The sequence below is a fragment of the Halovibrio variabilis genome, assembly GCF_007991175.1.
GTDB lineage: Bacteria > Pseudomonadota > Gammaproteobacteria > Pseudomonadales > Halomonadaceae > Vreelandella > Vreelandella variabilis.
In genome coordinates, this window is record NZ_BJXV01000011.1 from 56,948 (window position 1) to 170,687 (window position 113,740).

Here is a 113,740-nt window from a genome sequence, read left to right on the forward strand (position 1 = left end):
CTCCATGGTTTTGAAATAGCTGATCGCCTGCTCATCGCCGTTATCGCGCGCAGTGGCGTGATACACATACAGGCGGGGTAAATAGAACAGCGCAGCGAACCAGGTCACCACTGCGATTAAGTGAATAGCCTTTACCCATAGGTACATTGTCGCTCCTTAATGTGATGAGTCCTGTTTGCGTTTATCAGTGTCACGGGCCTCGGCTCTACGTGGGTCAGTGTAATGATAATAACGCTCAATGGCGTCACGCGTGATAATACCTGAAATCCGCCGCTGCTTAGGGGAGTGTCCATGCACGACATACAGCGCTCCCAGGGCATTATCCTGAAGCTTTAAAAACGCTTCGGAAAGCGTGGCTTGCAAGCCAATCGGCGCCAGCTCTAAACGCTGCCCAGGGATTTCCAGCAGATCAATAAGTTCATCCTCAGGCGGCTCTTTCCCCTGCAGCGCCTCATCGTGCTCAAGTAGCCAGCGCGCCAGCTCAGCGGCTTTTAGCGCCAGCACCGGTTTTTCTTCGCTTGAGCGCTCAATCACCAGCCATACCGGATTCGTTTCAAGCAAAAAGCGCGCTTGGTCCGGGGTAATCATTCGCGCGGTACGCACCAGTTTTCGCTCCATTACCGCGGGCACCGACACCCGTGAGAGCGCCTGCATCAAGGGTTGCTGGAGAGGGTGCAGTCCGTAACGCACCGAGCTGATAAAAAAGCCTTCGCAACCGGTAAGCTGACGCGAGGTAAGGCACGCAACGACCACCGCCAACATTCCAGGAAGCATGATACTCGGCGTGTGAGTTAACTCCAAAAGCGCCATCAGCGCGGCAAGTGGCGCTTGCAACACCGCCCCCATCATTGCGGCCATTCCTAGCATGGCATAAATACCTGGATTAGCCGCTTTGTCTGGCCATAACCAGGCACCCAACAAACCAAACAGGGCGCCAGTGGCGGCGCCCACAACCAGCAGCGGGCCAATGATACCGATTGGCACGCCGCCCGCCACCGTAAGGGCTGTAAGCAGCAGTTTAGCAATCATTAGCGCCACTAACACTTTGATTTCCAGCTGATTGTTAAGCGCTGCCGCTACGCTGTCGTAACCAATGCCTTGCACCTGGGGAAACCACCAAGCGACGGCGCCAGTGGCGATACCTACCAGCCCCAAACGCACCCAGAGCGGCCACGCTTGTACTCGCTCGCTGCGCGAAATATGGATGAACAGACCGGCGAGCAGACCAATGACCAATCCGGTGACCACAATCCACGGTAGGTTAACCAACGAGCCCAGTGCTACCTCAGGAATGCGAAAAGCAGGCTCATTGCCATAAACCAGCTGCGCCACCAAAGCGCCCATTGTGGAGGCCAAAATGACGGGCATAAAGCTCATCAGGGTGTACTCCATCATCACCACTTCCATGGCGAAGATCACCCCGGCAATAGGGGTGTTGAAGGACGCTGAAATAGCCGCGGCGGTGCCACACGCCACCAGCACTCTCAGGCTGTTGTTGGGTAGGCGAATCTGCTGGCCTAGCCCGCTGGCCGCGGCGGCGCCTAAATGAATGGCTGGCCCTTCCCGGCCCGCAGAAAGCCCGCCCAATACCACTACCACCCCGACCCACCACTGGTTGAGCCAGTTGCGAAGCGGAAAACGCCCCTGATGGTAGGTTAACCGCTCGATGACATGGCCGACACCCAGCTTGCGCGCCGCAGGCTTTTGGCGATAAAGCAGCAGCCCAACGATGGTGACCGCTACCATGGGTAGCAGCGAACGCAGCCACGGCGCCATGCTTTCAAACGCCTCGGGGTCGCCATCGGTCATGTACAGCGCAGCACCGGCTTCCAACAGCAGCCGAAACGCCACCATCACAGCGCCGGTAATCACCCCGGAGACAAGCCCCAACACACACAGCTGCGGAAGCGCGTCGACATTGGCCAACTGGCGACGGAAACTCTCGAGAGTGAAATCCGAACGGGAAAAACGCGCCACAGCGACCTTCCTTGTTTTGGATTTAGTATTTTTACCTGGGTCTGAGTATTCTCTTGGTCTGACTGGTCTTATCTATTTATCCTCTTGTGTATCATAGCTAGATACGCTTCGACAGCCCTCAGTCATCCGCTTAGGCTGTTACACTAGATACAAATGTAAAAACAGCTTTGAAAATCGTTCTGCGTAACCCGCAAGGAGTTATTTGTGATTAAGGTCGGCATTGTCGGCGGTACCGGTTACACCGGCGTTGAATTACTGCGGCTACTCGCCCAGCACCCCCACGTCAACGTCGCCGCGATTACCTCGCGCTCAGAAGCAGGCGTCAAGGTCTGCGATATGTATCCTAACCTGCGCGGCCATTACGACACGCTGGCTTTTAGCCAGCCAGATGCCCAACAGCTAGGCGCCCTGGATGCGGTATTTTTCGCCACTCCCCACGGCGTTGCCCATGTGCTTGCCGGTGAGTTACTCGATAAAGGCACCCGGGTGATCGATTTGTCGGCCGACTTCCGCCTACGCGACGCAGACGAATGGAGCCACTGGTACGGCCAGCCGCATGGCGCGCCTGAGCGGCTGAAACAGGCCATTTACGGCCTGCCCGAAATGCACCGGGATAACATCAAAACTGCGCAGCTAATTGCCGTACCCGGCTGCTACCCCACGGCGGTTCAACTGGGTTATTTGCCACTCTTGGAAGCGGGGCTAATAGATCACCAGCAGCTGATTGCCGACTGTAAATCTGGCGTTACCGGGGCGGGCCGCGGTGCTAAGGTGGGGTCACTGCTCGCCGAAGCCAGTGAATCGATGAAAGCCTACGGCGCGAGCGGCCACCGGCATCTGCCGGAAATTAGCCAGGGGCTTAAGGATATTCAGCAATCCGCGGTTGGGTTAACCTTTGTGCCCCACCTGACGCCGATGATCCGCGGCATTCACGCGACGCTATACGGCCAGTTAAACGCCGACCCCGGCGACCTCCAGGCACTCTTCGAAAAGCGCTACGCCAATGAGCCGTTTGTCGATGTGATGCCCGCAGGGAGCCACCCGGAAACGCGCAGTGTCAAAGGGATTAATACGTGTCGCCTAGCGGTCCACCGCCCCAGCGGCGGCAACACGGTCGTGGTGTTATCGGTGATTGATAACCTGGTCAAAGGCGCCTCGGGTCAGGCAATTCAAAATCTCAATCTGATGTTTGGCTTTGAAGAGAGTACCGGCCTCACCGCCCCCGCGCTGTTGCCTTAAATACCTCGCAAAACCAGCAGGCAGAGACAACTCATTCCCGGCAATAGTTGACCAATTTGCTGGGAATTACCCATAATCATTACCCAATGCCGATTTATTCGTTCTTTAAGCTCGCGGGAGGTACCCATGAGCAGTGCAGAAGCCTTTATACCAACACCACTACTTTTGTCTGACAGTGCACGCAAACGTATTAACGCACTGATTGCAGAAGAAAATAATCCGGCCTTAAAGCTGCGGGTCTACGTGACCGGTGGCGGCTGTTCGGGTTTTCAGTACGGTTTCGACTTTGCTGACAATGTCGCCGACGATGACACCATCATACAGTTTGGTAACGCTGCCTTGGTGGTCGATCCCCTCTCTTACCAATATTTGGTCGGTTCCACCGTCGATTACGAAGAGGGCCTGGCAGGCGCACGTTTTCGAGTACAAAACCCCAACGCTACCACCACCTGCGGCTGCGGCGCTTCCTTTATGGTCTAAACAGCGTTGGCTCATAACGCCCCCCGTGACTTGACGCCTTGTCGGTTTCTCGCCAAGGTTGATAGGTCAACAACGGCTTACAAGGGTTATTGACACAGCTCATCGTGCTTAACTCTGCTATAAGCTCCAAAAACACGGGGAAACGTATGAAAACAGTATTACCACTCAGTCTTACTAAAACGTCGCTGGCGCTTGCACTCGGCCTTGGCAGTGTCACAGCCGCCATGGCACAAACACCCACCGTTAATGTGGCCACTGACCCAAGTTTTGTGCCGTTTGAAATGATGGATCAAGAAACCGGTGAAATGATCGGCTTCGACATGGATATCATCAACGAAGTAGCCGACCGTGCCGGTTTTGAAGTCAACCTCACCACCATGGAGTTCTCCGGTATTATTCCTGCCGTGCAAACCGGTAATCAGGAGATCGCCATTGCCGGTACCACCATTACCGAAGAACGCGCGGAGGTCGTCGACTTTTCCGACCCCTACTACGATTCGGGTCTGCGGATAATCGTGCGCGCCGATAACGACGATATTTCTACCCTTGAAGACCTGGAAGGGCACAGTGTAGCGACCAAAATCGGCTCGACTAGCTACGACTTTCTTCAAGAAGAGCTAGGCGATGACGCCGACATCACCCCCTACCCCGCTACTGCCGACATGTACATGGCGCTGTTAGGCCGTAACGTCGATGCTGTTCTTTATGATGCCCCCAATGTTGCTTACTTCTCGCAAACCCGTGGAGAAGGCCGCACCAAGGTCGTTGGCCCGCTCTATGAAGGCCAACAATACGGTATCGTCTTCCACAAAGGCAGCAAATGGGTAGAACCCACCAATGAAGCCCTCGCCGCTATGCAAGAAGACGGCACCTACGACGAAATTTACGCAAAGTGGTTTGGTGAAGCACCTAGCGAAGAGTGAGAGTAACAACTCGCGGATAGGGTAATCACGTTACAGGGCCGGGTGGCCACAGCCCCCGGCCCTGCTGCGTTTGTTAACTGTTTTTTATTTTAGGAGATTGTGCGTGGAAGTCACCTTTCAGTTTGATTGGTCGGCAGCGTTCGGGTCTATTCCCCATCTATTACCGGGCATCCCCTGGACGCTACTGATCTCGTTTGGCGGCCTCGCCATTGGTTTTTTTATCGGTATTTTCTTTGGTCTATTACGCATTAGCCCACTGCGCTGGTTGCGCTGGCCAGCGATTGTTTACGTTGAAGTCTTCCGCGGTACCCCCATCCTGGTCCAAGTGCTGTTTATTTTTTACGGCTTGCCACAGCTCCTGGGAAGCCCCATTAACGCCCTGGTCGCCGGTATCGCCGCCATTGCCGTCAACTCGGGGGCTTACATCTCTGAAATAGTCCGGGGCGGCGTTCAGTCTATCGAACGCGGCCAGAGCGAGGCCTCGCTCTCGCTAGGACTCTCCCGCACTCAGGCGTTTCGCTATGTCATTTGGCCCCAGGCCTTCCGGCGTATGATCCCCGCATTGGGTAATCAGGGCATTATCAGTATCAAAGACACATCGCTGTTTTCAGTCATTGGCGTTGGTGAATTGGTACGTCAGGGACAAATTTATATCGCCACTACCTTCACCGCCCTTGAGGTCTATTTCATGGTCGCGCTGATGTATCTAGCGATCACCTGGACGCTCTCAATCCTGCTGCGCCAGCTAGAGCGCAGAGGCCTGGCTGGACAATAAGGACACGCGTAATGAACGATACAACGCAGCCAATTGTGCGTATGCAGCAGCTCAATAAGCATTTTGGCAGCCTGCACGTACTCAACAACATCGACCTCGACATTGTGCCTGGCGAAGTGGTCGTAATTATCGGTGCCAGTGGCTCGGGTAAATCGACATTGATCCGCTGTATAAACGGCTTGGAAGAGTTTCAGTCGGGCAATCTGGTCGTCGATAGCAGCGAACTGCTGCCCTATGGAAAGAGCACCCAAGCGCTGCAAAAGATTCGCACCGAAGTGGGTATGGTGTTCCAGCAGTTCAATCTTTTCCCCCATCTCAGTGTGCTCGACAACGTTACCCTAGCCCCCATGAAAGTACGCGGTTTGAGTCGTGATGACGCCATCAGTAGCGGCAAACGCTTGCTTGACCGTGTGGGTATCGCCGACCAAGCCGACAAGTACCCCAGCCATCTCTCAGGCGGCCAGCAGCAGCGTGTGGCGCTAGCCCGCGCATTGGCCATGGAACCGCGCCTTATGCTGTTTGACGAGCCCACATCGGCGCTTGACCCGGAAATGATCGGTGAAGTGCTCGATGCCATGCGCGAGCTGGCCAAAGAGGGCATGACCATGGTGATTGTTACCCATGAAATGGGCTTTGCCCGCGAAGTCGCCGACCGGGTTATTTTTATTCATAAAGGCGAAATTGCTGAACAGGGCCCCCCTGAAAAACTGTTCGATACGCCGCAACATGAGCGCACCCAATCCTTCCTTGCACGGGTACTTAAACACTAAATGTCATCACTTAATCGCCTCGCGTAGACCTGCACTCGGCACCAAAATAATATGTTTGACCCTGCTAAATGGCGTTTTTTACCGGCCTGTCCACGTGACAGGCCATTTTTTTGCCTGTGGATAAACTTTTTTTACTTTGCTCCTCTATACCTCTGTAAGGCCTATCCTGCGAGTCTCTTAGCGTTAGCTCCACATCCCGCCACGGTTGTTCACAGGTGCGGTAACAACCCAGGTACTGGCCGGTGGATAAAAGGTGCTTAACTATCTCTGTGGATAAAGCGCTATTTCATCCACAGGCTTAACCCCCCTTCTACCCAGGCAGTCCCGCTTTCAAACATGTAGAAGTCAACAAAGTAAACTGTTGAAAAAAATAGCAATAAATCGCTTATACACAGAAATTGTCCACCCTAGTAATTACAACATTTACAGAACTTCTTTTAATTTATATTTATGTTGTTATTAATAGAGCCTCTCTGGTGAATCCGGGTGTGGAAAAACCTGACGGTTACCCACAGGGGGTTTATACTGCCCCGCTCATTGATCTACGGTGCTCATGTCTGGAGCTGACTGCACCGGCTCACATCATCCGTGCCGATAGGCACAAGACGAGGTGTCTCTTGAATTACCCCGACCGCTTTGACGTGATTGTCATCGGCGGTGGCCATGCGGGAACTGAAGCCGCACTGGCCTCTGCTCGCATGGGCTGTCAGACCCTGCTGCTCACCCACAACATCGAAACCCTGGGTCAAATGTCGTGTAACCCCGCGATTGGCGGCATCGGCAAAAGCCATTTGGTCAAGGAAATTGATGCGTTGGGCGGCGCCATGGGGCTTGCCACGGATTTAGCCGGTATCCAATTTCGCGTGCTCAATGCCCGCAAGGGACCAGCCGTTCGGGCAACCCGTGCTCAGGCTGACCGTATTCTTTACAAAGCCGCTATCCGTGGCATGTTGGAAAACCAGCCAAATTTAACGCTTTTCCAACAGGCCGCTGGCGATCTCATTGTGGATAACGACACCGTGCGTGGCGTTGTTACGGAAACCGGCATTCGCTTTCACGCCGACAGCGTTGTGTTGAGTACCGGGACGTTTTTAGGTGGCGTGATCCACATTGGCATGGACCAAAGCAAAGGCGGCCGAGCGGGCGACCCGCCTTCCAATGCGCTGGCCGAACGGCTGCGGGCATTACCGTTTCGCGTTGACCGGTTAAAAACCGGCACGCCGCCGCGCATTGATGCCAAAAGCGTTGACTTTTCCCAGATGGAAGAGCAGCCAGGCGATACGCCAACGCCGGTGATGTCCTACCTGGGCTCGCGAGATCGGCACCCCCAGCAGGTCAGCTGCCACATAGCGCATACCAATCAGCAGACCCACGATCTGATTCTGGCAAACCTTGATCGCTCACCGATGTATTCGGGCGTGATCGAAGGGGTTGGGCCGCGCTATTGCCCGTCAATCGAAGACAAAGTTCATCGCTTTGCCGATAAATCCAGCCATCAGGTGTTTATTGAACCCGAAGGCTTAAATACGCACGAGCTGTATCCCAACGGGATCTCGACCTCGCTGCCGTTTGACGTGCAAATTCAGCTGGTGCGCACCATCAAGGGCTTGGAAAACGCCCATATCACCCGGCCTGGCTATGCCATCGAGTACGACTTTTTTGATCCGCGCGACCTAAAACACTCGCTGGAAACCAAATTTATCCACAACTTGTTTTTTGCTGGCCAAATCAACGGGACGACCGGCTACGAAGAAGCCGGCGCCCAGGGCCTGCTAGCCGGCTTGAACGCGGCCCGTCGTGCTCAAGAGCTGGAAGCCTGGTACCCACGCCGTGATGAAGCCTATCTGGGTGTATTGGTCGACGACCTGATTACCATGGGCACCAAAGAGCCCTACCGCATGTTTACTTCCCGTGCGGAGTATCGTTTGCTGCTACGCGAAGACAATGCCGATCTACGCTTGACCGCTGCGGGTCGCGAGCTGGGTCTTGTCGACGACCATCGCTGGGCAGCGTTTAGTCAAAAACGCGAAGCCATCGAGCAAGAAAACGCGCGGCTAAGCACGCTATGGATTCAACCGGGGACCCCAGCCGCCGAAAAAGTGGCTGAAAAAACCGGTGCGCCGCTCACCCGTGAGTATCGTCTGAGCGATCTGCTCAAACGCCCTGAACTGAGTTACCGCGATTTGGCCAATTTGCCGGGCATTGAAGGCAGCCGAGTCAGCGATGAAAATGTCGCTGAGCAAGTGCAAATTCAAGCTAAGTATCAAGGCTATATTGAACGTCAGCAGGATGAGATCGACAAACTCAAACGCCATGAAGCGACGCCCTTGCCGGCAGAGTTGGACTATTTGAAAGTGGAAGGCTTGTCCCACGAAATTCGCCAAAAACTGGCTGAAGCGCGGCCGGAAACCCTCGCTCATGCGGCGCGTATTTCAGGTGTCACGCCAGCGGCGGTTTCGATTTTGCTGGTGCATCTCAAAAAGCGTCGCTTGGTGGCAACGGCTGAGGTCGTTAACGGATGAGCTCGCTTACCGCGCTGATAAAAAGTTTACCTGCGAGCGTTGCGCCACGTCTGGATCAAGGACTTAGCCAATTAGCCTTAAGCGTCAACGGGCATCAGCGCGAACAGCTGCTAGGCTTACTAGCACTGTTGCACAAGTGGAACCGAGCTTATAACCTCACGGCGGTACGCGATATTGACACAATGGTGTCGCGCCATGTGCTGGATAGCGCCGCCGTCATGCCTTTTGTATCAGGGCCTCGCTTACTCGACGTTGGTGCGGGGCCTGGGCTGCCCGGGCTGGTATTGGCTATCTTGGCGCCTGAGCTTGCGGTGACGCTGCTAGACAGCAACGGCAAAAAAGTACGCTTCCAGCGCCAGGCTGTAATGGAGCTAGGGCTTGAAAACGTGACCCCCGTTCAGGCACGGGTGGAACAGTTTGCAGCGGCCGGTTTTGATCAGCTAATTTCCCGGGCGTTTGCCAGCCTGGTGGATTTTGTCACGCTTACCCGTAAACTACCCGCCGACAACGGCCAATGGCTTGCCATGAAGGGACCGGGAGCGGACGACGAACTGCACGATCTACCCCCGGGTATTCAATTACACGCGCGTCATCTGCTGGCAGTTCCCTTTGAAACTGCTCAGCGGCAACTGTTGGTTCTGAATGTTGAAAGCTGAATGTTGAACGTTGATTCTGACCCCAGGAAGGAGTTGAGTAAGTGAGCCAGATCATTGCCCTGACCAACCAAAAAGGCGGCGTGGGCAAAACCACCTCGGCCGTTAACCTGGCGGCCAGTCTCGCAACGCTCGACCGTCGCGTGCTGTTAGTCGATCTTGACCCCCAAGGCCATGCCAGTATGGGCAGCGGCATCGACAAATATGCGCTCGGTAAAAGTGTGCTGGATGTGTTGCTGGGCGAAGCAACGGCCGCTGAGGCCATTGTCAAAAAGCTGGCGGTAAAGTACGACGTGTTGCCCGGTAACGGTGATCTTACTGCCGCCGAAGTTGAGCTTTTAGACCGCGACAAAAGCGAGAGCTGCTTAACCACCGCGCTTGCGTCGGTGGCCAATGAGTATGACGTGGTGTTAATTGACTGCCCACCGTCGTTGAATATGCTCACCGTCAACGCTCTGGCGGCGTCCGACAGCGTGTTAATCCCGTTGCAGTGCGAGTTTTACGCGCTAGAGGGGTTATCGGCACTGCTTGATACCGTCGAGCAGATTAAGCAAAACGTGAACCCTGACCTCGCCATTGCGGGTATTTTGCGCACCATGTACGACAAGCGCACCAGCTTAACGCGGGAAATCGACAAACAGTTGCGCGACTACTTCGGTGAAATCTTGTTAAAAACCACGATTCCACGCAACGTTAAAGTCGCCGAAGCGCCGAGTCATGGGTTACCCGTGACGCAATACGCGCGCTTCTCACGAGGCAGCCAGGCCTATCGTGTGCTGGCAAAAGAGATGATTCGTCGTCTTTCACTGTAACGCTGTCAACAATGAGGGAAAGCGAATGACGCGTAAACCTGCGCTGGGACGTGGCCTGGATGCCCTGATTGGTGCCGGTGCCCGTCGCCGTGACAGCTTAGAACCTGCCGGTAGCGACGCGCCTTTAGAGCCCGCAATGCCCGGCGACGCTTCCGGCGAAGCCGTTGAAGATCGCCTTGAACGTGTGCCGTTAGGCCAACTGACCCGCGGTAAATACCAGCCGCGCCGTGATATTCAGCCCGAAGCGCTAGAAGAGCTGGCGGACTCCATTCGTGCCCAGGGCGTGATGCAGCCTATCGTGGTGCGCCCGATCGGCGTGGATCGTTACGAAATCATTGCCGGTGAACGCCGCTGGCGTGCCGCCCAGCTAGCGGAATTAGACGTCATTCCTGCCGTCATCCGCGAAGTCAGCGATGAAGTGGCGTTAGCGCTGGCGCTGATCGAAAATATTCAGCGTGAAAACCTCAATGCGATTGAAGAAGCCATGGCGCTTAAACGCCTGGGTGACGAATTTGCATTGACTCAGCAGCAGATTGCCGATGCGGTGGGCAAATCGCGTACCCAGGTAGCTAATTTGCTGCGCCTGCTGGCGCTCGACCCCGAAGTGCAAACCCTGCTTGAACGCGGTGATCTGGATATGGGCCACGCGCGGGCGTTGTTAACGCTCAACAGCGCCCAGCAACGTCAGGTAGCGCATGAAGTGGTCAATAACGATATGACCGTGCGCGCTACCGAAGCGCTGGTCAAAAAGGTACAAACCGGCCAAGCGCCAACCAAACCGCCTAGCCGACAAGCGAAAGTCGCCGATGTAGCCAAACTGGAAACCCATCTTGGCGAATTGCTCGGCGCACCGGTCTCCATCGATCACGGTCAAAAAGGTAAGGGCAAGCTAACCATACGTTATACAAGCCTTGAAGAACTTGACGGCATTTTAAGCCACATTAAATAGCAGGCTATGCATTATCGCGTAAGAAGAGCGCAGGTTTTCCCTCTTTGGTCGCAAATCGCTCCTTAAGTGGGCAAAATCGAAGCGACTCCGGTTGAAGGTCTGATACCGCTTCCCTATAATCGCGCAAGATTTGAATCGCGCAATATTTGTGCTGGTTGCCCGAGTTTGTCGAATACTAGCGTGGCGTAATTGGTTTTCATCAGTGAGGCTGGGTAGTTGCCCAATAGCGATGCAGCGATACGAAACCCAGCGACGCAGAGCCTATATCGTTCGGCTGACCATCGCCCAGTTAGCCATTGCGTTAATAGGGATGGTAATCGGCTATGTAGGGGCGCAAATGTCGGGCGTACTGTCCGTGTTGCTGGGTGCCTTAGTGGCATTGCTGCCTCAGGCTTTTTTTATCCAGCGAATGGGCGTTTTTCGCGCTAAACGCGGCCACCAAGGCGCGATGCACTTATTTCGCGCTGAAGCAGGCAAGTTTGGTTTGACGGTGGCACTGTTTGTTGCAGTGTTTGTGGTAGTGCCTCCCTCAAACCCCGCTTTATTTTTTTATGCTTATGTCGCGGTTGTTCTAACGCATTGGCTGACGCCTTGGTTAATGCCTAGAAATCGCACAACTGATTGAGGTGACATCTCCATGGCCGCAGGAAACGAAGTCTCATCGACTTACTATATCCAGCACCACTTGCAGAATTTGACCTTTGGCAACCATCCGGAAAATGGCTGGTCACTGGCGCACTCTGCTGAAGAAGCCCGCGAAATGGGTTTCTGGGCGATTCACTTAGACACCATGGGCTGGTCGATTGCCATGGGGCTGCTGTTTATTTGGGTGTTCCGTAAAGCCGGTAAAATAGCCACCACGGGCGTCCCCGGCGGGCTACAAAACGCGGTAGAGATGGTGGTCGAATTTGTCGAGAACCTTACTCGAGCGACGTTCCACGGCAAAAACGCAATGATTGCACCATTGGCGTTGACACTGTTTGTGTGGATTTTGCTGATGAACTCGCTGAAGATCATTCCAGTGGATTATTTTCCTGAGCTGTTCGCCAAGCTTGGCGTCGACTATATGAAAATTGTCCCCACGACTGACCCCAATGCGACCATGGGTATGGCGTTAGGTGTGTTCTGTCTGATTATTTATTACAGCATCAAGGTGAAAGGCGCCGGCGGTTTTGCCAAAGAAATCTCGTTGACACCGTTCAATCATTGGGCGCTAATCCCTTTCAATCTGATACTCGAAATTGTTGGCTTACTGGTGAAGCCACTGGGCCTTGGCTTACGTCTGTTCGGTAACATGTTCGCGGGTGAAGTGATCTTCATTTTGATCTCGCTGCTACCGTTCTGGGCTATTTGGATCTTGGATGTGCCATGGGCCATCTTCCACATCTTGGTGGTCACCCTGCAGGCCTTCATTTTTACAACGCTGTCGGTTGTCTATCTGAGCGCTGCGCACGAACACCATTAACCTAGCAATAACGTTTTCATTAACCCTCAACCCTTAACCAAAACTTAAACTCAGGAGCTTCATCATGGAAATGGTTTATCTTTCAGCTGCCATCATCATTGGTCTGGGCGCATTGGCTACCGGCATTGGCTTTGCTCTGTTGGGCGGCAAACTGCTTGAGTCCACCGCGCGTCAGCCGGAATTGGGTGACCAACTGCAAACCAAGACCTTTATCATGGCCGGCCTGTTGGACGCCGTACCGATGATCGGTGTTGGTATTGCGATGTACCTGATTTTCGTTGTTGCCGGTTAATGACTGCTTAACCGGGCGGCTTTCCGCTCGGTTTTGTTTCACTCCGGTCGCCACGAACTTGTCAGAGGTACGTTCCTGTGAATATCAACATGACGCTAATCGGGCAGACGATCGCCTTCGCGATCTTTGTCTGGTTTTGCACAAAGTATGTGTGGCCTCCGATCAGCAACGCGCTTCATGAGCGTCAAAAGAAAATTGCTGATGGCTTGGACGCAGCCAGCCGCGCTACCCGCGACCTTGAGCTTGCTCAAGAGCGGGCAGACCAAACGCTGCGTGAAAGCAAGGAGCAAGCTTCACAAATTCTTGAGCAAGCCAACAAACGCTCTGCCCAGATGATTGAAGAAGCCCGCGAGCAAGCCCGCGCCGAAGGCGAACGGCTAGTCGCCAGCGCACGTTCCGAGATCGAGCAAGAAGTCAATCGTGCCAAAGACGAGCTTCGTGCCCAGGTCTCTTCCCTGGCTGTTTTGGGTGCCGAGCGTGTTCTTGAGGCGTCGGTCGACGAACAAGCCCATCGCAAGTTACTCGATGAGCTTGCCGCTGAACTGTAAGGAGGTGAACCATGGCGGAATTACTGACCGTCGCTCGTCCTTACGCTAAGGCGGCGTTTGAATACGCGCGTGATAATGATGCGCTTGATAGCTGGTCACAGGCGCTGAGCTTTTTAAGCTTTGCGGTCGTTGACAGCGATGTTCGTCGTTTGCTGAGCAGTCCAAAACTTGAAAACGCCAAGAAAGTGTCCCTGCTTGCCGATATGACGCCAGGCGAGCAGGACGACGCTTTGCAGCGTTTTTTAAACGTTCTGGCAGACCAAGGTCGGCTGATGTCATTGGCCTCAATCGCTGTGCAGTACGAGCACCTACGTGCCGAGCACGAGCAGCGTGTTGAAGTGAATGTCACCTCCGCTTACAAACTAGACAGTAAGCAGAAGACCAAGCTCGCAAAGGCGCTCAAGAAACGTCTGAATCGCGAAATCTCCATTACTACTCAGGTGGACAAGTCGCTTATTGGTGGCGTCATCCTACGTGCTGGCGACACCGTCATTGACGGGTCGGTACGTGGTCGATTGAACCGCCTTTCCGAAGCGCTAACCGCTTGAGTCTGAGGGACATGGCATGCAGCAACTGAATCCTTCCGAGATCAGCGACATCATCAAGCAGCGAATTGAAAAGCTTGACGTCGCATCCGAAGCCCGTAATCAGGGCACCATCGTCACTGTTTCCGACGGTATCGTGAAAATTCACGGCCTCGAAGACGCGATGTTTGGTGAAATGATTGAATTCCCCAACAGCGTTTTTGGCATGGTGCTCAACCTGGAGCGCGACTCCGTGGGTGCCGTCGTGCTGGGCGACTACCTGCTGCTTGAAGAAGGCATGACCGCCAAGTGTACCGGTCGCATTCTTGAAGTACCGGTAGGCCCTGAGCTGATTGGTCGTGTTGTCGACGCGCTGGGTAACCCTATCGACGGCAAGGGCGATATTAACGCCAAAATGACGGATGCTGTCGAGAAAGTAGCGCCGGGCGTTATCACCCGCCAATCCGTTGATGAGCCGATTCAAACTGGTCTGAAATCGATCGACGCCATGGTGCCGATCGGCCGTGGTCAGCGTGAGCTGATCATCGGTGACCGTCAGATTGGTAAGTCCGCGATTGCCATTGATGCGATCATCAACCAGAAAGGCAAAGGCGTGACCTGTGTCTACGTGGCGATTGGTCAGAAGCAATCGACCATTGCCAACGTGGTGCGCAAGCTCGAAGAGCATGGCGCCATGGAGCACACTATCGTCGTCGCCGCTGGCGCCGCCGACCCGGCGCCGATGCAGTTCCTGGCTGCTTATTCCGGCTGCACCATGGGCGAATACTTCCGCGACCGTGGCGAAGACGCGTTGATTGTCTATGACGATCTTTCCAAGCAGGCCGTTGCCTACCGTCAGGTATCGCTGCTGCTGCGTCGTCCGCCGGGCCGTGAAGCCTACCCCGGTGACGTCTTCTACCTCCACTCGCGTCTACTTGAGCGTGCGGCAAGGGTTAACGTCGACTACGTTGAAAAGTTCACCAACGGCGAAGTGAAAGGCAAAACCGGTTCCCTGACCGCGCTGCCGATCATCGAAACCCAGGGTGGCGACGTTTCCGCGTTCGTTCCGACCAACGTGATCTCGATCACCGACGGTCAGATCTTCCTGGAAACCAACCTGTTTAACTCGGGTATTCGCCCGGCGATTAACGCCGGTCTATCGGTTTCCCGTGTGGGTGGTTCGGCGCAGACCAAAATCATCAAAAAGCTGGGTGGTAGCGTACGTCTGGCCCTGGCTCAGTACCGTGAACTGGCGGCGTTCTCGCAGTTTGCCTCTGATCTGGATGAAGCCACGCGCAAGCAGCTAGAGCATGGGCAGCGTGTCACCGAGCTAATGAAACAGAACCAGTACTCGCCGATGTCGATAGCCGAGATGGCGCTCTCGCTGTATGCCGCCAACGAAGGCTTCCTGGATGATGTCGATGTCAACAAAGTGTTGGACTTCGAGCGTGCGCTGCACGACTACATGAAGTCAGAACACGCTGATCTGCTCGACAAGATCAACCAGAGCGGCGACTACAACGGTGAGATCCAGGACAGCTTGAAGTCGGGTCTCGAGCAGTTCAAGGCGACTCAGAGCTGGTAATCGCTAGCCCGCCTGTGATGGGCGGGTTTGCATGCTTTCTGAGAGCCACGAACGAAGGGTAGATCGCAATGGCAGCTGCAAAAGAGATACGCACCCAGATCGGGAGCATTAAAAATACGCAGAAAATCACCAGCGCCATGGAAATGGTCGCTGCGTCGAAAATGCGTAAAGCGCAAGATCTGATGAGAGCGAGTCAGCCTTACGCTCGCCAGATCCGCAATGTGGTGGGCCACATCGCCGACGCCAACCCCGAGTATAAGCACGACTATATGGTCGAGCGTAGCGAGGTGAAGCGCGTTGGTTACATCGTGGTCTCCACCGACCGCGGTCTGTGCGGTGGTTTGAATCACAACCTGTTTAAAGCCTTACTCAAAGAGGCCAGCGAGTGGAAAAAGCAGGGCGCAGAGCAAGATTTTTGCGCGCTTGGCGCCAAGGCCAGTACCTTTTTCCGCAACTACGGTGGCAACTTGGTAGCGGCGAAAAGTGGGTTAGGCGAAAAGCCCACCGTTGATGGCTTGATCGGCAGTATTAAGGTCATGCTCGACGCGTACGATGAAGGACGTCTCGATCGGCTTTACGTGGTGCACAATGAGTTTGTGAATACCATGACGCAAAAGCCAGTCGTTCGTCAGCTTCTTCCGCTGTCGCCTGATATGGGCGCCGACGCCGAGCAAGACGACGAAAACGCCCGTCCCGGAAGTTGGGACTACCTGTATGAACCGGATGCCAAGGCGTTGCTTGATAGCCTGTTGGTTCGCTTCATCGAATCGCAGGTGTATCAGGCGGTAGTGGAAAACGGCGCTTGCGAACAAGCCGCCCGAATGATCGCTATGAAAAGTGCCACTGACAACGCAGGCGGCCTGATCGACGATCTGGAGATGGTGTATAACAAGGCCCGCCAGGCCGCCATCACCCAGGAAATTTCTGAGATCGTCGGCGGCGCTGCTGCCGTATAACGCCTAGAGAGCCCGGTAAACATCGGACTCTCGGCTGACAGGTTTCATTTGCAGGTTTTAGAGAGGAACCAAGATGAGCGGACGTATCGTACAAATCATCGGCGCGGTGATTGACGTAGAGTTTCCGCGGGACTCTGTGCCCAAGGTCTACGACGCGCTAAAAGTCTCTGATGTAGAGACCATCCTCGAAGTCCAGCAACAGCTGGGCGACGGTGTGGTGCGCACCATCGCTATGGGCTCCACCGAGGGCTTGAAGCGTAGCATGGACGTAACCAGCACAGGTGCTGCGATTTCGGTACCCGTGGGTAAAGCCACGCTGGGCCGTATCATGAACGTACTCGGTGAGCCCATCGATGAAGCGGGCGACATCGGCGAAGACGAACGCATGCCGATTCACCGTAAAGCACCGGGCTATGCCGACCAGGCAGCATCGGAAGAGCTGCTGGAAACCGGTATCAAGGTGATCGACCTGGTTTGCCCGTTTGCCAAGGGCGGTAAGGTGGGTCTGTTCGGCGGTGCGGGTGTGGGTAAAACCGTCAATATGATGGAGCTTATCCGCAACATCGCCACCGAGCACAGCGGCTACTCCGTGTTTGCGGGTGTCGGTGAGCGTACCCGTGAGGGTAACGATTTCTATCATGAAATGACCGAATCCAACGTTATCGATAAGGTATCGCTGGTTTACGGCCAGATGAACGAGCCGCCGGGTAACCGTCTGCGCGTTGCACTGACCGGCCTGACTATCGCGGAGAAATTCCGTGATGAAGGCCGCGACGTGCTGCTGTTCGTCGATAACATCTACCGCTACACCCTGGCCGGTACCGAAGTGTCCGCCCTGTTGGGTCGTATGCCGTCAGCGGTAGGTTATCAGCCGACGTTAGCCGAAGAGATGGGCGTTCTGCAGGAGCGTATCACCTCGACCAAAACCGGCTCGATCACCTCCGTACAGGCCGTATACGTGCCCGCGGATGACTTGACCGACCCGTCGCCGGCGACCACCTTCTCGCACCTGGATGCCACCGTGGTGTTGGCGCGTTCTATCGCCGAACTGGGTATCTACCCGGCGATTGACCCGCTGGACTCCACCTCGCGTCAGCTGGATCCGCTGGTCGTCGGTGAAGAGCACTACAACACCGCGCGCGGTGTGCAGAACGTGCTTCAGCGCTACAAAGAGCTCAAGGATATTATCGCCATTCTGGGTATGGACGAGCTGTCCGATGAAGACAAGCTGTCCGTTTACCGAGCGCGTAAAATCCAGCGCTTCTTGTCGCAGCCGTTCTTCGTGGCTGAGGTATTCACCGGTTCTCCCGGTAAGTATGTCTCACTGAAAGACACCATCAGTGGCTTCCAGGGCATTCTTGCCGGCGAATACGACGATATGCCGGAACAGGCCTTCTACATGGTCGGCTCCATCGACGAAGCCGTCGAGAAAGCCAACCAGATGAAGAAGTAATCCCGTCCATTAGGGGGATTCGCTATGGCGAATAGCTTCACTTGCAATATCGTCAGCGCTGAAGCATCTATCTTCTCAGGTACCGTTGAGCAGGTGATTGCTTCCGGAATGATGGGTGACCTGGGCATTTTGCCGGGTCACGCCCCGTTGCTGACCGAGCTTCAGCCGGGTCCGGTCCGCGTGATTTTTGATGACGGCAAGGAAGAAAACTTCTTTGTCTCGGGTGGCTTCATGGAAGTTCAGCCGAACGTGGTGACGATTCTGGCCGACGCGGCGTCGCGTGCCAGCGACCTCAATGAGGCCGCGGCCGAAGAAGCGCGTGAGCAGGCGCTGCAAGCCTTTAACGATAAGTCGGCAGAGCTGGACTATTCCCGCGCTGCTTCAGAACTTGCCGAAGCCGTTGCCCAGCTGCGAACGATTCAGCAGCTGCGCAAGAAGGCGGGTAAAGGCTAATACTCACACGATTGGCGTGTGTCCGACGCCCCTTAAACCCGCATCAGGGTTTAAGGGGCGTTTTTTTTGTCTGGTAATAGGATGGTTTAAGTTGGCAGCACAACGCTTGCCAGCGTGAAGGGGGAGCCATGGCGCTAAAGGATGAACACTTACAGCAATTAAAAGCTGAACTGCTCGACGAACTGGGCAAGGTAACACCGAGTAGAACGCTGCTGTCTTTACGTTTAGCCGAAACCCGCTCAGCGGATATCGGTGAAGTGCTCGAAGAGATGATCGAAGACGACGAAGAGCTGCCTTCGGCGCTCTCGCTGCTGGATATCCTCTCTGCCGAGCGGGCCGCTAACGTGCTGGGCTATTTGCCCGGTGAAAGTCAGCTTGAGGTGGTCGGGAAGCTGGATGACAGCCAAGTGCTCAAGCTGCTGGAAGAAATGGGCTCGGACGAGCGCGCTGACCTGTTTAATCTACTCAGTGAAGATCGCCGCGAAGCGCTGCTACGGCGTATGGCTCACCGCGAGCGCGAAGACCTCAAGCGGCTTGCCAGCTACGAAGAGGGGACCGCAGGCGCCATTATGACCTCTGACTATGTAGCCATAGCCAGTGGCATGACGGTGTCACAAGCGATGATGCGGGTACGCCAAACCGCGCCCGATGCGGAAACGGTTTACCAGCTGTATATCTTGGATAACGATGGGCAATTGATCGGCACCATGTCGTTGCGTCAACTGATGGTGGCGCGCCCCGGGGCCATTGTTGATGACATCATGATCAAAGATGTGATTAGCACGCGGGTCGATAACGCCCAGGAAGAGGTCGCCCGTATTGTTGCGCGTTACGACCTGCTGGCGGTGCCAGTGATTGATGCGGATGACCGTATGGTGGGGATTGTGACCCACGATGACGCCATGGACGTGGCTGAATCTGAGGCCACCGAGGATTTCCACAAAGGGATGTCAATCGGCCAGCTAGAAGATGGCGTTAGCCGTGTAAGGCTGTGGAGCCTTTATCGCAAGCGGGTGTTTTGGCTGGTACTGCTGGTATTTGCCAACCTGTTTTCAGGCGCCGGGATTGCCTACTTTGAAGAAACCATCGCCGCCCAGGTAGCGCTGGTGTTCTTCTTACCACTGCTGATCGGCAGCGGCGGTAACGCCGGGGCTCAGGCTGCCACGCTGATGGTGCGCGGTATGGCGACCGGTGACGTGGGGGGCAAAGACTGGGGAAAACTGCTTGGCCGAGAGCTGCTCGTGGCGGGCTCGCTGGGCATCACCATGGCCATTGCTGTGACGCCTATCGGGATTATGCGCGGCGGCGAGGCGCTGGCGATGGTGGTTGCTTTGAGCATGGTCACCATCGTGCTGTTTGGTAGCCTGCTGGGGATGTGCCTGCCGTTTGTGCTGGAACGTTTCAAAGTTGACCCTGCGACAGCCTCGGCACCGCTGGTGACAACGCTCATCGACGCCTCAGGGGTGTTGATCTACTTCAGTATCGCCACGCTGCTGCTGTCCTGAACAGCCGTGTGGCGCTCAAGTGAACAAGCAACTAATTGAAGCGCTAGCGCATTGAGCTACTGGCGGCGCGGGTAATAAACAGCACTTCGACATGTCCGAGCCACTCGATATCGCTAGCCAGCGCTTTTAGCTGGCTGGCCAGGCACTGGGGCGGCTGATGTACTGCGTCGTCAATGATCAGTGATACCGAGACCTTATCGTCCAAGTAGTGCAGCTGAAGCTCGTTCAGCGTGCGCCACACCGGGTGTTTGTACCAGCGGGCATCCAGGGCTGCTTCCACTTCTGGGCGCAGCGGCAAGCCAGGGAAACGGCTGGGATCGCCCGCACCGGCGTCATCTTCGGGGTCCACGTGGAAGATAACGTCGGTGAGCGCAGGGAATTCGTGGCGCAGGCGGCGGCTGACTTCATTGCCAATTTCGTGGGCTTCCGAGACGGTTATTTTCGGCCCTACGACCACGTGTAGGTCGACCATGACCCAGCCCGCCGACTGGCGCGTACGCAGATCGTGCACGCTGTCCACACCCGGTACGCTGCAGGCCACATCGTGCATCTGATCCTGTACATCTTCCGGCAGTGCGGTATCGACCAGCTCGCGAGCAGACTCCCAAAGCAAATCCAAACCTACCTTGCCGACCAACAAGCCCACGATAATGGCGGCCACGGCATCCAGCCAGCCTAAACCAAACTGAGCGCCCACCAACGCCACCAGCACCACGGCAGTGGAGAGCGCATCGCTGCGTGAATGCCAGGCGTTGGCTTCGAGTAATTTAGACTTAACTCGCTTGGCAACGCGCATGGTGTAGCGGAATATCCACTCTTTGCTAAACAGCGCGATGACGGTAATGACAATTGCCAGCAGCCCCGGTGCATTGACCTCAGTGCCGCTAAACAAGCGGTCCAGGCTCGACCAGGCAATACCGCCTGCGACGAAGATCAGTATGCTTCCCAGCAGCAGCGTGGTGAGGGTTTCGATGCGTCCATGACCATAGTGATGGTCTTTGTCGGGCTCTTGGCGTCCGTAATGAATGGCCGTCAGCACGAAGCCATCGGTGATTAAATCAGACAGGGAGTGAATGCCGTCGGCGATTAGCGCCGCAGAGCCGACCATAAACCCGATGGTCACTTTGACGATGCTCAGCAATCCATCCAGCCAAGCGCCAACGTAGGTGACACGCTTAGCCTCTTGGCTAAGTCGCGCCTGATCTTGAACCACTGGGGTTTCGATGGTCTGAGTCATGGGTACCTTGCAAGGACGCACGCTTTCATTAGGGGGTCATTGTAGCGCACTCCACTGGCTCGCCTATAGTCTCGGCTTGCGATCGTGGCGTAAAACACTGCTTTATTAGCGTTAATGCAGCGAAGGGCGGACAAAAAATGAGTGGATGTGTATCCTTAAGCGCCATTACAAACGAATACATTAACCTTACATACGGGATTACCTATGGATTGGCTCCAGGTGGTGGTGTTAGCGGTTGTTCAGGGGTTAACTGAATTTTTGCCCATTTCAAGTTCTGCCCACCTGATTTTGGTGCCAGTGTTAACTGCCTGGGAAGATCAAGGACTGGCATTCGATGTTGCTCTGCATTTAGGTAGTTTGTCTGCTGTGGTGATCTATTTCCGACAGGAAATATGGCAAATGATGACCAGTAGCCTTGCTGCAATTAGAGGTAAAGGTGTCGATAAGGATGCACGACTAGGGTTCTGGGTTGTCTTGGCGACCATTCCTGTGTGCCTGATCGGGTTTTTAATCCAGAATATAATTGCCGATCAGATGCGTTCTACCTTGATTATCGGCATCAGCCTGATTGGCTTCGGTCTACTGTTAGGGTATGCAGACTGGCGTATGCGGGGCACGCGTAGCGAATACCAATTGCGCTTAAAAGATGTGCTAATTATTGGTGGTGCTCAGGCGCTGGCACTCATTCCAGGCACCTCGCGCTCAGGAATCACTATGACAGCGGCGCTGCTGATAGGCATGAGCCGTGAAGGGGCTGCACGTTTTTCATTTTTACTTTCGATTCCGGTGATTGTCCTGGCCGGTGGCTTAGAAGCGGTGAAGTTGTTGCAGGTGCCGCAGTCGATCGACTGGCTAGCGATGCTGGCAGGAACGCTGCTGTCAGGCTTCAGCGCGTATGTATGTATTCACTACTTCTTAGTGGTCATTAAAAAACTGGGTATGCAGCCCTTTGTTATTTATCGCGTGCTATTCGGCGCCTGGCTGCTGTGGTTCTTTCATTTTTAAGGGCTTTTTTAGGACAACGTAACTATGCAAAAGGCGGTGGGGTGCACGAGTAGGTGGATAAGCGGGCTGGTGGTTATAGCGCTGGTGTTAGTGGGCTGTTCAGAAAACGACCGACCATTGGAGGCGCCCGTCCGCTTTGAGGGCAATATTTTTGGCACCTTTTATCAGGTGACCATTATGGACCCGCTGACTCAAGGTGAGTCGCTTGAATTGGAAGAGGGGTTCAAAGCAGAGCTGGAAAGCGTTGATCAGGCGATGTCGACCTACCGGGATGACTCGGAGTTGATCGCCTTCAATGAAGCGCCGTTAAATGAGTGGCAGCCGCTGTCCAACGAGCTTATCGACGTGCTGGCGATTAGCCAGTCGGTGGCAGAAGCCAGCCACGGCGCTTTTGATATTACCGTGGGCGACCTGGTCAATTTATGGAGCTTCGGCCCCGGTGCGCGGCCTGAAACCGTTCCTTCCGACGACGCGCTGTCTGAGCAGCTTGCCCAGGTAGGCACTGATGCGTTAGAAGTCGACACCCAAAACATGCAGGCGCGGCGTACCCGCGATGTGTTTGTCGACCTTTCCGGCATTGCCAAAGGCCATGCCACCGACCGGGTAGCCGACTATTTGGATCAGCAGGGCATGGCGCACTACTTGGTCAATTTAGGCGGTGACCTGACCGCCCAAGGCCTGCGCAATGAAGATGAGCAGACGCCATGGCGGATTGGCATTGAGGTACCCGAAGACGGCCGACAGCGTGCCCAGCATGTTCTTCCGCTGGAGAGTATCTCGGTGGCCACCTCAGGCGACTACCGCCACTATTTTGACGTCGACGGTGAGCGCTTCTCGCATACCCTTGACCCACGCACGGGGCGGCCGGTGACACACCAGCTTGCGTCGGTGTCGGTGTTTCATCCTTCCAATGCCTGGGCGGACGCCTGGGCGACCGCGCTATTAGTGGTGGGCGAACAAGACGCGATGCAGATGGCCATTGAAAATAACCTGAATGTATTGATGCTAGTTCGCGAAGGTGGCGAATGGCGGAGTGTCGGTAGCCCTGAATTTGTGAATTATTTTGGTGAACCCTTGGTTAATGAGTTGGGCATTGAACGACTATCTGCTCCGGCGGCGACAAACCCAGCCGCTGCCCGTCCAGTGCCCGCTGATCAATCGGTAACAGGTGAATAACATGCAGGAACTGGATATTGTCATTCTCGCCGCGGGTAAAGGCTCGCGCATGCGTTCGCAAACCCCCAAGGTGCTGCATACCTTGGCCGGAAAGCCGATGGTGCAGCATGTGTTGGATACCGCCTCGGGGCTGCAGCCCGATCGCACGCACGTGGTGATTGGCCATGGCGCCGAGCAACTGCGCGCCGCGCTGGTCGACGAGGCCGTGCAGTTTGCCGTGCAGGCTGAGCAGAAGGGTACCGGGCACGCGGTAGCTCAAGCGCTTGAGCAACTGGGTAACGGCAACGTATTGATTCTCTATGCGGATGTACCCTTGTTGCAGCGTGACTCCCTGAGTACGCTGCTGGCCCACGTGGATGAGCAGCATATGGGGCTGCTAACGGTGACCCTGGAGGATCCCACTGGCTACGGTCGGATTGTCCGCAACGACGCCGGCGACGCGGTGGCCATTGTTGAGCAAAAAGATGCCAGCAGCGCCCAGCTGGCGATTACCGAATGCAATACCGGCATTATGGCCATGACCAGCGCCCAGCTAAAGCGCTGGTTGCCCCAGCTCTCCTCAGACAATGCCCAAGGTGAGTACTACCTGACCGATGTGATTGCCATGGCCGCCGCTGAAGGCACAACGGTGCGCACTGCCCAACCGACCAGCGCCGTTGAGGTGGAGGGCGTTAACAACCGCGCGCAAATGGCTCGCCTGGAACGCGCTTATCAGCACCAGTTGGCCGATAAGCTGATGGCGCAGGGGGTTGCCCTGGCTGACCCAGCGCGGCTGGATGTGCGCGGGCGCTTAACCTGCGGCCACGATGTGTTTATCGATGTGGGCTGCGTGTTTGAAGGCGAGGTTGAGCTAGGCGAGGGCGTGCATATTGGCCCTTACTGCGTGATTAAAAACACCACCATTGGCGCCGAAAGCGTGGTAGCCAGCCATAGCGTGATAGAGGGCGCCGTGGCAGCAGGCCTCAATCAGATTGGTCCCTTTGCGCGGCTGCGCCCGGGTACGCGGCTGGCAGTCAAAGCCAAGGTAGGCAATTTTGTTGAAACCAAGAATGCCGATGTGGGTGAAGGTAGCAAAATTAACCACTTAAGCTATGTGGGGGATGCGCGGTTAGGCCGCGATGTGAACGTGGGCGCCGGCACGATTACCTGCAATTACGACGGGGCGAACAAACACCATACGGAGATTGGTGATGATGTTTTTGTGGGTTCTAATTCGTCCCTGGTAGCGCCGGTCACGATAGGCAAAGGGGCCACCGTAGGGGCTGGTTCTACCATTGTGCAAGACGTTACCGACGACGCCCTGGCGGTGTCACGGAGCCGCCAGTTTGAAAAGAGTGATTGGCCGCGTCCCAGCAAACGGCAAGACCCTCATCATGGTTAAAATGACGGTGTCAACGCGATATCGTTTGGCTGATTGATAGCTTGGTTACTCATTTAGGAGATTGACTATGTGTGGCATCGTGGCCGCCGTTGCCCAGCGCAACGTCCAAGACATTTTATTAGAAGGGCTGAAACGCCTGGAGTATCGCGGCTACGATTCGGCTGGGATGACGGTGTTCAGCGACGGCGTATTAACCCGCCACCGCGCGCTGGGAAAGGTGGCGGCGCTTGCCGCACGGCTAGACGCAGCGGCGCTGCCGGGTTTTTCGGGCGTTGCCCACACTCGCTGGGCAACTCACGGTAAACCGTCTGAAGCCAACGCCCACCCTCATCACAGCAGCGATCAGGTTGCCGTGGTGCATAACGGCATTATCGAAAATTACGAGCGGATTAAAGACAACCTGCAAGGCAGTGGTTACGAATTTTATTCTCAAACCGACACCGAGGTGATCGCTCACTTAGTGGCAGAAAAGCAGGCCGAGGGGCTATCGCTTTTTGAAGCCACGCAGCAAATCGTTAACGGCCTGGGCGGCGCCTACGCGTTGGGGGTAATGTGTGCTGCCGAACCCGGTGTGGTGGTTGGCGCCCGCCAGGGCAGCCCGCTGGTGGTCGGTGTGGGTATTAATGAAGCCTTTTTAGCCTCTGACCCGCTAGCGCTGCTGCCGGTAACGGATCGCTTTATTTACCTTGAAGAGGGCGACCTGGTTGAGCTTCGCGAGCAGGGCGCCATTCGCATCGTGGATCGCCACGGCAACGGCGTTGAGCGTGCTATTGATACCTTTGAGCACGGCGATGGCGCGGCCAGTAAGGGCGAGTACCGCCACTATATGCTTAAGGAGATTTTCGAGCAGCCGAAGGTTATTGAGGCGGCATTAGAGGGGCGGCTGAGCGCTAATAGCGTGTTGGTCGAAAGCTTTGGTCCGGATGCCCAGGCGCTTTTCCAGCGCACTCGCCAAGTGCATATTATTGCCTGCGGCACCAGCTACCATGCCGGGCTGGTAGCGCGTTACTGGCTAGAGCGCTACGCCGGCGTACCGGTGCAGGTCGAGGTCGCCTCTGAATACCGCTACCGCCACCCGGTGGTGCCCGAAGGCACGCTGTTTGTCAGCCTTTCCCAGTCGGGGGAAACGGCCGACACGCTGGCCGCGCTGCGCTTTGCTAAAACCCTCGACTACATTGGCTCGCTGGCGATCTGCAATGTGCCCGGCAGCTCGCTGGTGCGGGAGTCGGACATCACGCTAATGACCCGTGCGGGTCCTGAAATTGGCGTCGCCTCCACTAAAGCCTTTACTACTCAGCTTGTAGCGCTAATGCTGCTGACGCTTTCCGTGAGTAAAGCAAAAGGTCAGGCCGAATACCCGGATATTATCGCTGCACTACGCACGCTGCCCGAGGTATGTCAGCGGGTGCTGGCGCTGGATCGTCAGATAGAAATACTTTCTCAGGCGTTTGCGGAAAAACATCATGCGCTTTTCTTGGGTCGCGGCGCCCACTATCCGATTGCTCTGGAAGGAGCGCTTAAGCTCAAAGAAATTTCGTATATTCACGCCGAGGCCTACCCGGCGGGCGAGCTGAAACATGGCCCGCTGGCGCTGGTTGACAGTGAAATGCCGGTGATTTCAGTCGCTCCCAACGATGACTTACTCGAAAAGCTGAAATCCAACCTCCAGGAAGTCCGTGCTCGCGGTGGTCAACTGTTTGTGTTTGCCGATGAGAGCGTGGGCATTAACGCCCAGGAAGACATTCGCGTGCTAACCCTGCCCCACGTTCACGAAGCCCTGGCCCCCTTGCTGTATACCCTGCCGCTACAGCTACTCAGCTACCACGTCGCTGTCCTCAAAGGTACCGATGTCGACCAGCCGCGTAACCTGGCCAAAAGCGTCACGGTAGAGTGATTAATACGGCAATCCCCCGAGTATTAGTTAACTCATAAAACGCTTTACAAGATGCGGCAATAAGTCGCATCTTATGATCAACCGTTGCGTTGCAGCATGTCGTTAGGGTGCTTATTATCGTGACGGTCTTTCTCCCTCCTGATTGGATAATATCGCCATGAAACCACCAAACGTCCTCGCAACTCGGCTTCACGCTAGCCGAGTCGCTTGGCTGTTGCTCGCCTGTGCGCTGTTGATTTTTCCTTCTCTAGCCTATGCCGCCGCCGGGCCCCTTGACCTTACCCTCTCGATTGCCGGTATCTCTTCTGTCGTGATCTTCGTGCTCGCCTATGCGTTGGTGATGAGTGAAGAGCTACTGCATATGCGTAAGTCAAAGCCCGTGCTGGTCGCCGCAGGGCTTATCTGGGCGATCGTTGCGTGGGTCTATGTACAAGCGGGAATGCCGGAAGAGGCGGAAACCGCCTTCCGCGAAACACTGCTTGAATACGCCGAGCTGCTGCTGTTTTTGCTGGTCGCGATGACCTATATCAATGCCATGGAAGAGCGCCGCGTGTTTGACGCACTGCGCTCGTGGCTCGTGCGTAAAGGTTTTAGCTACCGCAGCCTGTTCTGGATTACCGGGGTGATGGCGTTTGGTATTTCGGCGATCGCCAATAATATGACCACTGCCATGCTGATGTGTGCCGTGGTGCTCAAAGTAGCCGAGGGGGATAATAAATTCATCAGCCTTTGCTGCGTCAACGTAGTGGTGGCCTCTAACGCGGGCGGTGCCTTTAGTCCGTTTGGCGATATCACTACGCTAATGGTATGGCAGGCGGGCCAGGTGCCGTTTGAGGGTTTCTTCGCGCTGTTACTTCCTGCGGTGGTTAATTTCATGGTGCCTGCGGTGATCATGAATTTCTTTATTGCCAATCGTCAGCCCGCCTCGCTCAAAGAGAACGTCTGGCTCAAGCGTGGGGCGCGACGGATTATCGTGCTGTTTTTGATCACTGTGGCCATTTCGGTACTGTGCCACTCCGTGCTGCATTTACCGCCTGCCATGGGCATGATGTTTGGTTTAGGTCTATTGCAATTCTTTGGCTACTATCTGCGTCGTAGCCTGCCGCGCTCGCTTGAACGCAAGCGGGAGCGCTATTCGCGCCGCGGCGACTGGAAGAAGCTTGAGCAGCTGGGGAGCGTGGTACCGTTTGATATTTTCAGCCGTATTGCGCGCTCCGAGTGGGACACGCTGCTGTTCTTCTACGGGGTCGTTATGTGCGTGGGTGGCCTGGGCTTTATGGGCTATCTTAGCCTGCTTTCTGAAACGCTTTACGGCAGTTGGAACCCGGTGTGGGCCAACGTGGTGCTGGGGCTTATCTCGGCAGTGGTGGATAATATCCCGGTGATGTTTGCGGTGCTGTCCATGGCGCCGGATATGTCCGAGGGTAACTGGCTATTGATTACCCTAACCGCCGGTGTGGGGGGCAGCTTGCTCTCAATGGGCTCAGCAGCGGGTGTTGCCCTGATGGGGCAGGCGCGCGGTATCTATACCTTTGCCGTTCACCTACGCTGGATGCCAGCCATTTTATTGGGCTACGCGGCCAGTATTGCGGCGCACCTATGGATTAACGGGGCACTGTTTTAAGGCTCTTTGTCACTCAGTGTGGAATTAACTCTGCCAGCCTGATGGTAGCTCCCGTGGGAGGGAGCTTCAGCTCGCGAATGTTTTAAACGCTATTTTTAAGCACCGTATAGCCAACTGAAATACCCCTCACTGAGTTATCAATGAGGGGTATTTCTACTGTGTAGGTAAATAAAGCGTAACGACTATAAGTCGTGGCCTGTGATGACCTGGCAAATTTCCGCAAAGCTCTTTGCCATAGGCACCGGATTAATCTCTACACCCACGGCATTTTGTATATCGCTGGCGGAAATCAGCCCGCGAATGCTGAGTGCCTGATGAGCATTTTGCTCGGTAATTAATAGATGCTGATCGGTAAGCGTCTCCATCGATAGTACCAAGTCTTCAATCGTCAGTGACTTCAGCTGCGCAATAGGCATGGCACTGAGCTTGTGCCACGGAGTCATAATCATTTCAGCGCGGACCTCTTCGCGACTGAGGTCACGTTTTTGCATGGCAAGGTTAATTCGCCGCGAGCCAATCACCTCTTTTGAGGTAATGACGCCAATACAGTGTGCCTGGCTATCCATCACGAACAGCAGCCGTACCCCGCCGTGGCGCATCTTCAGGTGTGCCTCGTCGATGGGGGTATCGGCACCAATGGATTGAGGCGTCACCTGAGAGAAGTCGGTGAGAACGCTCATCGCAGGGCTGGACGGCGATAGCCGCTTCGCTGCAGGTTGCGTCAATAGGGGAGCTGAGCCTAATTGGATCAAAGGCTTTGGGGGAAATACAACTTGGTTCATCAGGGACCTCCATGTGGAGAAAAAGGCGAACCGTGGGTATCTGGTTCACCGTACAGCTCCACAGTTGCAGGTAATTCTTATCGCAACCTTAAGAACCCATCATCATGACACCGTTGAGGGCAGGCGCACCTTCACGCGTAAGCCTCCGTTGGGCGCATCGTCAAGCTCCAACGCGCCACCATGGCGCATCACAAGCCGCTCAACGATAGACAGGCCTAACCCTGAGCCCGCGCTCGGGCCCGCGCGTTGAAAGCGCTCAACGACTTTTTTACGTTCATCGAACGGTATGCCAGGGCCCTGGTCATCGACGATCAACTCAAACCCCTGTGCCGTCGCTGCCAGCGTAATGCTGATCGCGCTTTGCTCGGGGGAGTGCTGCATCGCGTTGCCGACCAAATTTTGTATCAAGGTTTCAATGGTGCCGGGTTCTTCCGGCATTGACCAAGCCGTGTGCTCATCGGCGTCTAGTACCAGCTGTTGGTCGCGTTCTGCCGCCAACGGCGACAGTTTAGCCAGACTTTCACGTACTTCGTTGAGTAAGTGAGTGCGGCGGTAGTCGGGCAGTGCGTCTTCTTCGGGGTCCAAGCGAGCGAGCGTCAGTAGCTGGGTAACCAGGCGTGTCGAGCGGGCAACGCCACTGCGCAGATGGCCTAATGCTTCCTGGCGATCCTCGGTATTATCGGCGGTCAGGGCATTTTGCGCGTGTAAATCAAGCACTGCCAAGGGGGTGCGCAGCTCATGGGCGGCATCGGCGATAAAGCGCTTTTCGCGCACGCGCATTATACGGATTCGCTCTAACAGCCGGTTAAGCGCCCCGGCGATAGTGGCCAACTCATGGGGCAGGGGGCCAAGCGTCAGCGGCTGTAAGTTATGCGGGTCGCGATTACGAATCTGCTCGGCCATGCGCAACAGCGGGGTCAAGCCCCAGCCAATCGACCACCATAGCAGCGCGGTGAGCAGGGGGAGACCGACCAGGTCGGGCATCAGCGTGCGCAGCGCCACCGTCTTGATGATGGCTCCGCGCACATCTTCACGTTCGCTGACCACGATTCGCTGGTGGGTGTTCGCCACTTCCATGACATACATACGCCAATCGTAGTCGCCAATATGCTGGCTGGTGAAACCGGTGGGATACGCTGCCAAGGGCGCGTCGGGAGCACCGCTGGAACGCGCCAGCAAACGATCCTCTTCCCACACCTGGAAGGTCAACCTGCTTTCATAAGGATGCCTAGCCAAGCGCGTATTAGCTACTTCAGCACGTTCCAAGGCGTTTTCCAGGCTGTCGAGCAGCGTGTCGCGATAGGCGTCGGGCAATGAGGTCTGCAGTAAGCTCTCCAATAAACGCGCGTTTTGGATCAGGCTGGCATCGTGTAGTGCTTCGATTTCATAGGCGGCGTAGCGGTAGCTGATAAACCCAATCACCAGCATACTCAAACCAAACACCAGCAGCGCCAGGCCCAGCGTGCGTCGACGAATAGACGTCATGAGCACCCGTCCTGGTCGGTTTTGTCCATGACATAACCGATGCCACGCAGAGTACGAATAAGATGAGGGAAAAATTTGCGGCGCAGATGATGAACATGCACCTCAATAGCGTTACTTTCCACGTCTTCATCCCAGCCGTACACCAAGCGCGTGAGCGTATCGCGGGTGAATACCCGCCCTGGGTGGCTCATAAACTCTTGCAGGAGGGTCAATTCCCGACGCGACAATGCCACGGCTTGACCTTGGTAGCTGACACGCATGGTCAATGGGTCAAGTCGAATACCACGGCACTCCAGTGCACTGTTAACCTGGCCATTGCTTCGCCGTAGCAGGGCGCGCAGGCGGGCTTTTAACTCGGCGACTTCAAACGGCTTGGTGAGATAGTCGTCGGCGCCGGCATCCAACCCGGCAATGCGGTCATCGACGGCATCCCGGGCGGTCAAGACTAACACCGGCACGCGATTACCTTGGCGGCGAACGGCTTCAAGCATTTGCATGCCATCCATGCGAGGTAAACCCAGATCGAGAATAACCGCATCGAAGGGTTCGCCTTCTTTTAACGCCGCCAGCGCACTGACGCCATCGCTAAGATGATCCACCGTGTAATGCTCGGGCTTTAGCGCCAAGCGAATACCTGAGGCCAAACTAGGGTCGTCTTCTATCAATAATATACGCATGGCCGGGCCTCCTCTAAAACAACCACCGCCACTAAACACTGAAAAGGCTGGCGTGGAAAGGCGCGTACCGTCAGGATAACGGTTATAGGCTGTGCGATAATAACCTAGCACGCTTTCTCACTGTTTCGGCAGTCCGGCCTTTGGTTGAATCCCCATGCAGCATCAGCACGTCTCAAGCGTTGTATGCGCTACCCCTTGTCCACCGTTACGGCGGCGTGATGCGCTATTACAGCTAGCGGCAGCCCACGACCCTGCTATGCAACAAGCGCTCAGCACGGCGCTAAAGCCGATGGCGGATGCGACAGACGACGCGTGGCAGGGGCTCTGGGTAACTCAGCAGGCGGGCCAGCTAACCGGCGCTATCTGGGTGCAGCGCTTGCCCATGAAGTTTGCGCAGCTATGGTTACCGAAAGCCGAAGGGCCGAAGGTTGATACCCTGTTACGTGCGGCCCACCAGTGGGTAAAAAAGCAAGATATTCGACTCTGCCATGTGGTGCTTTCACCAGAGGCTACTTTTTCCGAGACCGTTCTGCTCGACCACGGGATGCAACGGTTGGCCTGTTTGCAGCATTTAATCGGCAGCAGCGACCAGCGGTTGTGGGTAAAACAACCAGCGTCATTGTCATTAATGGCGTTTAACGAGCTTTCCAACGCAGAACAGCTTGCCCTATTGGCAGCGGTGGGACACGATTCGTTAGATAGCCGCGCCCTGCGCGAGATACTCTCGGTACAAGAATTATTAGCGGGTTTTTACCAACAGGACCCGCAGGCACCGCAGCATTGGTACGCGGTTGGCTATCGAGGGGTTATCGTGGGCGTACTGTTGTTGGCGCCCCATGCCGCGACAGGCCGGTGGGAGTTAATGCTAATGGGGCTGAAGCCTGAATGGCGGGGGCAAGGTTTGGGCCGTGCGCTATTGAATAAAGCCCTGTACCTTGCCCAGCAAGCAGGGGCGAGGGAGGTCACGCTAGCGGTGGACGCGGTCAATTTACCCGCCAAGCGGCTGTATCAGCAGGCAGGTTTTATGCGCTATACGCAGCAGCGTTTATTCGCCTGGAAAGGCAATGCTGATAGGCGCTAATCACCAAAATAAGACGACAATAGCCGTCAACGGTTGAATAGCCGCGTTTAGTAGCATTTTCTTGCGCTTTGCGTTGCCGGTATACTAGTTCTATACGCACGTCTTAGCGGTGCATCGTCACTAGTGGCGCTACCGCATAGGGTTTGAGACCGTAGTTGAAACTGTAGTTGAGACCGTAGTTGAGACAGTAGCTAAGACCGCAGCTAAGACCGCAGCTAAGACCGTAGCTGAGACAGAGGTTGAGAAAAAACGTTTTATGACAATACTCAAGAGGTGGTGAGAGTGAAAGCTAAGCTGATCATGAGCGGGCTGGCGGCCCTCGGCTTCATGGCGGGCACATCGAGTGTTTATGCCCAAGATGACGCTGCACGTGATGCGATTGCCGAGCGTTTGGCGCCGGTAGGGCAACTCTGTTTACAAGGCCAAGACTGTGGCACGGCTGCTGCGCCGGCTAGCGATAGCAGTAGCAGCGGCGGTGATATCGACGCCGAGGGCATCTACGGCAACGTATGTAGCGCCTGCCACGAATCAGGCGCCGCGGGTGCGCCCATTCGTGGTGATGAAGAAGCCTGGGCTGAGCGTACTGAGCAAGGTTTTGCCATGCTGCTAGACCACGCTATTAATGGTATCGGCGCCATGCCTGCTCGTGGTGGCAACCCCAACCTTTCCGATGAGGAGATGGAGGCAGCGGTTGCCTATATGGTCGAGCCCGTGATGGACGTGCCTGAATTAGACGGTGGCGATGAAGCTGCTTCTGAAGCGTCAGCGACCGAAGAGGGAGCTGCTGAAGACACCGCTGCTACTGAAGAGGAAGCCGCAACAGAAGAAATGGCGGCTAACGGCGATGCGGCGAGTGGCGAAGAAGAAGCCGCGGCCAGCGAAGAAGCCAGTGGTGGCAGCGGCTTAGACGGCGAAGCGCTTTATGCAAGCTCTGGCTGTGCCGCCTGCCATGATAGCGGTGCTGCTGGTGCTCCAGTGAAGGGCGATTCAGACGCCTGGGCGGCGCGTTTAGAAAAGGGTGCGGATGCGCTTTATGCCAGCGCCATTAATGGCATTGGTGCCATGCCGGCTAAAGGCGGCAACCCCAACCTTTCTGATGAAAAAGTGATGGCTATAGTCGATTATATGATGGCGGAAGCCCAGTAACGGCACACAGCACAGCAGGCTCATCGCTTAGCTATCTTATCCACAGGGTGTTTTCGTCACCGCCCTGTGGATATTCTTTTGTATAAGCTCGGTTTTTAAAGCTCGGTTTTTAAAGCCCAGCTTTAAGTTTTCCGCTTTATAAACCCTGCTTGATCACCCCAGCAGCGAACGTAGCCCGGCAATGGCGTCTTTGCCGCGGGCCTGCTTTTTCTCTGGGTCTTCTTTATCCGCGCGACCTTCCCACTCTAAATCCTCTCCAGGCAACTCGTCTAAAAAGCGGCTAGGCGCACAGTCCATTAACTCGCCGTAGGCTTTACGCTGGCGGGCAAGGGTCAATGTGAGCGTGCGCCGCGCCCGGGTAATGCCTACATAGGCCAACCGCCGCTCCTCCTCCACGGTGCCTACCTCAATGGCGTTACGATGGGGCAGCAGGTCTTCCTCTAAGCCCATCAAATAGACATGCGGAAACTCCAGGCCTTTTGAGGCGTGCATGGTGAGCAGCTGCACGCGGTCGGAGTCATCCTCTTCCGCCTGCTGCTCCAGGATATCGCGCAGCACCAGGCGTGAAATGGCCGCTTCCACGCCGTCGGTTTCGGTCTCAGTGGAGGCAGTATCGTCTTCCGGGTCGCGGTTAAGCGACTTTTCCAACTGATCGATCAAGATCCACACATTGGCCATGCGCCGTTCGGCGACGGTGGGCGCGCTGGCGTTTTGATACAGCCACGCCTCGTAATCCATATCCCGCAGCATGTCGCGAATGGCGGCAATGGCATCGCCTTGATCCATGCGCTTACGCACGCCGTCGAGAAAGTGGGTAAAGCGCGATAGCCGCTCCACGGCCCGAGTCGGCAGCACCTGCTCCAACCCCAGTTCATGGCAGGCGGCAAACAGCGAAATCGAGCGCTCGGTGGCGTAGTTGGCAAGTTTCTCTACGGTGCCAGGGCCCACTTCGCGGCGCGGCACGTTCACAATGCGCAAAAAAGCGTTGTCGTCGGCGGGGTTAATCAGCAGGCGCAGGTAGGCCATGGTGTCTTTAATCTCGTTGCGCGAGAAAAACGACTTACCACCGGAGAGCTTGTAAGGAATTTGGTAGTGCTGCAGCTTAAGCTCCAACAGCCGCGCCTGGAAGTTGCCGCGATAAAGCACCGCAAAGTCGCGCCACTCGGCCTTCTCCTTGATGCGCCGGGTAAGCATTTCGCTGGCAACCCGCTCAGACTCGGCCTCTTCATGGCGATTCACGATCACCCGAATAGCCGCGCCGTCGCCCATATCGGACCACAGGGTCTTCTCATAAACGTGGGGGTTATTGGCGATCAGCGTGTTGGCGGCGCGCAGTATGGTGGCGGTAGAGCGGTAGTTCTGCTCCAGCTTGATCACTTTCAGGCGCGGGAAATCTTCCCCCAGGGTAATCAGGTTTTCAGGCCGTGCGCCACGCCAGGCGTAAATCGACTGGTCATCATCGCCCACCACGGTAAAGGTTGAGCGCTCCGCCATTAAAAGTTTCACCAGCAGGTACTGGGAGACGTTGGTGTCCTGGTACTCATCCACCAGCATGTAGTGGATTTTGCGCCGCCAGCGCTCTAGCGCTTCCGGGTCGCGCTGTAGCAGCACCACCGGCAGCAGAATCAGATCGTCAAAATCCACCGCGTTGTAGGCTTTTAAATGGCGCACGTAGGCTTCATACACCCTTGCCGCAAAATGCTCATCGTCGTCCGCGGCAAACGACAGCGCGTCGCTGGGCAGCACTAAATCGTTCTTCCAGGTTGAAATTTTGCTCTGTACGGCGTTGATCTGCTCGGCATCTACCTGGGCGTCTTTGTTCATCAAATCGCGCAGCAGCGCCTTGGCGTCTTCCGGGTCAAACAGCGAAAAACCCGGCTTGTAGCCGAGGGTTTTCAGCTCGCTGCGAATAATATTCAGCCCCAGGGTGTGGAAGGTGGAGACCGTCAGCCCATGGCCCTCTTTGCCGTGGAGCATCTGGCCCACGCGCTCTTTCATCTCCCGGGCGGCTTTGTTGGTAAACGTTACCGCCGCAATCTTACGAGCGCTCATGCCACATTCCTGCACCAAATAGGCAATTTTGGTGGTGATCACGCTGGTTTTCCCCGACCCTGCACCCGCCAACACCAGGCAAGGGCCATCGATATAACGCACCGCTTCTTGCTGGCGCGGGTTGAGCCCTTTAATACGGCTAAGAATGCTCTTGGGCGTGGCAGGCGTCATGGCGTGGGTGATCCTCTGCGAGAGTTGCTGGGCGATTTCGATTACAATCGGCGGCGCTTGGTCAATGCATAATGGGCAAACAATAGGCAGGTGGCGATGTTTGAAGTAGCGCTTTTTGAACCGCGTATGGCGCCCAATACGGGTAATATCATGCGCTTGGTCGCCAATAATGGCTGCCGATTGCATCTGATTGAGCCGCTGGGCTTCGATCTGGAAGAGAAAAAACTGCGCCGCGCCGGGCTGGATTATCGTGATCTCGACAACGTCACTCGCCATGCGGACTTTAATGCCTTTCAGCAGGCGATGCAGGGGCGGCGCATTTGGGCGATCACTACCAAAGGTACGCGCAGCTACAGCGAAGCCGACTTTACCCCTGGCGATGTGCTGCTATTCGGCTCGGAAACCGGCGGGCTTTCTGCCCAGGTGCACGAAGCGCTGACCGCTGAGCACAAGCTGCGTCTGCCCATGCAGCCTAATAACCGTAGCCTGAACCTCTCCAACGCCGTGGCTATTGTGAGCTACGAGGCGTGGCGCCAGCAAGGGTTTGCTGGCGCAGGATCGCTCTGATCAGTGGGCGATCCCATAGCGGTCTCGATACGCCCTAATGGCTTCGGCGTAGGCGATCATCTCGCCACCGGCGTGTTCTTCCAGGTAAGTAAGCACTTGCTCTAAAGTGACAATGCTGACGACTGGCATAGCGTACTGGGCCTGCACTTCCTGAATGGCACTCTGCTCGCCCTGGCCGCGCTCCTGGCGATCTAGCGCGATAATGACCCCAGCGGCGCGGGCACCGCTCTGCTCAATCAGTGTCATCACTTCGCGAATCGCGGTGCCCGCGGTAATCACGTCGTCAATAATCAAAATATCGCCCGAAAGCGCAGCGCCTACGATGTTACCGCCTTCGCCGTGGGTTTTGGCCTCTTTGCGATTAAAAGCGTAGGGCATATCGTGGTCGTGATGATCGGCTAGGGCCGCCGCCGTCACCGCTGCCAGCGGAATGCCCTTGTACGCCGGGCCAAACAGTACATCGGCATTTAAGCCGCTATCGACAATCGCCTGGGCGTAAAAGCGTCCCAGCTTGGCTAACGCCCGGCCGGTTTGAAACAGCCCGGCGTTGAAAAAGTAAGGGCTAACACGACCGGATTTAAGCGTAAACTCGCCAAACTTAAGCACACCTTGCTCAATGGCAAAGGCAATGAAGTCGCGCTGGTAGGGTTGTAGAGTGGTGGCCACGGCATTCCTCACTAGGCGGTAGATTTAAATCGGCACGAAAGCAACAATAAAAGTAGGGTAAAGGGCAAGTTTTAGCGGCTGCCTTTACCCAAACGTCTAAAGGTCGGGTATCATACAGCAGCGACGCAAAAGGGACGATTTATGAAAATTGCCAGCATCAATGTCAATGGTATTCGTGATGCCGTCGATCGTGGCTTCCTGGACTGGCTGGCTCAGCAGGACGTCGACGTAGTCTGCGTGCAGAACATCAAGGCAAAAAGTTTTGAACTGGGTGACCACATTCTGTACCCGGAAGGCTATGAAGGCTACTTCCTGGATGCCGAAGAGGATGGTTTCTCCGGTGTGGCACTCTATTGCCGCAAAATTCCCAAGGCGATTATGTATGGCCTCGGGTTTCCTCAGTGCGATCATGAAGGACGTTTTCTGCAGGCGGATTATGAACGCTTCAGTATTGTCTCCTTCCTGATGCCGGATGGAAGTGACCAAAAAGCTAAACAGTCATTTATGGAGCAGTACCAAGAGTACCTGACCAAGATGTCGCGCAAACGCCGCGAATACATCCTCTGCGGTACCTGGCATATTGCCCATAAAACCGTCGATTTGGCTAACTGGTCGGACAACCAGCTCACGTCGGGTTTTCGCCCGGAAGAACGTGCCTGGATGGACCAGGTGCTTGGCCCCACCGGCTTTATCGACACCTTCCGCGAAATTAACCGCGATGCGGGTGAATATACCTGGTGGCCGAAGCTTGACCAAGACGTGCCCCGTGAGCGCCAGGAAGGCTGGCGGATCGACTATCAATTAGTCGGCCCCAACTTCCGCCGCCACGTGGTCGACGCGTGGATCGATTACGATGCGACCTTCTCCGAGTTCGCACCGCTAATCGTTGAGTACGACCTGGCGCTTTAGGCACTAGGCAACGCACTTTTCCCGCGTCGCCGTCTCGTCAGTAGTGGTAATAAGCAATAAGCCGACCCACAAGGGTCGGCTTATTGCGTTGTGGCGCGCGTTCGCGTTTAGCCACGAATACCCAGCGCTTCGCGCTGATGGTCGCGTAGTTCGTCACCCGCTTTCTCGGCTAAATCGAGCATGGCGTTTAGCTCGGCGCGGCTGAACGGGCTCGCCTCGGCGGTGCCCTGCACTTCGATGAGTTCGCCGCTTTCGGTCATTACCACGTTTAGGTCGGTATCGGCTTTGCTGTCTTCTGGGTAGTCCAGATCCAGCACCGGCATGCCTTTATAAATGCCGACGGAAATCGCGCTGACCAACTGCTTGAACGGGTCGCCTTTAATCTTTTTCTCGCGCTGCAGATAACGGACGGCATCAATGAGTGCCACGCAGCCACCGGTAATTGCCGCGGTGCGCGTACCGCCATCCGCCTGGATGACATCACAATCCACGGTAATGGTGAACTCACCCAGCTTCTTAAGATCCATCGCGGCGCGCAGGCTGCGACCAATCAAGCGCTGAATTTCCAGCGTGCGGCCGCCCTGTTTGCCCTGAGTCGCTTCGCGGTTGCTGCGCGAATGCGTCGCCCGGGGCAGCATGCCGTACTCAGCGGTGACCCAACCCTGATTTTTGCCACGCAGCCAGCGCGGCACAGTGGCTTCTACGCTGGCATTACACAGCACTTTGGTATCGCCAAACTCCACCAGTACCGAGCCTTCCGCATGGCGGGTGTAGTCGCGGGTTATGCGGATGTCGCGGAGCTGGTCGGCCTCGCGACCGCTGGGGCGCACAACATCAGGACGCTTAGCACTGCTCACAAATAGTACCTCTCAATAAACGTGTCACTAGGAAAAGCCGTCCATTGTACACGTCTAGGAGTACGCTTATTGGCCTATCGGGTAGACTGGCTATCATGTGTTATGAACCGTTATTGACTAATAGGATGGACCATGGCCGTTTCCAATCGCGTACACAGCATGACCGCCTTCGCCCGCACCGAGCAGGCCGCCTCTTTCGGCACCTTGCAGGTGGAAATTCGCTCGGTGAATCAGCGCTATTTAGAACCGCATTTTCGCCTGCCTGATAGTCTACGTGATCTGGAACCTGTGCTGCGCGAAATGCTGCGCACCCGTTTGGCGCGGGGCAAGGTCGAGTGCAGCGTACGGTTTGAAAGCGCCGAAACCGTCCAAGCCCCCGCCATTAACAGCGCGCGGCTAACCGCTATTAGCGAGGCACTCGCCATTATCCAGCATCAGGTGCCTAGCGCCGTGGCGCCGACAACCTTAGAGCTACTCAACCAACCCGGTGTAATGGAGACTCAGCACCTCGACCAAGCCGCCATTAAAGCCGCCGCCAAAGCGTTGTTTGACCAAGGGTTAGATGAGCTGATTGACGCCCGCGCCCGTGAAGGCGATAAACTCGCCGAGATGATCACCACTCGCCTAACCGCTGTGAGCGAGCAGGTGGCTACCGTGCGCGGCCTGCTGCCGCAGATTTTAGAGCGCCAGCGCGCCCAGCTTTTGGAGCGCCTTGAGATCGCCAAAACCGAACTCGACCCCCAACGCCTGGAAGCCGAACTGGTACTGGTGGCGCAAAAAGCCGACGTGGATGAAGAGCTGGATCGCCTAACGGCGCATATCGAAGAAGTAAGCCACCAGCTCGCCCAGAAAGGTCCCAAAGGCCGCCGCCTGGATTTCCTTATGCAGGAGCTCAATCGGGAAGCTAACACGCTTTCTTCAAAATCGGTGGTTGCTGAAACAACCCGCTGCGCGGTGGAGTTGAAGGTATTAATCGAGCAGATGAGGGAACAGATTCAGAATATTGAGTGATAAAAAATGAAACTATATTTTTTAGATATACTGTTTTTTAAATATATAGCTTCACATAATGGCGGATGCGATTAGCTGCTGCTCTTGCCGATGGATACCTATTTCATTGGCATAGTGGTGCCAATGGCGCGTCACCTTTTGGAGCTGATCAAGAATAAATCGTGCCTCTCTTGAGGACAGCTGAAAATAGGGTGAAACGTCCAGCGCTAACGCCAAATCCAGCGCATTGGAGTGCTCATCTATATTTAGATGCAGCTCTGCAGCCCCCAGTGAGATATTGATATCGTAAGCGGGCGATAGGCGCCAGCCGCTATTATTTTCTGCCAATAAGAAACCATGATTGCGTAGATGATCATCAGCGTTTGAGACAAGTATGCTGAACACCATTCTGCGCCAAAGCTGGTGCAGATCCTGCTGAGTATTGGCTCCTCGCTCTACAAGAAACTGGGCTAGCTCAAGGTAGCTTGCGCCCGCATCGCCATCGTAATAGCCCAACTGAGTCATAGCTGAACTAAAGTGCCTACGTAAGCTGCCAACACGGTCAAAGCGTTGGGTTAGAAAGGTGTGGTGGGGACGGTTGAATCGCTGAATTCGGCATGGCGCCATTTCGATGCCCGCGTCTACCGCCATGCGATAAAGCAAATATTCCCATGCGCCTATATCGTAATCGTCGTATCGGCTGGGAAATTTTGCTAGCCAAAGATCATCGCCATCCATGACACTGGCTTTTGGTCTCGCCCCGCCCAATGACGAGCCTGGTGAAATCAGCATATTCAACCATTTTAGATAGTCAGCGCTATCCAAATCTGGCTGTAGCTCTATTTGACTGACCGCAAACTCCAATTCTCTCAGGCTGGATAATGGCGGCGCAGCAAATTGCTGATTGGCATCGAGAAAAGGCCCGTCTTCTTGCAACTTAAAACGTAGCCCGCCCATACGGAACGTATCATGCACACCCAAGAGGTAGTCTGATTCGTTGAGTTTTGCTAAACGCCTACCCTCTTGCCTAGCCACAACTGCTTCACGCCGCTGCATGAGCAGGCACCCCCATCTATCTGGGCAGGAATCAAGGAACACACGGAAGTTACGCGCGTCATTGTTGAACTGATCTCCCGAAAACAGCTGCAGCTCAGGGTCAATCTGCACAGCAAGCGGAGAGACGAGCCACGTTGATGCGTACGCGAAACGGTACACTTCGTTGCCACGAACGAGGTCTACTTCCAGCCTCCCAACCAGCTCAGGCGGCTGCGTAGTAAGCCAATCAGCATAGACCCATATCGATTTACTCATGATCAACGCCTGCCTTCAGTGGTAGAGCGATAAACCACAGAGCTAGCGTTTTTCGTCTTTAGTGAGGCCTTGTTAGACGTCTTTAGCAGCTCGATATCTTGCAGTTTGCGCCCAAACTCATCGTCTAACGCTACCTTCGCTAGATCGCTAGCAAGGCCAAGCGACGATAACACCACTAGGTAATGGCCCATTGAGACGCTAGGTTCCCCACGCAGAATATTGCGCAGCGTTGGCATAGAAAGCCCCGTGCGTTCAGAGAGCTGTGTCTGGGTGATTTTACGGCGCTTCATGGCAAGCATGATGTTCTCGCCCAGAGCTTTTAACACTTTTAGATCTTTGGGGAACACAACCGCTGAGCGAGATGGCATAAAGCTATACCTTCATTTTTACGTTAATGTTGAAAGTATAGTTTCAAAATTTGCACGTGTCACTGAGACTAGAGGTCGATAGAGCAGATGCGAGAGAAAATCCAGAATATTGAGTGACGTTATCGAGCGCCTGAGGAGCATAATTAGCGATTAGGTAGGGGTGAATCAGCTAGGCGAAAATCAGCATGGAGACGTTGCCAATGTTCACGCAGTGCCTGCTTATGGGGCTCATACATAGGCAACTTTACTAGTGCTTCAGGCCACAAAGTGCGGGCTTTATCAAGGGTGTCATCCAGGTGGGGCTTGATTAAACGCCAGGGTATGTCGGCTTTTTTGGCCCACTGCTGAAAGCTTTCCATGGAAGTTTGATACCACGCTTTTTGGCCCGCCAAATTGAGCGCAGTAGTACGCTCGTTTTCCATATATACGTTGGTGGTCACAATATCGTAAGCGGGTGATAGCCGTGGCGTGTAGCGATCAGAGTACAAAAGACTCCAGTTTTTTAAGTGAGCATCGCCATTGGCGAGCAAAATGTTTACCAGCAAGCGTCGGGCAAACTGCTGGGCATCCGCAATGGCATCACCGGAAAACTGGTACAAAATACGGCCGATTTGCTCATAGTTAGCCGATCCATACTTTTCATGGGGGTATTTCGCCAAAACTTGAGCAAAATCCTCCATGTGAATGCGCTCAGTACCGTGCACGCCACGCTGACGATCAAAACGCTTGATAGCAAACGCCATGGGCTCTTCTGGCAATCGAATAGCAGGCAAATTGTCTAACGTATCGAGTGCGACCAAGCGCGTTTCTGGCATATCGATGCCTGCAAGGGATGCCATTTGCATTGCCGAGAATTCGTTCAAGGGAACGTAAGCATGCTGGGTGGAGGGCGTTTTGATAATCCACTCGCCCAACTCCGCACTCCTATCATCAACAGCACTATGAATCAGGTTGTAACGGCCATCTTTCTCTTTCATAGAGAACTTCATCTGTACGCCAGCCAACGAGAATTTATTACCAGACGCTAGTGCCGGCGGATACTCAATTGTTTCAGGCCTTGCGTGTGGCAACTGAGCCAGTACCTTCGCCGGGATGTTGTCTGGGGTGAGAGGGCGTGCGATGAGTGCGCCGGGAAGGTCAAGACCAAGCCATGCTAGAAGAGAGAACTCATGGTCAATATGGGTTTTCAGACTATGCGCGAGCAGTTCACGCAGTGCACCTTCAGGCAGCAGATTAGATAACAGAGGATGCAACCGTTGGTGCTTCGACCAGTCTCTCGCTAAAATCTCTTCAGATTTAGGGAAATTAGGGTGCGTAATCAGGCTGAGCGTTGGACGCTCAGGGTTGTGGCGAAACTCGTCATCGAACAGCAGGATATTCTTGCCATGGGAATAACCCGCAAGATGACCCACCACGCTCCCATGCAAAGAAAGCTGCAGAATGCTCAATCGATCCATTTAGCCCCCTTTGTACGGTTAATCATCCTCTAGTAAGCCTTTCCATGGGTCATCAATGACGCTATCGCTGTCGTCCGCCATATCGGAGGAAGGTCTGCCCGCTGTATGACCTGCGAGCAGGGCTAAAACCGCGTCGCGTTTCTCTTGGGGGATCAACATAATCTCGCTGTTCAACCCCTTAGCCACCAGTTCTAACGTGTTAAGGCGCGGGTTGCCACTGGCTTCAAGCCGTTGATACTGCTGGCGCGACATTCCCACCCGCATCTGCATGTCACTTTGTTTGAAGCCTAACGCGATACGGCGCTTTTTGATTTGATCCAGTAACGGCATAACGATGTCATCAAATAAGTTGCTTTTTTAGTTTATAGCAACACATTAATTGCTATTCTCTTTAAAAGCAATTTATAAGACGACATGAATGGACGAGTATGGGGTCGCTTTCTTGCTGACAGAAAAATTAGCATGGATAACAGGAAAATACGTATCTATAATCCGCTTTACCGGATCGCCATCCTGCCTAGGAGTCGCTCGTGAACCAAGCAGAACTGAACAAAGAAGAGCTGTGCCGCTTTATTTGCCAGGAGCTACCTAGCCATCGCTTACAACAAATGCTCGAAAGCATAGAGGTGGCTTTTCAGAAGAGCGATAGCCACCTCAAAGAGACGTATAAGCACGTGCCCCTGGCAGGGCCAGGGCCACAGTCTCATCATTTCACCGTGCAGGAAGCACTGCTGAGCCTGCCAAAAGATGGGAATTTTGAAGTAATTAACCAAGTCACTAAGCCCGCCGGTGGCCACTATGCCCTGGTTTGTGCCAGCAGCATGCAGATAACCACGAGCGTTATCACCATGGGAAGGACACCACCTATACGCGATGCTCGTTTTAGGCGTCTGCTTGGACTCATAAACAAAAGGCTGGAGAAACAACATCCTGACCTTTTTAGTGCTTCTGCATCACCGTTAGGGCCTAGCCAAGAGGCTCTTCATGCTTTATTGCTGCCACACACAACGAAATGGACAGATAGCAACGATCATAGCAGCCCAATCGGTGTGGTCATGGCGGTGCCCTACAGTGATCCTCGGGCAGGGTTTCATTTGTTTATTGATGTAAGCCAGTTGTGGCAGTACTACAGTGAAGAAGGTGATGACGTAGAAGATATTGCCTATCCGACCCTGCGTGATAGGATGCGTCGCGCAGAGAACCGAGATCAAAGTGAAGGTGGAAACGAGTGATATGAGAACAGGGGTTGATGGCTTTCAAGGCCAGCGGTTAAACCAACTGCGTATGGCCCAAAATCTGACCCTCGCGGAGCTAGGAGAGCAACTAGGTCGCTCTTCCAGTACGGTGTCGGCCTGGGAAAAAGGCACCCAGCTACCTGAAGCTGAGTCATTTGATCGCCTTTGCCACGTGTTTCAAGTTTCGCGTAAGTGGTTTTTGAAGCCTGTTCCTCCTGTTGTTCAGGAAAGCCAGCGACCTTACTTTTTCCGTTCCCAAGCCTCTGTTCACAAGCAGGCGCGTGAAAGGTCGCAGCTCTATTTAGTATGGCTGCAAGAGATGTCTGACTTCTTTCAAGAGGCGATGGAGTGGCCAGAGGTTAACGTGCCGATGCTGGAGGCAGACGACAGCCGATTGATCAGCGATGAGGAAATTGAAGACATCGCCAGAGAGTGCCGTGAGGCTTGGAAGTTGAGTTCTGCCCCTATTCCAAACGTGATTCAAGTAATGGAAAATGCGGGGATCATTTGCACTCGTGCCACCCTGGGCCACGTCAAAATGGACGGTGTTTCCCATTTCTCCGTTTTAGATGGCCGACCCTACGTGTTGATCGCTGAAGACAAAGCCAATGCGATCCGTAACCGCTTTGACGCCGCACATGAGTTGGGGCACGTCGTGCTGCACTCCAAAATACCGGCTGCTCAATACGCTAAAAAAGAGCTGTATGATCTGTTAGAAGGGCAAGCGCACCGCTTTGCCAGCGCATTCCTAATGCCACCAGAGAGCTTTGCCCAAGAGGTGGTATGGCCAACGCTGGATAACCTGCTTTCGCTTAAGTCACGCTGGAAAGTCTCGGTGGCATCAATGATCGTTCGCTGCCGTGATTTATCGCTGTTAACTGAGCAGCTAGAACTAAGGCTGTGGAAAGGACGCTCGGCACGTAAATGGACGAAAGGTGAGCCAGGTGATGATGCCCTGGCTTTCGAGCAACCCAAGTTGATGATGCGCGGCGCTCATTTGTTAGTGGATAACGGCATTTTTGAGCGTACTGAGCTAGTGCATCAGATTGGTTTACCGCCAGCAACGATAGAGATGCTGTGTAATTTACGCTCAGGTTACCTAAGTGTTCAGCCTGATGCTGGGGATAACGTGGTGCCTCTTAAGCTCAAGCGCAATACCACAAGGGCTGGCCGGGCGAAGCGGGCAGAGGTACTGCCGTTTCAAAATTAGAGAGTTGAGTAATGACGGTAAAAATTGACTTTAGTGTATAGAGTATCCAAAATGTCCAGCAAGTGGACTGGGAGTGCCCGGTCGGCGTCTAAACCTCGGTGAGTTTCATCGAGGTTTTTCGCTGTCTGGACGATACAAATATCAAGGAAAGTGCTTCAGTCCCCACTGATCGTACCCATCCCCAACTGCTTGCCGCCCACCCTCGCAGTAAAACTTGCGTTTTAGAACTTCAAACGCCTGATTAGGTTGATCTGGTGCTAATACGTGTCGACCGATAGGACGAGCGACAAGATCGGCGAGCTGTAACCCGGCCGAGTTGCACGTCTTCGCGGCCATTCGAATTTTAAATGGTAGGTCATGCTGATATTTGTTTTCGCCGTCACAAATACGGCGAAATTCTAGTTCGAGCTCATCGTCTTCTTTCGCACCTCGCTTTTCAACAATGACATGTGTTTCCAGAGATTCTTGTCCTTTTTCTTTGACGAGATCGAAAAGTGTTTCCAGGCAGTGCCGCAGCGCTAGATGATAGGGATTAGACATCTCTTCACGGCTGCTTAGCCTATGCTTGTCGATCACGCAGGAAGCAAGAATGAAGTTACTTTCGTCGATCAGGTGGCTCAAACGGCCCATAAACGCCTGCTTTTCAGCTCTATCTTTGAACACTCTAAAGTCGCCTTTCTCTTTGCGTATTTCATGTTCATGAAATATAACGAGATCGTGTCCGAAATAATCAAATTTTAACTGCTGCAGGGCTGGTACTACTTTCGACACGTAATGCTGTTTATAAAATATGCAGAAAGCCAGTACAAAGACCGGGTAGTTTGGGTCAATATTTAACAATCCATGGTCACCACTTTCATCTACATAAACCACAAAGTCGCTAAATCCACGCTCCTTACCAATACTGATGACTGTATCGTTAGTATTCATCGAATTTATATTCCTTCCACGTCCATTCCGTGCTCAGCTAGCCACTGTTTTCGCGTCTCATAATCTGGCATAGCGCGCTCTAACCGCAACCAGAATGTCTCGGAATGGTTAGGCTCATGTAGATGCACAAGTTCGTGAACCACCACGTATTCAGCGATACGAGCAGGTAACAGCATCGTTTTCCAGTGAAAGTAGAGCATCTCGCCCTTGCCGCAGGAGCCCCAGCGATACCCCAGGTCCTGCACCCTAATAGCGGCAGGGTTTACTTCCAGCCGAGCAGCAAAGATCTTTACGCGCTGCCATAGCCACTGATTCCCTCGCTCGCTGTACCAGCGAATGAAGTGACGCCGGGCTTCTGGCCGAGCATCCTGGCGAAGATGAAACCGTCCGTTGAGCCATTTCAGTGGTGTCTCTTGATCTTCTACCAGATTCAAGCGGTGATGACGGCCAAGATATAAAAAACCCTCACCCTGCACATAGCGTTTGATACGCACCTGTTTCTGCATCAGGGCCTTTTCGGCCAGCTTTTTGTAGATCCACGCCTGCTTGCGCCGCACGAAGGCTTCTAGTCTCTGCGGGTTGGTATGCGGTGGCGTGGTCAGCACCAAGGACTGATCGCGCTCGACCGTGAGTTGCAGCGTGCTACGCTGCGCGCTTTCGCGTACCGCAATCGTCAGATCATCTACCTGTAGCGTCATGACTGCTCCAGCTTATAGCTATTTGCCTTAGCGAGATCGCGCAGCTTGTCCACCAGCGGCTCGATTTGCTCCAGTTCCAGCAGTTCACTCTCATAAATAAGCTCAGACAGCTCACCTTCAAGGGCTTCCTGCATGGAGCGACGATGTGGCTCCCAAAAGCTCGGCGTCTTCACCTCATGGCTAATGTGCTCAACTAAATGCTCGGTAAGTTGAATCAGGTCGGATTGGGTAGCTAGGTCGGGTGTAGTATCGCCACATTTAACTTCGCGTAGCATGCGATAGAACGGTAGGTAGGTTTCGGGTACATCGGGCAGCCCTTCTTCGTGACGGGTGCTACCGCTATTCACTTCGTCAATGATGGCCTGAAGCGCCGTGATAAGTGCGTCCCACTGTCCGGCCAGCCCATCCAGAATTTCCTTGAGCCGCTCGCTGAGCTTGCCGTAGTACACCGGGTCTTCGTCCAGCTTTTCGCTCACTTGGCTGCGAATGGCGTGCTCCATTTCCGAGGCAACGGCTTTTTTGACTGTCTTGATCGACTCTTCGCTATCTAGGCCGTAGCTGGCGGCTTGGTCGCGAACCTGATTCAACTGCTGACTAAACTGGGCATCGGTCAGATTGACCGGCGCAATTTTTGGGTCAATCCCTAACGAGATCACATGTTCGTCAATCAGGCGGCGCACCTTCGCGCCCACATCCTTGCCCAGCACAGTGCTGTCGCGGTAGCGACGACGAGCCTGAGCATAGATCATCGCCAGCGCCTTGGCATCGGCAGTAAAGGGTAGTGCTTCCGGGCGAGGCAGAACCGTATCAAGGCTCTGCATAAAGGCCTTGAGCTTGACACCGAACTCCTGGCGCACACGCTCACTATCGAGTGCCTGAACGCAGGCCTCGACATCGTGTAAATCTTCAATATCCCTTGAGCGCAGCACATCCACCGCGCGTAGATGGCGGTCACGTAGTGCTGGAATTTCATCCTTCAAGCTGCGAAGCGCGCCGTCGACATCTTCGTCGCTATAGGCAGCCAGTGCCTCTTTGAGATGATTGGCGACGCCGTAATAATCCACCACAATGCCCACCGCCTTGCCGAAACCGGTGCGGTTGACGCGGGCAATCGTTTGCAGCAGCTCGGCCTCCTGTATTGAGCGGTCGAGATACATCACGCCTTCGATGGGCGCATCAAACCCGGTCAGCAGCATCGATTTAACGATCAGAAAGGCCAATGGGTCGGTTCTGGATTCGTATTTTTCCCTGCTCGCCAGCAGCGGCTTCTTGAAGCGGGCGATCGCTTCGTCCTGCCGAGCGCGGTCGGTATGAGGTTGCCATTCGGAGCCATCATTGTTGCTACCGGAAACTATGGTGGCGAACTCCAGTCGTGCTAAAAGCTCGCGGTAGCGCCACGCCTGTATGCGCGCCTGTAGCTTTGGCGTCTTGCGTAAGAGTGCTTCATCATCCAGCGCTTTCGATTCTGGGCTGAGCTGGTGAGCTTCTTCAAGCAGCTGGTCGCGAGCTTGTTCAAAGGCCGCCTTGTAGCGCACCGCTGCCAGACGGCTGTAGCCCACCACCTGTGCTTTAAAGCCGTTAGGTAGAATGTGGGTAACGTAGTGGCGCAGCATGTCCTGCGCCTTCTCCTCAATAAGCTTCGTCGCCTCCAACACGTTGCCTTTGGTGGCGTACTTCTGCTTGATGGCTTCCAGCTCTTCCGGGGGCCTGTCGGCAAAGAAGTCCTCGAACAACTCGTCGAGGCTACTGCCATCCTTCACCGCACCCTGCACGGTGCGGCCCTCGTAGAGCACCGGAACGGTGGCACCGTCCGCCTCGGATTCGCGGATGGTATAAGTATCAATGAACTCGCCAAAGATCTCGTGGGTACGCTTCTTCTCCCCCATGATGATCGGCGTGCCGGTAAAGCCGATGCGAGCGCAGTTGGGCAAACCTGCCTGCAAGTTGGCGTGTAGGTCGCCCGCTTGGGTACGGTGGGCTTCATCCACCATCACCAGGATATCTTGACTGGTATTGAGTTGATCAAAGTCACTGACCTTGGCCTTGCTTTCGGCATCGCGATACTGCTGGATCATCGCGAATACCAGCCCAGGCCCCTCTTGGCGCAGTATCTTCTTAAGCGCTTTACTGTTATTTGCCACATGCACCAGATCACCGCTCAGCGAGGCAGTAGCGGAGAGCTGCTTTTGCAGGTCGATACGGTCGGTGACCACCACAATCTTGAAGCGTCGCAGTGACGGGTCGGTGCGCATACAGCGTACCAGAAACATCATGGTCAGAGATTTACCCGAGCCCTGGGTGTGCCAAATGATGCCGCCGCGCCGGTCGTGTTCGCCGTCTTCGCTCCGTGTTTTGCCGTGGCGCAGCCGGTCGATGGCCTTCACTACGCCGCGATACTGCTGATAACGGCACACCAGTTTAATGGTCTGCCCGCCGGTGGTCATGAACAGCGTGAAGTGGCGCACGATATCCAACAGGCTAGAGGGCGCCAGCATGCCCGCTATGGTGCGCTGCTGGGGCGAGAGCTTAGTCACGTTGAGTGCCTTAGCAACGTCGGTTTCACTCTGATGCGGGTTTTCCGCACTCGCCACCGTTTTCCAGGGCAGGTAGTGGCTCGCGCCGGCGGCGATGGTGCCCACCCGGCAGTCGTCAAAGCAGGTAGCCATCAACAGTTGGTTGGTGTTGAACAGGGCAGGCGCGCCTTCGTGATCGCCCGCCTCGCCATTGGCAAAGCGCTGGTCGCTGTAGCGGCGCAGTTGATCGATAGCCTCTGCCATCGGTTCGGCTAAATTGGGGCTCTTACACTCGATTACCACCAGCGGAATACCGTTCACCAGCAGCACCAGATCGGGAATGATGTGTTGCTTAGCCGTATCGTGGCCCGGTGGGCACTTCACCTTGTACTGGTTGATGACCGTAAAGCGGTTGTTGGTCGGGATATCCCAGTCGATATAGTGAATTGCGCGCGAACGGCCACCGTCCCAATCCGGTAAGCCATCGACCACGAAGCCGTCGATGATGAGCTCTGTAGCGACGCGGTTGGCCTCCATCAATCCTGGCGCGGCAATCCGCGTTAGTGCTGACACTGCCGCACTCAAACGCTCGTCATCCAACCATTCGCTTCGCGAGCCATCGGCGTGCCTGCGGGTATTAATTGCCTTGAGCTGCTCGCGCAACACATCGTCCTGTACCACCTCGGCAAAGCTTCCGCGCCCGGTGGCGGCCGGGTCGTCGAGGCTGCCCTGGCAATAGGCCCAGCCCAACGCCACCAACTGGTCGATCAACGGCTGTTCGCTGATATGAAACTCGGGCCCCATTCGGCCTCTCCTTATTGGTTAGCTGGCTTGCTGCTGTTGTTCGATCAGCTCGGTGACCTGTTTTCGGCCAGTAAGCAGGTCATCCATCAGGCCAAATTTTTGTTGTTTGCGTTTAGCGAGAGTTTTCTGTTCTAAATGCTGTCTTTTTTCCGATTCGACGTAAAAATCTAGAATAGATCGCTGCTCATCTGCTGGAGGTTTTGCAATGATGAACTTAGCCAAGATACTAGTATTTAAATTTGGCATTGTAGATCCTACAGCCATTCCCTCTATTTGTTTTTGTGACCAAGCCTGCTTATAAGTCAGTGATAACCATTCGCCCAAAATCTCACTTTTAGGAAGCCGCACCAATAAACAACCAGTACCACAAACCCAGCCTGCTTCTGATTCGTTTATTGCCACGCAACGAGATAAATCACCTCGTCTAGAAAAAACAACATCGTTACTGGTTACACGATGTTTACCCAGTTTTTTAGCTCTTTCCTCGGTGATATAAGCAATCTTATTAGCATCAATTTGCTCGCCGTTTAAATCTTGCGGCATTATGACTGGAATACCTTCTGATACATATTCATAAGCATGTAGCTGAGAACCAAAAGGCCCAGTTTGTAGCGTGCCAAAACTTCTTGATGCTATATCTCCAAGACTTATAATCTCCCACTCCTTCGGAATCCACCCCAGCGGTGAATCCCTATAAAGCTCCGACGCCTGCTCGTAGGGCGGGCGAAGCTGGCCATTGGCATCGATGCCGCGGGTAAGCAGGTCGTGCAGCAGGCCCTGCTTAACCTGCTGCAGCTTGGCGATGATGGCCTCGGTCTGACGGATTTGGGTGTCGAGGGTGTAGAGGATTTTGGCGATAACTTTTTGTTCATATATCGGGGGCACATAAAATTCATATGCTCCTACAGTTTTAGTGTTTAGACTTACTTGGTTTATGGCTTTTTGGCACTCCTTTTGTGCATAACGCTTCGCTTGTGAACTGCTCAAAGAATAATAAAGATACTTTGGGTCAATATGCTCATTTGGCCTCAAGAGTAATAGATTCATTCCATGATAAAGATCCTTCCCACCTTCATACTGAGCGACTTTGCCAACATGTTTGAAACTATTTATATGGCTATATAAAATATCCCACTTTTTTAACTTGTACGTTGATATTTTATCTGCTAAGTAACCAATCTTTGAAAGGTCAATAGTGCCATCCGCAATAGTTTCTATGCGGGTAACAGGAAATTCTGTAATTTCAGAAACTTGTGTAGAGACTGTACCATTCCGAATTACGGACAAGTATTTTGATAAAGGACTATAAATAACTTGTTCAGACATACCCCAGCTCCTCCAGATACCCGGCCAGCGTTTTTGCTGCACTGTCCCGCGCCCGCTCAATCTCAGAGAGCGTTACCTGATATTTGTCCCACCAGTTTTCCGCAGTGGCGACCACTAACTGGCGCTGGTTGCCGATATAGCGCTCGACGATGGATTTCATATCGTGGTGCAGAATGGTAAGCAGCAGCTCGGCGGCCTGGGCGTTATCCAGGTCGTCCACCTTGCCGTTAAGTTCATCGGGCAACATGGCACGCTTTTCCTTAAGCTTTTTCACCAAGGCGGTGCGCTGCTTTTTCCACACCTTGATCTGCTTTTCCAGTTTGACGCGCTCGATATCGCTAAGCGAGTCTTCGCTGTCACCGGTCGCGTCGTCATCGTCGCTGTCGCCCTGTTTCGGTAGCTTATCCTCGGCGACCTTAATTTGGCTGTCGAGCTCAGCTTGCTGTTGCTCCAGTGTTTGCAGCTCCTCAAGAAAACCGCCCAGTAGGAACTTAACCAGCTTGTGCTCTAGCGGGTCGTCTTTGTCGATCTTGTCTTCCATGGCGGTGACGATACTGGTGCGCCAGGCATCGACCACCCCGCGTGAGTCTCGCGCCATCAGAGTGAGAAAGTCGTACTTCTGCTGGTGCCAAAAACCGGCGATCATGCCGCTAACCTGAAAGTCGCTCAGCAAGCCGACCGGGCGCAGGCTCTCGGTAAAGCTGTTGAGTAGCTCCTGACGAAGTGCGGCGTACTCATGATGCTGCGCCAGCGCCGTAATGCTTTTACTATGGCGTTGCCACCATGTCTCGAACGCCTCGCGTAGTGTTTGCTCTTTAAACAGTACCCCTGCGTTCTTCTCAATGGCGGGTTTAATATCGGCCTTGGCGGCGATCATTTCACGGAATAGTTGGTAACCGTCATCACACGGCTTGGGTTCGAATAGATCTTCAGGATCTAGCCCCTGGGCGTTTAGAAGCGGACGTTTGGCATCAATTTCCGCCTGTGGGATGCCGCCCACCAGATGGGCGTGCACATCGTGGGGTTCCGGCGGTGGGGCGTTATCTGCGTAGCGGCGGATGTTCAGGTTATAACCGTTTTCCCGCAGCGTCTCGACACTTACTATGCTGGCAAAGCCGGGTACGTCCTGCCCCTTGCCTTCGGCAAAGGCCTCATAAATAGCGGCGATTTTTTCGATATGCTCAGGCATCAGGTAGTTCTGCGCCCGGCCCTCGAAGTATTCACGATCCGCGTTGATAAACAGCACCTTGCCCTGGTTTTGGGGGTGCTTGCTGGCGACCTGCTGTGCACCAATGCTATGCCGCTTGCGTAGAATTAAAATACAAGCGGGAATGCCGGTGCCGTAAAAGAGGTTGGGTGGCAGGCCAATCACTGCTTCAAGCAGGTCGTCTTCAATAATGCCTTTGCGGATGTTCTTCTCTTCGCCACCGCGAAACAGCACGCCGTGGGGCATAACGGTGGCGACCATGCCGCCATCGGTGCAGACCGCCAGCATGTGCTGCAAAAACATTAGGTCAGCTTTTTTCGAGCCAAGCGGCACTTCGCCATATTTGAAGCGCTCACTGCGTCGGGCCGGTTGAAATAGCGGCTGGCCGCTGTCATCCGTATCTTTGCTGCCAAAGTTATAAGAGAACGGTGGATTGGTCAGGACGCGGTCAAACCGGAGCAGTTCACCGTTTTTGATATGGCGCGGGTTTTCCAGCGTGTCATCGTTTTCAAGGTTGGCCGTGGTAATGCCGTGTAGCAGCATATTCATCTTGGCAATCGACCACACGGTGCCTGCATTTTCCTGGCCGTAGCAGTCGAGCCTGTGGCCTTCGCCGCCGTGCTCGTCGATCCACTCTTTCGAAGCAATCAACATACCGCCGGAGCCACAGCATGGGTCGTAAACGCGATGATCCTGCTCGGGCTTAAGCAGCCGCACCATCATGCGTACTACCGGACGAGGCGTGTAGAACTCGCCACCTTTCTTACCAGCAGAGTCGGCGAAATCGCCGATTAAAAATTCATAGGCAGCGCCTAAAAGGTCTGGAAATTCGAAATCTCTGTCGCGCAAACGGTGCTTGCTGAAGTGGTTAATTAGCCCACGCAGTTTGCTGTCGGCGAGTTTACTTTGGCCCACCTTGCGGTTGAAATCGATATGGAGCAGTACGTCCTGCAAGCTGGTATTGTCCTGTTCTAGGCCGCCCAGCGCTTTATTCAGCGCATCGCCTACATTTTTGTGAGCCTCATTGAGCAGGTAGTTCCAGCGCGAGGTTTCCGGCAGGTAGAAGCTTTTCTTGTACCAGAAGCGTTGCTCAGCTACCTCAAGGGCCGCCTCGCGACTTTTGCCCTTTGCCATCTGATCATTGACGACTTGCTCGTGGCGCTCATCGAACACATCCGAGCAGCGCTTTAAGAACAGCATTCCAAAGATGTATTCCTTGAACTCGGAGGCATCCATCTTGCCGCGCAGAATATCGGCGGCGCTAAAGAGATGGCGCTCAAGCTGGGGAAGGGTTAGGGGCATGAAATTTAGCTCGTAAAGTGTGTCTGGATGTAGTTCAACATTTCGTGTCCATATAAAGCTTCGGACGCCGCTGACCTGCGTATAAAAAACTCTTTATCACAAAAAACTGCCCTAGGAGAACGCTTACAGCTCAACAAAATAACAGTCTTGTCATCTATAATCACTTCTCTGATATCTAAAAACTTGCTTATGCCTTCACCAAGAAGAGATTTAATAACATCCTCCAAACCCTTAATATACTGTTCGGATTTTTTCATTTTCAGTCGAGCCATTTCTCGCTCGACACCAACAACCCCTCCTCCGTCATTCACACCAATTAGCAAACTACCACCTTCTGAATTAATGAAAGAGGCAATGTTTTTTACAGCCTTTCTTTGCTCGCCCTTATTAATCCCTACTGACTCTGCCTCATTATAAACTTGACTTTCTGAAAGAAAAAAACACTGCTTGAACTCAATGTGTTTGTTCTCGTTTTTCTCAAGCATATATCTTACAGCTGATTCGCTTCCCATGTCAGACAAGTCATATACAAACCTATCCAACTTTTCCTGAATACTATTTGCAAGCGAAGGCCTAGTTATTAAGTTATCCCAATGATCGGAGATATTCCTCCGCGCAACATCCAACCTTTTTGCCAAATCTATTATGTTCTTCTGCTCTTCTAAAGGTGGCGCGTAAATCTTGAAACCCTTTATTTTTCCAATAGTTAACATAGGGGCCATATGGCCCGATAAAGGATGTCGAATGGTCAGCTGGCCCAGCTCAGACAAAAAGAAGAGCTTTGCATATTCTGAGAACAGAAGATCCTCTCGAAGAACCACTTGAATATAATCTTCCTTTCTCTCTTCATTGATCTCACTGATCGAACTACACACCTTTTTGCCTGCGTTTTTACAGTTAATAAAAATCGAATTCTTTCTCTCGCCAACTGATTTAGCTGCATAGATTTTCGTAGCAGCAGAGTTTTCATCTTCTGGGTCAAGCCCATAAGCTTCATACCTTTTATGATACTCGCCTAGCTCCCTGATTCGCCTCAAGGCTGGAGAGTTATCAACGTAACCATTAAGACCCACATTAAAATCATTGGCAGCGATTTCATCAAAGTTCACCACCCTGGAATAGTCACCTTGACTTTCCCAGCTTTCATAAGCCTCAACGATCCTATCAACGTCTTCCTCTCGCAACTCATTCAAAGCCTTCTCTTTCTTATAGCAATGAGCAGCATCGATAAAAATAACACTTTTTGACCTATCAGCAGATTTATTCTTATTGAGCACTAACAGTACTGTCGGAATACCTGTGCCATGGAATAAACCCGGAGGCAGGCCGATGACGGCCTCGAGCAGGTCGTCCTCGATGATGCCCTTGCGAATGTTTTTCTCCTCACCGCCCCGAAACAGCACGCCATGGGGCATGACGGTGGCAATCATGCCGCCGTCGGCACACACCGCCAGCATATGCTGCAGGAACATCAGGTCGGCTTTCTTCGAGCCCAGCCGCACCTCGCCGTACTTGAAACGTTCAGTACGGAATTTTGGCTGAAACACCGGCTGGCCGCTGTCGTCCGTGTCCTTGTTGCCGAAGTTATAGGAGAATGGCAGATTGGTCAGGATGCGGTCGAAGCGTTGCAGTTCGCCGTTCTTCATGTGGCGTGGGTGTTCCAACGTGTCGTCGTTTTCCAGGTTGCCCGTGGTGATGCCGTGCAGCAGCATGTTCATCTTGGCGATCGACCATAAGGTACCGGCATTTTCCTGGCCATAGCAATCGAGCCGAAAGCCTTCGCCACCGTGCTCGTCGACCCACTCCTTCGCGGCGATCAGCATCCCGCCGGTGCCACAGCAGGGGTCATAAATACGGTGGTGTTGCTGCGGATCAAGTAGCCGCACCATCATGCGCACTACCGAGCGTGGTGTGTAGAACTCGGTGCCCTTCTTGCCGGCGAAATCGCCGACTAGGTATTCATACGCAGTACCCAGCAGGTCGGGGAACTCGAAATCCCGGTCGCACAGCCGGTATTTGTTGAAGTGGTTGATCAGCGCGCGCAGCTTGGCGTCGGAGATATTGCTTTGACCGACCTTACGGTTGAAGTCGATGTGTGTCAGCACGTCCTGCAGGCTGGTATTGCCCTGCTCTAAGCCACCGAGGGCGGTATTGAGAGAATCGCCCACGTTCTTGTGGGCTTCGTTGACCAGATAGCGCCAGCGCGAGGTTTCCGGCACATAGAAGCTCGTCTTGTACCAGATACGGTTCTCGGCGATCTGGGCCGCTTCCAACTCGGTCTTACCCTTGGCCAGCTGTTCGCTGACGACCTGCGCATAGCGCTCGTCGAACACGTCCGAGCAGCGCTTCAGGAACAGCATCCCGAAGATGTACTCCTTGAACTCGGAAGCGTCCATCTTGCCGCGCAGAATATCGGCGGCACTGAATAGGTGGCGTTCGAGCTGGGGAAGGGTCAGGGGCATTAAGATATTCCTTAGAGATACAGCAGACTTAGCGTTAGGGCTGAATCTAATGACCGATATTTAAATGATGGATAGTCTAACGAATCACGAACGCTTCAGGGGAGAATTAAGCAGTAACAGGCAGGAATGGCTGTAGCCTCTCGCAGCGCAGGGTAACTGCTTGACTGTTCGTCTAGGTGATATATTAAGGACAGCACAGCCTTGGGGCTTGCTGGCGTTGGTATACAACGTAGCGCCTTAAATAGGGGCTACACGGCATATATTTTCACTCATCGCCCAGCCCCTGCTGTTGAAGCTGCTCAACTGCCTGAGCCCGCTCGCGCTCTAGCTCGCGTTTGAGCTCATCCTCGGAGGGCAGATACGGTAAGTATTTCGCCGCAAACAGTTGTTTTTGCTCGGCCAACACCGAGTACTTCACAACTGCTTCGCTTTTTTCGCTGCACAGCACTAAGCCGATGGTGGTGTTGTCATCGCTGCCCTTGCGCTGCTCATCATATAAGCGCACGTGGGTATCCATCTGGCCGATATCCTAATACCTGAGCTTGCCGAGCTTGAGATCCACCAGTAAAAAGCACTTCAGTTTAAAGTTGTAGAACACGAGGTCTATGTAGAAATCTTCGTCAGCAAAGCGGATGTGTTGCTGGCGCTCCACAAAGGCAAAGCCTTTGCTCAGCTCCAGTTAGAACTGCTGCAGATTGCTGATAATGGCCTGCTCTAGCTGGCTTTCCTGATAGGTTTTATCCTGCAGATTAAGAAAATCCAAAATGTAAGGGTCGCGCAGGTAGTCTTTGGCGCTTTCCGCCAATGGCTGGGTGCTTTGTTTCGCTTCCTGTGCAACCGGGGATTTATCCTGGCTGGCCAGCAGCCGCTCGTAGTAGAGGGTACTAATCATGGACCACGCCGTTGATGGGGGTAGCCGATGAAGTCCGGGGCGGATCGGCTGCTTGCGGTTACCTAGCGTGGCCATGCCGGTTACTGAGAACACGTAGACGGCCTCCTCTTCGTAGCGATGGCAGTGGTACTCAGTGGAAGAGTAGCTAGGTGGCACACTGATCTGATGTATCCCGAGCTGGGTCATGCCGACGGCATTCCCCAGCGACTGGCCGCAAAACAATAAGCGTAATAGGAGAGCTTTATGGCCGCATTGTGATGACGACGGCGAACCCGTTGACTGAGAAGTTACCCGTGATCAGCCGACTGCGATAGGCTAAACGTCATTTCCAATCTGCTTGGATATCTCCCGATGAGAACCCTACGCCACCTAACTTTAACCTTGCTGCTCGCTGTGCTGAGCATGCTGCCCATCAGCGCCCAGGCAAACGATGCCACCTGGCAGGCGCTGGAGCAGGGCGGCCTGGTGATTCTAATGCGCCACTCCCTGGCGCCTGGCATTGGCGACCCGCCGGGCTTTGAGCGTGGCCGCTGCGAGACTCAGCGCAATCTTTCTGCGGCAGGGCGTGCTCAGGCGCAAGCCGCTGGCCGTGCGTTTCGTGAGCGGGATATCCCCATTGCAGGGGTGTATTCATCAAGCTGGTGCCGGGCGTTGGATACCGCTGAGTTGATGGCGCTGGGCAGTGTAGAGCCTGTGCCGTGGCTCGATTCTTTCTTTCGCGGACGTGGTGATCGAGCGTTAATCACCCAAGCTGCTCAGGAGCAGATATCAGCGTGGCAAGGTCCCGGCAATTTGTTGCTGATCACCCATCAGGTGAATATCACCGCGCTGGTTGGCAGCGGCGTAAGTTCCGGTGAGATGATTGTGGTGCGCCCAGCCGAGCAGGAGTTACAGGTAGTGGGGCGGTTAAGCGTTAGCGACCAGTAATTCACCCCTTAATGGCGAGTGTAGTGACACAGTAAAAAAGCGATACAGTTTAGGAATTCTTTATGAAAGCCGTTGTTTTTGAGCGTTTTTCCGCCCCACCCCAGATCCAGCAACTGCCTGATCCTACGCCAGAGGCGCATGGCGTGGTGGTGAAAGTGATGGCGACCGGGGTTTGCCGTAGCGATTGGCATGGCTGGGTGGGGCATGATACCGATATTCAGCTCCCCCACGTGCCTGGGCATGAGCTGGCAGGCGTCGTGGAAGCCGTGGGTAAAGACGTCAAACAGTGGCGTATTGGTGACCGTGTCACGGTGCCGTTCGTGGGTGGATGCGGCACTTGCCCTGAGTGCCACTCCGGCAATCACCAGGTTTGCGATAGTCAGTTTCAACCCGGCTTCACGCACTGGGGCTCCTTCGCCGAGTACGTGGGCATTCACTACGCCGACGTCAATTTGATCGCACTGCCCGAGACACTCGACTTTGCCACGGCGGCCAGCCTGGGCTGTCGTTTTGTGACCTCATTTCGGGCGGTGGTTGATCAGGGTAAAACATCGGCAGGTCAGTGGGTGGCCGTCCACGGCTGCGGGGGTGTTGGTCTATCGGCGGTGATGATTGCCAGTGCCGTCGGCGCTAACGTTATCGCCATCGATATTTCGGAAGACGCGCTTACTATGGCCCGCCAATTGGGCGCTACTGCCACCGTCAATGCCGCCAAGGTCGCCAATGTGGTGGAAGCGGTAACGGAAATCACCCAGGGAGGCGCTCACGTATCCCTGGATGCGCTAGGGCACCCGACAACCTGCTTTAACTCGATCAGCAACCTGCGTAAACGAGGCAAACATGTTCAGGTTGGGCTGATGTTGGCTGAGAACAGTACCCCTGCCATTCCCATGAGTAAGGTCATTGCCAACGAGCTTGAGATACTCGGCAGTCATGGCATGCAGGCGCACCGTTATGGCGCCATGCTGGCGATGATGCAGTCTGGCAAGCTGGCGCCTGAAAGGCTGATCGGCAAACGAATCACCCTTGAGCAATCGATTGATGCGCTAATGAACATGGATAAATTTGAAGGGGCGGGGGTGACGGTGGTGACCAGGCTTTGAGGAAACAGCTGAGCACGTTAATAACAATTTCTTTCAATGAAACGGGGTAAATTATTCGCTCCTCATCCGCGGCTATAGGTTTTACGCTGGGGAGTATTGGATAAGGAGATTGCTATGCCATCAGACACTACTCGCTCAGTGCGCCGTGTGGTCGCTCAACACCCCGCCAAGCGCGATGATATCGGTGATTTGGTTACCCGGCGGCCGCTGCCGGGGCCGCAGCTTGAACAGCTCGATCCGTTTCTGTTTCTTAACCATCACGGCCCGCAGAGGTATCCGGCTAACAATAAGGGACTGCCGTTCGGCCCACATCCGCACCGCGGCTTTGAAACGGTCACCTTTATTTTGCAAGGCTCGCTGGCCCACGCCGACAGCACCAGGCATCAGAGCGTGATTCATGCCGGTGGCGTGCAGTGGATGACTGCGGGCAGCGGCATTGTCCATGCGGAGATATCGCCCCCCGAGTTTCTGCGCGACGGTGGCCCGCTGGAAATCCTGCAGCTGTGGGTCAACCTGCCAGCACGCCTGAAAATGACCGAGCCGCGCTATACGGGGCTGCAGCAGGAATCTATACCGGCCATTGCGCTGCCGGGCGGCGGTGAGCTGAACCTGATTGCCGGGCAGTGGCAGGAGCAGGCGGGGCCAATTGAGTCACTAACTGACGTGTTTATGTCGACGTTACGACTCCCTGCCGGTAGCTCTGAACAGCTACCCGTGGCGCCTGGGCGTCAGGTGTTTCTCTATGTGGTGGCGGGTGATGTTGAGGTGGGTGGCGAACCTGTTCAGCCTCACCATCTGGTCGACGTAGACCGCGATGGCGATAGCTTAGTGATTGAAGCCAGCAGCGACGCACGCCTACTGTTTGGCCACGGCGAGGTGATTGATGAGCCTGTCTACTCCCATGGCCCCTTTGTGATGAATACCCGCGAAGAGATCGTCCAGGCGGTCGAGGACTATCAGAACGGGCGCTTTGGCGGTCTTGACGCCTGACCTCAGCAGCATTGATTGCGCTTGGCGTTCCAGTCCTCTGCAGGCGGTCGCTGACCATGGTGGCCGCGATAGTTGGGCGATGTCGGCGGCGACCAGCCTGTTAGGAGTTCGTCGTCGAGGGCGTAGATTTCGATGCCGATGGGGTGGCAGGTGGCCAGCAGGTCATCGTCGCTGGCATCGCTGCCCCACAAATCAACCGATAAATCCCCGCCTGGGCAGCAGGAAAGGGCACACAGTAAGTCAATCTCGGCAAACAGCTCCAGGTAGTCCCCTTCTTGTGCTGGGCAGGCTTTCATGAAGTACTGGTCCTGCTCATTGAGGCCGGTGCATTGAAAGACGTTGAGCACATCGTGGATATCAAATTCGGTGAGCCCGAAAGGGGCCACGGCACGGGTCAGATTGGAGTGGCAGTGGAAGTCGAAATCCTCACCAGTCAGCAAATGGTTCACATAGGGGTCACAACGTGTACCTAGTAGATCGTGAACACGACCACCATCCTCGTCGACACCGTAGTTCTCCAGGGTATCGGCGGTGATGGTCGCCATGGGCCGAAGATAGGGCAGTGAAGACCACAAACGGTCGTGGACGCTGACGTGGGCGCGCTGTAGCTGGCGGGTGCGCGAGGCCCAGAAGCGCTCCCGCGGGTTATGCAACGACCAAAGATTGAAATCGCCTACCTGGGGGCCTTGGCGGGTACAGATGCGCATCACATGACCGGCGGGCACTTTCCAGGCGCGCGCATCCCGAATCGGTATGTCTATCGTTTCTACCAGTCTGCGCTGGCCTGTCGCGTTGGCAATTTGATGGTAGAAAGGACGGTCAACGAAAAGCGGCGAGCCCGGTTGGGCGCGGTAGGCGGGGTGAAGGTTTGCCATTGCGGGTACTCCTGAAAAATAACGTTGCTACGTTCACTAAGTGCCATGACGGCGTTCTACAACGGTTCACCGCGGTAGTAGTGCCACAGAAACAGCGAACCCACGCTGCGCCAGGGCGTCCAATGCTCCACTAGCTGGCGCGCCTGCTTGGGCGTGGGTTTGTCCTCCATGCCTTTTAACCGGCCCAGGGCGACCCGCAACGCGAGATCATCGGCGGGAAAAATGTCCGGTCGCTTCAACGAGAACATCAGATAAATTTCGGCGCTCCAGCGGCCAAAGCCGCGCAGCTGGGTAATCGCGGTAATCGCCTCTTCGTCGCTGAGCTGCTCAAGCCCATCGGCACTAAAGGTGCCTGCCAGCTCCGCTTCTGCCAGCCCCTTGGCGTATTCGATTTTGCGCCAGGAGAGCCCGGCATCCCGCAGTGCTTGGCCCTCTACTTCCATTACCGCTTTAGCATGCAGTTCAGGCAGCAGCGTATTAACGCGGCCCATAATCGCACGAGCCGCTTCGGTGGAAAGTTGCTGACTAACGATGGTACTGAAAAACGTCGCAAAACCCTGGTCGCGTTCGCGGGGCGAGGGCGCACCCACCAGTGGGTAAGCGCGGGCGATATCCGGATCTGCCTTGGCGAGTCCTGCCATGGCATGCTCGATGGTAGCTGGGTTCATCAGCGTCTCGCGTATTGAGAATTAAAAGCACACTAACAAAGCTAGAACACTAATGGGATGAAACCCATACGGAGGACCCCTTTCGCCCGCTAACTTTTTAAACGCAGCATGTTTCTACTTTCGTCTAATCCTGCGATCATCTAGCGCTAATTGAGATACCAACCGGGCGGTATCCCCAGGAGATAAGCATGCAGGATTCGACAGCATCGTCGTCTCAAGGGCTGGCGCGCAACCCGCGGCTGGCCGAATTTGTGTTGGCGCTGGGTGGCTTTGGGATCGGCACCAGCGAATTTGTCATTATGGGCCTGATGAACCGCGTGGCGGGGGACCTCGCCGTGACCGTGCCCCAAGTGGGTTACGCCATTAGCAGCTATGCCTTGGGCGTGGTGGTCGGCGCGCCGCTGATTTCAGCGCTGGCCGCGCGGGCGCCAAGGCGGCTGCTATTGATTATCCTGATGCTGGTGTTTGCGGTGGGCAATATTGCCAGCGCCATGGCGCCAGGGTTCTGGTCATTTGTTGGCCTGCGTTTTCTCGCTGGCCTGCCCCACGGCGCCTATTTTGGCATCGCCGCACTGGTGGCAGCGGGGGCCGTGCCGGTAGACCAACGGGCGCGGGCTATTTCCCGCGTCATGCTGGGCTTAACCGTGGCGATTTTGATCGGCGCGCCACTGGGTACCTGGGCGGGCAACCTGTTGGGCTGGCAGATCGCCTTTGCGGGCGTTGGCGGCATTGCGCTGCTGACTGCCCTGTTGATCCGGCTGTACGTGCCGGTTCAGCCCATTGATACCCTGGCGAGCCCCGTGCGAGAGCTGTCAGCGCTACTGAAGCAGCGGGTCCTGGTTACTCTGGCGCTCGCCTGCATTGGCTGCGGCGGCATGTTTGCCATTTTTAGCTATGTGATGCCGACATTAACCCAGCAGGCGGGCATGAGCGAAGCGCTGGGGCCTTTGGTACTGGTGATCTTCGGCCTGGGCTCTATTGCCGGTAACTTAATCGGCGGGCGCATGGCGGATAAAAACCTGATGCGCGCTATTCCGACTATCCTGCTCTGGTGTGGAGTGATTCAGGGGCTGTTTTACTTTGCCGCTAATAACGTTTGGACGGGGCTGCTGTTCGTTGGCCTGGTGGGTACCAGCATGGCGCTGGCGCCTTCGCTGCAAACTCGTCTAATGGACGTGGCAGAAGATGCCCAAACCATGGCGGCGTCGCTTAATCATGCGGCCTTTAACGGTGCCAATGCCCTCGGGGCGTGGCTGGCGGGGTTGGCGATTAGCGCTGGCTTTAGCTGGTCGAGCACGGGCTTGGTGGGCGCCAGTTTAGCGTGCTGTGGGCTGGTGATTTTTGCTGCTGGGCGCTGGTTAGAAAAACGCACTTTTCTGACCGCTAACGGTTATCAGTGAGCGTTGATTAACGACACAGCCTAAAGCCGCGCATGCCCAGATGAAAGTGATCAGCGTGCGCGGCGTTGTAGTCAGGCCCTAGCACGTTGCCAAAGGTGTCGCAGGCGCCGTCGCGCGCTGCGCGCAAGAATTTCCCTGCCTCGCCGTCATTATCCCAATCATTAGCTAGCGAAATTTGCTGGCCGTTTTCGAATTGAAAGCCCACTACGTCCAGCGCTTCGGCGGTGGCGTGTTCGCTGCGTCTGCCGCTTTCGCGGCCATAGACATTACGGCAGGCAAAGCTGCCCACGTGGTTAACCTGGCGCACTCGGCTGCCCATAATTTCCTCAGCCGCAGGCTGAAGCGCGTGACGTTCATACATCACCCACGCCAGCGCCAACGGGCAGGAGGCCACAAAGCTTTGATTGAACGCGACGCCGCTGGTGTGCATTCGCACCACATTTTCAAGTGGGCAGTTTGCCGTTGGCGTGTAATCGGCCAGCGGCGTGACGCGCAGCTGGCCATCGGGCACGGTATCCAATGCCGCTAGGCAGCCTTCGCGGTCGTCCGCCAAGCGGCTTAGCTTCAGTTGCGTGATCGGCGTAATGGGGTCGTCGATGTGCAGGGGTGCCCAAGGCGCCCAGTGGCGGGGAATCTCGATGATGCCTTTTTGTAGCGCAACGCCCAGCGCTATCAGGATTAAAATAAACAGTGTCCGGCGCATCCCTGCCTCTCTTATGTCGCTGCCAACGCTACAGTCGCAGCGATGGGTGTGCGATACTGCGCAGCCTTGCTGCGCTGCTGCAGTCGCTCTACTTACTTTTCGCTAACTGAAGGGAAAGCGCTTCATGTCCCAAGGTACGCTGTTTATCATTTCTGCCCCTTCGGGTGCCGGCAAAACCAGCCTGGTACGCGAGCTCATCGAAAGCCTGGATGGGATTCAAGTATCGGTATCGCACACTACTCGCGCTATGCGCGAGGGTGAAGTGAATGACGTGAACTACCATTTCACTGATGTGGCCGAGTTTGAAGCGATGATCGCGCGAGGTGAGTTTTTTGAGTATGCCAGAGTCTTTGATAATTACTACGGCACCTCGCGCCAGGCGGTAGAGGTTCTGCTGGGGGCAGGGCAGGATGTGATTCTTGAAATCGACTGGCAGGGCGCGCAGCAGGTACGCCTGCAAATGCCCGAAGCGGTGTCGATCTTTATTCTACCGCCTTCGCGGGACGAACTAGAGCGCCGCTTGGCTAGCCGCGGCACCGATGAACATGCCGTCATTGCCCGACGCATGCGCGATGCGGTGAGCGAGATGTCGCATTTTCATGAATATGATTACCTCGTCGTCAACGATGATTTCACCACGGCGCTGCAAGAGTTGCAGTCATTGGTGATCAGCCGTCGCTTAAGTTGCTCGCGAATGAGCGAGTGTCATGCGCCGCTGTTGACTGCGCTCTTGTCATAGACGCCTACGGTCGAGTAATCTATCGGGTCGTACTACTTTTTGCTGGGTCGGCGCCGTTTTATATGACGGCGTCGGCCCGGTTCCGTCATTACAGGAAGGCTCCCATGGCTCGCGTAACCGTTGAAGATTGTCTAGAAAACGTTGAAAACCGCTTCAAGCTGGTGATGATTTCCACCCAGCGCGCTCGTCAACTGGCCCGCGGCTCGCGCGATGCCCTACTGCCTTGGGAAAACGATAAGCCAACCGTGATGGCGCTGCGCGAAATTGCCGGAGGCCTGGTCGATCACACCGTGCTGGATGAGCCTGTTGAAGCCGCTGTGCGTCCGCGTCCGGCGATGGCGCCGCATATCGACGACTAACGTTTCCAACGCACCGATAGAGGCGCGGTAGATGTTCACCATTGATGACCTGGCCGATCGGCTCGGCGGCTATTTACCCTCGGATGAGATCCAGCAGGTCAAACGCGCCTTCTACTACGCCGAGCAGGCCCACGACGGCCAGCGGCGGCGTTCGGGCGAGCCCTATGTTACCCATCCGCTGGCGGTGGCGAATATCCTTGCCAATATGCACATGGACCATCAAAGCCTGATGGCCGCCATGCTGCATGACGTTATCGAAGATACCGGCGTTTCCAAACACGCTTTGGAAACACAGTTCGGTAAACCAGTGGCAGAGCTGGTGGATGGGGTGTCGAAGCTGACCCAAATCACCTTCGAAGACAAGGCCGTCGCCCAGGCGGAAAACTTTCAGAAAATGGTGCTGGCGATGTCGCGGGATATCCGCGTTATCATCGTTAAGCTTGCCGACCGGCTGCACAACATGCGTACGCTTGGCGCGCTGCGTCCGGATAAAAAGCGCCGCATTGCCCGCGAAACCCTGGAAATTTACGCCCGTATTGCCGGGCGGCTGGGGATTAACACCATTCGCGTTGAGTTGGAGGATCTCTCCTTCCAGGCGATTCACCCCATGCGGTCTGAGCGCATTAAGCGTGCGGTGGCTAACGCCCGGGGGCATCGGCGCAGCGCCATGCGGCAGATTCAGTCTTCGCTGCAAAAAAGCCTGGATGACGACGGCCTCAACGGTACGGTCATTGGGCGGCAAAAGCATCTTTTGTCGATTTACCGAAAGATGCGCGACCAGCGCAAGCCCTTTGCCGAAATCATGGACGTATTTGGGTTTCGCATCATTACTGAAGATGTGGCCAGCTGCTACCGTATTCTAGGCGTGGTGCATAACCTCTATAAGCCGGTGCCTGGGCGCTTTAAAGACTACATTGCGATCCCCAAAGCCAACGGCTATCAGAGCCTGCATACCACTCTGTTTGGTTCACGTGGTATGCCGATCGAAGTGCAGATACGTACCCGCGAAATGGAAGCCATGGCCAATAACGGCATCGCCGCCCACTGGCTTTACAAGGCGGGGCAGACCTCGCACCCGATTGCCGAGGGCAGCCACGCCCGCGCCCGCGCCTGGGTGAAGGGGCTGTTGGAAATGCAGCGCCATGCCGGCGATTCGTTAGAGTTTATCGAGCACGTTAAAAACGACCTTTTCCCCGACGATATCTACGTGTTTACGCCAAAAGGCGACATTATGGAGCTTCCTCAGGGCGCCACCGTGATCGACTTTGCCTATACCGTGCACACCGATATCGGTAATAACTGCATCGCTTGCCGTATTGACCGCCACCTGGCGCCACTCTCAACGCGTTTAGAAAGCGGCCAGACGCTGGAAATTATTACCGCCCCCGGTGCCAAGCCTAATCTTGCCTGGCTTAACTTTGTATCCACGGCAAAGGCGCGCTCGGCTATCCGCCATGCGCTGAAGCATCAGCAGCAGACTGAGGCGATCATGTTGGGGCGGCGCTTGCTCAACAAAGCACTGGCACCGTTCGATACCAGCCTGGAAGAGCTGGATGAGAGTACCCTGAAGCGGGCCTTCGAAGAGCTGGACGTGTCTTCCGAAGACGCTTTGCTGGAGTCGCTGGGGCTGGGCAACCGTATGACCCACGTGGTGGCACGTCGGTTAGTCGAGGCGGCGCACGGTGATTCTTATGAACACTCAACGTCCGGCGACGGTAGCAAAGCGGTAGTGATTAGCGGTAGTGAAGGCATGGTGGTCAACTTTGCGCGCTGCTGCCACCCGCTGCCAGGCGACCCCGTGGTGGGGCATCTTTCCATGGGCAAAGGCTTGGTAGTGCACCGCGCCGAGTGTAAGAACGTGGCTGATAAGAGCTTCGCCGACAAAAGCGACCCCGATAAGCTCTTTGCGCTGGAGTGGTCGGACGCCATTGACGAAGATTTCCCGGTCGCGCTGCGCATTGAGATCGAGAGTCGTCGCGGGTTGGTCGCAGAGCTTGCCGGTCTAGTCACCGATGCCGATGCCAATATCGAGCGTATTGGTATTGAAGAGCGTGACGCCCATCTTTCGACGGTGAATTTGACGCTGGCAGTCAAAGGACGCGTACACCTGGCGGGGATTATCAAACGCATCCGTAATCTTCCCAACGTCGGTAAAATCACCCGACTCGCCAATTAACACTTTAACACTCCAACACTCCAACACTCCAACACTCCACACTATTACCCACTGCAGGAGCGAGACATCGCATGAGCAATAAGGCTGTTATCAATACCAGCAAAGCCCCCGCCGCTATTGGCCCCTACTCCCAGGCGATTAAAGCAGGTAATACGGTGTATCTCTCTGGCCAGATCCCGCTGGACCCAGCGACCATGGCGATTGTCTCTGAGGACTTTGAAGCCCAGGCACGCCAAGTCTTCACCAACCTGCAAGCGGTGTGTGAAGAAGCGGCGGGCTCGCTCAGCGATGTCGTTAAGCTGAATCTGTATCTGGTGGACTTGGATAACTTTGCGATTGTTAACCAGGTCATGGAAGAGTTCTTCACCGCGCCTTTCCCTGCTCGCGCTGCGGTGGGCGTGAAAGCGCTGCCCAAAGGCAGTCAGGTGGAAGCAGAAGCGGTGATGGTCATCGGTGACTAAGCCTTATTAACGTCGAGAAAGCCACCCGCCTTTAACACCTGGGCATACCCTTCGCGGTAGGTGGGGAAGCGGAATTGATAGCCAGCGTCAATGATACGCTGGTTATCGCAACGCTTACTGGTACGGCGACGTAAAGGCGATTGCATGGTATCGGTAGCGTCTACTTTTAGCTGCTCGGCCAGCCACATCATGACGTTATGCATGGTGACGGGTTCGCAATCGCTGCCCAGGTAGATATCCGCCAGCGGCTTGCCGCTCTCTTGGCAACGGATCAAGTGGGCGATAATACCGGTGCAGTCGTCGCGGTGAATGCGGTTGGAATAGATCACCGGGCTGATGGCGGCAACACGGCCCTCGGTAACCTGATGAATCAGGCGATCACGGCCCGGGCCATAAATCCCCGAGAAGCGCACAACCGTGCCGGGTAGCGGGTGATTGATCAACGCCTGCTCGGCTTCACACATCAGTTTCCCCGAGAAGCTTGAGGGGTCGGTGGGGCTCTCTTCGTTGACCACTTCGCCTTCCTGCTGGCCGTGCACGCTGGTCGAAGAAACAAAAAACACCCGCCGCGGCGGCTTCTTATGCTGTTCCATAATACGCAGCACGCGCTTTAAGCCGTCTGGGTAAGCGCTTTGATAGGCGCTCTCTTCAAAATGATCGGCGCTGACGGTATAGACCACATAGTCGGCTTGGGGAAGGCTGGCGGCACCGGCGTCGTCAAGATCGTTTAAATCCAGCTTCAGCGGTTTGATACCGGTACCCTTTAGGGGTTCGACGTTGCGGCGCAAACCGATGACATGGTGCCCTTCTTCCAGCAATTCGCGCCCAAGGTTGATCCCAATATCGCCACAGCCGATAATCAGTATGGTTAGTTTCACCGTGCTCACTCCTCTTGATTAAAATTCCCTATTAGATACACAGTCTCTACCAAATATGACATTGTCGGTTTACAACACGTCAGTTTTCCAACCTGCTGACTGTCATAATGTTAATTTTTTCGTACAAGCTCTAGTTTCTTACAAACCATATTTACGTACAGACCACAGTTACCGTACACAGCACTGTCACAAAAACACTGCCAAAAACCTTGTCACAAGCAGCTACGAGAGGATGCCACTGGCACCGTTATGACTTTAACAGAACTTCGCTACATCGTAACCCTTGCCCAAGAACGTCATTTTGGCCGTGCGGCAGAACGTTGTCATGTCTCGCAGCCTACGCTCTCGGTGGCGGTAAAAAAACTGGAAGAGGAGCTCGAAACAGCGCTGTTTGAGCGTTCCAAGTCCACCGTGCAGGTCACCCCGCTGGGCGAAAAAATCGTTGCTCAGGCCCAGCGTGTGCTCGAGCAGAGCAGCCTGATTTTTGAGCTGGCCAGTGCGGGTAAAGATCAGTTGGCCAACCCGCTGCGCATTGGCGCGATATACACGATTGGCCCCTACCTTTTTCCTCACTTGGTGCCGGCTCTGGCGACCGCGGCCCCGCAAATGCCGATGTATATTGAAGAAGGCATGACCGGCACGCTGCGCGCCAAGCTAAGAAGCGGCGAGTTGGATGTGATTATTGTCGCGCTGCCGTTTACCGAAACCGATGTGGTGACCAAACCCATCTACGACGAAGCCTTTGAAGTGTTAATGCCCGCCAACCACCGCTGGGTGGAGCGCGAGACGATCAACAAAGAGGATTTGCTGGAGGAACGCCTGCTGCTGCTGGGCGAAGGCCACTGCTTCCGCGATCAAATTCTGGAAGCCTGCCCGGCGATTATCCAAAAGCTCAATAGCCCCAATAACACGCTGATTGCCGAAGGCGGCTCGTTGGAAACCATCCGTCACATGGTGGCCTCGCGACTGGGCATCACCGTTCTGCCGCAGTCGGCGTTGGGCACCGACCAGTACGAAAATGCCATGCTGGTCAGCCGTCCCTTTGTAGACCCGGCGCCATCGCGCACCGTGGCGATCGCCTGGCGGGCGAGCTTTCCCCGCCCCAAAGCCATTGAGGCGTTGATTCAGGCGATCAGCCACTGCCGCCAACCTACCCAAGCCGTGAAAAGCGCCCCATGAGCAATCTTGCGGCGCCGATAACCGCGCTGAAAGGCGTGGGCGAAGCCTTGGCGCTAAAACTTGGCCGACTGGGCATTGAGCGCGTTAGCGACCTGTTATTTCATCTACCGCTGCGCTACCAGGACCGCACGCGACTGACGCCGATTGGCCTATTGCGTGCCGGACAAGAAGCCGTGATTGAGGGCGAAGTGACCGCCTGCGACGTGGTAAAAGGTCGCCGCCGTAGTCTGCTGGTGCGCCTACGCGATGCCAGCGGCATTTTAAGCCTGCGCTTTTTTCATTTCTCCCCCGCCCAGCAGCAACAGCTGCGCCCCGGTGCCACGGTGCGCGCCTTTGGCGAAGCGCGGGCTGGGGCGACCGGATTAGAGATCTATCACCCCGAGTACCGCCTGAGTGGCAGTGAAACCCCGGTAGAGGAGTATTTCACGCCTATTTACCCCACCACTGAAGGGCTGAACCAGCCGCGGCTGCGTGCCCTGGCTCAGCAAGCGCTGGGGATGCTGGATAACGCCCCCGAGGCGTTGCCTGATGTGATACCCGAGGCACTGCTGCAGCGCTTTCAGTTACCGGGCTTACACGCCAGTTTGCACCTGCTGCACCAGCCACCGCCCGATGTGAATATAGACCAGTTGACCAGCGGACAGCACCCCGCCACTCGCAGGCTGGCGCTGGAAGAGCTGCTCGCCCACCAGTTGAGCCTGCGCGAAGTGCGCCTGCGTATTCAGGCGGATGGCGCGCCGACGCTGCCTTCTGGGCGCAGCCTGCAGGCGCGCTTTTTGGCCCAGCTGCCGTTTGCCTTGACCGGCGCTCAGCGCCGCGTGCTGGAGGAGATCAGCCACGATTTAAGCCGCCCGGCGCCGATGCTGCGGCTGCTTCAAGGCGATGTCGGCTCGGGCAAGACCGTGGTGGCTGCCATGGCCGCGCTGTGCGCCCTGGCGGGCAACTGCCAGGCGGCGATCATGGCACCGACGGAAATCCTCGCAGAGCAGCACTACCGCTCGTTTACAGCCTGGTTCGAGCCGCTGGGCATCGAAGTGGCGTGGCTGGCGGGCAAGCTAAAAGGCAAAGCGCGGCTGGATGCCAAGGCGGCGATTGCCGACGGTCGCGCGCGTATGGTGGTGGGCACCCACGCGCTGTTTCAGGACGACGTGCACTTTCAGTGCTTAGGGCTAGCGATTATTGATGAGCAGCACCGCTTTGGCGTGCATCAACGCTTGGCGCTGCGCGAGAAAGGCGAGGCAGGCGGGCTTACCCCGCACCAGCTGATCATGACCGCCACGCCGATCCCCCGCACCCTGGCCATGAGCGCCTATGCGGACTTGGATGTCTCGGTCATCGACGAGCTGCCCCCCGGCCGTACGCCGGTGAAAACCGTGGTAGTGCCCGACGAGCGCCGCCCGGAGGTGGTTGAACGCATTCGGCTGGCCTGCAGCGAAGGCCGCCAGGCGTATTGGGTGTGCACGCTGATTGACGAATCCGAGGTGCTTCAGTGCCAGGCTGCCGAGGTGACCCGCGACGAGCTAACCGTCGCCTTGCCTGAACTTGCGGTGGGGTTGGTGCACGGGCGCATGAAATCCAGCGAGAAAGCCGAAGTGATGACCGCTTTTAAAGCGGGCGAGCTGGATCTGCTGGTGGCGACCACGGTCATCGAAGTGGGCGTGGATGTGCCCAACGCCAGCCTGATGATTATCGAAAACCCCGAGCGGCTGGGGCTTTCACAACTTCACCAGCTACGCGGCCGCGTGGGCCGGGGCAGTACGGAAAGCTTCTGCGTGCTGCTCTACCATCCGCCGCTGTCGAAAAGCTCCCGCCAGCGCTTGGCGGTCATGCGCGAAACCACCGATGGCTTTCGCATCGCCGAGAAAGACCTGGAAATCCGCGGCCCCGGCGAAGTGCTCGGCACCCGCCAAACCGGCCTGGCGCAGATGAAAATCGCCGATCTGGAGCGGGATGCCGATTTGTTAGCGCGGGTCAGCGCCATGGCGCAAACGCTGCAAGGCAACGCCGACGTCACCGCCGTGCTGGTGCGCCGCTGGCTGGGCGAAGCCGCAGGGCGCTATGGGCAGGTGTAGGCAGCGTTTGTTACGCCGTTGCGCTAGCGCCGCTTGGCGTGTGGTCTTCGCTTCCCACCAACCGATTAGCGGCCTCGCCCAGCGGGGCTAGCTGTTCAGTAATCAGGCGTAGCTGGCTCTGGATAGGACGATACAGCGTCATCGTTTGGTCGTCCGCGGCTACCGCGTTCTGTTCTTCCAGCTGGGCTAATAGCTCAGCGGTTTGATCCGCTAGCGGCTCAACCGGCTGGGAGTGTTTTAACCGTTCAGCGATTAGGCCTAACAGCTCACCAATGCGTTTTGCCACCGGTATCAGCGTGGCATCGTCTTCATCGTCTGCCAGCTGGTGGCGGTGGGCGCCCAGCGCAGACAGGTGGCTAAGCAGAGTGTTGGAGAGCACCAAAAAGCGCAGGCCATTGTCGGCGTCCTGCTTACGGTAGTGCCCCGGCTCGTGGAGCATGTTGGTCAGCAAAGTGGAGAGCGCCGCGTCGGCGTTGTGGGCATTACGCCGTGCCAAGCGGTAGGCCAAGTCATCCTGCTTGCCTTCCTCGTATTGGTGGATAATTTCTTCGAGGTAGCGGCGGTGGTTGTTCAGCGCGTTGGAGGCCTCGCGGTAGAGCCTGCGCCCCTGCCAGTCGGGCAGAATGAAAAATACCGCCAAGCCCGCGATCAGCGAGCCAATCAAGGTATCGAATAACCGGGGTAAGATAAGGTCATAGCCGTCGCCCACCTGGTTAAAGCTACACAGCACCAGCAGCGTGATGGACGCGGTCGCGATCACGTAGTGTTTCTCACGATTAGCGAAGAACGACACCCCGGCGGCCACGGCGATCATGCTTTGCACCAGCGGGTGCGGAAAGAGGCTGATCGACGCCCAGCCCACCGTTAGGCCCAATACCGTGCCCATAATCCGTTGGGATAAGAACCGCCGTGTGGTGGCAAAGTTGGGCCGGCACACAAACAGCGTGGTGAGCAGAATCCAGAAGCCCTGCTCAGGGTCGATCCACTGCATGATCCCGTAGCCGGTCATTAGCGCAATAGAAAGCCGCACCGCGTGGCGAAAGGTGGGAGAGCCAAGAGTAAAGTTCAGGCGCACCCGCTTCCAGGCTTCCAGTAAGCTCGACGGCGAGCGGTCATAAAGCGAACTGTCACGACGCTCATCGCTGACCCCAGGATTGTGGGCGCTGGCGAGCTGGTTTTCCAGCGTGGCCAGGTTCTCTGCCAGCGCGCTTAGCGGGTAGAGCAGCGGGCGCCATTCGGGCTTGCCCCGGTCGCGCAGGTTTTCGATGGAAGCGTGTAAGTCCGCCAGGGCCTCTTCGCTCTGCTGGTGATCAAACGGCCTGTTAAGTAGCAGCGATTTGGCCAGCTGGCGGCAGGAGCGCCCCTGCTGATCCAGCAGCCGCTGACAGCGGAACAGCACATCGTGGTGGAAAAAGGCTTTGCTGAGCGCGCTATACGGGTAATGGGTGGAGCTGGCGCGTTCGTGAATATCCTGGGCGATAAAGTAGATGCGCAGGTAGCGGTTGAGTTTTTGGTCGCCGCGCTGGCCTTCCAGACGTCTAAAAATCATCTCTTTGGCTTGGTTGAGCGCCGCCACGACCTTGCCGTTCTGGCGTGCTAGGGCCACCCGGCGGGCTTCAACATCCACACCGCGCACAGGCTCAAACAGCGCGGACTTCAGTATTAAAAACTCGCCTAGCGCCTTGTACACGCGGGCCATGCTCTGCTTGACCGGCTGCCTGGAAAATAGCGCGCACCATACCACTGAAATAAGCCCGTACCAGACTGCCCCCGCCAGCAGCAACAGCTGACGCGCCGCCACGTCTCCATCCACGCCGCCGTGCTGCTCGATATTGATCATTGAATAGATCGACAGGATCAGCGTGCCAGAGGCGATAGTGGCGTAACGCTGCCCGATAGCGCCGAGCATAATCAGCGTAAAGCTGGAAACACCCAGGCCAATGGCAAACAGCCACGGCCAGGGAAACAGCCACTGAACAATAAAGGACGCCGACGTAAAGCACACCAAGGTGACCAGCAGGGCTTGCAAACGCCCCTGCCAGCTGTCGTCGGTTTCAGACAGCGCGCAGGCGATGATGCCCAGAAACAGCGGAATAACCAGCGCCACATCGCCTATTAAGCCGCTAAACAGTAGCGCACCGCTGAACGCGATAAAAACGCGCAGGCTATAGGCGAATTTATCCAGGGTCCAAAGGCGCCGCAGCGGCAGTGAAAGGGGCATAGGGTCTCTTATGGGTGCTTTTTAGACTTTAGTATAAGGTGTCAGTATAGAGGGTTTGGCCGTGGTTTGTCTTTAAGTAACGCAAGAAAGCAGCCGGGAAGATTAGGCAGGAGGCAAAATACCCCGCCACGTTGATGTGGCGGGCGGAGACTACAAATGCTTGAGCAGTTTTTGCAGCTTGTTCATATCGGCAGAGTCACCCACTAAACGCACATTGCCGCTCATCATACCGTCGAGAAACGCCTGCTTGGTTGGCTTTTTGAGGACTTTCAAGGCGGTATCCTGATCGCGGAAACGCAGTTCAAGATCTAAGTCGACGGGCAGCCCTTTACCGCTGCTGATGCCTTTCGGCGTCATCCGGTAGTGGCGGGCAATACTTAGATCTTCCGTGGCAATTCCCCAATCCAGGCCACGCATTCGTTCTAACTGTTCACGAAAGCGCGGTTTGCGGCGCAGGGCACGTTTGAGCAAAAAGCCCAGCAGCCACAGCGTCAGCTTGAGTTTCATTAGGAAACGGCGTCCTTAAGTGCTTTGCCTGGCTTGAAGGCAACGTTTTTGCTGGCCGGAATTTGCAGCGGCGCACCGGTCTGCGGGTTTTTGCCGGTACGCGCCGCGCGCTCGCGCACGGTGAAGGTGCCAAAGCCGATTAGAGCAACGTCTTCACCTTTGGCACAACTGTTGGTGATCTCATCCAGAATAACATTTAACACTTGGCCCGCTTTGTCTTTAGACAAGTCGGCACTGTCAGCGATAGCAGCAGCGAGTTCAGGTTTGCGCATAAGGAATCTCCCTTGATTAATCATCGAACGTTAAACACATGCATGTTGTTGGACACGTCACCACGATGAGGTTAGCGTTTCTAGCCTAGTCGCGAACGCGGCGAAAATCAGCCTAGCAGCGCAGGTGCTGCTCTGGAAAGCTCCACTTTCCTTCTCACGCAGCCGCCTGTCAACGCAAAACCAATCAAACGTCCGTCTTTATTTTCGGCTAAGGCACTGAAATTACCGTCTTCGCCTTCAATCCGCCAGCGTTCTGGCGTGGTTTGTGGCGGGTAGGCGACCACCGGCAGCAGCGGGGTTTTAACGATGACGGGCCAAGCGCCAAAGCTGACGGATGTTGGCGTGCCAGCAAGGGTAGCCGCCAGCGCCTTGGCGCTCGCTTGTAGCGGCTGTACGTACATGGCGTTCACGCCGTCTACGCAGGCCACATCGCCCAAGGCGTAGATATCGGGGTGCGACGTGCGTAGCTGACGGTCGACCTCAACGCCGCTTGCCGATACCGTTAGGCCTGCGGCCTCGGCAAGCGCTGTACGCGGGGCAAGACCGGTGGCCATCAGCACAACGTCAGCATCGAGTTTTTCGTTAGTATCTAACGTTAATGCGATACCGCCGCCGCTACTTGGTGTCATCGATTGAAGCGTACGACCTAAAGCCAGTTGGATACCCGCGTCGCTAAAAGCATCGCCTAGAGCGTTACCCAGCGGTGGTGGCAGCAGGCGAGGAAGCAGCGTCGTTTCGGGGGCCACGACGCTGACCTGGTGGCCGCCGGTGTTGAGGTCGTTGGCGAATTCACAGCCAACGAGCCCCGCGCCAATGATCGCCACTCGGCCCGGGCCGCCGCCTAAGGCGGCATGAAAGCGGCGGTAATCGTCTAGATCGTTGATGGTAAAGCAACGCTGGGCCACGCTAGGGTCGATACTGAAAGGCACCCGTGGCGCAGCGCCGGTGGCCAGTACCAAGGTGTCGTAGCGCAGACGGTCATCGCCCAGCGCTTGGCTGTCGCTAAGAAGAACGGTGTTGTTAGCCACATCCAGTGCGGTTGCCCGAGTGTGGATAACAACGCGGGCATTGAGCTCTTCGCCCAGTTGAGCGGTATTGCGTTGGGCAAGCGCATCGGGTTTCAAGCCCTTGGCAAAGCCGGTGGAAAGCAGTGGTTTGCTGTAGTCATCGCCGCTGTCGGCGCTCACCAGCGTGATTGAGCGTTGGTCGCCCAGGCGGCGCAGCGCACGGGCAAGGCCGACCCCTGCCATGCCCGTGCCAATAATCACCAGCGCAGCGTGAGGCATTGACGTTATCTGGGTCGTTGACGTTATCTGGGTATAGGATGCGGGCATGCAGACACCAAAACGGGGCGCTAAAAAAGCGCGAGAATAAAAGCCTATCAATGCCCCATGTTACACTAGCTGCTCCGTTTATTGCCTTGGAGAACTCGGTGACGCCTGCTGCTTTTCGGCAACCGCCTCTATTTACACACTGGCGCCCCCTTCAGGCTGCGCGGCCAGCAATGAGCAGCGCTTGGTGGCAGTGGGTGGCCTCAACCGACTCGTTGACCGCTCGCTTAATCGCCGCTGGGAGGGGGAAACCTTTTCGTGTGCGGGTGTTACGCCAATGCGTTGGTTTGCCGCAGCGCGATGAAGCGTTAGCCCTTAATATTGCGCCGCGCCGCTATGCCTGGCTACGCGAAGTAGCGCTGTGTTTAGATGAAACGCCCTGGGTGGTGGCCCGCTCGGTCGCCCCGCTTGCGCAGCTAAAGGGCCAGCGTTTGGAGCGCCTGGGCGAGCGCTCGCTAGGCAGCTGGCTATTTCGTCAGCCAGACGTGGTGCGCGGGCCGCTGGAAGTAACGACGCATGCCCCTTTGTTTGCTGGCGTTAGCGGTATACAGGACGACAGCGTTTGGGGCCGTCGCTCTGTTTTTTATCACGGCTGTAAGCACGGCTGTCAGCAAGGCAGTCTGTCATTATTGGTGCAGGAGTTCTTTTTACCGGCGATGGCGGATGATCTTGGCCTGCCTTCACGCTAAAGTCGTTGAATTATGGTGTTTCATTTCGAGAGGTAAGCATGGATCGTTCACTGCTGCGGCCGCAGGGATTTGCTCGCGTGGCTGATTTTTTACACTTGATGCGCTTAGACCGACCGATTGGCACCTGGCTTTTGATGTGGCCGACGCTGTGGGCACTGTGGGTTGCTGCGGATGGCGTGCCCGAACGCAACGTGTTGCTGATTTTCATTGCCGGGGTGTATGTCATGCGCGCCGCGGGGTGCGTGGTCAACGACTACGCCGATCGGCATTTTGATGGCCATGTGAAGCGCACCAAAAACCGCCCCCTCGCGACGGGGCGGATTAGCGAAACCGAGGCTCAGCTGCTGTTTATCGCTCTGGTGGCCGCGGCGTTTGTACTGGTGTTACTGACCAACTGGTTTACCGTAGCGCTCTCGCTGGGCGGCGTGGCGCTGGCGATTATTTATCCGTTTATGAAGCGCTACACCCACTTTCCTCAGGTAGTGCTAGGGGCGGCGTTTTCCTGGGCGATTCCGATGGCCTTCGGCGCCGTGCAGGGCCATGTTCCGCTGGAAGCCTGGCTACTGTTCGGCGCCAACGTGCTGTGGACAGTGGCCTACGATACCCAATACGCCATGGTGGATCGCGACGATGATCTAAAAGTGGGCATTAAATCCACGGCCGTGCTGTTTGGAAACGCCGATCGCTTGATCATTGGGTTACTCCAGCTGGCAACGCTAGGGTTGCTGGCGTGGCTAGGCTGGCGGGTAGCGTTAGGCGGCTTCTTTTGGCTAGGGCTGGCTGCCATGGCGGCAACGTTTATCCATCAGCAGAGGCTGATTTACCGGCGCGATCGGGACGCGTGCTTTCAAGCGTTTCTGAATAATTTTTGGTCGGGCCTGCTGATTTTTGCAGGTATTATATTAAGTTGGTGGCCGGCGGTGGGCTAATGTCTGGGGCTGTCATGTAATTGTCATTAAGTCATGGTGTGATCGTCACTGACATGTCATTGATCTGTTTGTCTTTGAACTAGCTTTGTTTGAACACCGTGAGGCTCTGGTATGACCGCCAAGACCGTTCTGATTGTCGATGATGAGGCGTCGATTCGCGAGATGATTGCGGTGGCGCTGGAAATGGCTGACTATCGCGTGCTGGAAGCGGATAACGCCCAAGATGCTCATGCCATGGTGGTCGACCATCAACCTGATTTATTGTTGCTTGACTGGATGATGCCCGGCACCAGCGGTATTGAGCTGGCTAGGCGCTTAAAGCGTGAAGAGGCAACCGCCGAGATACCCATCATTATGCTTACCGCCAAAGGCGAGGAGGATAATAAAATTCAGGGGCTCGAGGCCGGTGCCGATGACTATATCACTAAGCCGTTTTCGCCCCGGGAATTGGTCGCGCGTCTAAAAGCCGTGCTGCGTCGTGCCACGCCGCGCGGCGTTGAAGATCCCATCGAGATCAATGGCTTGCTGCTTGATCCGGTGAGCCATCGGGTCAGTGCTCACGGCAAAGCGCTGGAAATGGGGCCCACCGAGTACCGTTTGCTGCAGTTTTTTATGACCCATCAAGAGCGCGCTTACACACGTAGCCAGTTGCTGGACCAAGTGTGGGGCGGCAACGTTTACGTTGAAGAGCGCACGGTCGACGTGCATATTCGCCGCTTGCGTAAAGCGCTGGGCGATGTGCATCAAAACCTGATTCAAACGGTTCGGGGTACCGGATACCGTTTCTCCGCACGGGTGTAAATGTGCGTTTATGGAGCCGTGAACTGTGGCGACTAGCCTGGCTGGTAACACTGGGTACTTGCATCGGCTGGCTGCTAGGCGCGGCTGGGCTGGGGCTTTCGGCAGGGCTTGCAGTATGTCTTTTTTACCATTTACGCAAGCTCCGTGAGCTTTACCTGTGGCTAACCCTTCAGCCCCACGATGAACCGCCCGCCGCCCGCGGGATGTGGGGTGAGTTGTTTGACCGTTTATACCGCTACCAAAAAAGCCAGCGCATCACCCAAAGCCGGCTGCGTGCTACCCTAGCGCGTATTCAAGAGTCGTCGGAAGCGATGCGCGACAGTGTGGTGATGCTCGATCGCCACGGCGATTTAGAGTGGTGGAACAGCGCGGCGACGAACATGCTGGGGCTGCAAACCGCCCATGATCGCGGCCAGCATATTACCAACCTTCTGCGCGACCCGAGCTTTATTGGCTACTTTAATTCGCGCGATTACAGCGAACCGCTGACGCTAACTTCGCCGATAGACGAGCGGCGTATCCTGCAGTACCAAATCACCCTGTACGGCGACGATGAGCGTTTGGTAATGGCTCGCGATATCACCCGCTTGCATCGCTTGGAGCAAATGCGCCGCGACTTCGTCGCCAATGTGTCGCACGAGCTGCGTACGCCCTTAACCGTGCTTTCCGGCTATTTGGAAACCTATAGCGATATGGCCGATCAGCTGCCGCCGCGTTTAGGGCGCAGTATTCAGCAAATGCAGGAACAAACCCAGCGCATGCAAAATTTGGTCAATGATCTGTTGCTGCTGTCTCGCTTGGAAATTGACCAAGGCGGAAAGGACCATCATCCGCTGTCGCTTGGGCCGCTACTTCAGAGCGTGTGCGATGATGCGTTGGCACTATCACACCAGCGTCATACCATCAGCGTGGCGGTTGAGAACGATGCCCGTTTGCTGGGCAGCGAACAAGAAATCCGCAGTGCCGTTTCTAACCTTGCCTTCAATGCCGTGCGCTACACGCCGCCGGGAAGCCACATTACCTTACGCTGGAAAGCGAATGCTAACGGCGACGGCTGCCTCGATGTCGAAGATAATGGCGAAGGGATCGACCCGGTGCATATACCTCGCTTAACCGAACGTTTCTACCGCGTTGATAAAGGCCGCAGCACGGCGACCGGCGGCACCGGTTTAGGCTTGGCAATCGTAAAGCATGTGCTGCTACGCCACGATGCCCAGCTGCGGATTGAATCCCACCCCGGCAAAGGCGCGCTGTTTCGTTGCCTCTTCCCCGCCTCACGACTTACCTAATTCTCAACGCCGGTCCCTGTACAATATTTGTAGAAGTGTGTAATAATGACATTCAAGGGTTGGCGCAACATTGCGCATGTGCCTTTTTTACACAGCTCTACTGGGTTTATGGCGTTAATCAAACGCCCTTTGAGATCATCTTTTTATTTCTTAATCTGTTGTTTTTGAAGCGTTATATTATCTATTTATGCTGCTTGGCATACTCTCTGCAATATAGAGATTAAGTACACAAACAGTGCTAAAAAGTCCGTACTGAAAAGACAGCACCGTTGACCCCGTTAAGATATCGAAGAATGCTTCACCATAGGACGATGAAGCGAATAACAGGATGTTGAAAGGCACGGATGTCACAGGGTTCAAGGATGAACCAGTAGGTAGTCAAAACGCTGGTCAGGGTTAATTCCAAGGTTGGAGCCCCGCACAAGGAGTGGAAGCTAGCGTTAGTTACTGTCTATTACCTATTCTGATATCGGGCCCCGCTTTGTCGGGGCCTAATTTTTGTCTGCTTGCTTATTTTCCCCTTACGTTGCGCCTTACTGACTTGATGTACGACAAGGGTAAAAGAAACGTCTGGTAACAAATCTTTGCATTTCTCGTGAAATACACTACTATCAAAGGGCGAGAAAAAATGCGCAAGGATGTCAAATCAATAGGGATACACAGCGATTCATGGACTGAATCAAACGACAATCAAAACGCTAGTCAGGGCTTAAATCCAAGGTTGGAGTCCCACAAACGGAAAGGAAGCTAGCGTCAGTTATTGTCTACACGTTGTGCCCTTAGGCCCTGTTCTTATGCAGGGCCTAATTTTTTGATTATTCGACACACTTCCTTGCCGCTGTCGCCTCCATCAATGGTGATGCCCATCAGCGGCTTCGCTACCTTCTTGGGCGCCTTGTACCCAGACCTCTATATCTACATCGCCCTGTTCTGCAAAGGTGAGCGTGAGAGGAAACTGCTCGCCTTCTTTGAGCGGCTCGGTTAACCCAATCAACATTAAGTGATACCCACCACCGGGACGCATGGTGTACGTCTCGCCTGCCTCGACACGAATTGCTTCGACATGGCGCATCTGCATCATATCGCCGTCCATTTGCATATCGTGCAGTTCTACGTCGGCACTGGCGGGACTGCGCGCGCCGACCAGGGTAACGGGGGCTGAAAAGGCGCTGATATCCACATAGGCGGCGCCGTTGGTAGCGCCTGGTGGTGTTGGCATGGCGAAGGGGTGGGCGATACGCAGCGTGTCTGTTTGCACGTCGTGGGCCATCGCCCCAGACGCCATTGAAACAGACATGGCGCTAATTAAGAGCATACCGCCCAGCCAAGGCATAGGTTTTAACATAGGTTTTAACATGGTTTTTAAAATAGTTTTTAAGATAGTTTTTAACACAGCTTTGTTCCCCGGTAGGTAAGCGTTAATGAAAAGGTCGCAAAATGGTTTAGCGCCGGTCATACGCAGCGCGAGGTATCATGGCGATGTCATCTCGCGAGCGCCCCTGTAGTGGGCATCCCACATCAGGACAGCCCCCGCCACAGCGCCGGGAATCAGAAATAAATTAGCCAGTGGAATCCAGGTGATGAGTGTGATTAAGCCACCGTAGGTCAGGCTTTGCCACCAGCGTTTAGCCAAGCGCTGGCGCATATCGGCAAACGTCACCTTGTTGTTGTCCATTGGGTAATCCAGGTAGGTGATCGCCATCACCCAGGCGGAAAACAGCGCCCAGAGTAGCGGGGCAACTAAATTCACGCCCGGAATCCAGCTAATGATAAACAGGACAGCGGTGCGCGGTAGGATATAGGCGAGCTTGACGAACTCTCGGCCAACCGCATCGATAGCCGTTTTGGTAAAACCGCGGTCATCCAAAGGTTCACGGCCGGTGGCTTGGACTTCCACTTTGGCGGCCAAGAAGCCGTAAAAAGGGGCGGCGATAAAGCTGGTCACGAGCGTAAAGGTAAAAAATACCACTATTAACAGGCTGATAACAAAAAGCGGCCAGATAAGCCACGAGAGCCACTCAAGCCAGCTAGGCACCATGTTCATCCAATGCGCCAGCCAGCCGTCAAAACGGTTGAACACAAAGCTGAGCATGCTCACGTAGACAATCAGGTTGACGAGAATAGGCAGAAAAACATAGCGACGCATACCCGGCTGATACACACAGCGTGTGCCTCGGGTAAGCGCAGTGACAGCATCCAGCATGGCGGGTTAGCTCCTTGTCGTAAACGTCCAGACGACACTCGGCCGCCCGGACGTATTGCAGGAGGAAACCCTTATCAGGTCAAGGCTTTTTTAACACCTTCGGCTCCAGGTCGTCGGTGTCGCTATGGCGTATATCCAGGCCCTTGACCAGATAGACCACGTACTCGGCGAGATTGTCGGCGTGGTCGCCTACCCGCTCCAGTGCGCGCAGTACCCACATAACGCTGAGTACTGAGGTAATAGAGCGCGAGTCTTCCATCATAAAGGTCATTAATGAGCGCATGGCGCTGCTGTATTCGTCGTCGACCAGTTCGTCTTCGCGGACTACCTGCATGGCGAGGTCGGTATCAAAGCGGGCAAAGGCGGTAAGCGCATCGCGGAGCATTTTGCGCACGTGCTCGCTGATATGCCTGACTTCCACCAAGCCGCGAACGGCACTGCCATTTTCGCCTAACAGCATGGCGTTACGGGCGATCTTGCTGGCTTCATCGCCAATGCGCTCAAGGTCAGAGGTGGCGCGAATAACGGCAAGCACCAAGCGTAGGTCGGACGCAGCGGGCTGGCGGCGCGCCAGTACGCGGGTACATTCGTCGTCAATTTGTAACTGCAGGTCGTTGACCTGGCGGTCATTGTCGCGCACTTGCTCGGCTAGGCGGGTATCGCCCTCGAGGAGGGCAAAGACCGCATCCTGGACCTGCTTTTCCACCAGACCGCCCATGGCCATCAGGTGGGTTTTTAGCTCTTCCAGCTCCTGGTTGAACTGGCGAGAGATATGCTTGCTGTGGGTATCGCTGGTAATATCCATGGAGCACTCCTGACGTTTGTGTCGGTAAGGCCTAGGTGATGCGGCCGGTGATGTAGTTTTCGGTATGTTGCAAACGGGGGTTGGTGAAAACCTGGTCGGTGGGCCCGTATTCCACCAGCTCGCCGTGGTGTAAAAAGGCGGTGTAATCCGATACCCGCGCCGCTTGTTGCATATTGTGAGTGACCAGCACCAATGTCAGCTCGGACTTGAGATTGCGGATCAACTCCTCAATTTTGAGCGTGGAAATCGGGTCTAGCGCTGACGCGGGCTCATCAAGCAGCAGCACGTCGGGCTGTACGGCTAAGGTGCGGGCAATGACCAAGCGCTGCTGTTGACCACCGGAAAGCTGCCAGGCGGAGCGGTGCATACGGTCTTTGACTTCATCCCACAGCGCGGCGGCGGTTAAGGCCCACTCAATGATGTCGTCCCTTTTGCGCTTGGGCAGGCGGTGTTGCAAACGCAGACCAAACGCGACGTTTTCATAAATCGACATGGGGAACGGGTTAGGGGTCTGAAACACCATCCCAACACGCCGCCGCAGCTCGGTTACATTCATTTGCGGGTCATGAATATCCTGCCCTTCCAATCGGATTTGGCCGTTATGGGCCACGCTTTCATTGAGGTCATGCAGCCGGTTAATGGCCCTTAATAGCGTCGATTTTCCACACCCGGACGGGCCGATGAAGGCCGTCACACGGTGGCGGGGAACGCTTAGGGTCAAGTCACGCAACGCCGCTTTCCCCGCATAGGCGAGGTTAAAATGATCGATACTCAGGCAGCAGTGCTCAGACGAAAAGTGCGCCACTGGTGCCTGAGAGGTATTGGCTGAATGTAATGACGCTAGCATTCGTTTCCCCGTTGACGCCTAAGATAATGACGCAGAAATATGGCAGTTAGATTAAGCCCCAGCACAATTAACACTAACAGCAGCGCCGTGGCGTAAACCAGCGGTATGGCGGCCTGCACATCTTCGCCATGAAACGCGGTATCAAATAAATGATAGCCGAGGTGCATAAACTTGCGCTCTAAATGTAGGTAAGGGAACTCGTCGTCGAGTGGCATTTGCGGTGCCAGCTTGGCGACACCAACCAGCATCAGCGGTGCCACCTCACCCGCCGCGCGGGCCACCGCTAAAATGACCCCCGTCAGCATAGCGGGCGCCGCCGTGGGCAGCACAATACGGGTGAGCATCTCCAAGCGTGTGGCGCCCAGCGCGACGGCGCCTTCGCGCTGGGCATCGGGTATCCGCGCCAGCCCCTCTTCGGTGGCCACAATGACCACCGGTAGGGTGAGCAGCGCGAGCGTCAGCGAGGCCCACAGCAGGCCGCCAGTGCCAAAGGTCGGCGAGGGCAAGGTGTCACTGAAAAACCACGTATCCAGCGAGCCGCCAATCCCATAAACGAACACCCCCAGGCCAAATACCCCATACACAATCGACGGTACGCCGGCGAGGTTGCGCACGCCAACGCGCACAAAGCGCGTCAGCCGCCCCTGGTGGGCGATTTCATTGAGATAAATGGCCGCCAGTACCCCGAAAGGGGTGACGATGACGGACATTAAAATCACCATCAGCACGGTGCCAAAAATCGCCGGCCACACGCCACCACTGGTGTTGGCGGCCCGGGGTCCTTCACTCAAAAACAGCCAAACGGCTTCGCTCCAGGCGCCGGTTTTCTGCCACCACGACATGGCGTTCGGGGCTTGGGCGCTGATCACATTGGCCAGCGGTTGGCGCACGGTTTGGCCGTCGGCGGTCGCCAGCTGCAACTGGCTATCCTGGCGCTGATTGGCGGGGAGTGCCAAAAGCGCCGTTAAGCGCTGCCAGGCAGCGTCTCCCTCAAAGCGTTGGTCGGGTTGCTCAAGCGCCACTAAACGGCCGATAAAGTCCCCCCAGGGGCTGCGCTCCAGGCGAATTAAATCCACCGGCTGGGTACGCTCGGCAATTTCATCAATCGCCACCCAGCGCCAGCGAGCCCCCTCAATATCGCGATTGCCGGTAAAGTAGAGGCGTTCGTCGCCTGCCTGCTGGGGCAGCGCCACCTCGCGCACGGCGTGGCCTGCAAAGGTATCGCCCGAGCGCAGGGTGATTTCTTCCAGCGTCGCGGGCCAGAAGTGGCCTAGCCCACGCACGAGCAGTAGTGACAGCAGCGCCCCGAGCATGAGCAGGGAAAGCGCAACGCTGGCCGCGCATAGCCAGGGCCATAGGCCATTTAGCCAGTGGAAACGACGGAAGGCGGTCGACACCGGGGTCATGACGTAGCTTCCATCTGATTGTAACGGCGCCGTAAACGCTGGCGGACGACCTCGGCGAGGGTGTTGACCAGGAACGTGAAGATAAACAGTACCAGCGCGGCTAAAATCAGCAGATGGTAGGTTTGGCCGCCGGGCGAAGCTTCGGGCAACTCGATGGCGATAGCAGCGGCCATAGAGCGCATACCTTCAAAGGGGCTGGCGCTAAACAGCGCGGTGTTGCCGCTGGCCATCAGGACAATCATGGTTTCGCCCACCGCGCGTCCGGCGCCAATCATCACCGCCGAGAAAACGCCTGGGCCAGCTGCCTTTAGGGCGACTTTCCACAGCGCCTGCCAGCGGCTGGCACCCAGCGCCTGGGCGCCTTCAACCAACGATGAGGGCACATCGGCAAGCGCATCGTCTGCCAGTGAGTAGATCCCCGGAATCACCGCAAACCCCATCGCAATGCCGACAATCAGCGCGTTACGGGTGGCGTAATCGATCCCAAAGCGCTGGTCGAGCAGCTGACGCAGATCGCCGCCTAGCAACTGTTGCTCTATCCAGGGGGTGAGCCATAGCGCTATCGCCACCATTAATACCAGCCAGGGAACCAACCAAACCCCGGCCCAGGAGAACGACAAACGCCCGCGCAGGCGGGTTTGAGCCCACTGCCAGAGTAAACCGGCAAGGGCGGCACTCAGCGGTAGCCATAAAATCAGCACCATGGCGCTTGCCAGGTGGCGCTCTACCCAAGGGGCCAAAATAAGCCCGGCAATAAAGCCCACCACCACGCCGGGAATTGCTTCCATCATTTCCAGCGCTGGCTTGATACGGCTACGTAGGCGCGGCGACATAAACATTGCCGAGTAGATGGCGGCGCCTAAGGCGACAGGCACCGCAAACAGCAGTGCAGCAAGCGCGGCTTTGAGGGTGCCCCATGCCAGGGGAGAGAGCTTTGCCAGCGCCAAGGTGTCGCCCATGGCCAGCAGCGGCAGGGTTTCCCAGAGCAAAAAAACGCCGATGGCCAGGATGGCGAGCAACACCACCAAGCCGCCCGCCGTGATTAAACCGGTGGCGATACGATCCTGCAGCTGGCGCAATGGCTGCCGAGTAGAGGTTAACCGAGGTGGGATCATGTCGCTATCATGGCAAAACCAGGGGGGTGGCAAAACGGAGCAGTGTGCGAACACCGTTGTGTGGCATAAAATACATAGAATGACCCCTTACCTTAAGGCAATTTTGTGACATTTAAATGACAGGGCCTTGCTGCATCCGCGGTGGGGTTAAGCTGCGTTGAGGCAGGGCAACGAAGCCTGACGCGCGGATAATTTGCTGGCCTTCGTCAGACATGATCAGTTGCAAAAAGGCTTGTTCAGCGGGGGGCAGCTTCTCGCCAGGCGGCAGGTTGACGTAGAGATAGAGGTCGCGCGCCAGGGGGTAGTCACCGTTTTGTATGGCGCCCTCATCAGGGGCCACCGCGATGCCGTCAGCGTTGTAAAGGCTTAACGCCCGCACCGCTGGTGTCAGGTGATTGTACCCGGCGTAGCCCATCGCATTGGCAGACTCCCCTACGGCGGCCACCACCGCAGAGGAGCCCGGATGCTCGCTGATATCGTTGCGGAACTGGCCGTCGCATAAGGCACGTTGTTGAAACAGCCCGTGGGTACCCGAGGCAAGGTTACGCCCATGCAACGCAATGTCACCGAACGGCCAATCGCGGGTCGCGGGAAGCTGTTCCCAGCGCCTGATGGGTGAATCGGCACCGCAAGCGCGCGTGGTGGAAAAAATGGCATCGATCTGCTGGCGCGTTAGCGCGCGCAACGGGTTATGGCGATGCACGATAATAATAAGGGCGTCGCGCGCCACCGTTAATTCCAGCGGCGGGTAGCCATAGCGCTCAATAAAGTTATTGCGCTCTTCGGTCGTCATCGGTCGCGACATTGGCCCAAGCCGGGTGGTGCCTGCCACCAGTGCCGTTGGCGCACTGGCGGAACCGCTGGCTTGAAATTGCAGCTTCACGTCGGGGTGTTGGGCGGTGAGTGCTTCGCCCCAGCGCAGCATCAGCCCCGCCATGGTGTCGGAGCCGACAGCGCCTAAGGTGCCGCTAATCGTCGGCGACTGCGCCGCCGCTAACGGCGTGATCAGCAGCAGGAGTATCATGGCGACGCGCGCTAGGGCGTTGTTTAAGGCCAGCGGCGTGCGGCTATTATTTGGGCGAGCGTTTAAAAGAGTATTCAAACGAGCGTCCTCTTATGGTTAACTAAATCCATGCAACGTGTTGCGACGCAGCAACAGCCATCGGCAACGTACCTTTGTGCAACGTTTACAACAATAAACTGACTAAGCGACAACCCCATGACTCTCCTGGAAACCGATTTGGACGACGTACCCGCCCCGCAGGGGCAGCTCATCTTAAAATTACTGGCGTCACGCCAAGATACCAATCTTTACGGTGATATACCCGGCGGCTGGCTAGTGAATCAAATGGATCAGGCGGCTGAATTGGCCGCTGGGCGTGAAGCGGGCGGCCGTACGGCAACCGTGGCGATTGAAGCCATGGACTTTTTAAGCCCGGTGCGCATCGGTTCCATGGTCAGCGTCTATACCCAGGTCCAGGAGATCGGCCATAGCTCGATCAAAATAGACGTAGAAGTGTGGGTGCGCGCGCCCCATGTTCAGGCTATCGAGGAGCGCCACAAAGTCACCGAGGCGCGTTTCGTGATGGTCGCGCTGGACGACAATGGGCGTATTCGCGCGGTGCATAGCGAGTAATTGACGACGCCAGGCCATTCCTCGGCCTAGCCACATCGTGACCAAGCCATGCCTCAAGTAGCAAAAGGGCGCCTTGTGCGCCCTTTTGCCGTGCCAGCCGTTTGCCTGGGAATCGCCATGCAGTGCTGGCGCCTAAGCTTCAGTTAACTAGCCACGTTATCGCGGCTCTTCAAGTACGCATACTCACCGACATCGCTAAACGGCCGTAACAGTTTCTGGAAGGCCGCGTACGACTCATACACCCGGCGGGACTCCTCGTCGTTTTCGACCTGGCGTTGAATAGCGTCCTGGGAGGAAGTGTAAAGCGCCGCCATCACCTCTTCTGGGAACGTACGCAGCTGTACGCCGTGCTCATCGACCAGCGTTTCCAGCGCTTGAGCGTTGCGATAGGCGAATTCGCTGCTCATCGCTAGGTTCGACGCCCGAGCGGCTTCGCGGACTACGTCTTGAAGATCTTCCGGCAGCGCGTTCCAGGCATCCAGGTTAATCGTGCCTTCGAGCACGGCGGAGGGCTCGTTCCACACCGACGTGTAGTAGTAGTCGGCCACTTGATGCAAACCAAAGGCCATGTCGTTATACGGGCCTACCCAGTCAGCGGCATCGAGTGCCCCGGTTTGTAAGGAGGTAAAAATTTCCGAACCCGGCATGTTAACGGTGCTGACCCCAATGCCGTTCATGGCTTCCCCGGCCAAGCCGGGCAGGCGCAGTTTCAACCCCTGCATATCGTCCAGCGAGTTGATCTCTTGCTTGAACCAGCCTGCCATCTGAGGGCCGGTGTTGCCCACGGCAAACGGCTTCAGGTTGTGATTGGCGTAGATCTCATCCCACAGTTCCTGACCGCCGCCATGGTATAGCCAGGCGTTCATTTCAGTGGTGGTCATACCGAACGGCACGGCAGTAAAAAACTGCGAGGCCGCGACTTTGCCGCGCCAGTAGTAAGACGCCGAGTGGCCAATTTCAGCCGTGCCCGCCGCGACGGCATCGAAGACTTCCAGGGCGGGTACCAACTCACCGGCGCCGTGAACGCGTATCGTCATGCGGCCGTTGGAAAGTTGCTCGACCCGGCGGGCAAAATCGTTTGCCCCGGTGCCCAGCGCAGGGAAGTTTTTTGGCCAGGACGTCACCATGTCCCAGGTATAGGTGTCTTGTGCGCGCGCGCTTGAAGGGGTGACAAAAGGGGCAGCAGCGACACCGGCGGCACTAAAGCCGACGGTTTTGAGGAAGTTACGGCGTTGCATGGCAGGCAAAACTCCGGGGATTCAATAATTTTTTTGTGTGAGTGCGCCTGACGGCGCCGTGTTTGCTAGAGCAGTATGCGTTAAAGCCGAATTGGCTAGCAAGCGCCGCTCAGTCGTCGCTAGATCCCTTAACGCTGTTGCCGTGACGGACTAGCCAGTAGCACAGGCCTAACGCGAGAACAGCTGCCGCCAGGGCGGCAATTTTCCAGGGGTCGACGGTGTCGACTTCCAAGACCATAAACTTACGCACCAGCGCCATAATCGCAATCAATACCACAATTTCGACGTGAATAAAGCCCTTGCCGCTGGTCATGGTGCGCACAATAGAGTTATTGAACTCCATGGCGATCAACACGGTGAGAATCATGTCGAAAACGGCCTGAAACACGCGATAATCGAAGGGGTCGCGGCTTTGAATAAACAGCAGCTGCACGACATGGATCACCAGGTAATACATGGCCACCAATACCGCGCCGCCAATCGCCAGCGTGAGCACCAGCGATACCAAGCGCTCGAAACGCTGGTAGCCGCTCAGCGCATCCCAACCATGGCACACTTCTGGGAAAAGGCGTTTCAAGCGTTGCTTCATGAGTATTCACCTATTTATGGCTTAAAATTAGCGCTTAAAGCGGGGTTAGCTTGGCAAAGCCGAGTACCAGCCATTTGACACCTTCGCCTTCGAAGCTGACCTGTACCCGGGCGCGGGCGCCTTCGCCTTCGGCGTTAAGGATAATCCCTTCGCCAAACACCGGATGCTCAACCCCCTGGCCGACGTGCAGGCTGGGCAGGTCGCCGTCGCTCTCGACGCTTTGCTGGGCAAAGGAGGTGCGCGCCGCCGTGACCGGGCGGGAAATATGCCCGCGTAGGCGAACCTCTTCAAGCAGGTGCGGCGGTAGTTCGCGCAAAAAGCGCGACGGTCGCGGGAACACCTCTTTGCCGTGCAGGCGGCGGGTTTCGGCGTGGGTCAGGTAGAGTTTTTGCATGGCGCGGGTGACGCCGACGTAACAGAGTCGCCGCTCCTCTTCGAGCCTGCCCGGCTCTTCAAGGGACATCTTATGCGGAAACAAACCTTCTTCGACACCGGCAATAAACACCACCGGAAACTCCAGGCCTTTGGCCGAGTGCAGCGTCATTAACTGTACGCTGTCCTCAAACTCTTCGGCTTCGTGGTCGCCGGCGTTAAGCGCCGCTTCGGAGAGAAATGCTTCCAGCGCGGCCATGCCTTCGCCCGCCTCCGGGGCTTCGAACACATCGCCTTGGGTAAAGGCACGGGCGGCGTTGACCAACTCTTCCAGGTTTTCCACCCGCGCCTGGCCTTTCTCGCCGCGCTCGCTTTTATGATGCTCAATCAGGCCGGTGTGGATCGTCACGTGGTCGATGATTTCGTGCAACGCCATGCCTGCGCAATCATTATCCAGCTGCTCAATCAGATTGGCGAAGGCTTGCACCGCGTTGGCCGCGCGGCCTTTCAAGGTACCGTCGTTAATCGCATCGTGGAGCGCCTGCCACAGCGGAATGCTCTGCTCCCGGGCGCGCAGGCGGATAATCTCCACCGTGCGGGTGCCGATGCCGCGGGTGGGCACGTTGATCACCCGCTCCAGCGAAGCGTCGTCATCGCGGTTGAGCAGCAGGCGCAGGTAGGCCAGGGCGTTTTTGATTTCCAGGCGCTCGTAGAAGCGGTGGCCGCCGTAAATACGGTAGGGCATGCCTTGGCGGATCAGCGTTTCTTCAAGCAGCCGCGACTGGGCGTTGGAGCGGTAAAGAATCGCAATATCGCGGCGGTTAAAGCCTTCGTCGACCTTCTCTTTGATGGTGTCGACGATATAGCGGGCTTCTTCCAGGTCGTTAAACCCGGCGTAGATCGAGATCGGCTCGCCTTCGATGCCGTCGGTCCACAGGTTTTTACCCATCCGCTCGCTGTTGTGGCCGATCAGCGTGTTGGCGGCTTCCAGGATGGCGCTGGTGGAGCGGTAGTTCTGCTCTAGACGCACGGTGTGGGTTTGCGGGAACTCCTGCTCAAAGCGGCTGATATTTTCCACTTTGGCGCCGCGCCAGCCGTAGATCGACTGGTCGTCATCACCGACGGCGGTCATCGGCGTCGTCATGCCGGTGAGCAGCTTTAGCCAGGCGTACTGTAGCGTATTGGTATCCTGAAATTCGTCCACCAGCACGTGACCAAAGCGCCCCTGGTAGTGGTTGAGCAGCGCCGGGTTATCGCGTAGTAGCTCCAGGCTTCGCAGCAGTAGCTCGCCGAAATCGACCAGGCCGCCGCGCTCGCAGGTAAGCTGGTAGCGCTCGTAGAGCTCGACCATCTGGCCCAGGTAGGCATCGCCATCGACGTTGACCTGATGCGGGCGCAGCCCTTCCTCTTTGCAGCCGGAAATAAAATGCTGCACTTGGCGGGGCGGATAGCGTTCGTCGTCAATCGAGTAATCTTTCAGCAGTCGTTTGACCAGGCGTAGCTGATCGTCGGAATCGATAATCTGGAAGTGTTGCGGCAGCTTGGCGTCCTGCCAGTGGGTGCGCAGCAGGCGGTGGGCGATGGAGTGAAAGGTGCCTACCCACACATGGCGCATTGAGATGCTCAGCAGTGCTTCAAGGCGCGTGCGCATCTCTTTGGCGGCTTTGTTGGTAAAGGTAACCGCCAGCAGCGCGTAAGGAGAAAGCCCTTCCGCCTGCATCAGCCAGGCGATGCGATGAACCAGCACGCGGGTTTTCCCGGAGCCTGCCCCTGCGAGCACCAACAGGTTGCCTTGAGGGGCGCTCACTGCTTCGCGCTGAGCGGGGTTGAGCTGATCGAGAATCGCCGTGACGTCGTCCATAGTAGCCGCTGCCGGATAAAAAATAGGCGGCTAGTCTAGCACAGCCAGCCAACTGGCTGAGTATACAGGTCAACGATTAGGAGTCTTCAGAAAAGCGCAGCGTATTGAGGCTCATTTTAACCGCCTTAAGCTGCTCGGCGAGTTTCGGGCCGCGGGTTTTGGCCACGCCGACGGCAAGTACGTCAATCAGCACCAGATGGGCAATGCGTGAGCTAAGCGGGGTGTAGATTTCGGTGTCTTCGTGGACATCAATATACAGCGGCAGGCTAACCTCATCGGCCAGGGGCGAACCGCTGGGGCACAGGCCAATGACGGTTGCCCCTGCTTCGCGGGCCAAGCGTACGCTGGCGACCAGCGCTTTGGTACGGCCGGTTTGTGAGATTGCCACTACCACATCGCCTTCGTTTAGCGTCACCGCTGACATATTCTGCATATGCGGGTCGGCGTAGGCGGAGGTGGAGATTTGTAGGCGGAAAAACTTGTGCTGAGCATCAAACGCCACCGCGCCGGAGGCGCCAAAGCCGTAGAACTCTACCCGGTTGGCGACCGCCAAGGCGTTCACCGCACGGCCAAGCGCATCGTTATCCAGCCGGTCGCGGACCGACAGCAGGGTGCCTACGGTCGAGTCAAAGATGCTGTGGGAAAACTCAGCGACCGAGTCGCTGTCGTTCATGGAAAATTGCGCAAACTGGCTGCCGCTGGCCAGCATTTGCGCCAGCTGCAGCTTGAAGTCTTGGAAGCCGTTACAGCCCAACGCGCGGCAAAAACGTACCACGGTCGGTTCGCTGACCTTGGCTTCGGTGGCCAGATCCACAATGCGCATGTGGATAACCTCTTCGGGGTTGCGCAGTACAAACCGCGCCACTTTTTGCTCGGAGCGACGAAAGTGCTCCATGCGGCGTCTCATTTCATCGAACAGGGCGCGACTCACGTTCAGCTCCTTGGCTCTCCAGCACACACTTGGTTATCCGCCATTGACGCCAACCGAAATCCTCTGCGCTGTGTTTGTAGCATTGGGGTTGTTACAACATTGGCCACAGTATGCCTGACTGATCGAGCAAATGGGCAAGGAAAGCACATAAGGGGGTTAGCATTTAACGCGTATTCAGTTCTTTTTTCGATTGGTCATCATTTTGTCAAGTAGGTTATAGTAATACTTGAAGTGCCGCACTGCATCATATCAGTCGTCACGGATGCAGGTGGATGCAGGCATATTCACCTAGAGGAACGTCGATTATGAGAAACGTCGAACGAATCACCTCGGTTAAGAGCGAACTGCTCGATATTTTTATGAGCCTACAGGTTGATGAACATACTCAACGCCAGCGCAGCGCTGCCCAGCGCAGCTTAAGAGCGCGCCGGGGGATTGAGCTTCATCGAGAGTTTCAGAAGTTATCACGGGATATCGCCCCCTTGCCCGATGAAGAGCGGCAAGAGAGCGAAGTGCACTAGTTTAGATTTAGCACGCAGATTACGCTGCCCTGCCGATTAGCAGGGCAGCGATGGCTTAGCTTTAACGTAAGCTTGGCTTAGATAAGGCCTGTCACAAAGACGGTGATGACGGCCAGTGGTGCTAAGTATTTCGCAATGAAATTCCACAGGCTGTAATCGTATACATCCATTTTAAGCTCTTTGCGCGATTCTTCTTTATCCAGGCAGGTAGCAAAAAACACAATCGCGCCCAAGCCGGTCAGCGGCAGCAGGATTTTGCTGGTGAAGGTGTCTAATAAGTCGAAGATGTTAAGACCGAAGAACAGCACGTCGGACCATACATTGAACGACAGCAACGCCGCCACGCCTAATAACCACACTGCGATCCCGCTCACCAGCGTTGCCACCGTACGACTCATCGGGGAACGTTCTTCGAGCGTTTCCACGACGGGTTCAAGCAGTGAGATCGCCGAGGTTAGCGCCGCAAAGGTGAGCAGCAGGAAGAACATCAGCGCCAAAATTGCACCGCCGGTCATGTTGCCGAACGCCAGCGGCAAGGTGACAAAGATTAACCCTGGGCCTTCGCCTGGGCTTAAGCCGTTAGCAAACACGATTGGGAAGATTGCCAAGCCCGCCAGCAATGCAATGACGGTATCTAAAATAATAACGGTACGTGCCGTGCTAATCAGGTTAACGTCTTCACCGAGGTAGGAGCCGTAGGCCATCATGATGCCCATGCCCAACGACAGGGTGAAAAATGCTTGGCCCATTGCCGCCAGCACCACGCCGCCCGTTAATGCGCTCCAATCCGGACGAAACATAAAGGCTAGCGCCTCGCCGAAGTAACCGCTTGCCATACCATAGCCGACCAGCACTAGCATCAGCACGATAAGCGCTGGCATCATCAGGCGCGCCGCGCTTTCTAACCCTTTGGTGACGCCGCGAGCCACGATGCCCACCACAAGCACCATAAACGCCGTATGCCACAGCAGCAGCGTGATCGGGCTGCCCAGCATATTGCCAAATAAGGCGTTAATACCGTCTGCGTCTTGGCCGTTAAAGGTACCAATCACGGCACTTAGTGTGTAATTCAGCGACCAGCCGCCAATCACGCTGTAAAACGAGAGTATTAAAAAGGCCGCTAAGACACCGCTAATCCCCACTAATGCCCAGGCCGGTGATTTACCGTGATTCGCGGCCAGTTCGGCCATGGTATTGATCGGGTTTTTCTGACCTCGACGGCCAATCATCCACTCTGCGACCAAAATGGGTAAGCCCACCAGCGCAACACACGCTAAATAGACAAGAACGAACGCCGCCCCGCCGCTATCGCCCACCATATAAGAGAAGCGCCAAATATTTCCCAGGCCCACCGCTGAACCCGCGGCGGCCAGCACAAAGGTCATCCGCGATGACCACTGTGCATGTGCAAGTTTTGCCATATATCCCCCACTGAATAGATTGTTGTCAGTCTAGTTTTCGGAAAATTAGCTTATTAATAGCGTTCTTTTCCGAAAGTCAGCGCAATTTATCTGATCAAAGGCAAGCATGCCAGTTAGCCCTCCAAAAAAGGTGGTTAAAATAGCAGGTGCTGCTTGTCTTCGGCGAAGGGGTTAAGAGGCGTTAATGGGGTTACTTCCCCCAAGGCGTTGTAGAGTAATCGGGCCATGTGGGGAGACTCGCGGTTATCCGCAGTATGCACAAATAAGAAAGGGGTTTTCCCCTGATTTATCCACAGCTTTAAGCGCAACGTCCAGGCTTCGAAATAACGACTATTAATCGTTTTGTCAATATGCCCAATAAAGCGAATCACCGGAGAGTTTGCCGTGGAAAGTACGTGTAATGGGAGTTTCGGCTTTTCTTGCTGGGCTTTGGCCAGCCCAATATGGCCATTAGCCGAGGTTGAGAAGACCGGGCGCACGTCAAGCATCACGCGGTTGACAGAATAAGTTATCAACAGGCGGTTAAGGGCGGTTTCGGCCGCCCCTTTGTGGAAAAACTCAGGGTGGCGAACCTCGACCGCGCAAGGCAAATGGTCAGGCCAGGCGTTAAGCAGCGCTTCAAGCTGGGGCAGCTCTTGAGGGCCAAAATCGCGCGGTAGTTGCACCATGGTTGGGCCAAGGCGATCATGCAGCGGTTCAAGCGCGGCTAAAAATGCCCAGGCGTCCTCTAAGCGCGTTAGACGTTGATCGTGGGTCACACTGGCGGGTAATTTAAAACAAAAACGAAAATGGGAGGGCGCTTGGCGAGCCCAGGCGGCCACCGTTTCTGGTTTGGGGATGCCGCTGTAAAAGGTGGTGTTGCCCTCAACGCTGGAAAACACTGCGGCGTAATCGCTTAATAGCGCTGTTTTGGCATGTCGCGGATAAAGGCTGCCAAGCCAGTCCTGATTGGCCCACATGGGCAAGCCTAAGTAAAGAGGAAGGGTCATAGGGGCCATGCCTAGGTCAACAAGATAGAGCGCTAATGTAACAGCTTCACTAGCCTATTCGCTAAGCGCTAGCGGCGGTTTTTATGTAGTGGTTTTTATGTATAGCAAGGTGCGGAAAATGTGAAATTCATTCGTCGCTAATAGCGCTACTATGCAATAACGTTCATTAATGACCAGGATTGCGCCATGTGCTCAGCTTACGTTAGTAGCGACGATATTCGTGACCAGTTTTCCAAGGCGATGTCGGCAATGTACCAGCAAGAAGTGCCGCAATACGGCACCTTGCTGTCACTGGTTGAAGCCGTCAACCAAGCGGTGCTGGCGGCAAATCCTGCGCTTAATAGCGAATTGCAAACGAGCGATGAGCTCGCGCGTATCAACGTTGAGCGCCATGGCGCTATCCGTGTGGGCAGCCCCGCCGAGCTTGCCATGCTGCGTCGCATGTTCGCGGTGATGGGGATGGAACCAGTGGGTTATTACGATTTGTCAGCGGCGGGCGTGCCGGTTCACTCCACGGCGTTTCGGCCAGTGGCAAACAGTGCACTGAAGCGTAACCCCTTTCGCGTTTTTACTTCATTGCTGCGGCTTGAACTGATCGAAAAGGCTGAATTAAGGCAACAGGCGAGTGATATTTTAAGCGACCGCGATATCTTCACTGCCAGCGCCAAGACACTGATTGAGCGCTTCGAGCAGCAGGGTGGGCTTAGCGCCGCCGATGCCGAGCAGTTTGTGCAGGAAGCGCTGGAAACGTTCCGCTGGCACGACAACGCGACGGTCGATTTGGCGACCTATGAGCGTTTGCATAACGAGCACCGCTTAATCGCCGATGTGGTCTGCTTTCGCGGCCCGCACATTAATCACCTAACGCCCCGGACGCTGGATATCGATGAGGTACAGCGGCGTATGCCCAGCGTGGGTATCGACCCCAAAGCGATCATTGAAGGGCCCCCGCGCCGGCATTGCCCGATTCTGCTGCGCCAGACCAGCTTTAAAGCGTTGGAGGAGACGATTGCCTTCGCGGATGCCGCCGAGGGAAAGCACACCGCTCGCTTCGGCGAAATCGAACAGCGCGGTATCGCCTTAACACGCAAGGGGCGCGAACTTTATGACCGCCTGCTAGCGGCGGCCAAAGAAACCGCGCCGCAGGCGGCGGGTAACGATGCCCATCAAGCGCATCTATCCGAGGTGTTTCAGGCCTTTCCCGATGCGTATACAACGCTGCGCCGCGAAGGGTTAGCGTTTTTTCACTATCAGGCGGTTCAGGGGGTATCCGTGCAAGGGGCTGTCTCTCATGAGCAGGCAGATAGCCTGATCGAACAAGGCGCCCTCAGAGTTACCCCCATGATTTATGAGGATTTTTTGCCCGTGAGTGCGGCCGGTATTTTTCAATCCAACCTGGGGGGAGACAGTCATGATAACTACGCCAGTAGCGCGAGCCAGCAGGCGTTTGAGCAGGCCCTGGGAACTGCTGCGATTGACGAGATTGAGCTGTATACCCAGCGCCAGCAGGCATCGCTTGAGCAGGCGCTGGCGCAGCTGGCGGGTTAAGTGATAGAACAGGCAATGACGTCAATGAATGAACAAACGGATAAGGCTGAAGAGACTCATGAGTCAAGGCAAGGTATTGGTATTACATGGTCCCAATCTCAACTTGCTGGGTAGCCGTCAGCCAGAGATATATGGGTATGAAACGCTCGACGACATAAACAATAGGCTGCGTGAGAAGGCGGTGTTGGCAGATTGGGACATAACCTGCCTACAAAGTAACCACGAAGGTGGCTTGATTGATGCTATTCACACCGCACGCTTGGATGGCACCCAAGCGATTATCATCAACCCTGCTGCCTATACGCACACTTCAGTGGCCCTTCTTGATGCGCTTAATGCGTTTGAGGGCAAAGTGATCGAGGTGCACTTGTCCAATGTGCACAAGCGCGAAACCTTCCGCCATCACTCCTACGTCTCGCTGCGCGCCGATGGCGTGATTGCTGGTTTAGGCGTACAGGGCTATCGGGCTGCGCTAGAGGCGGTGATAAGCGCATTTCAGGCTTGAGCCTAGGCGTTTTTATGCGTTCAGTGTTACCCATCAAAACGGGGTGCCTTATAAGGCACCCCGTTTTGATGATGACAGCGTAGCAATGCCTGCCTGCTAAGCGCTTTTCTTAATGGTTTTGCTGTCTTTCTGCTTGCTGTCTGGTTTTTTACTGTCGTCAGCATCGCTTGGCTGAGGTAGCGAAGGGAGCGACTTGGCCAGCATTTCAACGCTGTGGCGGTAGTAGAGCTGGCTCTTGTTATGCTCGCCAAGGCTGGCGTAAAGGCGGGCAAGCTCTGCACACACTTCACCATTGGGACGTTGGCGCTGGCTGGCTTCGAAATACTCCAACGCTTTATCCCATTTGCCGGTACGCAGTGAAAGGCGGCCACAGGCGAGCAGTAGTTCGGGATCATTGGGCCGTTCCTGCAGCCATTTTTCGGCTTTGACCAGTTGACGCCCCGCGTCTACGTTGAGCAAGCCATAGCGTTTCACCAAGCGCGCATCCCAGTGGTGATCCAGCGAGTGGTTAAGCAAGCGCTCGGCAATCGGCTCTTCGTTGGCTTGGATCAGCGCTTCGCTGTAAAGCACGATCAGCTCGGTGTTGCCGCGCAGGTAGTCCGGCATATCCGCCCACAGGCCGCGCACCCGCTCAATGTTGGTGGGGTTTTGAGCTTCAAACACGATGAGCTCGCGGTAAGCCTTAAACTCCAGCTGCTCGCGCTCTTGCTGCGTGATTAGCTTCTGCGCCGCCAAGCGCGGAATCAAGCGCCGTAAACCTTCCCAGTCGTTGACGCTTAAATGCACCTGCTTGAGCAGCTTGAGCACTTGGGGATGATTTGAGAGCTTCTTATCCAGGCGGTTAAGGATCGCTAGCGCTTCTTCCGGCTGCTGACGCTCAATCATCATCTGCGCCTGCATTAAACCAACGGCGGTATCGGCGCCATCGGTGGTTAGCTGCGCCTGATTAAGGTGCTCCTGGGATTTGCTGTGATCCCCCTGATAATGGGCTGCCAGCGCTGCCGATAGGTAGTTGACCAGCGGTGTGCTGGAGTCATCGGCGGCGTTCATCAAGGTTTTTTCGGCTTTTTTCCAGCGGCCTTCCGTTAGCGCCACTAGCCCGCGCACGGTGCGCTGCATGGCGCGCCGGTTGCGGGCGCGGCTGTTCCAGCTGCGAAAGCGCCCCATGGGGCGAATAATGCCGCTGAGTAAGCGGAGCACAAAATGCAGGGCGATAAAGGCCGCAAACAGCAGCACCAGGCCAAACCAAAACGAGGTTTGCACGGAGGAGTCGCCCACGCGTATCAGCCAGTAGCCGGGCACCGACATCATCAGGTGCCCAAACAGGGCCCCAACGGCGAGGCCAGCGACAATCAGGAGAATGAGCTTTCTCATGATTCACCTCCGCTTTGGCCACGCGTTTCATAGCGGTTCTCGATAAAGCGCGCGAGTTCCTGCTGTGAGCCGCTGATATCGGGCAGCTCGGGTTTTACCTCGGCTTGCTGGAGTTCTTTAAGGCGCGTAATCACGCTTTGTGTATCCTCGCGAGAGGTGTCGTAGTAGTCGTTCAAAAGCTGTAGCGCTTTGTCGATACTCGCGTCGTAAAGTTCTTTCTCTTCGTTGAGCAGTGCCAGCTGCGTCTGCTCTAGCACCAAGCGCAGGCTCTGGCGCAGGTAAGACTCTTGCTCTGGGGTAATCAGCGCTTCCAGGGCTTCGTCGTGATGGCGAACCACCACCAGGTCTTTAAGCTCTTCACCGAAGCGCGCCAGCTGGCGCTGGAAAGTGCCGGTGGGCGGCTCTTCGATACTGGACGTGACTGCCTGCTCGTCGATTTCTTGCGAAAGGCGCAGGCTGGAAATACGCTCCTGCTGAGCATTTAACGCTAAGTAGAGGCCGGTGCGATCAACCTGGGGCACGGCGTCCAGCGCTGCTAGCTCATTGGCAATCTCGCTGCGGACCGGGGTCAGCGCGGGGTTATCGGCATCGGCCAGGCGCGCATCGGCAGTGCGCAGTAACGCCGCCGCGCCTTCCACATCGCCCTCTAGCTGCAGGCGCTGATTGGCGAGACGCAGCAGGTAGGCCGCTTCGGCATGCAGCCACTCACGCTCGTCGGTGTCCTGTTCTTGAGAGAGTTGGTCCAGCACTTGGCTTAGCGTCTCGTCGACGTCGCTGCGGTAGCTGTCAAATTCGTCGCGTAGTTCACTCAGCGCGTTCTGTAGCGCTTCATCGCGTTCGGCTTCGCCGCTATCCAGACGCGACTCAAGGTCGCTAACCGCCTGCTGGGACGCGCTCTGTTCCGTCTGCTGCGCCAGTTCATCCAGGCGCTGCTGCTGATTCTCTAAGCGCTGCCAGCCTTGCCAAGCAACGAACGCCAAGACAATCGCCAGGATAACGACCAGCGCAATGACAAAACCGCTGCCTTTACCGCCTTGAGGGTTAGCGGTCGGCGGTGTGGCGCCGCCACCCGCGCCGCCAGAGGACGATTTTGACGCTGCAGCAGAAGAAGTGCTGGAAGGTTTGGCGCTTGAACCTGAAGAAGATGAGCTAGACGGCGAGCCGGAGGAAGTCGATGAAGCCGCGCTAGGAGCAGAGGAACTTGCATTGCTGGCGCTGCTTTTAGGCGTACTTGAGGCACTCGCGTCTGCAGCAGACGCGCCCTTCCCGCGCCGGCGTGAACGGCTGTTTTTATTGCCACCTTGAGGCGGCGTCGCTGAACTCGATTGGGTCGGCGATGTGCTGGTTTCAGTTGCCTGGGTAGTGGAAGCGGCCTTATCGGTCGTCTTCGTGGCGTCTGGGGTGGCATCTTGGGACGCCGGTTTTACGTCATCCTGATCGTTTACTTGTTTGCTCATCTGTCGCTAGCCCTTGAGTTAAGTTCCTTGATCGACATCGGCACCCGGTGGGTCGCAGGTCTCCAACGCCGCTATCAACGCAGCTGGCGTAGCTCCGGACGCCACCTTGAGGTCACAAAAACCTAGTCTGCCAGCCAGTGTAGCCAAACGGCGGCTGGAGACGATTAGCGGTTGGTTCAACGCCGCTTGATGGCACCATTTTGCCAGATGTTCCAGCAGTTCGCTGCTGGTGACGATCAACGCCCGGTAATTACCTGAACATAAGCGCGTTTGCAGGGCCGGTGCAAGGGGCTGAAAGGTGCGTCGATAAACGGCAACACGAGTAATGTTTGCCCCTCGCTCAGCCAGCGTTTGTGCTAACAGCGGTCGGCCTCCTTCACCTGCCACCAGTAGAATGCGCTGATGGTCTACCTGCTGGAGTGAGGCCAGTGCCAGTAACGCCTCGCTGGTATCCTCACCCGCATTGGACGAGGGCACGTGTACACGAACGCCTAACTGTTCAAACAGCGTTTTCGCCGTGGTGTTGCCAACGCTGTAATACTCAATCCCCACCGGCAGTTGCGGCCAATAGCGATCTAACGCCTCACTGAAACATACGGCAGCAAAGGGACTGATGACTATTATCTTATGGTACTGATCAATATTCAGCCAGATTTGCCGCTGTGCGGGATCTTCCGGCAACGGTTCCAGCTGCATAACCGCGAGTGATTCTACTTGCTCGCCCCGTTCACGTAACGCCGCGGCTAACGCTTCCCCGCGCTCGCCGGGACGGCAGATCAGTACCGGTTGGGTCATAATATCTCGCGGCCATAGACCTCGGCCAAAATAGCCCCAGCGCCTTGGTCGAGTAGCTCTTCGGCAATGCGAATACCCAGCGCTTCGGGCTCGTGCATCGAGCCACGGCCTTCGGCGCGGAGTACTTCAGTGCCTTCTGGGGTACCGACCAGGCCGCGTAACCACAGGGTTTCATTGTCACTATCCAGCACTGCGTGGCCGGCAATGGGTACTTGGCAGCCGCCTTCCAGGCGCGTGTTCATGGCCCGTTCGGCGCGCACGCGCGTGGCGGTGTCGGCGTCGTCAAGCGGCGCTAACAAGGCAATCAGTTCAGGGTCGTGCAACCGGCACTCGATGCCTAACGCTCCTTGACCGCAGGCGGGCAAGCAAATTTCCGGCGGCAGCGCTTGGGCGATCCGCTCATCCAGTCCCAGCCGTTTCAAGCCGGAGGTGGCGAGAATAATGGCGTCAAAGTCGCCCGCGTCTAATTTGGCAAGCCGGGTTTGCACGCTGCCGCGCAGGTTAAGAATTTGCAGGTCAGGGCGGGCTTCGCGCATTTGCAGGCCACGGCGTAGGCTAGCGGTGCCAATGCGCGCGCCTTCGGGTAGCTCATCGATGTTAGTGTAATGATTCGAGACAAAGGCATCCGTGGGGTCGGCGCCCTCTAAAATGACCGACAGGCCCAACCCTTCGGGAAAGTGCATCGGCACATCCTTCATGGAGTGCACGGCAATGTCGGCACGCCCATCGAGCATGGCGTCTTCGAGTTCTTTGACGAACAGCCCTTTACCGCCAATCTTTGCCAGCGGCGTATCGAGGATTTTGTCGCCTTTCGTCGAGAGCGCCACGAGCTCAACCTCCAGGCCGCTGTGTGCCGCCATTAAACGGTCGCGAACGTACTCAGCCTGCCACATGGCCAATTGGCTTTTACGCGTGGCAATGCGCAGTTTGGTGATAGATAGCACGTTATTCTCCCTATACCGCAGACACGGCGAGTCAATCTATGATAAACCTCATCATAAAGCACCCGGCCACACAGTAAAAATAACCGCCCCAATTAAACGTTAGCACCGCGTCGTTATTCACTCATTTAGTTAGGCCATGTCATGCTCCCGGTTGCCTCTCAATGCCAGCTAGACCAGTTTTTCCTGCTTTCTCGGGACCTGTTCTGTTGTATCGACTTTAAAGGCACGTTGCTGCAAGTCAATCCAGCCTTCGAGACGCTGCTGGGGTATTCGTCCGAAACGTTGATCGGGCATGCGTTTGGGATGGTGATTGAGCCACAGGATCATCCCGTCATTGACGAAGCGCTTGAGCAGATGCGTCATCATGCCAAGGTGGCGCCCTTTGAGGTGCGCGCTATCTCGTCGGCGGGTAAGCGGCATTGGTTAGAGGTCACGCCGTCGTTGGGCGATAACGTCATTTATGTGATCGCTCGGGTGATTACCCGGCGCAAAGCGAATGAGCACCAGCTGAAGCTGTTGGAGCGTAGCGTTGAGTCGAGTACCAACGGGATTATCATTGCGGATGCTCTGGGCCACGACCTGCCGATTGTTTACGCCAATGCGGCTTTTGAGCGTATTACCGGTTACCCACGCAGCCAAATTCTGGGGCGCAACTGCCGCTTTCTGCAGGGTGACGAGACCGATCCTGAAGCCATTAAGCAGCTACGGTGTGCGATTGCCGAACAGCGTGAAGTGCACGTAGTGATACGTAACTATCGACGTAGCGGGGCGGTGTTTTGGAACGACCTGCACATCTCGCCGGTGCGTGATGAAACCGGGCAAGTGACCCACTTTATTGGCGTGCAAAACGATATTTCTGAGCAGCGCGAATACCAAGCACAGCTCACCTACAACGCCCACCACGATGCCCTGACAGGGTTACCCAATCGCCTGATGCTCGCCGAGCGTTTGCAACAGGGGTGCGTGCTGGCGCGCCGTTACCAGCGCTATCTTGGGGTGCTGTTTATTGATCTGGACGATTTCAAACCGATCAACGATACGCTTGGCCATGAGGTGGGCGACTTTATTTTGGTCGAGGTTGCCAAACGGCTGGAAAATGAACTGCGCCCCTGGGATACGGTAGCCCGGTTTGGCAGTGATGAGTTCATTGTCCTGCTGCCGGATCTGGCCCACCAGGATGATGTGATACAAGTAGTCGAGCGGGTTCTCCAGGGGCTTTCGCCCCCTTACTGGTATCGCGGTAGCGAGCTGCGCATTACGGCCAGTATCGGCATCGCGATCAACGACGGCAGCATAGAAGACCCGCGTCATCTCATCCAACAAGCCGATTTGGCGATGTACAAGGCCAAGCGACGCGGGCGCAATACCTACCACTGGTATACCGACGACTTGAATCGCAAAGTGAGCGAACGCGTCAGCTTGCGCAGCGCGCTACAGCAAGCCATTGAGCAGCAGCAGTTTGAGCTGCATTACCAGCCGCAAATCCACGCGCCCAGTGGTCGCGTAGTGGGGGTTGAAGCGCTGATCCGCTGGCAGCACCCAGAGCGCGGGAATATTCCGCCGTCTGAGTTTATTGGCCTTGCAGAAGATACCGGTCAGATCATGCCGATCAGCGAGTGGGTGCTGGCCAGGGCCTGTCGCGATGCCCAGGAGCTTAACGCCATGGGCGTTGGCCCGATTACCATGGCGGTTAATATCTCCCCCATGCATTTCCAGCGGCCGGGGTTTTTGGCCTCGATTCAGCAGGTGCTGGCCGATACGGGCTTGGCGCCAGCGCTTCTCGAGCTGGAGATTACCGAAGGCGTGCTCATGGAGAGTGCCGAGCAAGCCATGCAAGTGCTGCAAGGATTACGCCACTTGGGCGTGCTGATTGCCCTGGATGATTTTGGCACCGGCTTTTCTAGTCTGAGCTATCTAAAACGCTTACCCATTAGCTGCATCAAAATCGACCGCTCCTTCGTGCGTGATGTCATCAACGACCGCCACGATGCGGCGATTATCGATGGTGTGGTTGCCATGGCAGGCAAAATGGAGCTGGAAGTGCTGGTCGAAGGCGTGGAAGAGGTCGAGCAGTTTAACTACCTTCAACAGCACGGCTGTGACTATTTTCAGGGCTACTACTTTGCTCGTCCTAGGCCCCTCAACGACCTCCGCGCGTTTTTGCGCAAACCGCCGGCGTTTATAACCTCCCTTGCATAGCGATGGCGGGGCGCTGAAATAAAAACGGCGTGCCGCTGACCGGGGCGATTCTGGTACACTTTCGACCAACGACTCCTTTGTATTGTCAGCAGGATATACCTTCGATGAGCCAAGCTACGAATCAGTCTTGGGGCGGTCGCTTTAGCGAGCCCACCGACGCCTTTGTCGCCCGTTTCACCGCGTCTGTTAATTTCGATCAGCGCCTGGCCCCCCAGGACATTCAGGGCTCCATTGCCCACGCCACCATGCTGGCCCGGGTCGGCGTGCTGACCGATGACGAGCGCGACAGTATTATTAACGGCCTGAAAGAGATTCAGGGCGAGATCGAGCGGGGCGAATTTAACTGGTCGGTGCCGCTGGAAGACGTGCACATGAACATTGAGGCGCGGCTAACCGAAAAGATCGGCATTACCGGCAAAAAGCTCCACACCGGGCGCTCTCGCAACGACCAGGTTGCCACCGATATCCGCCTGTTTTTACGCGATGAAATCGACGTTATCGAAGTGGAGCTCAAGCGCCTGCGCGAAGGCATGATTGAGCTGGCTGACCGCGAAGCCGAGACCATTATGCCCGGCTTTACCCACCTGCAAACCGCTCAGCCGGTCACTTTTGGCCACCATATCCTGGCCTGGCAGGAGATGCTTGCGCGCGATCACGAACGCCTGCTGGACTGCCGCAAGCGGGTGAATGTTTTGCCGCTGGGCGCCGCCGCGCTGGCCGGCACTACTTATCCCATTGACCGCCACGTCACCGCAGAGCTGTTGGGCTTTGACCGCCCGACGGAGAACTCCCTGGACGCGGTGTCGGATCGCGACTTTGCGATTGAATTCACCAGCTTTGCCAGCATCCTATTGATGCACCTGTCGCGCATGAGCGAAGAACTGGTGCTGTGGACCAGCGCGCAGTTCGATTTTATCGACCTGCCCGACCGCTTCTGCACCGGCTCCTCGATCATGCCGCAGAAGAAAAACCCCGACGTGCCTGAACTGGTGCGCGGCAAAACCGGCCGCGTGTACGGTCACTTAATGAGCCTGCTGACGCTGATGAAGTCCCAGCCACTGGCCTACAATAAAGACAACCAGGAAGACAAAGAGCCGCTTTTCGACGCCGTGGATACCGTGCGCGACTGCCTAAAAGCCTTCGCCGATATGGTGCCCGCCATTGAACCCAAAAAAGCCAGCATGTACGAAGCGGCGCGGCGTGGGTTTTCCACCGCAACGGACCTGGCCGACTACCTGGTGCGCAAAGGGGTGGCCTTCCGGGATGCCCACGAAATCGTCGGCCAGTCCGTGGCTTACGGCCTTAAAACAGAAAAAGATCTCTCCGAAATGCGCCTGGATGAGCTTAAGCAGTTCTCCGTCACGATTGAGCAGGATGTGTTCGAGGTGTTAACCCTGGAAGGCTCGGTGGCTGCCCGCAATCATATTGGTGGCACAGCACCCAACCAGGTGCGAGCGGCTGCCCAGCGGGCACGCGAGGCCTTGAGCGCGTTCAAGGCGGGCGCATGAAAACGCTGGCAACCATGGCCCTTTTGGCGCTGCTGTTAACCGCGGTGGCGGGCTGTGGGCAAAAAGGGCCGCTGTATATGCCCGACGATGAAGCCGCCACCGAGCAGTCTAACCAGTTGGCTGAATAGACCGGCGCTGGTGCAGGGCTGGAGCAGGAGAAGGGGAGAGCAACATGGACTATTTTAACTACCGCGATGGCGTGCTGTACGCCGAAGATGTACCGCTGTCACGGATTGCCGACGAGCACGGTACGCCTTGCTACGTTTACTCCAAGGCGACGTTTGAGCGCCATTTTCGTGCCTACACAGAAGCGCTGGGCAGCCACCCGCACCTGATTTGCTATGCCGTCAAGGCCAACTCCAACCTGGCGGTGCTGGGCCTGTTGGCCAAGCTTGGCGCGGGGTTCGATATTGTCTCCATCGGTGAGCTTGAGCGCGTGCTCAAGGCCGGTGGCGACCCGGCCAAGGTGGTGTTTTCCGGTGTTGCCAAGCAGGCCCACGAAATGGCCCGCGCGCTGGACGTGGGCATTAAGTGTTTTAACGTTGAATCGCGCCCCGAGCTTGAGCGCTTGAATCGCGTCGCCGGCGAGCAGGGTAAAATCGCCCCGGTCTCGCTGCGCGTGAACCCGGATGTAGACGCGGGCACCCACCCGTATATCTCCACTGGCCTGAAAGACAACAAGTTCGGTATTCCGGTCGATGAAGCGTTGGCGGTGTATGAGTTGGCGGCGAGCCTGCCTAACCTGCGGGTCAAGGGGCTCGATTGCCACATTGGTTCACAGCTCACTGAAACGGCGCCCTTCCTGGATGCGCTTGATCGTTTGCTAATGCTCATGGAACGCCTGCGTGAGCGGGGGATCGAAATCGACCACCTCGATCTCGGCGGCGGCTTGGGCGTGCCTTACCGCGATGAAAAACCACCCCAGCCGTTCGATTACGCCAGCCAGCTGCTGTCGCGCCTGTCACGCTGGGAAGGCGGCGAAGCGCTTACCCTGCTGTTTGAACCAGGCCGTTCTATCGCTGCCAATGCCGGGGTCATGCTGACCCGGGTGGAGTTTTTGAAGCCAGGCGAGAGCAAAAACTTCGCCATTGTCGATGCGGCCATGAACGATTTGATTCGCCCGGCGCTGTACCAAGCCTGGCAGGCGATTGTGCCGGTGGATACCCGCGAAATGCGCGCAAGCGCCCTTTACGATGTCGTCGGCCCGGTGTGCGAAACCGGTGATTTCCTGGGCAAAGAGCGCGAGCTGGCGATTGCCGAAGGCGACCTGCTGGCGGTGCGTTCGGCAGGCGCCTACGGTTTTGTCATGGCGTCGAACTACAATAGCCGCCCCCGCGCCGCCGAACTCATGGTCGATGGCGACAGCTGCCACGTGGTACGTGCGCGGGAAACCGTTGCCAACCTATGGGCGGGTGAAGCACTGCTGCCCGAAGGGAGGCACTGATGCTGTTGCACTTCACCAAAATGCACGGCCTGGGCAATGACTTTGTCATGGTCGATCTGGTTACTCAGCGTGCGCGGCTGGACGCAGCGCAAATTCGCGCGCTGGCTGATCGGCGATTTGGCATTGGCTTTGACCAGCTGCTAGTGGTCGAGCCGCCGCGTGATCCGGAGATGGACTTTCGCTACCGTATTTATAATGCCGACGGCGGCGAAGTAGAGAACTGTGGCAACGGGGCGCGCTGTTTCGCCCGCTTCGTGCGTGATCAGCGGCTGACCCACAAGCATGAAATCCATGTGGAAACCGCCGGCGGCCCGCTGATGCTCAGCGTGCAGCACGACGGCTTGGTGCGCGTGGATATGGGCCGCCCGCGGTTTAGCCCCGTGGCGATACCCTTTGACGCCCCTGGCGACCAACCGCTACACCCGCTGGAAGTGGGCGACGAAACGCTGAATATCGCCGTGGTTTCGATGGGCAATCCCCACGCGGTGCTGCAGGTCGATAGCGTGGAGAGTGCGCCGGTTGAACGGCTGGGGCCGTTGGTAGAAGCACATCCCCGCTTTCCCAAGCGTGTTAACGTAGGCTTTATGCAGGTACTCTCGCCGAGTGAAATTCGCTTGCGCGTTTACGAGCGCGGCAGCGGCGAAACACTGGCCTGCGGTACCGGCGCCTGCGCGGCGGTGGCCAGCGGCATTCGTCAGGGGCTGCTAAAAAGCCCGGTAAAAGTCCACTTATCCGGTGGCGAGCTGAGTATCGAATGGCCCGACCCCGAAGGGGCGCTGACCATGGTGGGCCCCGCTACACGCGTCTTTGATGGCCGCGTAGCACTGAATTAACTTGAGGAGAACGGCGATGTCAGAAGCCCCCGAACCCCGCAAAACGCTCGACCCTGATCAAGTGGCGTTCTGGCTGGCGCGTCATCCCGATTTTTTCGTCGGCCGCGAGGGACTGCTCCAGCAGCTGCAGGTGCCGCACCCGCATATCGACGGCGCGGTGTCGCTGCTAGAGCGGCTGGTCTTTGACCTGCGCAAGCGCGCGGAAACCGCCGAAGGCCGCCTGGAACACCTGCTGGAAACCGCCCGCCATAACGAGTCCCAGTACCGGCGGCTGCGCGAAACGCTGATTGCCCTGGTCGAAGCGCCGGACCGCGATGCGCTGGCGCAGGCGTTGGCCGCCCAGCTTAGCGAACGCTTTGAGACCCCCGCCATGGCGCTGTGGTGCCCTGCGTCGTTAAGCGATGATGAGCCAGCGCCGCCGCAGCCGCCGCGTCATGTACTGAATCAATACGCTAGCACTCGGCTGTCGGCGCTGCTGGATGGCCGCACCAGCCGCTGCGTTAAGCTTAGCGTCAGCGACTGGAAGTGCTTGCTGCCCCACGCCAAAGCGCCTCGCAAGGCGGGTTCCTGCGCGATTTCGCGCCTGTCCGCCGGTGATCCGCTGGGCTACTTGCTGCTGGCCAGCCCCAGCCCCGATGCTTACCGGGCCAGTATGGACACGCTGTTCACTGAGTACCTGGGCGATATCGTCGCACGCTTGCTGGTGCGCCTGGGCGATCATGGCTGAATCCTTGGTGGTAGAGTCAGCCCTGGCCCAGCGTGTTGCGGCCTTTTTGAGCGCGCTGGCGAGCCACGCAAGCCCGGCCACCGTTGAGGCCTACCGGCATGATCTGGCGGCGCTTTGCGCTTTTACCCAGCGTCGCGAGGTGACCGATCCAGCGGCGTTGGATACCGGGCTGCTGCGGGCGTTTTTGGGCGCCGAGCGTAGCCGTGGCCTGGCGCCTAGAAGCCTTGCCCGGCGCCGAGCGGCGCTTTCCCGCTTCGCCGATTACTTGGTCAAGCAGGGCGTGCTGGCCGATAATCCGGTGGGCCTGCTGCGCACGCCTAAACAGCCCAGCCACCTGCCCCGCCCGGTGGATGTCGATGCCCTGGCACGCTTTCTCGATACCCCTCACGACGGCTCGCCGCTGGGCGTGCGCGATCAAGCCATTCTTGAGCTGTTTTATTCCAGCGGGCTGCGTTTAGCCGAGTTGGCGGCGCTTGATCTGGGCGATTTGCAAAACAGTCGGGTCCGAGTGATCGGTAAAGGCGGCAAACCCCGTCAGGTGCCGGTTGGGCGCCGCGCTCAGCAGGCGTTGGCCGAATGGCTGGGTTGCCGCTCAGCGCTTGCACCCATGGATGAGGCTGCGCTATTTGTAGGACAGCGTGGCACCCGGTTGGGCCACCGTGCCATTCAAAAACGCTTAGCACAGCTGTCGCTGGCGCGTGGCCTGCCCGAGCACCTGCACCCGCACCGCTTGCGCCACTCCTTTGCCAGCCACTTGCTGGAATCGAGCCAGGATCTGCGTGCGGTGCAGGAGCTGTTGGGTCACGCCAATTTGTCGACCACGCAAATCTATACCCGGCTTGACTGGCAGCACCTCGCCACCAGCTACGATGCCGCCCACCCCCGGGCCAAGCGAGGCCCCAACGACCGCGCAAATAGCCCCAGGAGCAAGCCATGACGACACTGAAGGCGATTACCTTCGATCTCGATGATACGCTGTGGGACAACCATGGGGTGATGGCGCGTACCGAGGAGGGGCATTACCGCTGGCTATTGGAAGCGCTTGCAGCGTGGCATGACACGCGCCAGGAACCAATCCTTAAATTAACCCACGATGATGGCGGGTACGATTATCTGCAGCGGCGCCAACAGCTGGCCAAACAGGTGCCCGAACGGCGCGGTGACTTCACCTGGCTGCGTTTGCGCGCCCTGGAGGCCCAGTTGGAAACTCAGGGCCTGCCCCGCAGTGCGGCGTTGATGTGGGCAGCCGCGGCGATGAATGAGTTTCACCGCCTACGCGTGCAGGTTACTCCGCACCCAGAAGCGGCTGGCTTGCTGACCGCTCTGGCGGAGCGCTACCAGCTGGCGGCGATCACCAACGGTAATATTCACCTTCAACGTCAGCCGCTGGCAGCCTACTTTCCGGTGGCGATCGCCGCTGGCGAGTTACTGGCGCCCAAGCCAGACCCAACGCCTTTTCTTACCGCGCTCTCGCGTTTAAACGTGGCCCCCGAATGCGCTATGCACGTGGGTGACTCTTGGCAGGAAGATGTGCTGCCCGCGCAACAGTTGGGCATGCACGCGGTGTGGATTTCCGCGATGGAGGATCAAGCGCTTCCACCGCGCGTGCACCGCATCGCGCATATTAAGGAGCTGCCTAGCGTGCTGCAGTGGTTAGAAAACCGTCGTTAGCAACGTCGTTAAATGAATGCTTTTCGTCACTCAGTGTGGAATTAACTCTGCCAGCATGAGGGTAGCTCCTGTGGGAGGGAGCTTCAGCTCGCGAATGTTTGGGCTACTAGCATGATGAAACTAAGGGGGTGCCTGCGGCACCCTTCGCCGAAGTGTCGGACCACCGAAGTGTCGGACCACGCTGAAGCGGCCTCCCACAACAGATAGCTGGCTTAGTGGTTGCGATCTGAACCGTGAGATACAAAATAGCCAACCAATCTTAAATCCACATTAGATGACGGATAGCCTCAATGAAGTGGTTAAACAAGTTGTTAGGCAAGCGACGTTTGAGAAACGTTACTCCGGCGATTCCGGCGGTGTATACAGCCACTGATTGAGTTTCTGTGACAGCGTATCGACGCCGTCGCGCTTGAGAGAAGAGAACAGCTGAACGGAGACCAGATCTTCCCACTCTTTCAAGCTCGAACGTACTTTTTGCAACGCAGCGCTGGCAGGCCCTTTTTTCAGCTTGTCGGCTTTGGTGAGCAGAATATGCACCGGCATTTCGCGCTGGTCGGCGTAATCGAGCATCATCTGATCAAATTCGGTGAGCGGGTGGCGCACGTCCATTAGCAGTACTAAACCGCGCAGACTAAACCGGTTGCGAAGATACTCGGCCAGGTGTTTTTGCCACTCTAGCTTGACCGACTCGGGTACCTTGGCGTAGCCGTAGCCCGGTAGGTCGACCAATCGCCGCGACTCGTCGTTCATGATGCTAAAAAAGTTGATAAGCTGGGTACGGCCTGGAGTGCGCGAGGTGCGCGCCAAGGCGTTTTGCTGGGTTAACGCGTTGATAGCGCTTGATTTGCCTGCATTTGAACGCCCGGCAAAGGCCACCTCGGCACCGGTATCGTCCGGGCATAGCGCCAGGGTCGGGGCGCTGATAAGAAATTGGGCCGTCGGGTAGTTCAGCCGAGGGACTGGGCTATCATGGAGGGTAGACATGGAATTAATCCTGGAAAACGAACATAAAAGCGGTCTGATCAGCAGCTTAACAGCTTATTATCACCTAACCCTACGTAGCTTGCGGGCGTGGTAGTGAAGCATGCGAGGGCACTATGAGCAGTACTGCGACGAATTACCCCTAAAGCAGACCAGGACTTGCATTCCCGCCGCTGGGGTGATTCGTTATAATGCAAGCGGTTCATATCTGCGACCTGGGGCGCTAGTATACCATCATCGCCCTCTAGCCGGCAGCGACCAACGCGACACGTTGTTCGTTTTGGCGGAGCTGACCCTGGTAATTTGTGGAGCCTGGGAAGCGCCCAGAGTGCATACCAGTCAAACATAAAACGGCATAGTGGAATAGCAATGAGAAAGTTACTGGCAAGCCTAGCAATTACCATGGGCGCCGTTGGCACCGCCCACGCACAAACGGATTACCAAGCCGATGCTGACGCATCCGCAGGTCAGGAAATGGCCCAAACCTGCGCCGCCTGTCATGGGCAGCAAGGCATCAGTGCCGTGCCGACATTTCCCAATCTGGCAGGGCAGCAAATGTCCTATTTGGCCAAGCAGATTATGGATATCCGCGATGGCAATCGCATGGTTGCCCAAATGGCAGGGCAGGTAGACGACTTTTCGGACCAAGACGCCTGGGACGTGGCGGCGTACTTTGCTCAGCAAGACGCTAACTTAGGGCAAGCCAACGATGAAAACGCGGAACTACTCGCCCGTGGTGAAGAGCTGTACCGCGCTGGCGATATGTCCAAGGGTATACCTGCGTGTTCCGCGTGCCACACGCCCACAGGGGTCGGTATTGGTAGCGCCGTTTATCCGGCCCTTTCCGGTCAGCATGTTGAGTACACGGTTTCAACGCTCCAGGACTTTGCGGCTGGCGAGCGTAACAACAGCCCCAACAACATCATGGGCGATATCGCTTCCAAAATGAGCGATAACGATATGCAAGCCGTGGCTAACTATGTATTAGGCTTGAACTAGCTCTTAGGGAGCCGATCTGGCGATGTGCGCTCGCTGAGGGAACCCGCTACCGTATCCTAGGTCTTAGTTTGCGCTTACCCACGGAGAAACTTATACGATGTCTATTAAAGCTATGCTTAAAATGCGCCCGATGTCCAAGACGCGCCCGATGTTCAAAACGTTAATCGTTGCTCTGGCCGGTTTGGGGCTTTCCGCGGTAGTCAGTGCTCAGGAAGTGGTAGAAGGCCAGGACTACGAACTGCTTGAGTCGCCGGTAGAGACCCAGGTCGACGATGGGCAAATTGAAGTCACCGAAGTGTTTTGGTTTGGCTGCCCGCACTGTTACCGGCTGCAAACACCGGTTAACGAGTGGTACGAGACGCTGGAAGACGACGTAAGCGTTGTCAAAATGCCTGCCACCATGGGCGGCGATTGGAATACCCACGCGACCGCTTTCTACGCCGCCCAATCGTTGGGTATTGAAGACGAGCTGCACGCTGATTTCTTCAATGCGATTCATCAGGAAGACCGTTCGCTGACAGAAACCGATGATATTGCTGACTTTTTTGCTGACTATGGCGTAAACGAAGAAGAAGCCAGGCAAGCGCTCACCGCTTTTAGCGTGCGCAGCGAAGTCAATAACGCTAACAGCCGCATGCGTGAGATGAAGTTGATGGGAGTGCCTGCGCTGGTGATTGATGGTCGCTACCTGGTTACGCCGAGCTCCGCCGGCAGCCTGGATAATATGCCCCAGGTCGCTGATGCGCTGGTTGAACAGGTGCGTGCTGAGCGCGAAGAATAATCGTGTTGCGTGAGGTAAGGGGTGGCGATGAGGCCGCGATGGGTAATGCTCACTCATCGCTGCAAGCGGATGGCCATCTGCGCCTGCTGACGTTTAACCTGCAGGTGGGCATCCAGACGTCTGCGTATCATCACTATTTCACCCGTAGTTGGCAGCACCTGCTGCCCCATCCTCG

Annotated in this window: 107 protein-coding genes and 1 pseudogene (2 of these 108 cut by a window edge); 61 read left to right on the forward strand and 47 right to left on the reverse strand. The window is 56.0% G+C overall.

Annotation, left to right across the window (positions count from 1 at the left end; translation table 11 throughout):
- Positions 1 to 147, reverse strand: partial view of a protoporphyrinogen oxidase HemJ gene (hemJ, locus tag HVA01_RS10725; protein ID WP_146875413.1) — the beginning only. 285 nt of this gene lie to the left of the window's left edge; the window shows 147 of its 432 coding nt (coding positions 1-147); the start codon lies at positions 145 to 147; its stop codon lies beyond the left edge, outside the window.
- Between the two features lie 9 nt (positions 148 to 156).
- The gene (locus HVA01_RS10730) at positions 157 to 1,977 is read right to left on the reverse strand and encodes a chloride channel protein (RefSeq protein WP_146875414.1); all 1,821 of its coding nucleotides are present in this window, start codon (positions 1,975 to 1,977) and stop codon (positions 157 to 159) included.
- A 204-nt stretch (positions 1,978 to 2,181) separates the two neighbouring features.
- Between HVA01_RS10730 and argC the strand changes: the two genes are divergently transcribed.
- From argC to mgtE, 19 genes are all read left to right on the forward strand, one after another.
- The gene (argC, locus tag HVA01_RS10735) at positions 2,182 to 3,216 is read left to right on the forward strand and encodes an N-acetyl-gamma-glutamyl-phosphate reductase (protein WP_146875415.1); all 1,035 of its coding nucleotides are present in this window, start codon (positions 2,182 to 2,184) and stop codon (positions 3,214 to 3,216) included.
- 126 nt (positions 3,217 to 3,342) lie between these two features.
- Positions 3,343 to 3,696, forward strand: coding sequence for an iron-sulfur cluster insertion protein ErpA (erpA, locus tag HVA01_RS10740; protein WP_146875416.1), 354 nt, complete (start codon positions 3,343 to 3,345; stop codon positions 3,694 to 3,696).
- A 146-nt stretch (positions 3,697 to 3,842) separates the two neighbouring features.
- Complete coding sequence (locus HVA01_RS10745) at positions 3,843 to 4,619, forward strand: transporter substrate-binding domain-containing protein (protein ID WP_146875417.1); 777 nt, start codon at positions 3,843 to 3,845, stop codon at positions 4,617 to 4,619.
- Positions 4,620 to 4,722: 103 nt separating this feature from the next.
- A complete protein-coding gene (locus tag HVA01_RS10750) occupies positions 4,723 to 5,394 on the forward strand; it encodes an amino acid ABC transporter permease (RefSeq protein ID WP_146875418.1) in 672 nt (223 codons plus the stop codon).
- Positions 5,395 to 5,405: 11 nt separating this feature from the next.
- The gene (locus HVA01_RS10755; RefSeq protein WP_146875419.1) at positions 5,406 to 6,164 is read left to right on the forward strand and encodes an amino acid ABC transporter ATP-binding protein; all 759 of its coding nucleotides are present in this window, start codon (positions 5,406 to 5,408) and stop codon (positions 6,162 to 6,164) included.
- A gap of 617 nt (positions 6,165 to 6,781) precedes the next feature.
- Positions 6,782 to 8,686 (forward strand): tRNA uridine-5-carboxymethylaminomethyl(34) synthesis enzyme MnmG, encoded by a 1,905-nt coding sequence (gene mnmG / locus HVA01_RS10760; RefSeq protein ID WP_146875420.1) that lies wholly within the window; start codon positions 6,782 to 6,784, stop codon positions 8,684 to 8,686.
- A complete protein-coding gene (gene rsmG / locus HVA01_RS10765) occupies positions 8,683 to 9,342 on the forward strand; it encodes a 16S rRNA (guanine(527)-N(7))-methyltransferase RsmG (RefSeq protein WP_146875421.1) in 660 nt (219 codons plus the stop codon). The genes mnmG and rsmG overlap by 4 nt, the downstream gene beginning before the upstream one ends.
- 41 nt (positions 9,343 to 9,383) lie before the next feature.
- Positions 9,384 to 10,151 carry a ParA family protein gene (locus HVA01_RS10770; RefSeq protein WP_146875422.1) on the forward strand — a complete coding sequence of 256 codons (768 nt, stop codon included), beginning with the start codon at positions 9,384 to 9,386 and terminating at the stop codon, positions 10,149 to 10,151.
- 25 nt (positions 10,152 to 10,176) lie between these two features.
- A complete protein-coding gene (locus HVA01_RS10775) occupies positions 10,177 to 11,100 on the forward strand; it encodes a ParB/RepB/Spo0J family partition protein (protein WP_146875423.1) in 924 nt (307 codons plus the stop codon).
- Between the two features lie 229 nt (positions 11,101 to 11,329).
- Positions 11,330 to 11,725: an ATP synthase subunit I gene (locus HVA01_RS10780; protein ID WP_146875424.1), complete on the forward strand. Its 396-nt coding sequence runs from the start codon at positions 11,330 to 11,332 to the stop codon at positions 11,723 to 11,725.
- Between the two features lie 12 nt (positions 11,726 to 11,737).
- On the forward strand, positions 11,738 to 12,565 hold the full coding sequence (gene atpB / locus HVA01_RS10785; RefSeq protein ID WP_146875425.1) for a F0F1 ATP synthase subunit A: 828 nt from the start codon (positions 11,738 to 11,740) through the stop codon (positions 12,563 to 12,565).
- Between the two features lie 64 nt (positions 12,566 to 12,629).
- Entirely contained in the window at positions 12,630 to 12,857 is a 228-nt protein-coding gene (atpE, locus tag HVA01_RS10790) for a F0F1 ATP synthase subunit C (RefSeq protein WP_007112217.1), read from the forward strand.
- 77 nt (positions 12,858 to 12,934) lie between these two features.
- Positions 12,935 to 13,405, forward strand: a complete 471-nt coding sequence (locus HVA01_RS10795; protein WP_146875426.1) for a F0F1 ATP synthase subunit B — start codon at positions 12,935 to 12,937, stop codon at positions 13,403 to 13,405.
- 11 nt (positions 13,406 to 13,416) lie between these two features.
- Positions 13,417 to 13,953, forward strand: a complete 537-nt coding sequence (locus HVA01_RS10800; RefSeq protein WP_146875427.1) for a F0F1 ATP synthase subunit delta — start codon at positions 13,417 to 13,419, stop codon at positions 13,951 to 13,953.
- Positions 13,954 to 13,969: 16 nt separating this feature from the next.
- Positions 13,970 to 15,514 (forward strand): F0F1 ATP synthase subunit alpha, encoded by a 1,545-nt coding sequence (gene atpA / locus HVA01_RS10805; RefSeq protein WP_146875428.1) that lies wholly within the window; start codon positions 13,970 to 13,972, stop codon positions 15,512 to 15,514.
- A 68-nt stretch (positions 15,515 to 15,582) separates the two neighbouring features.
- A complete protein-coding gene (atpG, locus tag HVA01_RS10810) occupies positions 15,583 to 16,470 on the forward strand; it encodes a F0F1 ATP synthase subunit gamma (RefSeq protein WP_146875429.1) in 888 nt (295 codons plus the stop codon).
- A 73-nt stretch (positions 16,471 to 16,543) separates the two neighbouring features.
- Positions 16,544 to 17,923, forward strand: a complete 1,380-nt coding sequence (atpD, locus tag HVA01_RS10815; RefSeq protein ID WP_146875430.1) for a F0F1 ATP synthase subunit beta — start codon at positions 16,544 to 16,546, stop codon at positions 17,921 to 17,923.
- Between the two features lie 24 nt (positions 17,924 to 17,947).
- Positions 17,948 to 18,376: a F0F1 ATP synthase subunit epsilon gene (locus HVA01_RS10820; protein ID WP_146875431.1), complete on the forward strand. Its 429-nt coding sequence runs from the start codon at positions 17,948 to 17,950 to the stop codon at positions 18,374 to 18,376.
- Positions 18,377 to 18,504: 128 nt separating this feature from the next.
- Positions 18,505 to 19,881 (forward strand): magnesium transporter, encoded by a 1,377-nt coding sequence (gene mgtE, locus HVA01_RS10825; RefSeq protein WP_146875432.1) that lies wholly within the window; start codon positions 18,505 to 18,507, stop codon positions 19,879 to 19,881.
- Positions 19,882 to 19,924: 43 nt separating this feature from the next.
- Here the strand turns inward: mgtE and HVA01_RS10830 are convergent, their stop codons facing one another.
- Entirely contained in the window at positions 19,925 to 21,118 is a 1,194-nt protein-coding gene (locus HVA01_RS10830) for a cation diffusion facilitator family transporter (RefSeq protein ID WP_146875433.1), read from the reverse strand.
- Positions 21,119 to 21,322: 204 nt separating this feature from the next.
- Between HVA01_RS10830 and HVA01_RS10835 the strand changes: the two genes are divergently transcribed.
- The 5 genes from HVA01_RS10835 (at position 21,323) to nhaD (ending at position 28,198) form a co-directional block, all read left to right on the forward strand.
- The gene (locus tag HVA01_RS10835; RefSeq protein ID WP_146875434.1) at positions 21,323 to 22,123 is read left to right on the forward strand and encodes an undecaprenyl-diphosphate phosphatase; all 801 of its coding nucleotides are present in this window, start codon (positions 21,323 to 21,325) and stop codon (positions 22,121 to 22,123) included.
- A gap of 24 nt (positions 22,124 to 22,147) precedes the next feature.
- On the forward strand, positions 22,148 to 23,299 hold the full coding sequence (locus HVA01_RS10840) for an FAD:protein FMN transferase (protein ID WP_146875435.1): 1,152 nt from the start codon (positions 22,148 to 22,150) through the stop codon (positions 23,297 to 23,299).
- 1 nt (position 23,300) lies between these two features.
- Positions 23,301 to 24,680: a bifunctional UDP-N-acetylglucosamine diphosphorylase/glucosamine-1-phosphate N-acetyltransferase GlmU gene (glmU, locus tag HVA01_RS10845; RefSeq protein ID WP_146875436.1), complete on the forward strand. Its 1,380-nt coding sequence runs from the start codon at positions 23,301 to 23,303 to the stop codon at positions 24,678 to 24,680.
- Between the two features lie 67 nt (positions 24,681 to 24,747).
- Positions 24,748 to 26,574, forward strand: a complete 1,827-nt coding sequence (gene glmS, locus HVA01_RS10850) for a glutamine--fructose-6-phosphate transaminase (isomerizing) (RefSeq protein WP_146875437.1) — start codon at positions 24,748 to 24,750, stop codon at positions 26,572 to 26,574.
- 157 nt (positions 26,575 to 26,731) lie between these two features.
- Positions 26,732 to 28,198, forward strand: a complete 1,467-nt coding sequence (nhaD, locus tag HVA01_RS10855) for a sodium:proton antiporter NhaD (protein ID WP_146875438.1) — start codon at positions 26,732 to 26,734, stop codon at positions 28,196 to 28,198.
- Between the two features lie 182 nt (positions 28,199 to 28,380).
- On the opposite strand, the gene HVA01_RS10860 is transcribed toward nhaD, so the two are convergent.
- From HVA01_RS10860 to HVA01_RS10870, 3 genes are all read right to left on the reverse strand, one after another.
- Positions 28,381 to 28,980: a CBS domain-containing protein gene (locus tag HVA01_RS10860; RefSeq protein ID WP_170243507.1), complete on the reverse strand. Its 600-nt coding sequence runs from the start codon at positions 28,978 to 28,980 to the stop codon at positions 28,381 to 28,383.
- 102 nt (positions 28,981 to 29,082) lie between these two features.
- Complete coding sequence (locus tag HVA01_RS10865; RefSeq protein WP_146875439.1) at positions 29,083 to 30,465, reverse strand: ATP-binding protein; 1,383 nt, start codon at positions 30,463 to 30,465, stop codon at positions 29,083 to 29,085.
- Entirely contained in the window at positions 30,462 to 31,142 is a 681-nt protein-coding gene (locus HVA01_RS10870) for a response regulator (RefSeq protein WP_146875440.1), read from the reverse strand. Before HVA01_RS10870 ends, HVA01_RS10865 begins: the two co-directional genes overlap by 4 nt.
- A 154-nt stretch (positions 31,143 to 31,296) precedes the next feature.
- Between HVA01_RS10870 and HVA01_RS10875 the strand changes: the two genes are divergently transcribed.
- Both HVA01_RS10875 and HVA01_RS10880 read left to right on the forward strand, forming a co-directional pair.
- The gene (locus HVA01_RS10875; RefSeq protein ID WP_146875441.1) at positions 31,297 to 32,223 is read left to right on the forward strand and encodes a GNAT family N-acetyltransferase; all 927 of its coding nucleotides are present in this window, start codon (positions 31,297 to 31,299) and stop codon (positions 32,221 to 32,223) included.
- 282 nt (positions 32,224 to 32,505) lie between these two features.
- The gene (locus HVA01_RS10880; RefSeq protein WP_146875442.1) at positions 32,506 to 33,369 is read left to right on the forward strand and encodes a c-type cytochrome; all 864 of its coding nucleotides are present in this window, start codon (positions 32,506 to 32,508) and stop codon (positions 33,367 to 33,369) included.
- 153 nt (positions 33,370 to 33,522) lie between these two features.
- Here the strand turns inward: HVA01_RS10880 and rep are convergent, their stop codons facing one another.
- The gene (rep, locus tag HVA01_RS10885) at positions 33,523 to 35,592 is read right to left on the reverse strand and encodes a DNA helicase Rep (protein WP_146875443.1); all 2,070 of its coding nucleotides are present in this window, start codon (positions 35,590 to 35,592) and stop codon (positions 33,523 to 33,525) included.
- 96 nt (positions 35,593 to 35,688) lie between these two features.
- Here rep and HVA01_RS10890 point away from each other — a divergent pair, with 96 nt between their 5' ends.
- A complete protein-coding gene (locus tag HVA01_RS10890) occupies positions 35,689 to 36,159 on the forward strand; it encodes a tRNA (cytidine(34)-2'-O)-methyltransferase (protein WP_146875444.1) in 471 nt (156 codons plus the stop codon).
- Here HVA01_RS10890 and pyrE read toward each other — a convergent pair whose 3' ends face one another.
- Positions 36,160 to 36,825, reverse strand: a complete 666-nt coding sequence (gene pyrE / locus HVA01_RS10895; protein ID WP_146875445.1) for an orotate phosphoribosyltransferase — start codon at positions 36,823 to 36,825, stop codon at positions 36,160 to 36,162.
- A 141-nt stretch (positions 36,826 to 36,966) separates the two neighbouring features.
- Here pyrE and HVA01_RS10900 point away from each other — a divergent pair, with 141 nt between their 5' ends.
- Complete coding sequence (locus HVA01_RS10900) at positions 36,967 to 37,734, forward strand: exodeoxyribonuclease III (RefSeq protein ID WP_088698281.1); 768 nt, start codon at positions 36,967 to 36,969, stop codon at positions 37,732 to 37,734.
- Between the two features lie 107 nt (positions 37,735 to 37,841).
- On the opposite strand, the gene rph is transcribed toward HVA01_RS10900, so the two are convergent.
- Positions 37,842 to 38,564: a ribonuclease PH gene (gene rph / locus HVA01_RS10905; protein ID WP_174787779.1), complete on the reverse strand. Its 723-nt coding sequence runs from the start codon at positions 38,562 to 38,564 to the stop codon at positions 37,842 to 37,844.
- A 159-nt stretch (positions 38,565 to 38,723) separates the two neighbouring features.
- Here rph and HVA01_RS10910 point away from each other — a divergent pair, with 159 nt between their 5' ends.
- Positions 38,724 to 39,602: a YicC/YloC family endoribonuclease gene (locus tag HVA01_RS10910; RefSeq protein ID WP_146875447.1), complete on the forward strand. Its 879-nt coding sequence runs from the start codon at positions 38,724 to 38,726 to the stop codon at positions 39,600 to 39,602.
- Between the two features lie 51 nt (positions 39,603 to 39,653).
- Here HVA01_RS10910 and HVA01_RS10915 read toward each other — a convergent pair whose 3' ends face one another.
- The 4 genes from HVA01_RS10915 to HVA01_RS10930 form a co-directional block, all read right to left on the reverse strand.
- The gene (locus HVA01_RS10915; RefSeq protein ID WP_146875448.1) at positions 39,654 to 40,892 is read right to left on the reverse strand and encodes a type II toxin-antitoxin system HipA family toxin; all 1,239 of its coding nucleotides are present in this window, start codon (positions 40,890 to 40,892) and stop codon (positions 39,654 to 39,656) included.
- Between the two features lie 2 nt (positions 40,893 to 40,894).
- Positions 40,895 to 41,260 carry a helix-turn-helix domain-containing protein gene (locus HVA01_RS10920; protein ID WP_146875449.1) on the reverse strand — a complete coding sequence of 122 codons (366 nt, stop codon included), beginning with the start codon at positions 41,258 to 41,260 and terminating at the stop codon, positions 40,895 to 40,897.
- Between the two features lie 143 nt (positions 41,261 to 41,403).
- Positions 41,404 to 42,717, reverse strand: coding sequence for a type II toxin-antitoxin system HipA family toxin (locus HVA01_RS10925; protein ID WP_146875450.1), 1,314 nt, complete (start codon positions 42,715 to 42,717; stop codon positions 41,404 to 41,406).
- 18 nt (positions 42,718 to 42,735) lie between these two features.
- A complete protein-coding gene (locus HVA01_RS10930) occupies positions 42,736 to 43,047 on the reverse strand; it encodes a helix-turn-helix domain-containing protein (protein ID WP_146875451.1) in 312 nt (103 codons plus the stop codon).
- Positions 43,048 to 43,247: 200 nt separating this feature from the next.
- On the opposite strand from HVA01_RS10930, the gene HVA01_RS10935 reads away from it, so the two are divergent.
- Positions 43,248 to 43,949, forward strand: a complete 702-nt coding sequence (locus tag HVA01_RS10935; protein ID WP_146875452.1) for a hypothetical protein — start codon at positions 43,248 to 43,250, stop codon at positions 43,947 to 43,949.
- Between the two features lies 1 nt (position 43,950).
- Positions 43,951 to 45,162: a helix-turn-helix domain-containing protein gene (locus HVA01_RS10940; protein ID WP_146875453.1), complete on the forward strand. Its 1,212-nt coding sequence runs from the start codon at positions 43,951 to 43,953 to the stop codon at positions 45,160 to 45,162.
- 141 nt (positions 45,163 to 45,303) lie between these two features.
- On the opposite strand, the gene HVA01_RS10945 is transcribed toward HVA01_RS10940, so the two are convergent.
- The 8 genes and pseudogenes from HVA01_RS10945 to HVA01_RS17685 form a co-directional block, all read right to left on the reverse strand.
- Positions 45,304 to 46,092: a DUF3800 domain-containing protein gene (locus HVA01_RS10945; RefSeq protein ID WP_146875454.1), complete on the reverse strand. Its 789-nt coding sequence runs from the start codon at positions 46,090 to 46,092 to the stop codon at positions 45,304 to 45,306.
- A 5-nt stretch (positions 46,093 to 46,097) separates the two neighbouring features.
- Positions 46,098 to 46,790 (reverse strand): M48 family metallopeptidase, encoded by a 693-nt coding sequence (locus tag HVA01_RS10950; RefSeq protein WP_146875455.1) that lies wholly within the window; start codon positions 46,788 to 46,790, stop codon positions 46,098 to 46,100.
- Positions 46,787 to 50,107: a type I restriction endonuclease subunit R gene (locus tag HVA01_RS10955; protein WP_146875456.1), complete on the reverse strand. Its 3,321-nt coding sequence runs from the start codon at positions 50,105 to 50,107 to the stop codon at positions 46,787 to 46,789. The genes HVA01_RS10950 and HVA01_RS10955 overlap by 4 nt, the downstream gene beginning before the upstream one ends.
- Before the next feature lie 18 nt (positions 50,108 to 50,125).
- Positions 50,126 to 51,433, reverse strand: coding sequence for a restriction endonuclease subunit S (locus HVA01_RS10960; RefSeq protein WP_146875457.1), 1,308 nt, complete (start codon positions 51,431 to 51,433; stop codon positions 50,126 to 50,128).
- Positions 51,426 to 53,942 carry a type I restriction-modification system subunit M gene (locus HVA01_RS10965; protein WP_146875458.1) on the reverse strand — a complete coding sequence of 839 codons (2,517 nt, stop codon included), beginning with the start codon at positions 53,940 to 53,942 and terminating at the stop codon, positions 51,426 to 51,428. Before HVA01_RS10965 ends, HVA01_RS10960 begins: the two co-directional genes overlap by 8 nt.
- Positions 53,943 to 53,947: 5 nt before the next feature.
- Entirely contained in the window at positions 53,948 to 56,404 is a 2,457-nt protein-coding gene (locus tag HVA01_RS10970; RefSeq protein WP_146875459.1) for an N-6 DNA methylase, read from the reverse strand.
- Positions 56,405 to 56,669: 265 nt separating this feature from the next.
- Positions 56,670 to 57,083, reverse strand: a pseudogene (locus HVA01_RS17680) (PDDEXK nuclease domain-containing protein).
- Positions 57,084 to 57,482 (reverse strand): cupin domain-containing protein, encoded by a 399-nt coding sequence (locus HVA01_RS17685; protein WP_246129584.1) that lies wholly within the window; start codon positions 57,480 to 57,482, stop codon positions 57,084 to 57,086. It abuts the pseudogene before it with no gap.
- A 165-nt stretch (positions 57,483 to 57,647) separates the two neighbouring features.
- Between HVA01_RS17685 and HVA01_RS10980 the strand changes: the two genes are divergently transcribed.
- The 3 genes from HVA01_RS10980 (at position 57,648) to HVA01_RS10990 (ending at position 60,316) form a co-directional block, all read left to right on the forward strand.
- Positions 57,648 to 58,223, forward strand: coding sequence for a histidine phosphatase family protein (locus HVA01_RS10980; RefSeq protein ID WP_146875460.1), 576 nt, complete (start codon positions 57,648 to 57,650; stop codon positions 58,221 to 58,223).
- A 62-nt stretch (positions 58,224 to 58,285) separates the two neighbouring features.
- Positions 58,286 to 59,326 (forward strand): zinc-dependent alcohol dehydrogenase family protein, encoded by a 1,041-nt coding sequence (locus HVA01_RS10985; protein WP_146875461.1) that lies wholly within the window; start codon positions 58,286 to 58,288, stop codon positions 59,324 to 59,326.
- A 114-nt stretch (positions 59,327 to 59,440) separates the two neighbouring features.
- Positions 59,441 to 60,316, forward strand: coding sequence for a pirin family protein (locus HVA01_RS10990; RefSeq protein WP_146875462.1), 876 nt, complete (start codon positions 59,441 to 59,443; stop codon positions 60,314 to 60,316).
- 2 nt (positions 60,317 to 60,318) lie between these two features.
- Here HVA01_RS10990 and HVA01_RS10995 read toward each other — a convergent pair whose 3' ends face one another.
- Together HVA01_RS10995 and HVA01_RS11000 are read right to left on the reverse strand one after the other, a co-directional pair.
- Positions 60,319 to 61,191, reverse strand: coding sequence for an urea carboxylase-associated family protein (locus tag HVA01_RS10995; protein ID WP_146875463.1), 873 nt, complete (start codon positions 61,189 to 61,191; stop codon positions 60,319 to 60,321).
- Positions 61,192 to 61,247: 56 nt separating this feature from the next.
- On the reverse strand, positions 61,248 to 61,859 hold the full coding sequence (locus HVA01_RS11000) for a DNA-3-methyladenine glycosylase family protein (protein ID WP_146875464.1): 612 nt from the start codon (positions 61,857 to 61,859) through the stop codon (positions 61,248 to 61,250).
- A 188-nt stretch (positions 61,860 to 62,047) separates the two neighbouring features.
- On the opposite strand from HVA01_RS11000, the gene HVA01_RS11005 reads away from it, so the two are divergent.
- Positions 62,048 to 63,259, forward strand: coding sequence for an MFS transporter (locus HVA01_RS11005; protein ID WP_146875465.1), 1,212 nt, complete (start codon positions 62,048 to 62,050; stop codon positions 63,257 to 63,259).
- A gap of 7 nt (positions 63,260 to 63,266) precedes the next feature.
- Here the strand turns inward: HVA01_RS11005 and HVA01_RS11010 are convergent, their stop codons facing one another.
- Positions 63,267 to 63,962: an extensin-like domain-containing protein gene (locus tag HVA01_RS11010; protein ID WP_146875466.1), complete on the reverse strand. Its 696-nt coding sequence runs from the start codon at positions 63,960 to 63,962 to the stop codon at positions 63,267 to 63,269.
- 124 nt (positions 63,963 to 64,086) lie between these two features.
- Between HVA01_RS11010 and gmk the strand changes: the two genes are divergently transcribed.
- The 4 genes from gmk (at position 64,087) to HVA01_RS11030 (ending at position 67,697) form a co-directional block, all read left to right on the forward strand.
- Entirely contained in the window at positions 64,087 to 64,701 is a 615-nt protein-coding gene (gene gmk, locus HVA01_RS11015; protein WP_146875467.1) for a guanylate kinase, read from the forward strand.
- A 104-nt stretch (positions 64,702 to 64,805) separates the two neighbouring features.
- Complete coding sequence (gene rpoZ, locus HVA01_RS11020) at positions 64,806 to 65,060, forward strand: DNA-directed RNA polymerase subunit omega (RefSeq protein WP_146875468.1); 255 nt, start codon at positions 64,806 to 64,808, stop codon at positions 65,058 to 65,060.
- Between the two features lie 31 nt (positions 65,061 to 65,091).
- A complete protein-coding gene (locus HVA01_RS11025; RefSeq protein ID WP_146875469.1) occupies positions 65,092 to 67,236 on the forward strand; it encodes a RelA/SpoT family protein in 2,145 nt (714 codons plus the stop codon).
- 71 nt (positions 67,237 to 67,307) lie between these two features.
- Positions 67,308 to 67,697 (forward strand): RidA family protein, encoded by a 390-nt coding sequence (locus HVA01_RS11030; RefSeq protein WP_146875470.1) that lies wholly within the window; start codon positions 67,308 to 67,310, stop codon positions 67,695 to 67,697.
- Here the strand turns inward: HVA01_RS11030 and HVA01_RS11035 are convergent.
- Entirely contained in the window at positions 67,694 to 68,575 is an 882-nt protein-coding gene (locus HVA01_RS11035; RefSeq protein ID WP_146875471.1) for an SDR family oxidoreductase, read from the reverse strand. The two genes, HVA01_RS11030 and HVA01_RS11035, sit on opposite strands and share 4 nt — an antisense overlap.
- A 249-nt stretch (positions 68,576 to 68,824) precedes the next feature.
- Here HVA01_RS11035 and HVA01_RS11040 point away from each other — a divergent pair, with 249 nt between their 5' ends.
- Entirely contained in the window at positions 68,825 to 69,754 is a 930-nt protein-coding gene (locus HVA01_RS11040) for a hydrogen peroxide-inducible genes activator (RefSeq protein WP_146875472.1), read from the forward strand.
- Entirely contained in the window at positions 69,751 to 71,826 is a 2,076-nt protein-coding gene (gene recG / locus HVA01_RS11045) for an ATP-dependent DNA helicase RecG (RefSeq protein ID WP_146875473.1), read from the forward strand. The genes HVA01_RS11040 and recG overlap by 4 nt, the downstream gene beginning before the upstream one ends.
- 10 nt (positions 71,827 to 71,836) lie before the next feature.
- On the opposite strand, the gene yccS is transcribed toward recG, so the two are convergent.
- From yccS to HVA01_RS11065, 4 genes are all read right to left on the reverse strand, one after another.
- The gene (yccS, locus tag HVA01_RS11050; RefSeq protein ID WP_146875474.1) at positions 71,837 to 74,047 is read right to left on the reverse strand and encodes a YccS family putative transporter; all 2,211 of its coding nucleotides are present in this window, start codon (positions 74,045 to 74,047) and stop codon (positions 71,837 to 71,839) included.
- A gap of 150 nt (positions 74,048 to 74,197) precedes the next feature.
- Complete coding sequence (locus tag HVA01_RS11055; RefSeq protein ID WP_146875475.1) at positions 74,198 to 74,554, reverse strand: hypothetical protein; 357 nt, start codon at positions 74,552 to 74,554, stop codon at positions 74,198 to 74,200.
- On the reverse strand, positions 74,554 to 74,826 hold the full coding sequence (locus HVA01_RS11060) for an HU family DNA-binding protein (protein WP_146875476.1): 273 nt from the start codon (positions 74,824 to 74,826) through the stop codon (positions 74,554 to 74,556). Before HVA01_RS11060 ends, HVA01_RS11055 begins: the two co-directional genes overlap by 1 nt.
- Before the next feature lie 107 nt (positions 74,827 to 74,933).
- Complete coding sequence (locus HVA01_RS11065) at positions 74,934 to 76,160, reverse strand: NAD(P)/FAD-dependent oxidoreductase (protein WP_146875477.1); 1,227 nt, start codon at positions 76,158 to 76,160, stop codon at positions 74,934 to 74,936.
- Between the two features lie 50 nt (positions 76,161 to 76,210).
- On the opposite strand from HVA01_RS11065, the gene HVA01_RS11070 reads away from it, so the two are divergent.
- The 4 genes from HVA01_RS11070 to phoR all read left to right on the forward strand — a co-directional run bounded on the left by HVA01_RS11070 (position 76,211) and on the right by phoR (position 79,865).
- The gene (locus tag HVA01_RS11070) at positions 76,211 to 76,846 is read left to right on the forward strand and encodes a chorismate--pyruvate lyase family protein (protein ID WP_146875478.1); all 636 of its coding nucleotides are present in this window, start codon (positions 76,211 to 76,213) and stop codon (positions 76,844 to 76,846) included.
- A gap of 38 nt (positions 76,847 to 76,884) precedes the next feature.
- Entirely contained in the window at positions 76,885 to 77,775 is an 891-nt protein-coding gene (gene ubiA, locus HVA01_RS11075) for a 4-hydroxybenzoate octaprenyltransferase (protein WP_146875479.1), read from the forward strand.
- Between the two features lie 111 nt (positions 77,776 to 77,886).
- Complete coding sequence (phoB, locus tag HVA01_RS11080) at positions 77,887 to 78,576, forward strand: phosphate regulon transcriptional regulator PhoB (protein WP_007112280.1); 690 nt, start codon at positions 77,887 to 77,889, stop codon at positions 78,574 to 78,576.
- 2 nt (positions 78,577 to 78,578) lie between these two features.
- Entirely contained in the window at positions 78,579 to 79,865 is a 1,287-nt protein-coding gene (gene phoR, locus HVA01_RS11085; RefSeq protein WP_146875480.1) for a phosphate regulon sensor histidine kinase PhoR, read from the forward strand.
- Between the two features lie 850 nt (positions 79,866 to 80,715).
- Here the strand turns inward: phoR and HVA01_RS11090 are convergent.
- From HVA01_RS11090 to HVA01_RS11120, 7 genes are all read right to left on the reverse strand, one after another.
- Positions 80,716 to 81,180, reverse strand: a complete 465-nt coding sequence (locus tag HVA01_RS11090; protein WP_246129585.1) for a copper chaperone PCu(A)C — start codon at positions 81,178 to 81,180, stop codon at positions 80,716 to 80,718.
- Between the two features lie 156 nt (positions 81,181 to 81,336).
- Entirely contained in the window at positions 81,337 to 82,068 is a 732-nt protein-coding gene (gene cysZ, locus HVA01_RS11095) for a sulfate transporter CysZ (RefSeq protein WP_146875481.1), read from the reverse strand.
- Positions 82,069 to 82,147: 79 nt separating this feature from the next.
- Complete coding sequence (gene phoU / locus HVA01_RS11100) at positions 82,148 to 82,873, reverse strand: phosphate signaling complex protein PhoU (protein WP_146875482.1); 726 nt, start codon at positions 82,871 to 82,873, stop codon at positions 82,148 to 82,150.
- A 31-nt stretch (positions 82,874 to 82,904) separates the two neighbouring features.
- Positions 82,905 to 83,720, reverse strand: coding sequence for a phosphate ABC transporter ATP-binding protein PstB (pstB, locus tag HVA01_RS11105; RefSeq protein ID WP_146875483.1), 816 nt, complete (start codon positions 83,718 to 83,720; stop codon positions 82,905 to 82,907).
- A complete protein-coding gene (pstA, locus tag HVA01_RS11110; RefSeq protein ID WP_146875484.1) occupies positions 83,714 to 85,126 on the reverse strand; it encodes a phosphate ABC transporter permease PstA in 1,413 nt (470 codons plus the stop codon). Before pstA ends, pstB begins: the two co-directional genes overlap by 7 nt.
- Positions 85,123 to 86,241, reverse strand: coding sequence for an ABC transporter permease subunit (locus HVA01_RS11115; protein WP_146875485.1), 1,119 nt, complete (start codon positions 86,239 to 86,241; stop codon positions 85,123 to 85,125). Before HVA01_RS11115 ends, pstA begins: the two co-directional genes overlap by 4 nt.
- Before the next feature lie 112 nt (positions 86,242 to 86,353).
- On the reverse strand, positions 86,354 to 87,265 hold the full coding sequence (locus tag HVA01_RS11120; RefSeq protein WP_146875525.1) for a PstS family phosphate ABC transporter substrate-binding protein: 912 nt from the start codon (positions 87,263 to 87,265) through the stop codon (positions 86,354 to 86,356).
- A gap of 195 nt (positions 87,266 to 87,460) precedes the next feature.
- On the opposite strand from HVA01_RS11120, the gene HVA01_RS11125 reads away from it, so the two are divergent.
- Positions 87,461 to 87,877 carry an acyl-CoA thioesterase gene (locus HVA01_RS11125; protein WP_146875486.1) on the forward strand — a complete coding sequence of 139 codons (417 nt, stop codon included), beginning with the start codon at positions 87,461 to 87,463 and terminating at the stop codon, positions 87,875 to 87,877.
- A gap of 143 nt (positions 87,878 to 88,020) precedes the next feature.
- Here HVA01_RS11125 and HVA01_RS11130 read toward each other — a convergent pair whose 3' ends face one another.
- The 4 genes from HVA01_RS11130 to hexR form a co-directional block, all read right to left on the reverse strand.
- Complete coding sequence (locus HVA01_RS11130) at positions 88,021 to 89,115, reverse strand: TRAP transporter substrate-binding protein (protein ID WP_146875487.1); 1,095 nt, start codon at positions 89,113 to 89,115, stop codon at positions 88,021 to 88,023.
- A gap of 109 nt (positions 89,116 to 89,224) precedes the next feature.
- Positions 89,225 to 89,704, reverse strand: a complete 480-nt coding sequence (locus tag HVA01_RS11135) for a phosphate-starvation-inducible PsiE family protein (protein WP_146875488.1) — start codon at positions 89,702 to 89,704, stop codon at positions 89,225 to 89,227.
- A gap of 34 nt (positions 89,705 to 89,738) precedes the next feature.
- Positions 89,739 to 91,937 carry a DNA helicase II gene (uvrD, locus tag HVA01_RS11140; RefSeq protein WP_146875489.1) on the reverse strand — a complete coding sequence of 733 codons (2,199 nt, stop codon included), beginning with the start codon at positions 91,935 to 91,937 and terminating at the stop codon, positions 89,739 to 89,741.
- 76 nt (positions 91,938 to 92,013) lie between these two features.
- On the reverse strand, positions 92,014 to 92,868 hold the full coding sequence (gene hexR / locus HVA01_RS11145; RefSeq protein WP_146875490.1) for a transcriptional regulator HexR: 855 nt from the start codon (positions 92,866 to 92,868) through the stop codon (positions 92,014 to 92,016).
- A 305-nt stretch (positions 92,869 to 93,173) separates the two neighbouring features.
- Here hexR and HVA01_RS11150 point away from each other — a divergent pair, with 305 nt between their 5' ends.
- The gene (locus HVA01_RS11150) at positions 93,174 to 93,389 is read left to right on the forward strand and encodes a PA3496 family putative envelope integrity protein (RefSeq protein ID WP_146875491.1); all 216 of its coding nucleotides are present in this window, start codon (positions 93,174 to 93,176) and stop codon (positions 93,387 to 93,389) included.
- A gap of 77 nt (positions 93,390 to 93,466) precedes the next feature.
- Here the strand turns inward: HVA01_RS11150 and HVA01_RS11155 are convergent, their stop codons facing one another.
- Positions 93,467 to 94,810: a sodium-dependent transporter gene (locus tag HVA01_RS11155; protein ID WP_146875492.1), complete on the reverse strand. Its 1,344-nt coding sequence runs from the start codon at positions 94,808 to 94,810 to the stop codon at positions 93,467 to 93,469.
- Positions 94,811 to 94,944: 134 nt separating this feature from the next.
- Entirely contained in the window at positions 94,945 to 95,799 is an 855-nt protein-coding gene (locus HVA01_RS11160; RefSeq protein ID WP_146875493.1) for a DUF72 domain-containing protein, read from the reverse strand.
- A 186-nt stretch (positions 95,800 to 95,985) separates the two neighbouring features.
- On the opposite strand from HVA01_RS11160, the gene hglS reads away from it, so the two are divergent.
- Together hglS and aroQ are read left to right on the forward strand one after the other, a co-directional pair.
- Positions 95,986 to 97,347, forward strand: coding sequence for a 2-oxoadipate dioxygenase/decarboxylase HglS (gene hglS, locus HVA01_RS11165; RefSeq protein WP_146875494.1), 1,362 nt, complete (start codon positions 95,986 to 95,988; stop codon positions 97,345 to 97,347).
- A gap of 58 nt (positions 97,348 to 97,405) precedes the next feature.
- Entirely contained in the window at positions 97,406 to 97,852 is a 447-nt protein-coding gene (gene aroQ, locus HVA01_RS11170; RefSeq protein WP_146875495.1) for a type II 3-dehydroquinate dehydratase, read from the forward strand.
- Between the two features lie 96 nt (positions 97,853 to 97,948).
- Here aroQ and HVA01_RS11175 read toward each other — a convergent pair whose 3' ends face one another.
- The gene (locus HVA01_RS11175; protein WP_146875496.1) at positions 97,949 to 99,226 is read right to left on the reverse strand and encodes a heme biosynthesis HemY N-terminal domain-containing protein; all 1,278 of its coding nucleotides are present in this window, start codon (positions 99,224 to 99,226) and stop codon (positions 97,949 to 97,951) included.
- Positions 99,223 to 100,206, reverse strand: a complete 984-nt coding sequence (locus HVA01_RS11180) for a uroporphyrinogen-III C-methyltransferase (RefSeq protein ID WP_246129586.1) — start codon at positions 100,204 to 100,206, stop codon at positions 99,223 to 99,225. The genes HVA01_RS11175 and HVA01_RS11180 overlap by 4 nt, the downstream gene beginning before the upstream one ends.
- Before the next feature lie 76 nt (positions 100,207 to 100,282).
- Here HVA01_RS11180 and HVA01_RS17690 point away from each other — a divergent pair, with 76 nt between their 5' ends.
- The gene (locus HVA01_RS17690) at positions 100,283 to 100,531 is read left to right on the forward strand and encodes a hypothetical protein (RefSeq protein ID WP_246129587.1); all 249 of its coding nucleotides are present in this window, start codon (positions 100,283 to 100,285) and stop codon (positions 100,529 to 100,531) included.
- A gap of 170 nt (positions 100,532 to 100,701) precedes the next feature.
- On the opposite strand, the gene HVA01_RS11185 is transcribed toward HVA01_RS17690, so the two are convergent.
- Both HVA01_RS11185 and hemC read right to left on the reverse strand, forming a co-directional pair.
- The gene (locus HVA01_RS11185) at positions 100,702 to 101,478 is read right to left on the reverse strand and encodes a uroporphyrinogen-III synthase (protein WP_146875497.1); all 777 of its coding nucleotides are present in this window, start codon (positions 101,476 to 101,478) and stop codon (positions 100,702 to 100,704) included.
- Positions 101,475 to 102,422, reverse strand: a complete 948-nt coding sequence (hemC, locus tag HVA01_RS11190; protein WP_146875498.1) for a hydroxymethylbilane synthase — start codon at positions 102,420 to 102,422, stop codon at positions 101,475 to 101,477. Before hemC ends, HVA01_RS11185 begins: the two co-directional genes overlap by 4 nt.
- Positions 102,423 to 102,563: 141 nt before the next feature.
- Between hemC and HVA01_RS11195 the strand changes: the two genes are divergently transcribed.
- From HVA01_RS11195 to HVA01_RS11230, 8 genes are all read left to right on the forward strand, one after another.
- Positions 102,564 to 104,621 carry a putative bifunctional diguanylate cyclase/phosphodiesterase gene (locus HVA01_RS11195; protein WP_146875499.1) on the forward strand — a complete coding sequence of 686 codons (2,058 nt, stop codon included), beginning with the start codon at positions 102,564 to 102,566 and terminating at the stop codon, positions 104,619 to 104,621.
- Between the two features lie 104 nt (positions 104,622 to 104,725).
- Positions 104,726 to 106,129: an argininosuccinate lyase gene (argH, locus tag HVA01_RS11200; RefSeq protein ID WP_146875500.1), complete on the forward strand. Its 1,404-nt coding sequence runs from the start codon at positions 104,726 to 104,728 to the stop codon at positions 106,127 to 106,129.
- Entirely contained in the window at positions 106,126 to 106,257 is a 132-nt protein-coding gene (gene lptM / locus HVA01_RS11205; protein ID WP_146875501.1) for an LPS translocon maturation chaperone LptM, read from the forward strand. The genes argH and lptM overlap by 4 nt, the downstream gene beginning before the upstream one ends.
- A 44-nt stretch (positions 106,258 to 106,301) precedes the next feature.
- Positions 106,302 to 107,573, forward strand: coding sequence for a diaminopimelate decarboxylase (lysA, locus tag HVA01_RS11210; RefSeq protein ID WP_146875502.1), 1,272 nt, complete (start codon positions 106,302 to 106,304; stop codon positions 107,571 to 107,573).
- The gene (dapF, locus tag HVA01_RS11215; protein WP_146875503.1) at positions 107,573 to 108,406 is read left to right on the forward strand and encodes a diaminopimelate epimerase; all 834 of its coding nucleotides are present in this window, start codon (positions 107,573 to 107,575) and stop codon (positions 108,404 to 108,406) included. The genes lysA and dapF overlap by 1 nt, the downstream gene beginning before the upstream one ends.
- A gap of 16 nt (positions 108,407 to 108,422) precedes the next feature.
- On the forward strand, positions 108,423 to 109,133 hold the full coding sequence (locus HVA01_RS11220) for a DUF484 family protein (protein WP_146875504.1): 711 nt from the start codon (positions 108,423 to 108,425) through the stop codon (positions 109,131 to 109,133).
- A complete protein-coding gene (locus tag HVA01_RS11225; protein WP_146875505.1) occupies positions 109,126 to 110,070 on the forward strand; it encodes a tyrosine recombinase XerC in 945 nt (314 codons plus the stop codon). Before HVA01_RS11220 ends, HVA01_RS11225 begins: the two co-directional genes overlap by 8 nt.
- Complete coding sequence (locus tag HVA01_RS11230; protein WP_146875506.1) at positions 110,067 to 110,804, forward strand: HAD family hydrolase; 738 nt, start codon at positions 110,067 to 110,069, stop codon at positions 110,802 to 110,804. The genes HVA01_RS11225 and HVA01_RS11230 overlap by 4 nt, the downstream gene beginning before the upstream one ends.
- 336 nt (positions 110,805 to 111,140) lie before the next feature.
- On the opposite strand, the gene yihA is transcribed toward HVA01_RS11230, so the two are convergent.
- Complete coding sequence (gene yihA / locus HVA01_RS11235) at positions 111,141 to 111,788, reverse strand: ribosome biogenesis GTP-binding protein YihA/YsxC (RefSeq protein ID WP_146875507.1); 648 nt, start codon at positions 111,786 to 111,788, stop codon at positions 111,141 to 111,143.
- Between the two features lie 366 nt (positions 111,789 to 112,154).
- Between yihA and HVA01_RS11240 the strand changes: the two genes are divergently transcribed.
- The 3 genes from HVA01_RS11240 to HVA01_RS11250 all read left to right on the forward strand — a co-directional run.
- A complete protein-coding gene (locus HVA01_RS11240) occupies positions 112,155 to 112,784 on the forward strand; it encodes a c-type cytochrome (protein ID WP_146875508.1) in 630 nt (209 codons plus the stop codon).
- A 148-nt stretch (positions 112,785 to 112,932) separates the two neighbouring features.
- Positions 112,933 to 113,565 (forward strand): thiol:disulfide interchange protein DsbA/DsbL, encoded by a 633-nt coding sequence (locus HVA01_RS11245; protein WP_146875527.1) that lies wholly within the window; start codon positions 112,933 to 112,935, stop codon positions 113,563 to 113,565.
- 38 nt (positions 113,566 to 113,603) lie between these two features.
- On the forward strand, positions 113,604 to 113,740 hold the beginning of the coding sequence (locus HVA01_RS11250) for an endonuclease/exonuclease/phosphatase family protein (RefSeq protein ID WP_146875528.1). It continues 664 nt past the right edge of the window; only the first 137 of its 801 coding nucleotides appear in the window; its start codon is at positions 113,604 to 113,606; its stop codon lies beyond the right edge, outside the window.

Excerpts from the sequence above, each read along its gene's own strand:
- erpA (WP_146875416.1), top strand. The coding sequence starts at position 3,343 with ATGAGCAGTGCAGAAGCCTTTATACCAACACCACTACTTTTGTCTGAC.
- HVA01_RS10745 (WP_146875417.1), top strand. The coding sequence starts at position 3,843 with ATGAAAACAGTATTACCACTCAGTCTTACTAAAACGTCGCTGGCGCTT.
- HVA01_RS10755 (WP_146875419.1), top strand. The coding sequence starts at position 5,406 with ATGAACGATACAACGCAGCCAATTGTGCGTATGCAGCAGCTCAATAAG.
- rsmG (WP_146875421.1), top strand. The coding sequence starts at position 8,683 with ATGAGCTCGCTTACCGCGCTGATAAAAAGTTTACCTGCGAGCGTTGCG.
- HVA01_RS10775 (WP_146875423.1), top strand. The coding sequence starts at position 10,177 with ATGACGCGTAAACCTGCGCTGGGACGTGGCCTGGATGCCCTGATTGGT.
- HVA01_RS10780 (WP_146875424.1), top strand. The coding sequence starts at position 11,330 with ATGCAGCGATACGAAACCCAGCGACGCAGAGCCTATATCGTTCGGCTG.
- atpB (WP_146875425.1), top strand. The coding sequence starts at position 11,738 with ATGGCCGCAGGAAACGAAGTCTCATCGACTTACTATATCCAGCACCAC.
- atpE (WP_007112217.1), top strand. The coding sequence starts at position 12,630 with ATGGAAATGGTTTATCTTTCAGCTGCCATCATCATTGGTCTGGGCGCA.
- HVA01_RS10800 (WP_146875427.1), top strand. The coding sequence starts at position 13,417 with ATGGCGGAATTACTGACCGTCGCTCGTCCTTACGCTAAGGCGGCGTTT.
- atpA (WP_146875428.1), top strand. The coding sequence starts at position 13,970 with ATGCAGCAACTGAATCCTTCCGAGATCAGCGACATCATCAAGCAGCGA.
- atpG (WP_146875429.1), top strand. The coding sequence starts at position 15,583 with ATGGCAGCTGCAAAAGAGATACGCACCCAGATCGGGAGCATTAAAAAT.
- atpD (WP_146875430.1), top strand. The coding sequence starts at position 16,544 with ATGAGCGGACGTATCGTACAAATCATCGGCGCGGTGATTGACGTAGAG.
- HVA01_RS10820 (WP_146875431.1), top strand. The coding sequence starts at position 17,948 with ATGGCGAATAGCTTCACTTGCAATATCGTCAGCGCTGAAGCATCTATC.
- mgtE (WP_146875432.1), top strand. The coding sequence starts at position 18,505 with ATGGCGCTAAAGGATGAACACTTACAGCAATTAAAAGCTGAACTGCTC.
- HVA01_RS10830 (WP_146875433.1), bottom strand. The coding sequence starts at position 21,118 with ATGACTCAGACCATCGAAACCCCAGTGGTTCAAGATCAGGCGCGACTT.
- HVA01_RS10835 (WP_146875434.1), top strand. The coding sequence starts at position 21,323 with ATGGATTGGCTCCAGGTGGTGGTGTTAGCGGTTGTTCAGGGGTTAACT.
- HVA01_RS10840 (WP_146875435.1), top strand. The coding sequence starts at position 22,148 with ATGCAAAAGGCGGTGGGGTGCACGAGTAGGTGGATAAGCGGGCTGGTG.
- glmU (WP_146875436.1), top strand. The coding sequence starts at position 23,301 with ATGCAGGAACTGGATATTGTCATTCTCGCCGCGGGTAAAGGCTCGCGC.
- glmS (WP_146875437.1), top strand. The coding sequence starts at position 24,748 with ATGTGTGGCATCGTGGCCGCCGTTGCCCAGCGCAACGTCCAAGACATT.
- nhaD (WP_146875438.1), top strand. The coding sequence starts at position 26,732 with ATGAAACCACCAAACGTCCTCGCAACTCGGCTTCACGCTAGCCGAGTC.
- HVA01_RS10860 (WP_170243507.1), bottom strand. The coding sequence starts at position 28,980 with ATGAACCAAGTTGTATTTCCCCCAAAGCCTTTGATCCAATTAGGCTCA.
- HVA01_RS10865 (WP_146875439.1), bottom strand. The coding sequence starts at position 30,465 with ATGACGTCTATTCGTCGACGCACGCTGGGCCTGGCGCTGCTGGTGTTT.
- HVA01_RS10870 (WP_146875440.1), bottom strand. The coding sequence starts at position 31,142 with ATGCGTATATTATTGATAGAAGACGACCCTAGTTTGGCCTCAGGTATT.
- HVA01_RS10875 (WP_146875441.1), top strand. The coding sequence starts at position 31,297 with ATGCAGCATCAGCACGTCTCAAGCGTTGTATGCGCTACCCCTTGTCCA.
- rep (WP_146875443.1), bottom strand. The coding sequence starts at position 35,592 with ATGACGCCTGCCACGCCCAAGAGCATTCTTAGCCGTATTAAAGGGCTC.
- HVA01_RS10890 (WP_146875444.1), top strand. The coding sequence starts at position 35,689 with ATGTTTGAAGTAGCGCTTTTTGAACCGCGTATGGCGCCCAATACGGGT.
- HVA01_RS10900 (WP_088698281.1), top strand. The coding sequence starts at position 36,967 with ATGAAAATTGCCAGCATCAATGTCAATGGTATTCGTGATGCCGTCGAT.
- HVA01_RS10910 (WP_146875447.1), top strand. The coding sequence starts at position 38,724 with ATGGCCGTTTCCAATCGCGTACACAGCATGACCGCCTTCGCCCGCACC.
- HVA01_RS10915 (WP_146875448.1), bottom strand. The coding sequence starts at position 40,892 with ATGAGTAAATCGATATGGGTCTATGCTGATTGGCTTACTACGCAGCCG.
- HVA01_RS10920 (WP_146875449.1), bottom strand. The coding sequence starts at position 41,260 with ATGCCATCTCGCTCAGCGGTTGTGTTCCCCAAAGATCTAAAAGTGTTA.
- HVA01_RS10925 (WP_146875450.1), bottom strand. The coding sequence starts at position 42,717 with ATGGATCGATTGAGCATTCTGCAGCTTTCTTTGCATGGGAGCGTGGTG.
- HVA01_RS10930 (WP_146875451.1), bottom strand. The coding sequence starts at position 43,047 with ATGCCGTTACTGGATCAAATCAAAAAGCGCCGTATCGCGTTAGGCTTC.
- HVA01_RS10940 (WP_146875453.1), top strand. The coding sequence starts at position 43,951 with ATGAGAACAGGGGTTGATGGCTTTCAAGGCCAGCGGTTAAACCAACTG.
- HVA01_RS10945 (WP_146875454.1), bottom strand. The coding sequence starts at position 46,092 with ATGAATACTAACGATACAGTCATCAGTATTGGTAAGGAGCGTGGATTT.
- HVA01_RS10950 (WP_146875455.1), bottom strand. The coding sequence starts at position 46,790 with ATGACGCTACAGGTAGATGATCTGACGATTGCGGTACGCGAAAGCGCG.
- HVA01_RS10955 (WP_146875456.1), bottom strand. The coding sequence starts at position 50,107 with ATGGGGCCCGAGTTTCATATCAGCGAACAGCCGTTGATCGACCAGTTG.
- HVA01_RS10960 (WP_146875457.1), bottom strand. The coding sequence starts at position 51,433 with ATGTCTGAACAAGTTATTTATAGTCCTTTATCAAAATACTTGTCCGTA.
- HVA01_RS10965 (WP_146875458.1), bottom strand. The coding sequence starts at position 53,942 with ATGCCCCTAACCCTTCCCCAGCTTGAGCGCCATCTCTTTAGCGCCGCC.
- HVA01_RS10970 (WP_146875459.1), bottom strand. The coding sequence starts at position 56,404 with ATGCCCCTGACCCTTCCCCAGCTCGAACGCCACCTATTCAGTGCCGCC.
- HVA01_RS17685 (WP_246129584.1), bottom strand. The coding sequence starts at position 57,482 with ATGACCCAGCTCGGGATACATCAGATCAGTGTGCCACCTAGCTACTCT.
- HVA01_RS10980 (WP_146875460.1), top strand. The coding sequence starts at position 57,648 with ATGAGAACCCTACGCCACCTAACTTTAACCTTGCTGCTCGCTGTGCTG.
- HVA01_RS10985 (WP_146875461.1), top strand. The coding sequence starts at position 58,286 with ATGAAAGCCGTTGTTTTTGAGCGTTTTTCCGCCCCACCCCAGATCCAG.
- HVA01_RS10990 (WP_146875462.1), top strand. The coding sequence starts at position 59,441 with ATGCCATCAGACACTACTCGCTCAGTGCGCCGTGTGGTCGCTCAACAC.
- HVA01_RS10995 (WP_146875463.1), bottom strand. The coding sequence starts at position 61,191 with ATGGCAAACCTTCACCCCGCCTACCGCGCCCAACCGGGCTCGCCGCTT.
- HVA01_RS11000 (WP_146875464.1), bottom strand. The coding sequence starts at position 61,859 with ATGAACCCAGCTACCATCGAGCATGCCATGGCAGGACTCGCCAAGGCA.
- HVA01_RS11005 (WP_146875465.1), top strand. The coding sequence starts at position 62,048 with ATGCAGGATTCGACAGCATCGTCGTCTCAAGGGCTGGCGCGCAACCCG.
- HVA01_RS11010 (WP_146875466.1), bottom strand. The coding sequence starts at position 63,962 with ATGCGCCGGACACTGTTTATTTTAATCCTGATAGCGCTGGGCGTTGCG.
- gmk (WP_146875467.1), top strand. The coding sequence starts at position 64,087 with ATGTCCCAAGGTACGCTGTTTATCATTTCTGCCCCTTCGGGTGCCGGC.
- rpoZ (WP_146875468.1), top strand. The coding sequence starts at position 64,806 with ATGGCTCGCGTAACCGTTGAAGATTGTCTAGAAAACGTTGAAAACCGC.
- HVA01_RS11025 (WP_146875469.1), top strand. The coding sequence starts at position 65,092 with ATGTTCACCATTGATGACCTGGCCGATCGGCTCGGCGGCTATTTACCC.
- HVA01_RS11030 (WP_146875470.1), top strand. The coding sequence starts at position 67,308 with ATGAGCAATAAGGCTGTTATCAATACCAGCAAAGCCCCCGCCGCTATT.
- HVA01_RS11040 (WP_146875472.1), top strand. The coding sequence starts at position 68,825 with ATGACTTTAACAGAACTTCGCTACATCGTAACCCTTGCCCAAGAACGT.
- recG (WP_146875473.1), top strand. The coding sequence starts at position 69,751 with ATGAGCAATCTTGCGGCGCCGATAACCGCGCTGAAAGGCGTGGGCGAA.
- yccS (WP_146875474.1), bottom strand. The coding sequence starts at position 74,047 with ATGCCCCTTTCACTGCCGCTGCGGCGCCTTTGGACCCTGGATAAATTC.
- HVA01_RS11055 (WP_146875475.1), bottom strand. The coding sequence starts at position 74,554 with ATGAAACTCAAGCTGACGCTGTGGCTGCTGGGCTTTTTGCTCAAACGT.
- HVA01_RS11060 (WP_146875476.1), bottom strand. The coding sequence starts at position 74,826 with ATGCGCAAACCTGAACTCGCTGCTGCTATCGCTGACAGTGCCGACTTG.
- HVA01_RS11065 (WP_146875477.1), bottom strand. The coding sequence starts at position 76,160 with ATGCCCGCATCCTATACCCAGATAACGTCAACGACCCAGATAACGTCA.
- HVA01_RS11070 (WP_146875478.1), top strand. The coding sequence starts at position 76,211 with ATGCCCCATGTTACACTAGCTGCTCCGTTTATTGCCTTGGAGAACTCG.
- ubiA (WP_146875479.1), top strand. The coding sequence starts at position 76,885 with ATGGATCGTTCACTGCTGCGGCCGCAGGGATTTGCTCGCGTGGCTGAT.
- phoB (WP_007112280.1), top strand. The coding sequence starts at position 77,887 with ATGACCGCCAAGACCGTTCTGATTGTCGATGATGAGGCGTCGATTCGC.
- HVA01_RS11090 (WP_246129585.1), bottom strand. The coding sequence starts at position 81,180 with ATGCTCTTAATTAGCGCCATGTCTGTTTCAATGGCGTCTGGGGCGATG.
- cysZ (WP_146875481.1), bottom strand. The coding sequence starts at position 82,068 with ATGCTGGATGCTGTCACTGCGCTTACCCGAGGCACACGCTGTGTGTAT.
- phoU (WP_146875482.1), bottom strand. The coding sequence starts at position 82,873 with ATGGATATTACCAGCGATACCCACAGCAAGCATATCTCTCGCCAGTTC.
- pstB (WP_146875483.1), bottom strand. The coding sequence starts at position 83,720 with ATGCTAGCGTCATTACATTCAGCCAATACCTCTCAGGCACCAGTGGCG.
- pstA (WP_146875484.1), bottom strand. The coding sequence starts at position 85,126 with ATGACCCCGGTGTCGACCGCCTTCCGTCGTTTCCACTGGCTAAATGGC.
- HVA01_RS11115 (WP_146875485.1), bottom strand. The coding sequence starts at position 86,241 with ATGATCCCACCTCGGTTAACCTCTACTCGGCAGCCATTGCGCCAGCTG.
- HVA01_RS11120 (WP_146875525.1), bottom strand. The coding sequence starts at position 87,265 with ATGATACTCCTGCTGCTGATCACGCCGTTAGCGGCGGCGCAGTCGCCG.
- HVA01_RS11125 (WP_146875486.1), top strand. The coding sequence starts at position 87,461 with ATGACTCTCCTGGAAACCGATTTGGACGACGTACCCGCCCCGCAGGGG.
- HVA01_RS11130 (WP_146875487.1), bottom strand. The coding sequence starts at position 89,115 with ATGCAACGCCGTAACTTCCTCAAAACCGTCGGCTTTAGTGCCGCCGGT.
- HVA01_RS11135 (WP_146875488.1), bottom strand. The coding sequence starts at position 89,704 with ATGAAGCAACGCTTGAAACGCCTTTTCCCAGAAGTGTGCCATGGTTGG.
- uvrD (WP_146875489.1), bottom strand. The coding sequence starts at position 91,937 with ATGGACGACGTCACGGCGATTCTCGATCAGCTCAACCCCGCTCAGCGC.
- HVA01_RS11150 (WP_146875491.1), top strand. The coding sequence starts at position 93,174 with ATGAGAAACGTCGAACGAATCACCTCGGTTAAGAGCGAACTGCTCGAT.
- HVA01_RS11155 (WP_146875492.1), bottom strand. The coding sequence starts at position 94,810 with ATGGCAAAACTTGCACATGCACAGTGGTCATCGCGGATGACCTTTGTG.
- HVA01_RS11160 (WP_146875493.1), bottom strand. The coding sequence starts at position 95,799 with ATGACCCTTCCTCTTTACTTAGGCTTGCCCATGTGGGCCAATCAGGAC.
- hglS (WP_146875494.1), top strand. The coding sequence starts at position 95,986 with ATGTGCTCAGCTTACGTTAGTAGCGACGATATTCGTGACCAGTTTTCC.
- aroQ (WP_146875495.1), top strand. The coding sequence starts at position 97,406 with ATGAGTCAAGGCAAGGTATTGGTATTACATGGTCCCAATCTCAACTTG.
- HVA01_RS11175 (WP_146875496.1), bottom strand. The coding sequence starts at position 99,226 with ATGAGAAAGCTCATTCTCCTGATTGTCGCTGGCCTCGCCGTTGGGGCC.
- HVA01_RS11185 (WP_146875497.1), bottom strand. The coding sequence starts at position 101,478 with ATGACCCAACCGGTACTGATCTGCCGTCCCGGCGAGCGCGGGGAAGCG.
- HVA01_RS11195 (WP_146875499.1), top strand. The coding sequence starts at position 102,564 with ATGCTCCCGGTTGCCTCTCAATGCCAGCTAGACCAGTTTTTCCTGCTT.
- argH (WP_146875500.1), top strand. The coding sequence starts at position 104,726 with ATGAGCCAAGCTACGAATCAGTCTTGGGGCGGTCGCTTTAGCGAGCCC.
- lptM (WP_146875501.1), top strand. The coding sequence starts at position 106,126 with ATGAAAACGCTGGCAACCATGGCCCTTTTGGCGCTGCTGTTAACCGCG.
- lysA (WP_146875502.1), top strand. The coding sequence starts at position 106,302 with ATGGACTATTTTAACTACCGCGATGGCGTGCTGTACGCCGAAGATGTA.
- dapF (WP_146875503.1), top strand. The coding sequence starts at position 107,573 with ATGCTGTTGCACTTCACCAAAATGCACGGCCTGGGCAATGACTTTGTC.
- HVA01_RS11220 (WP_146875504.1), top strand. The coding sequence starts at position 108,423 with ATGTCAGAAGCCCCCGAACCCCGCAAAACGCTCGACCCTGATCAAGTG.
- HVA01_RS11225 (WP_146875505.1), top strand. The coding sequence starts at position 109,126 with ATGGCTGAATCCTTGGTGGTAGAGTCAGCCCTGGCCCAGCGTGTTGCG.
- HVA01_RS11230 (WP_146875506.1), top strand. The coding sequence starts at position 110,067 with ATGACGACACTGAAGGCGATTACCTTCGATCTCGATGATACGCTGTGG.
- yihA (WP_146875507.1), bottom strand. The coding sequence starts at position 111,788 with ATGTCTACCCTCCATGATAGCCCAGTCCCTCGGCTGAACTACCCGACG.
- HVA01_RS11240 (WP_146875508.1), top strand. The coding sequence starts at position 112,155 with ATGAGAAAGTTACTGGCAAGCCTAGCAATTACCATGGGCGCCGTTGGC.
- HVA01_RS11245 (WP_146875527.1), top strand. The coding sequence starts at position 112,933 with ATGTTCAAAACGTTAATCGTTGCTCTGGCCGGTTTGGGGCTTTCCGCG.